This is a genomic window from Streptomyces sp. NPDC020379 (assembly GCF_044387105.1).
Taxonomy (GTDB): domain Bacteria; phylum Actinomycetota; class Actinomycetes; order Streptomycetales; family Streptomycetaceae; genus Streptomyces.
In genome coordinates this window covers 284,950-398,332 of sequence record NZ_JBIRVR010000001.1, presented here as the reverse complement: position 1 = coordinate 398,332, position 113,383 = coordinate 284,950, and the positions used below count along the sequence as shown (strand labels likewise).

Genomic DNA, 113,383 nt, shown 5'->3' with positions numbered 1-113,383 from the left:
TGACGTTTCCCCTGTCCGCCCCCGGCCGTTACACGGACGGGGGCGGACAGGCAGTATGGAAAGTGATGCTCTTCCAGGGGCCCGTGGCCATGGACGGTACCCCCGCACGAGCGGAGACGTTCAGACGCGCGTACGCAACGCACCCGAAATCGTGTGGTGGGATGCTCATGTGCCCCCGATGTGCCCCGCGGCTTGGGAAGGGGCGGCCTGACCGAGGATAGGTGGATTATGGATAAGCAGCAGGAGTTCGTGCTCCGTACGCTCGAAGAGCGCGACATCCGGTTCGTACGGCTGTGGTTCACCGACGTGCTGGGCTATCTGAAGTCCGTGGCCGTCGCCCCGGCGGAGCTGGAGCAGGCTTTCGACGAAGGCATCGGATTCGACGGCTCGGCGATCGAGGGATTCGCCCGTGTGTACGAGTCGGACATGATCGCCAAGCCCGACCCCGGCACCTTCCAGATCCTCCCCTGGCGCGCCGAGGCCCCCGGCACGGCCCGGATGTTCTGCGACATCCTGATGCCCGACGGCTCCCCGTCCTACGCCGACCCGCGCTACGTCCTCAAGCGCATTCTCGCCAAGACCTCCGACCTCGGCTTCACCTTCTACACCCACCCCGAGATCGAGTTCTTCCTGCTCAAGGACAAGCCCGTCGACGGCTCCCGGCCGGTGCCCGCCGACAACTCCGGCTATTTCGACCACACCCCGCAGAACGTGGGCATGGACTTCCGCCGCCAGGCCATCACCATGCTCGAATCCATGGGCATCTCGGTCGAGTTCAGCCACCACGAGGGCGCCCCCGGCCAGCAGGAGATCGACCTGCGCTACGCCGACGCGCTCTCCACCGCCGACAACGTCATGACCTTCCGGCTCGTGATGAAGCAGGTGGCGCTGGAGCAGGGCGTGCAGGCCACCTTCATGCCCAAGCCGTTCTCGGAGTACCCCGGCTCCGGGATGCACACCCACCTCTCCCTCTTCGAGGGCGACCGCAACGCCTTCTACGAGTCGGGCGCCGAGTACCAGCTCTCCAAGGTCGGCCGCTCCTTCATCGCCGGACTGCTCCGGCACGCCGCCGAGACCTCCGCCGTCACCAACCAGTGGGTCAACTCCTACAAGCGGATCTGGGGCGGCTCCAAGCGCACCGCGGGCGCGGGCGGCGAGGCCCCCTCGTACATCTGCTGGGGCCACAACAACCGCTCCGCGCTCATCCGCGTGCCGATGTACAAGCCCGGCAAGACCGGCTCCACCCGCGTCGAGGTCCGCTCCATCGACTCCGGCGCCAACCCCTACCTCACCTACGCCGTCCTGCTGGCCGCCGGTCTCAAGGGCATCGAGGAGGGCTACGAACTGCCCGCCGGCGCCGACGACGACGTCTGGGCGCTCTCCGACGCGGAGCGCCGGGCGATGGGCATCGAGCCGCTGCCGCAGAACCTCGGCGAGGCCATCGAGTTGATGGAGCGCAGCGAGCTGGTCGCCGAGACGCTCGGCGAGCACGTCTTCGACTTCTTCCTGCGCAACAAGAAGCAGGAGTGGGAGGAGTACCGTTCGGAAGTGACCGCGTTCGAGCTCCGCAAGATGCTTCCGGTTCTCTGACGTCAGCGGGTGCGGGCCGTCGCCGCCTCCGGCGGAAGCGGCCCGCGGCCTCAGCTGCCGGACGGGCTGAAATGCCGTACCGCGGCCGGGAAGCCCAACGGACCAGGCCGGGGAGAGGAAGATTCCATGACCGTGCCGCAGGGGCGTCGCAGTAGTTCGTACAGCCGGCTGCTGCGCCACGGTTTCACCGACACCGCCACAGCCGAACGCCTCCTCGACACCCCCGTCCTCGCCCCCGTCCGCTCCGACCCCCTGCTCCTCGACGCGCTCGGTGCCACCGCCGATCCCGACCTGGCCCTCCACGGGCTCGTACGACTCGTCGAGGCCACCGGCAGCGCCGAGCGGCAGACGCTGCTGGACACCCTCGTCACCGCCAAGCCCCTGCGCGACCGGCTGCTCGGGGTGCTGGGGGCCTCCGAGGCGCTCGGCGACCACCTCGCCCGGCACCCCGGCGACTGGCACGCCCTCCTCACCTACGAACCGGCCGACCTCAACCCCACGACACCGGAGTTCGAGAAGGCCCTCACCGAGGGGGTGCGCGGTGAGCGGGGCGCCGGGCTCGCGCCCGCCGACGCGCTGCGCGCCGCCTACCGGCGCTGCCTGCTGACCATCGCCGCCAGGGACGTCTGCGGCACCGCCGACGTCGCCCAGACCGCGGCCGAGCTCGCCGACCTCGCCACGGCCACCCTCCGCGCCGCCCTGGACATCGCGGCCGAGGAGCGGCCCGAGGACGCCGCGGCCTGCCGGCTCGCCGTCATCGGCATGGGCAAGTGCGGTGGCGGCGAGCTCAATTACGTCTCCGACGTCGACGTCATCTTCGTGGGGGAGCCCCGCGGCGGCACCGCCGAGGGCGCCGCCGTACAGGCCGCGACCCGGCTCGCCTCGCGGATGATGCGGGTCTGCTCGGACGTCACCGCCGAGGGGACGATCTGGCCCGTCGACGCCAACCTCCGCCCCGAGGGGCGCAACGGCCCGCTCGTCCGCACCCTCTCCAGCCACCTCGCCTACTACCAACGCTGGGCCAAGACCTGGGAGTTCCAGGCCCTCCTCAAGGCCCGCCCGGTCGCCGGTGACGCGGCCCTGGGGCAGGAGTACGTGGACGCCGTCTCCCCGCTCGTCTGGCAGGCCGCCGAGCGGGAGAACTTCGTCGCGGACGTCCAGCAGATGCGCGGCCGCGTCATCGCCTCCATCCCCGCCGGCCAGGTCGACCGCGAGCTCAAGCTGGGGCCCGGCGGCCTGCGCGATGTCGAATTCGCCGTCCAGCTCCTGCAGTTGGTGCACGGCCGCAGCGACGCGACGCTGCGCGGCGGCGGCACCCTCGACGCCCTGACCGCGCTCGCGGCGGGCGGCTACGTCGGGCGCACCGACGCCGCCGCCCTCGACGCCGCGTACCGCTTCCTGCGCACCCTCGAACACCACATCCAGCTCTACCGGCTGCGCCGCACCCACCTCATGCCCGAGGAGGAGGCCGACCGGCGCCGCCTCGGCCGCTCCCTGGCCCGCGCCTTCCAGTGGCCGCCCGGCACCGAACCGGTCGCCGAGCTCGCCAAGGTCTGGAAGAAGCACGCCCGCGAGGCCCGCCGGCTGCACGAGAAGCTCTTCTACCGCCCGCTGCTCGACGCCGTCGCCCAACTGGAGCCCGGCGAGATCCGGCTGAGCGCCAAGGCCGCCGGTCACCGCCTGGAGGCCCTCGGCTACGCCGACCCCGCCGCCGCCCTGCGCCACCTGGAGGCGCTCGCCTCCGGGGTGAGCCGCAAGGCCGCGATCCAGCGCACCCTGCTGCCCGTGCTCCTCGGCTGGTTCGCGGACTCCGCCGACCCCGACGCCGGGCTGCTGAACTTCCACAAGGTCTCCGACGCCCTCGGCCGCACCCCCTGGTACCTGCGGCTGCTGCGCGACGAGGGCGCCGCCGCCGAGAACCTCGCCCGGGTGCTCTCCGCCGGCCGCCTCGCCCCCGACCTGCTGTTGCGCGCCCCCGAGGCCGTCGCCCTGCTCGGCGACCCCGAAGGGCTGCGCCCGCGCGGCCGGGAGGCCCTGGAGCAGGAGGTGCTGTCCGCGGTGGGCCGCGCGGAGGGCGCGGAGGCGGCGATCGTGGCCGTGCGCGGGGTGCGCCGCCGCGAGCTCTTCCGCACCGCCGCCGCCGACATCATCGGCGCGTACGGACCCGCCGGGAGCGGCAACGGCACCTCTGTGCACGGCCGCGAGCCCGAGATCAAGGACACCCACCTGCGGGTCGACACCGTCGGTACCGCCGTCTCCGACCTCAACGCCGCCGCCGTCGCCGGTGCGCTGCGCGCCGCCGTGCGCGCCGAGTGGGGCGACACCCTCCCCGCCCGCTTCGCGGTCATCGGCATGGGCCGCTTCGGCGGCCACGAGCAGGGCTACGGCTCGGACGCCGACGTGCTCTTCGTCCACGAGCCCCGCGACGGCGTCGGCGACGAGGAGGCCGCCCGTGCCGCCTTTGCCGTCGCCACCGAGATGCGCAGGCTCCTGCAACTGCCCACCACCGACCCGCCGCTGCTCGTCGACGCCGACCTGCGGCCCGAGGGCAAGTCCGGGCCCATCGTGCGCAGCCTCGCCTCCTACGCCGCCTACTACCGCCGCTGGTCGCTGGTGTGGGAGAGCCAGGCCCTGCTGCGCGCCAGGCCGGTCGCCGGGGACGCCGGGCTGGGACAGCGGTTCGTCGAGCTGATCGACCCGCTGCGCTACCCCGTCGAGGGCCTCGGCGAGGACGCCGCCCGCGAGATCCGCAGGCTCAAGGCCCGCATGGAGTCCGAGCGGCTGCCGCGCGGCGCCGACCCCACCACCCACACCAAGCTGGGGCGCGGCGGCCTGTCGGACGTGGAGTGGACCGTGCAGCTCCTCCAGATGCGCCACGGCTGGGCCGAGCCCGGCCTGCGCACGACCCGCACCCGCGAGGCCCTCCACGCGGCCTGCGCGGCCGGGCTGCTGAGCGCGGAGGAGGCGGCCATACTGGATGACGCGTGGGTGCTCGCGACGAGCGTCCGCAATGCCGTGATGCTCGTCCGCGGCCGGGCCGGCGACACCTTCCCCTCGCACAGCCGTGAGCTGGCCGCCGTCGGCCGCTACCTCGGCTACGAGCCGGGCCACGTGGGGGAGATGCTCGACGACTACCGCCGCGTCACGAGACGGGCCCGGGCAGTCGTCGAGGAGCGCTTCTACGGGGCCTGACGCCCTCTGCGGGGCCCGACGCCGGCACTCAGTCCGACGCCGTGGCCACGTGGCGGGCCAGGCGGTACGGGAACGTGCGGTACCAGCCGTAGGACAGCGCGAAGCCGAACGCCAGGCAGAGCAGGCCGCCCACCGCGTCCAGCCAGAAGTGGTTCGCGGTGGACACGATCACCACCAGCGTCGCCACCGGATACAGCGCGCCCAGCACCCGCACCCACACGGGCCGGGCCAGCATCGCGATGGTGACGCCGCACCACGCCGACCACCCGATGTGCATCGACGGCATCGCCGCGTACTGGTTCGACATGTCGGCCAGATTGCCCGACGCCATCGAGCCCCACGTGTGGTGCACCACGACCGTGTCGATGAAGCCGCCGTTGTTCATCAGCCGTGGCGGGGCCAGCGGATAGAGGTAGTAGCCGAGCAACGCGACGCCGGTGGTGGCGAAGAGGACCAGCCGGGCCGCGGCGTAACGGCCGGGGTGCCAGCGGTAGAGCCACACCAGCACGCCGATGGTGAGCACGAAGTGCAGGGTGGCGTAGTAGTAGTTCATCCCCACGATCAGCCACGTCACGGAATTGACCGCGTGGTTGACGGAGTGCTCGACGGCGATGTGCAGGGACTGCTCGGTGCGCCAGACCCAGTCGGCGTTGCGCAGCGCCGCCGCCCGCTGCTCGGGCACGGCATTGCGCACAAGCGAATACGTCCAGTAGCTCACCGCGATGAGCAGCACCTCGAACCACAGGCGCGGCCGACGCGGTGAACGCGGTTTCCACGAGCCGGGTTCTCGCTGAGTGGCACGTTCCGCCGACGGCCGGTCCGCTCGCTCCTCGGTGGGTGGCGGGGCGGCCGCGCGGCCTTCCAGTTGCCTTACTGTCGCTTCACCCATAGCCAACCAGTCTGCCAGACGGCCGCCTGAGGCAGATCATCCCCAAGACTGGTCTTCGCCGCTTCGCGCCTGATCCGGCAGCACCGTACGAGCGCCCGTACGCGCGTCTGTGCGGGCCTGTTCGGGCAGTGGCGTGTTCGCTCCGCCACGGGCCGTGCCCGGCGCCGACGCCGTTGAACCCCGGACCACCAACTCCGGCAGGAACACGAACTCGCTGTGCGGCGCCGGCGTACCGCCGACCTCCTCCAGCAGCGCCCCCACCGCCGCCTGCCCCATCGCCTGCACCGGCTGCCGGATCGTGGTCAGCGGCGGGTCGGTGAAGGCGATGAGGGGCGAGTCGTCGAAGCCGACCACCGAGACGTCCCGCGGGACCTCCAGGCCGCGCCTGCGGGCCGCGCGCACCACGCCCAGTGCCATCATGTCGCTCGCGCACACCACGGCCGTGCAGCCGCGGTCCAGGAGCGCGGAGGCGGCCGCCTGGCCGCCCTCCAGGCTGAAGAGCGAGTGCTGGACCGACTCCGCCGCCTCGGCCTCCGCCACCCCCAGCTCCTCCCGCATGGCCGCCAGGAAGCCCTCGACCTTCCGCTGCACCGGCACGTACCGCCGCGGCCCCAGCGCCAGCCCGATCCGCCGGTGGCCCAGTGCGGCCAGATGGGTAACGGCGAGCCGGACCGCGGCCCGGTCGTCGGGGGAGACGAAGGGCGCCCGCACCTTGGCCGAAAAACCGTTGATGAGCACGAACGGCACGCCCTGGGCGCGCAACCGCTCGTAGCGCTGCATATCCGCGGAGGTGTCCGCGTGCAACCCGGAGACGAAGATGATCCCGGCGACCCCCCGGTCCACCAGCATCTCGGTCAGCTCGTCCTCCGTCGAGCCGCCCGGCGTCTGCGTGGCCAGCACCGGCGTATACCCCTGCCGGGTCAGCGCCTGCCCTATGACCTGCGCGAACGCCGGGAAGATGGGGTTGTCCAGCTCCGGGGTGATCAGCCCGACCAGGCCCGCGCTGCGCTGCCGCAGCCGGACGGGCCGCTCGTAGCCCAGCACGTCGAGCGCGGCCAGCACGGACTGGCGGGTGGCGGCGGCCACCCCCGGCTTCCCGTTGAGGACGCGGCTGACGGTTGCTTCGCTGACACCCGCCTGCGCTGCGATATCGGCAAGCCGGGCGGTCACAGGAGTGGACCTTACCGGTCGCATCTCAGACTGCCCACCAGACGCAGGAATCGGCGGGGATCCGGACCGTGCCGGCCACGCCGCGCCCCTCCGGGAAGACGATGGACAGCGCCGACGTCGCCAGCACCGGACGCCCCGGGACCGGCAGCTCCACCTCCTCGCCCAGGGTGTTGAGCGTGCACACGAAGCCGGGCCGCGAGAACGCCAGCACCCCCTCGGGCGCGTCCAGCCAGACCATCTCCCCGTCGCCCAGCCCCGGCAGTTCACGGCGGAGCGTCAGTGCCGAGCGGTACAGCTCCAGTGTCGAGCGCGGGTCGCCCGACTGCGCCGCCACCGACAGCTCCCGCCACCGCTCGGGCTGCGGCAGCCAGCTGCCGCCCGGCCCGAAGCCGTACGGAGCCTCCTCGCCCGACCACGGGATCGGCACCCGGCAGCCGTCCCGGGTGCCGTCCTGGCCGTCGCCCCGGAAGAACGCCGGGTCCTGGCGCACCTCGTCCGGCAGGTCCACGACCTCCGGCAGCCCCAGCTCCTCGCCCTGGTAGACATACGCCGAGCCCGGCAGCGCCAGCATCAGCAGCGCCGCCGCCCGCGCCCGCCGCAGCCCCGGCTCACCGGCGCCGTAGCGGGTGGCGTGCCGCACCACGTCGTGGTTGGAGAGCACCCAGGTCGTCGGCGCGCCCACCGACAGCGTGGCGGCCAGCGACTCGTCGATCACCGTGCGCATCGCGTCCGCGTCCCACGCGCACGTCAGGAACTGGAAGTTGAACGCCTGGTGCAGTTCGTCCGGGCGCACGTACAGCGCCAGCCGCTCCGAGGTCGGCGCCCACGCCTCGGCCACCCCGATCCGCTCGCCCTCGTAGGAGTCCAGCAGAGCCCGCCACGAGCGGTGGATCTCGTGCACCCCGTCCTGGTCGAAGAACGGCAGCACCTGCGCGCCGATCAGCTTCGCCTGCTCCTTGCGGCCGATGTCCGGCAGCCCCGGCGCCTTGACCATGCCGTGCGCCACGTCGATCCGGAAGCCGTCCACGCCCAGGTCCAGCCAGAACCGCAGCACGGAGGCGAACTCCTCCCGGACCTCCTGGTTCTCCCAGTTGAGGTCCGGCTGCTCGGGCGCGAAGAGGTGCAGATACCACTCGCCCGGCGTGCCGTCCGGGAGTCGCGTGCGCGTCCAGGCCGGGCCGCCGAAGACGGACTCCCAGTCGTTGGGCGGGAGTTCACCCGACACGCCCTTGCCCGGCCGGAAGTGATAGCGCTCGCGGGCCGTCCCCCCCGGACGGTCCGCGAGCGCGGCCCGGAACCACGCGTGCTGCTCGGAGGTGTGGTTGGGCACGATGTCGACGATGACCCGCAGGCCCAGCCGGTGCGCCTCCCGCACCAGATCGTCGGCGTCCGACAGATCGCCGAACAGCGGGTCCACCGCGCGGTAGTCCGCCACGTCGTAACCGCCGTCCGCCTGCGGCGAGGCGAAGAACGGCGTCAGCCACACCGCGTCCACCCCCAGCTCCGCCAGATACGGCAGCCGCTGCCGGATCCCCCGCAGATCGCCGATGCCGTCACCGTCGCTGTCGGCGAAGGAGCGCACGTACACCTGATAGATGACGGCGCTGCGCCACCAGCCCTCCGCGTGCGCGGACGAGGAGTCGGCGGCCGGGCGGACGGAGGACGCGAGATCCTGGGTCATGTACTTCCCTAGGTCGAAAAGTGCGGTCACGGAAACAGGCGGTGCGAAGGGCCGTACGGAGTGGTGCGGGCGGTACGAAGGTGTCAACGCGCGTCCGGCGCGTCCGGTGACGCACCCCCGGCCGGGTCAGCCCTTGGTGCCACCGGCGGTCAGCCCGGCGACCAGGTGCCGCTGGGCGAGGAAGAAGACGGCGGCCGCGGGAACGGTGATCAGGACCGCCGCGGCCGTCATCAGACCCCACTCGGCCTTCTGCTGGCCGACGAAGGTCTGGAGCCCGACCGCGAGGGTGTAGTGCTCCTCGCTGCTCATGAACTGGGTGGCGAAGGCGACTTCGCCCCAGGCGGTGATGAAGGAGTAGAAGGCGGTGACGGCCAGGCCGGGCCGGGCGAGCGGCAGGATCAGCCGCCAGAAGGTGCCGAACGGGCTCAGCCCGTCCACCCGGCCCGCCTCGTCGATCTCGGCGGGAATGGTGTCGAAGTACCCCTTGAGCATCCAGGCGCAGAACGGAACGGACACCGAGCAGTAGGTCACGATCAGACCGGTGTAGGAGTCCAGGAGTTCGAGCTCACCCAGAATGTTGTACAGCGGCACGATCAGCACCGCCATCGGGAACATCTGCACGATCAGGAAGGTCCACATCAGCGGCCTGTGGCCGGGGAAGCGCATCCGCGACACGGCGTAGCCGGCCGTCGCCGCGACGAACACCCCGAGCAGGGTGGCGCCCACCGCCACGATCACCGAATTCCCGAACCAGGTCAGGAACTTGGTGTGGCCCAGGATGTGGGAGTAGTTCGAGAAGCCGAAGCCGACGAGCCGCGTCGGCTCCTGCCAGCCGTCGCGGCCGCGCAGCGAGACGAAGACGACGAACAGCACGGGGAAGACCGCGACCAGGCTCGCGAGGACCAGCGCCGTGTGCAGGGCGGCCGAGGCGCCGCGCGACCGCGAGCCGCGGGCCCGTGGGGTGGTGGAGCTCATCGCGTGGTCTCCTCCTGTCGAGAGAGCATCCGGCGGTAGAAGACGGCGAAGACCAGCAGCAGCGAGAGGATGAGGATGCCGTAGGTGGCGGAGCCCGCGTAATCGCGCACCCCTTGGAAGGCCAGGCGGTAGGCGTAGGTCACCAGGATCTCGCTGTCGGAACTCGCGCCCTGTCCGATCAGCAGATAGATCACCTGGAACATGTTGAATGTCCAGATGACACCCAGCAGGATCACGGTCCCGCTCACCGGCCGCAGTCCCGGCAGCGTGACGTGCCGGAACCGCTGCCAGGGCGAGGCCCCGTCCATCTCGGCGGCCTCGTGCAACTCCCTCGGTATCGCCTGGAGCCCGCCCAGGATCGCGACCATCATGAACGGCACGCCCAGCCATACGTTGACCGCGACGGCCGACACCTTCTGGAGTGCCGAGTCCCCGAGCCAGTCGACCGGGTCCAGGCCGAGCTTGGTCAGGAAGGCGTTGAAGACGCCGTACTTCTCGTTGAACATCAGCCGCCACGAGAACGTCGCGACGAACGCCGGCACCGCCCACGGCAGGATCAGCAGCACGCGGTAGAGCGCCCGGAACCGCATCGGCCGGTTGAGCAGCAGAGCCAGCCCGAGACCGATCGTGTAGTGCAGGAACACGCACGACGCGGTCCAGATGACGGTCCAGCCCAGCCGCGAGTAGAAGTGGCCCTCCTGCCCCGAGAGCACCTTCCAGTAGTTGTCGAGACCGACGGACCTGTACGTCGACGCGATGTGGTTGACGCCGATGGTCCGCCCGACGTTGGCCTCGTTGGCGTCGGTGAAGGACAGATAGATCCCGCGCCCCAGCGGATACCCGACGAGCACCGCCAGCACGACGACCACGGGCAGAACCATGGCCCAGGCGTACCAGTGCGTATCGAAGGACCGCCGGAGCCGCGTGAACAACGTGGGAGGGCTACCGGTTTCGGAGACTGCTGCGGTCATGGTGGCGGCTTTCTGACGGGGGCGTGACCGGGGCGGAGGCGGGCTGGACATGCGGGCTACGGTTCGCGAAACGCAGCCCGTCCGGCGATTGAGGACAACGCGCGTCAGCGCGGTCCGGGGTCCGGGGTCCGGGGCGGAGCCCCGGTTACGGGAAGGGGCGGGGTGGGGAAAAAATCCCCCGCCCCCTACTGCCGCACCGACCAGTCCTTCAGCAGCGCCCCCTGCCAGGCCTTGGCCGTCGCGTCCAGCCCCTCCTTCGGCGACTCCTTCAGCGTCAAGATCTTCGTGTAGTGCTGGAGCCAGTCCGTGAAGAGATCCCCGCCCTGCGGAATCTGCGGCCGCGCGTGCGCCTTGCCCAGTGCCTCGTAGAAAGACTTCCGCACCGGATCCGCCAGCACCTCGGCCGTGTACGCCGACTTCCGCGTGGGCAGCACCCCGATCGCCGACGACACCGAGTCCTGCTGGGCGGCCTCGGTCATGAACCGCGTGAAGAGGTAGGACGCGTCGAAGTTCTTCGCCCCCGCGTAGACGACGAGGTTGTGCCCGCCGACCGGCGCCCCCGCCGTGCCCGTTGAGCCGGCCGGGATCGGCGCGATCCCCAGGTTGTCCCTCGACTTGTACGCGTCGCCGCCGAAGATCTCCTTCGTCGCCCACGGCCCGTCGATGAGCATCGCCAGCTTGCCGTTCTTGAAGTCCGTCTTGAGCGCGTTGTAGCCGTCCGTGCCCGCCGGCTTCGGCGCCGCGCCGGACTTCACCAGGTCGACGGCGGTCTCGATGCCCTTGACGGACGCGGCGTCGGAGATGGTGATCTTCTTGTCCGCGACGTCGACCATGTCGCTCTTCTCGCCGTAGAGGAAGGGCAGCGAGTAGTAGCTGTCCGGGCTGAGGCCGATGCCCTCGGCACCCGTCCTGTCCTTGATCTTCAGGGCGGCTTCCTTCACCGCGGCCCAGTCGGCCGGGGGCTTGTCGATGCCGGCCTTCCGGAAGAGCTCCTTGTTGTAGAGCAGCCCGAGCGTGTCCGTGACCTGGGGGACGCCGTAGGTCCTGCCCTGGTACGCGGCGTTCTTCAGCGGCCCGTCGAGGAAGTCCTCGGGCTTGTCCAGCGCGGGCGTGCCGGTGAGGTCCTTGAGGTAGCCGAGCTGGGCGAAGCCCGGCGTCCAGCCGACGTCCGAGCGCAGCACGTCCGGCGCGCCCTTGCCCGTGGACGCCGCGGTCTTGAACTTCTGCTGCGCCTGGTCGAAGGGCACATTGACGTAATCGACCTTGATCTTGGGGTACTTCGCCTCGAAGGCCGACACCAGCTTCTTGAAGGCCGGTGCCTCGTTGGTGGCGTCCGAGGTGTCCCACCAGGTGACCGTCCCGCTCACACTGCCCGGGTCGTTCGCCGCCTTGGATCCGTCGCCGCCGTCGTTGCCGCCGTCACCGCCGCACGCGGTCGCGGTCAGGGCCAGCGCGCCGATGACGGCCGCAACCGATATGCCTCTTCGCATATGGATCTCCTCATCAAGGAGGCCGACCAGTCGCGGACGGCCCGAGCTGTGGAGGAAGTTAACAGGCTGCAATCTCTTGCGAAAGGGTTTGCAAGAACGAAACGGCGAGATTTCCGGGTCGTAACCGGACCGTGTCCCAAGGGTTGACCGGCGGCTACCGGCCTCGTACGGTCTCGTGCGCAGCGGTTGTCGCGGTCGTGCGGACCGGGAGTTGCAGCAAGAAGAGCAAGAACCTTCATCGGCCCGCTGGGTGCGGTGCGTTGCCGTACCAGGCTGTTCTGTCCCGGTTCGTCAGGAACCGGCCACTCCCCTCAGGAGGCGCCATGCCCCCCTTCGCCCTGCCCGGAACCGGCCGCGGAGCACTGCTCGCCATCGCCGCGCTGGTCGCGGGGACCCTCACCTGCGCCCCGCCCGCGCGGGCGGCGGCCCCCGGTGAACGTGACGTCACCGCCGTGCTCTTCGAGTGGAGTTACGCCTCCGTCGCCAAGGAGTGCAAGGACACCCTCGGTCCGGCCGGCTATGGATATGTCCAGGTCTCCCCACCCCAGGAGCACATCCAGGGCCCGCAGTGGTGGACCTCCTACCAGCCCGTCGGCTACCGCGTCGCCGGGCGGCTCGGCGACCGCGCCGCTCTGAAGAACATGGTCGACGCCTGCCACGCCGCCGGGGTCAAGGTCGTCGCCGACGCCGTCGTCAACCACATGGCGGCCGGTTCCGGCACGGGCACCGGCGGCACCGCGTATACGAAGTACGGCTACCCGGGCACGTACGAGGACCGGGACTTCCACAGCTGCCGCAAGCCCGTCAGCGACTACCGCGACCGCGGCGACGTCCAGAACTGCGAACTGGTGGGCCTCGCCGACCTCGACACCGGCGCGGAGCGCGTACGCGACCGCATCGCCGCCTACCTCGACGACCTGCTCTCGCTCGGCGTCGACGGCTTCCGCGTCGACGCCGCCAAGCACATCGCGACCGAGGACCTCGCCGCGATCAAGTCCCGGCTGAGCAGACCTGACGTCTACTGGAAGCAGGAGACCATCTTCGGCGCGGGCGAGGCGGTCCAGCCGGACGAATACCTGCGCAACGGCGACGTCCAGGAATTCCGCTACGCGCGCGACCTCAAGCGCGTCTTCACCGGCGAGCGGCTCGCGTATCTGAAGAACTTCGGCGAGGGCTGGGGGTATCTGCCCGGCGGTCAGGCATCCGTCTTCACCGACAACTGGGACACCGAGCGCAACGGCGACACCCTCAGCTACAAGGACGGGGCGGACTACACCCTCGCCAACGTCTTCATGCTCGCCTGGCCCTACGGCTCCCCCGACGTCCACTCCGGCTACGAGTTCACCGACCGCGACGCCGGTCCGCCCAACGGCGGCTCGGTGACCGCCTGTTGGCAGGACGGCTGGAAGTGCCAGCACAAATGGCCGGAGATCAAGTCCATGGTGGCCTTCCGCAACGCGACGCGGGGCGCGGCGGTCGGCAACTGGTGGGACAACGGATACCAGGCGATCGCGTTCGGGCGCGGCGACAAGGGCTATGTGGCCGTCAACCACGAGTCGTTCGCGCTGAGCCGCACCTTCACATCGTCCCTGCCGGGGGGCGACTACTGCGATGTGCAGAGCGGCCGTCGGGTGGCCGTCGCCCAGGACGGCACCTTCACCGCCACGCTCGCCCCGAACACGGCACTGGCCCTGCACGTCGGCGCCCGCTCCTGCGCCTGATCCCTGCCGGGCCCTTGCCCGGCGCCCGCCTGACTCCTGCCTGAGCTCCGCCTGATCCCGGATCGCCCCCGCCTGATCTCCGACAGATCCCCGTCCGATCGCCCGGCCCCGCCGACAGTGAAGGAGCCCCATGAGACGCCTGGTCACCGCGGCAGCGGCCCTCGGCTTCCTGCTGCCACTCGCAGCCGCCGCCCCCACCCACGCGAACCCCGCCCCCGCCCCGCCCGAAGCCGCCGTGCAGTGGATCGACCGCACCACCGTCGCCTGGCCCAAGAGCCTCGGCGACCCCGGCCACCCCCACCGGATCGTCCACGACACCGGCACCTTCGCCCTCACCCCGCGGCCCGGCGGGCTCACCCCCGGCCAGCGCGCGAAGTACCCCCACCTCGCCGGCTACGACGCCTTCCGCATCGCCCCCGGCGACCGGTCACGCGTCGCCGACGCGCTGCGGGGCCGACTCGTCGCCGCCACGGACGACATCACCACCGGCGTACAGATACCCGGCGTCCTCGACGACCTCTACGCCGCGTCCGCCGCCAAGGCCCGGCTCGGCCCGGTCTTCCGGCAGGGCCGCCCCACCCTCTCCCTGTGGGCCCCCACCGCGCGAGCCGTCGCCCTCGAACTCGCCGGCCGCACCGTGCCCATGAGACGCGACGCCACCAGCGGCGTGTGGAGCGTCACCGGCCCCCGGGAGTGGACCGGCAAGCCCTATCGGTACGCGGTCACCGTCTGGGCCCCGACCGTGCGGAAGACGGTCACCAACCTCGTCACCGACCCCTACTCCACCGCCCTCACCGCGGACTCCGCGCGCAGCGTGGTCACCGACCTCGCCGACCCCGCCCTCGCCCCGCCGGGCTGGCGGACGCTCCGCAAGCCCCGCGCCGTGCCGCTGCGCGACGCGCACATCCAGGAGCTGCACATCCGCGACTTCTCCGTCGCGGACCGCACCTCGGCGCACCCGGGGCAGTATCTCGCCTTCACCGACCGGACCTCGGCCGGCATGCGCCACCTGAGGAGCCTCGCCGACGCGGGCACCTCCTACGTCCACCTGCTGCCCGCCTTCGACTTCGCCACCGTCCCCGAGAAACGCGCCGACCAGGCCACGCCCGCCTGCGACCTCGCCGCCCTGCCCGCCGACTCCGAGCGGCAGCAGGAGTGCGTGGGGCGGACGGCCGCCCGGGACGCGTACAACTGGGGCTACGACCCGCTGCACTACACCGTCCCCGAGGGCAGCTACGCCTCCGACCCGGACGGCCCGCGCCGCACCCTCGAATTCCGGCGGATGGTCCAGGGCCTGGCCGCCTCCGGGCTGCGCACGGTCATGGACGTCGTCTACAACCACACGGCCGCGTCCGGGCAGGATCCCCGTTCCGTGCTCGACCGCGTCGTCCCCGGCTACTACCAGCGGCTGCTGGACGACGGCACCGTCGCCACCTCCACCTGCTGCGCGAACACCGCGCCCGAACACGCCATGATGGGCAAGCTCGTCGTGGACTCCGTCGTCACCTGGGCCAAGGCGTACAAGGTCGACGGCTTCCGCTTCGACCTCATGGGCCACCACCCCAAGGCGAACATCCTGGCCGTGCGTGAGGCCCTCGACGCGCTCACGCCCGCCAAGGACGGCGTCGACGGCAAGGCGGTCGTCCTCTACGGCGAGGGGTGGAACTTCGGCGAGGTCGCGGACGACGCCCGCTTCGTCCAGGCCACCCAGAGGAACATGGCGGGCACCGGCATCGCGACCTTCTCCGACCGCGCCCGCGACGCCGTCCGCGGCGGCGGCCCCTTCGATACGGACCCGCGCGTCCAGGGCTTCGCCTCCGGCCTCTACACCGACCCCAACGGCGCGACCCCCGGCACCCCCGGGGAACAGCGTGCCCGCCTCCTGCACGCCCAGGACCTCATCAAGGTGGGCCTGTCCGGCAACCTCGCCGCGTACCGCTTCACGGACTCCACCGGCCGGAGCGTCAGCGGCGCGGACGTCGACTACAACGGCGCGCCCGCCGGCTACGCCGCCGCCCCCGGCGACGCCCTCGCCTACGTGGACGCGCACGACAACGAGACCCTCTACGACGCCCTCGCCTTCAAACTCCCGCGGCGCACCACGCCGTCCGACCGGGCCCGCGCGCAGGTCCTCGCCATGGCCACCGCCACGCTGTCCCAGGGGCCCGCGCTCTCCCAGGCCGGTACGGACCTCCTGCGCTCCAAGTCGCTGGACCGCAACTCCTTCGACAGCGGCGACTGGTTCAACGCGATCCACTGGGACCGCACCGACGGCAACGGCTTCGGCCGCGGCCTGCCCCCGGCCGCGGACAACGCGGCCAAGTGGCCCTACGCCCGCCCCCTCCTCGCCGACCCGGCCCTGCTCCCGGGCCGCACGCCCGTCGAGGCGGCCTCCGCGGCCTACCGCGACCTGCTGCGGATCCGCACGACGGAGCAGGCGTTCAGCCACACCACGGCCGCCGGGGTCCAGGCGGACCTCTCCTTCCCGCTCTCCGGCAAGGACGAGACACCGGGCGTGATCACGATGCGGCTCGGCAACCTGCTCGTCGTCCTGAACGCCACCCCGGGCCGCCTCACGCAGCGCGTCCCCACCCTCGCCGGAACGGCGTACGCCCTCCACCCGCTCCAGGCCCAAGGGTCGGACCCGGTGGTCAAGTCGGCGTCGTACGACGGCACGTCGGGCACCTTCACGGTGCCGGGGCGCACGGTGGCGGTGTTCCGGCGCGCGGGATGATCGGCGCACAAGTCAAGGGCAGGGTAGTCGTTGGCGGATGCGCTGTGGGCAACTGCCGTTAATTGTCCGGTGCGGCCCTGGAGTTGACCGGCGAAGTTATAAGGATGAACACCCTCCTCTTCGGCGGCTCGCCTTGGTTCCACCCTACTTAGGGGTAATAAAAGCCGGTGATTCAGACGTGGTTGGTGACTGCGACCTTGGTATGCGAGGTTCGTCGGCATTCACGATCGAGTGATCGGCGGCCGTTCGGGGTGTCGGCGCATCAATCGAAAGAGTTCTAGACCACTGCCCGTTGACGCCGCCGCAAGGCTTTTCTGTGCGCGCCGTGGAGGGCTCGTGACGCGGGGTAGGCTCTTGCCCAGCTTTCTTCCGAACCTGTGCCGGTTGCTTCCGCGCGGGTCGACCGACCCGGTTCCCCGGAAGGAAGTGAGGTTCAGATGGCTGACTCCGAACGGTCGCAGGACCGGGATGACGATGTCTCCGGCCTGTCGAGCGCGGACGCTCGGAGCCGGAGCGCCGAAGTCCCCTCCTGTCACTGCCACGAGGAGCGGAACCGAGGTGTCGCGTCGCTGTGGAGGTGGAACCGGCTGATCGTCGAAGCGCTGCTTTGGATCATCCGGTTCGTCGTCGACACATATGGCACCGGCGAGTGAAGGACTGATCCTTCACCCGCCGGCTGATACCCAGCCGGCCGGTGGACCCGTGCTCTGGCTCGCGACCGACGCGGGTCCATCGTGTTGTGCTGGGTACGTATTCGCTTGAGTGCCCCGAATGTGCATGGCCCAACATGCCCGCACAAGGATGAACTCCGGTGCCGGCGCTCTCGCCGACCTCCTGACCCTCCCGCTCGTACGCGTCGAACGGAACCAGGATTAGTCCTTTACGGTACCAGGAAAAAAGTCCTGACCAGGGCGAGGAGCAGACCCGTGCGAGTGCTTGCTGTGGCGGCGAACTGACCCTAAGCGGTAGCTTGGGCAGCCGACTTGACGCCGGAGCCGGGGGCGATGTCAGTGGCGCGTGGTAGTGCGGACTTCGACGGTGACGCCCTGCGCGTGCTGCGTACCACCCGATCCGTCGACGGGCGCCTGCTCAGCGCCGCCGCGCTCGCCGCTCGCGTGGGCACCTCCAAGGCCCGGATACTCTCCTACGAGCGCGGCCGCTCGGTCCCGGAGCCCGCCAGGATCGCCCAACTCGCCCATGTCTTCGACGTTTCCCCGGGCCGGTTGTCGGCCTCCGACGCCCGGCACCTGTCTCTGCGGGATCTGCGCGTCCACGCCGGGCTGACCGCCGCGGAGATCGCGAAGAGCCTGGACGTGAGCCGCACGACCTACCGGGACATCGAAAGACTCGCCCGATTACCCGTGCGCGACGACGGCACCCTGCGGCGGTTGCTCGCCGTCCGCCTCGGTGTCCCGCGCACCGAGATCGACCATGCGCTGCACCACCACCCGCTGGCCATCGCCCGACGCGCCCAGATCACCGACCACTTGGCGGAGGTCTTCACCAGCGCGCGGGAGCGGGACGCGCCCACGGCCGTCGCTCCCGACGACTCACGGATGGTGGCCATAGGGTCACTCGTCCAGCGGGCCCCCACCGTCGTCTGCCGACTGGTCAACCACGAACTGAGCCGCTACCGCTGGCTGCTGAGGGACGCGGCCATGGCCGGGCTCGACGCCGCCTACGCCCAGAGCGAGCGCGCGGCCGAGCAGGCGGGCGCCCGGCAGCGGAGGATCACCGAAATGCTGGAGACGGCCCCTGTGCGCTCCGCCGACAGGCTCAGCGACTTTCTGTCGGTGGCCATGAGCGCGAAGCAGTGGCGCACGATGGTCTCTCTGTCGGACGCGGGCGCGGAAGGCATCGCCCCGCACCGGGTCTCCGAGGAGGACGAGGTCTGGGACGCCCTGCTCGACCGGTCCTTCGTGAACCTTGTCGTGCGTGCCGACGGCAGTGCCTTCGCGCTCAGCCGGCGTGGCCAGGGCGTGATGCGCGCCCAGTTCCGGATGTACGCCTGCCTCTACCCCAGGGTCGCGACGCCCGTGCGATTCCGCTCGATGTCGATGGCGGACCGCTCCGGCAGGAGGCGGGGACGCCGGTCGGCCGGCAAGTGAACCCTTCAGACCGGCAGCGGGGCCAGTGCGGAGAGGCGGGTGAGGAGGTCCGTGAAGGGGCCGAGGTCCGACTCGTCGGCGAGGATGCGGCGGAGGACCTCCGCCATGTCCTCGTCGTAGGCCGCGCTCACCGCCGTGAGCGCCACGAAGTCGTGGACGAGCTGGCGTTCCAGCTCGGCGCGGGGGACGCGGGGGTCCTCCAGCCAGAGCAGGGCCGTCGTCTCCGTCAGGGAGATCCAGGAGCGGACGGCCAGCTCCAGCCGCGGGGGCGGCGACTGCACGCCGAGGTGGCGCAGCATCTCGGCGTACGCCGCCCGCCGCACTCCGTCGATCACCGCACACGCCCGGCTGCCCCCGGCCGCCGGGCCGCCGCGCATCAGGGCGGCGAAGCCCGTGCCGTGCTCCTCGACAAAGCCGAAGAACCGGTTCATCACCCGCGCGAGCCGCTCGCCCAGCGGGCCCTCGCGCGGCTCGTCGAAGAGCGCCGCGAGCTCGTCCGCCGCCTGGCGCAGCGCCGCCTCGTACAGGCTCTGCTTGCCGGGGAAGTAGTGATAGACGAGCGGCCGGGATATCCCGGCCGCCGCTGCGATCTCGTCGATCGAGACATCGTCCGGGCGGCGATGGCCGAACAGTTCGAGAGCGACCGCGATCAGTTGCTCGCGTCGCTGCTCGACCGCCATCCTGCGCCGTATCCGGTTCGTCATGGCGGTCATACTAATGGCAGCCCGCAGGGGCGGATCACGCCCAGGAGGCAGGCGGGCAGGGGGCGTTCGTCACGTCACCCATGGGCCGGTCACTGGATGGCCGTGAGCTTCTGCCCGTCCGCCAGCCGCGCGGTGAGCGCCGTCCGGGAGCCGGGCTTCGCCGGGACGGCCAGCAGCCGGCCGGCCGCTGTGGTCCGCACCGCGCCGGTCGCGGTGATCGACTGCACGTCGTCGCTGCCGGCCGCGAGCGCGTACCAATTGCCGCCGGGCGACTTCCACAGCACGCCCGCCAGCGCGTGCGGGTCGCGCTCGCCGCACGCGGGGGAGCCCTCGGCGCGGGCGACGGGCGGGCTCGCCGCGCCCGGCCGGGTCCCCGGCGGCTGGAACAGCGCCAGCACCCGGCTGCCCGCGCCGCGCCAGGTCTCGGCCCGGGTGCACAGCCACTCCGCGCTGCCCGCCGCGCCGCCGGGCAGCGGCTGGGTCGCGAAGGACCAGGAGTTCACCGAGCGCACGCCCTGCGCCCGCATGGTCTGCAGATGGCAGGCGGTGTGCGCCCAGTCGGCGCGGGCGGCCGGGCCGGTGACGTCGCGCCGCTCGCCGGGGGCGCCCGTGGTGAGCCGGGCCGGGGTCAGCTCGCCGAGGTCGGTCACCAGGCGCCCGCCCATCTGGAGGGCCGGCCAGCTGTGGCAGTCGTTCGCCGAGGCCGGGCTGATGGTCGGGTCGGTCACCCCGTCCGCGGCCGTGCGCAGGGGCCGCGCGCTGTCACCGGGCTTGAGGAGATCGCGCACCGAGACCTCGCTCACCCAAGGGGCCGTCAGATAGCGGACGTCGGTGTCGGCCCGGCCGACCACGACCGCGGTCGCGGAATCCTCGTCGGCCGCGTCCGCGCGGGCGAAGTCCAGGGCCGCGCCGCCGGTGTCGCCGTTCCTGGCCTCGGCGTAGCGCACGAGGCGCAGCCCGTCGTGGAAGACCACGACCGCCGCCTGGCCGACCTCGCCCGCGTACAGCAGCTGCGGGGGGCCCGCGGCGGGGCCGGTGGCGGTGCCCGGTGTGGCGGTCACCCGCACGCTGCCGCCCGGCCGCGCCCAGACGGCGAGGGCCCGGCGCAGCAGCGCCTGGTCGGCGGTGCGGCTGCCGCGGGCGGGCCAGACGGCGAAGCCGGGGCGGTCGGCGCGCTTCCACGTGTCGGCGCCCGCCCGGGTCAACTTGGCTGGATCCAGGGCCTGTTGCGCCGAGGCGTTCTGCGCGTAGGGGGGAGCGGCGGCGCCGTCCGGGCCCCAGTCGCTGCCCGGCAGCACCAGCAGCGTGCCGCACACGGCGGCCGCCGCGGCCGCCGCGAGGGCCGCCCGGCCGTGCTGGCGGCGGCGCATCAGGTCCGTCGGCCGGGCCTGGAGGGAGCAGGGGTCGAATTCCATCGACTCCAGCAGCGACGCGTCCCGGCTCCCGGGCGGTGTGCGCAGCCCGTCCGCCTCGATGAGCGCGGACGCCGGGTCCGCGACGCCCGCGGCCTTGAGCGCCTGCCGGACGTCACGGTCGGACGGCAGCTCCAGGGCGCGCAGCACATACGCGGCCCGGCCGGGCCCGGAGAGGGCGGCGAGGGCCTGGTCCAGGGCGAGTTCGTCGGCGCCGCCGGAGCGGGGGAACAGCCGCAGGCCCCACACCTGCGGCAGCAGCGGGGGGAGCCGGCCGGGCTTGGGGAGCTGCCATCGCCCGCGCGGGCGGCCCGCTTCGAGGGCGGCCCGCAGCACGCGCTGCCGCACATACGCATAGCCCGGGTCGCCCGGGGAGCCGGCGCCGCCGCGCGGGGCGGGCACGGCCAGCCCGGCGAGCTCGGCCTCGGTGACCCTGTTGCGGGGCAGGGCGCGCTGCACGAGGGCGTGCGCGGTGAGCACCCGGCGATTGCGGCCCAGGGCGGGCGGCAGCACGAGATACCCGAGCCGCACGAGACGCGGGTAGTGCTCGATGAGCGCGGCCTCCGCCTGCTCGACGTCGACGGGCGGGATGGGCCTCGGGGCTGTCGCTTGCTGCTCCACGGTCCGTAGAACGAGTGAATGGTGAGATGGTCACCTCACGCCCGCCGGGTGACCGGGATCGCGTGGTCGGCGCTGGTAGCACGTGCGCGGGCCGGGGTTCCCGCGGCGCCGCCGGGCGGCGTCCGCCGCGCGACGGGTTGACGATCGGGCGGACCGGCGGCCGGCGGCCTTCAGGCCACGTAGCGTGCGCGGATGCGGTCGACCGCCTCGTCCGGGACGCCGAGCCCGTCGCGGACATACGCCTCCACCCCGCCGTACCCCCGCTCCATCTCCTCCAGCGCCGCCGCGAGGTAGGCGGGCCGCACGCCGAGGATCGCGTCGGAGATCTCCGGGTCGCCGCCCGCCTCGGTGAAGCGGTCGATGAGCGGGGCGAAGGCCGCCCGCACGGCCGGGTTGACCGAGAGGTATTCCTCCTGGACGGTGGCCTCGTCCGCGCCGAGGAGCAGCAGGATCACGGTGGCCGCCCAGCCCGTGCGGTCCTTGCCCGCGGTGCAGTGGAAGAGGAGGGGGCCGCAGTCCGGCTCGGCGAGGGCCGACAGCAGGAGGCGGTACGCGCCGCAGGCGGACTCGGAGGTCACGAAGGCGCGGTAGGCGTCGCAGAGCAGCTTCTCGGCCTTGCCGTTGCCGAGGTGCTCGTCCGCGACGGCGGGGTTGCCGAGCACCGAGTCGAGCTTGGCCGGCACGCGGTCACCGCCCGTCACCCCGGCGGCCATCACGTCCGCGACGATCAGCCGGGCGCCCGCGGGCACCTGGTCGGGGCGCTCGTGCCGCTCGTGCTCGGTGCGCAGGTCCACGACCGTGTGGATGCCGAGGGCCGCGACCGCGGGGTCGAGCTCCGGGTCGAGCCGGTCGAGCTGGCCGGAGCGCAGCAGCAGGCCCGGGCGGACGGCCGAATTGCCGGCGAGCGCGATGCCGCCGAGGTCGCGGAGATTGATGATGGTCGAGGCGTCGAACTGCGGCATGGGCGCGTCTCCCCTTGTCGGATTTCTACCGTTATTGTGCCGAACGGTAGCCGAGGGCGCGCTCGCACCCCAGCCCCAGGGCCACCCCCAGCCCCAGCGCGGTCAGATGTCCGGCGTCCGTGAACGTCGGCCTCCTGCGCAGCAGGGGGCGCACGCCGAACGCGAGGAGCGCGGCGTACGCGGTCGTGCGCGCGGCGCCCCGTGGAAGCAGTGCGCCGAGCGCGCCGAGGACCGCGTGGTAACCGTAGCTCGGCCCGACGTCGGTGGCCGACCGGGTGCGCGGGGAGGTGCGTACGGCCCGCAGCCCGCCGTAGACCAGCAGGGTCGCGCCGACGTGCCCCAGGGCGAAGGCCCCCGCCGCCCACCACGCGCCGTACGCGTACTCGGCGTGGCCGAGGACCGCCAGGAGCAGCAGGGCGTAGGGCAGTTCCATCGCGCCCTCCATGAGCAGGGCGCTGGTGGCGAGGGTGTCCCAGCGCCCGCTCTCCAGATTGTCGACATTCGTCGAACAGCGCTTCAGCAGTCGCTCCCGGTCGTCCGGGGCGAGCCAGTGGTGGGTGACGGCCGAGGCGAGAGAGAGCGCGCCCACATAGGCGGGGGCGAGGCGGGGGAGGCGTCGGGGCGTGCGTGGTGTGGTCATGCGGCCATGATCGTCGGAGCGGGCCCGCTCCGGCAGGGTTCGGCCGGAACCGGGCCCGTATCCGGTGCGGGCCGTACGCTCAGCCGAGCCGCCACCCGCTGAATTCCGCCAGCCCGCGCGCGCCGCTGCCGTCGTTGCCCGCGGTCAGGAAGAGACCCACGTCCTGCGCCCGGGCGGCGCCCGGAACCCGCACCTCCGCGACCGTCCGCCACGACCCGCCCTCGTCCGTGGAGCACTCGCCCCGGAAGACCCCCGGGGCGATCCGGCCGAGCCTGAGCCACGCGGGCGCCCGCACCCCGGTGATGCGCCGGTAGGCGTCGAACGCGCCGGTGCCGCCGGCGTCGTACGACAGGACCACGCCCTGGCCCGGCGTCAGCGCGAGGTTCACCGCCCCCGGCGACCGCGCCGTCAGGTCGTCGCGCGCGATGATGCCCGTACGCGCCCAACTGCCCGTGTCCGTCTGCGCGTCGACCCGCACGGTCGCCGTGCCGCCCGCCCGCAGCGCGCCCGCGAGGTAGAGCGCGCCGAACTGCTCGGTGCCCTTCCACAGGTCCTCGCCGGAGCCGTCGATCGCGAAGCGGTCGTCCTCCAGCTGCCCGAAGACGGCGGCGTTCCCGCTGACCGTGCGCCACCCGGCGGCGAGCGGACCGGCCAGGAACAGCACACCGCTCCGCACGCTCCGCACCCGCGCCGCGCCCTGCGGGCCGTAGAGCGCGCCCGCCTCGTACGGCAGCCGGCGCAGCGGGCGGTCGAGGGGTGCGGTGGGCGCGGTGACGCGCCAGCGGGCCGTGCCCCTGCCGCCGGGCGGCAGGCCGGGCAGCGAAGTGGGGCCCTGCGCCTCGGCCTTGAGGCCCGTCACGGCGAGGTCGACGCGGCCGGTGGCCCGCAGGCCGTTCATGTTGGTGAGGGCGACGGTGACCGTGGCGGTGCCGCCCGGCGGCACGGCGGCCGGGCTCACGGCGGTGGACAGCGCGCCCTGGTACGGGGCGGCGGCCAGCGTGTCCCGTACGCGTACGGCCGTGCCGTAGGTGTCGCCCACCGGCCGCAGCGCGTACGCCGTCCGCGCCCGCGTCCACGGCTCCTCCACCGCGAACCAGTCCACGGCCCGCGGCGGGCGGCCCTCGCGCAGCGCGTCCTCCAGCTCCTCCAGCCAGCGCCGCCAGCGCGGCAGGTAGAAGCCGCTCATCAGGCCGTGCCAGTCGCGGTTGGCGTAGTCGTGCAGCTTGCCGCCGTCGGACGTGGCCCGTCCGCCCCACAGGGTCAGCAGCGTCCGGCCCGCGCGCACCAGCTCGTCCGCCTCCTGCGGCCCCGTCGCCATGGCCCGCGCGGCGGCGTCCCAGGGCCCGAGCAGGAACGCCCGGTGGGTGCCCGCGATGTCCTCCGCCAGGCCCATCAGCCTCAGCCACAGCGCGGCGAGCGCCCGGAAGGCGGCCAGGTCCCCGCGGTCGTGGGCGGCCCGGAGCTCGGGGAGGAGCTGCCTGCTGCGGTGCGCGAGCGCCTGGCGGGCGACGTCGGCCAGGTCGTAGCGGTAGGTGTCACGGCCGCGCAGGTCCGCGCCGACGGCCAGCAGGCCGGTGAGCGCGGCGTCGAAGCGGACCGGGTCGTACGACAGGGCGTCCGGCGCGTACTCCCCGGCCCGGTCCGTGGCCAGGTCCGGGCGGGCGGCGAAGAGGCTGTCGTGCGGGTCGCTGCGCCCGGGCGCGTGCTGCCGGTACGCGGTGTCGCGCAGCGCCGCCCACGCGTCCCGGGCCGCGGCGTCCCGGCGGCCGTAGCGGAAGTCCGCGTACGCGCGGAACCACCGCTCCCGGTCCGGCGCCTCCTCGTGCCACGCCAGCTCCGAGAAGTGCTCGAAGGCCGCCGGGTCGCGGTCGGCGCCCTCGGGCAGATACGCCGTGCCGGCCAGGGCGCTGCCCGGCTTGTCCCGCCACGCGAAGAACTTCGCCTCCCAGACGTCGGTCTTCGCCCCCAGCGTCGTGCGCCCGCCGAAGTTCGGGATGCTGCCGAAGGCGTACGGCGTGCCGCCCCAGTCCTTCTCCCGGTCGGTGATCCCCTCGAAGCGGTCGGAGATGCCGTCGACGATCAGCATCCGCTCGCGGTCGACGGCGTCGAGCAGCTCGGGAAGCGGGTTGCTCTCCCAGCCGAGGATCACCCAGACCGCCTCCGGGTGGGCGGCGCGCAGCGCCTTCTCGACGCCGCGGGCGGCGGCCGCGACGGGGACGTCGCCCGCGGTGCCGCCCTCGTGCAGCAGGTCCATCTTGAAGTACGCGGCCTCGCCGAACAGTTCGCGCTGGTGGCGGTAGAAGGAGGCCGCGGTGCGGGCGAAGGCGCCGGTGCGCGGGTCGAGCCAGTCGGGGCGCGCGAAGCCGTGCCACACGCCCTGCGGGACGACCCGGGCGTCCGGGTTCCGCTCGGTGAAGCCGTCGGGCACCGAGCCGTAATAGCCCGGCAGGACGGGGGCCATGCCCAGCTCGCGCAGCCGGTCGCAGATCCGTCTGCCCAGCGCGGCGCGCCGGGCGATCAGCGCGGGGGAGAGGGGGCCGCCGTACCCGCTCAGGTTCTGCAGCAGCCACCACGGCTGGTGGGAGGGGGCGGGCAGCCAGGCGCGCGCCTCGGCGTCGCTGTAGCCGCTGTCCAGCAGGACGCGGTGGTGGACCGCCTCGTGCCCGGCGATCACCAGCACCTCGTTGCAGCCGTGCAGGGCGAGGATGTCGATCATCCGCTCCCAGTAGGGCCAGTCGGCGTACGGGAAGGTGTAGCCGTCGTTGGTGTCGTTGAGCGCGAAGCGGTGCGGGAGCGCGGTGGAGCGCCGCAGCGGCTCGCTCGGCGCGGGGAGGGCGGCCGGGAGATCGAGGTGGCGCGCGCTCCAGGTGATGTGGGCCCCGCACACATATTTGAGGTACCAGTGCACACCGGTCAGCAGCACCGCCGGGCTCGTGCCCGCCACCTCGATCCGGCCCGTCGTGCCGGTCACCTCGAAGCGCTCCCGGCCCGAGGACAGCGGGGTCAGCGTGAACTGCCGCGCGTGGGCGGCCAGCAGGCGCTCCAGCGCGGCACGGGCGGGGGCGGGGTCGAAGGGGGCGGGGAGCCGGGGGACGGAGGCCGCCGCGGGGGAGGAGGTGCCGAGGGCGGCTCCCGCGCCGATCGCTCCGACGGCCCCCAGCACCGCGCGTCTGGACGGCGGCGTCGGCAGCTCGGTCATGGCGCTCCCCACTGTGCGGTACGCGACGACGCGCGCGTGCGAGGCGCACGCTAGCGGGGGCCATCAGGGGGAGCAAGGAGAGCCCGTCGGCGATTTTGCCCGGCGGGCGGTCAGGCGGGGCTTGCGCCCCGGTCCAGATAGGCGAGGACCGCCAGCACCCGGCGGTTGTCGTCGTCGGACGGCGGAAGGCCGAGCTTGGCGAAGATGTTCGACGTGTGCTTCGTGACCGCCCGCTCCGTGATGTGCAGCTGCCCGGCGATCGCGGCGTTCGACCGCCCCTGGGCCATCAGCTCGATCACCTCCCGCTCGCGCGGCGTCAGCCGCCCCATCGGCGTGTCCCGCGACCGCCGCGTCAGCAGCTGCGAGATCACCTGCGGATCCATCGCGGTGCCGCCCGCCGCGACCCTCCGTACGGCGTCGACGAACTGCGCCGCGTCGAACACCCGGTCCTTCAGCAGATATCCGACGCCCCCGCTGCCGTCGGCGAGCAGCTCCCGCGCGTACAGCTGCTCCACGTGCTGGGACAGCACCAGCACCGGCAGCCCCGGGGTCTCCCGGCGGGCCGCCAGGGCGCACTGCAGGCCCTCGTCCGTGAACGAGGGCGGCAGCCGTACGTCCACGACCGCGACATCGGGCTTCAGCTCGGCGAGCGCCCGGCCGAGCTCGGGTCCGCTCTCCACCGCCGCGGCGATCTCGAAGCCGAATGCCTCCAGCATCCGGACCAGCCCGTCCCGCAGCAGGAACAGGTCTTCGGCGAGCACGACGCGCAAGGGGTTCTCCATGGGGGGATGACGGGGCGTCAGCGCAGGGCGCAGGGGATCTCCATCGTGACCGTCGTGGGCCCGCCCACCGGGCTGCTCACGGCCAGGACGCCGTCGAAGGCGCCGAGGCGGCGCTCGATGCCGAGGAGGCCGGTGCCGCCGCCTGCGCGGGCCCCGCCGCCGGAGACCGCCGCGCCGCCGCGGCCGTCGTCAGCCACCGAGATCCGCAGCGCCCCCTCGGCGTGGTGCACGTCGAGCCGCACCCGCTGGGCGCGGGAGTGCTTGGCGGCGTTGGTGAGCACCTCGCTGACCGCGAAGTACGCGGCCGACTCGACCGGCTCCCCGGCCCGCCCCGGCAGCCGGACGTCCACCTCGACGGGCAGCGGCATCCGCAGGGCGAGGGCGCGCAGGGCGTCACCGAGGCCGCGCTCGGCGAGCACGGGCGGATGGATGCCGCGGACGAGGTCGCGCAGCTCGGCGAGGGCCTCGGCGGAGTCGGCGCGGGCCGCGGCCAGCAGCCGCTTGGCCTGGGCGGGGTCGTGCTCGACCAGCGCCTCGATCGTGCCCAGGCTCATGCCCATCGCCACCAGCCGGGCCTGCGCCCCGTCGTGCAGGTCGCGCTCGATGCGGCGCAGCTCGGCGGCGGAGCTGTCCACCGCGTCGTGCCGGGTCTCGGTGAGGTGCTCGACGCGCAGGGCGAGCTCGCGCTCCGCGGCCGGCCGCAGCAGTGCCTTGGTGAGCCGGAAGTGCGTCCGCAGGAGGTGCTGGTTGACGAAGACCCCGAGCACGCCGAACCCGAGACCCACCGCCGCCGCGAGGTTCGCCGTGAACTGGTCGGTGACGGGCACGAACGCGAACCACTGCACGTCATTGACCCGGACGATCGGCTTCCACACCCCGAGGGCCAGGACCAGGCCCCAGAACACATAGATGATCAGCGTCGCGGGCAGCACGGCGAGCACCGCGCCCGCCGACAGGTCCACGAACAGCCACTGGATGTCACGCCACGTCGCTTTGTCCTTGAGCAGCGTCAGGCAGTGCTCCACCTGTCCGACGAACCCGCCGCGCCGCTCGGGCAGCCTCCGGTACGGAACCGGGATGCGCACCCCCGACCACGCGTCGGCCTGCCGTCGGCGCTGATTCGCGTACGACCGCACGGCCGACAGGACGACCGGGGTGGTGAAGAAGCCGATGCCCAGCGCCATCAGCACCAGCGACACCAGCGTGAGGGTGAACAGCAGGGTCGACATCACCAGCCCGACGACCGTCAGCCACAGCCCGCGCGCCGCGGCCAGCAGCGCCTTGGCGATCTTCATGCCGGTGTTCCCCCGTGTGCGTCGTTCCCGGGACCGCGGCTCGGCCCTGGACCGACTCTAGTCTCTGCCCGCACAGGCGATCGGTCACTGGGGCGGGCACCCCGGCCATGGTGTACCTAACCCCCCTGACCTCGACAGACGCCCTTTCCGGGGCGGTCGCGCGGCACGCGCCGGGAGCCTCGCGCGTCGGCGCGGCCGCCCGGCGCGTGCTGGCCGGATCAATAGCCGGCGGGAGGCGCGTACTTGTAGCCCACGCGCCGCACCGTCACGATCGAGGCGCGGTGCTCGGCGCCCATCTTGCGGCGGAGCCGGGCGATGTGGACGTCGACCGTGCGGCCGTCGCCCACGTGACCGTAACCCCACACCGTGGTCACCAACTGGTCGCGCGTGTGCACCCGGTGGGGGTGCGCGACGAGATGGGCGAGCAGCTCGAACTCCAGATAGGTCAGGCCCAGCGGCCTGCCCGCGATACGGGCGATCCGCTGCTCCGGGTCGATGCTGACCAGCGCGTCCCCCCGGCCGCCGGGCGCCGGGGTCTCGGCGGCGGGCTGCTCCGCCGGTACGAGCACGAGGTAGCCGATCATCGGCGGCTGGCCGGGGAGGCTGGGCACGGTGTGCTGGGGGGCGGGCATCCAGGTCGCCGCGCCGGAGTGCAGCAGCTCGGCGACCGGGGGCACCTCGTCCGGGGCGACGGCCCGCAGTCGGTGCCGATGCGCCCCCTGGGCGGGGGTGCGGGTGCCCGAGGACGTCGGGGCGGGCGCGGCGAGGGTACGGAGGTTCGTCATGGAGAGCTCAGCTCTTTCGCGCGGGAGACCGTCGAGGGGACGTGCGTGTGCGCGGGCCGTTGGCCGGGACCAGGTGTCCGGCGGCTGACTTCGACGTGGGGGTCAGCGAGAGGAGTGGGCCTGCGCGGAAGTCGCGCGGCAACACACTCGGTCGAAGTCGTGGTGCTGGCGGGAAGGCCAGAAGGGCTCGAGGTCGCTGCGACCCGTCGCGGTGTTCTGGAAGCTGGCCATGCACCTATTGAAGCATGCCGCGTGACGGGAGAGCAGGGGTTACCGGGGGTTGTTGATGTGGGGTGAACGGGTTCCGGGGCGGGCGAGCCCCGGAGTCCCGTGGGCCCGCCCCCCTCCGGCACCCCGCCCCGAGCACTCGGCGGCAGGGGGGCGAGGGCGGTCAGGACCAGCGCAGGCGCCGCCGCCAGTCCAGCCCGGTGAGGGATATCGCCCGCTCCGGATCGCCGTCCCACGACGCCGGCAGGCCCGCTTCCGTCAGAGCCGCCACGACGTCCCGGCCCACCTCCGCCACGGCCTCCAGGTCACCGGACGCGTGCGTCCCGTACGACAGCCACATCCCCTGCCCCGCCACCGCGGCCCTCGTGTCCTCGTAGTGGAAGAAGACGAACCCGTGGTCCCCCTCCGCCGCCTCCGCGCCGATCTCCGCGAACCCGCACCGCGAGCAGCAGGTGAAGTGCATCCGGGCCGTGATCCCGGCCGAGTCCAGCGCCGCGAAGGCCGCCGCGACCCGGTCGGCGTCCGTCACCTCGGGCCAGCCGGCCTGCTCGGCCAGCCGCTCGCGCCACAGCCTGCCGACGATCCGCCGCGCGGTGGCCACGGGAAGCGGCGTGGCGCCGTCCGCGGAGAAGTAGTCGGAGACCTCGTCCGCTATCTCCTCGGCCGGGTCGAAGCCGCACCGGATCAGCAGCCGGGCCTGCTCCTCGGCCTCCTTCAGCAGCCGGGGCCCGAGCTCGGCCTCCAGCTCCGCCACGGGCACGTCCGCGAAGTCCGCCCCGAGGCCGGCGCCGGGCTCCTCCGCGCCCAGCTCGACCCGCTCCCAGGCATACCCCTCCGACCAGCCCCGCGTGCCGAGCGCCCACGCCACGAAGACGTCCGCGACCTCGTCCGCGCTCGCCATCCGCACCCCGAAGTGCCGCTCCGCCGAGCCCTCGCGGTACTCCACCTCGTACGGCCCGTCGCCCTCGTGCCACGTCTGGAGATAGTGGTCGCCGCCGCTCTCGTCGGCCGTGCGCTCGGCCACCACGAACCGGTCACCGTCCGCGCCCAGCCGGCCGATCAGGCGGGCCAGCTCCTCGGCGCCGATCTCCGAACGGACCTCTCCTGACTCGGTGTTCACGGTGATGGGCAGCATGGTTCCCCCTCGCTCCGGGGACCGCTCGCGATCAGCGGCCCGCTTGGAGGAATCCTGTCACCCCCCACTGACAACCCGGCGACGGCGGGGTACCGGGCGCCCGGCACCCCGCCGTCGGGCTCACTCGTTCCCGGCGATCAGCGGGTAGTGGTCCGAGAGATCGGTGTACGTGTAGTCCTTGCCCCAGCTGGAGACCGTCCACGGCGCGGACCGCTCCTTGACCACCGTGTTCCGCCAGTTGCCCGGCCGCGCGTGGCCGACGCGGTGCAGCACGTAGTCGAGATCCTCGCGGGCCTCGCCGGGATAGCGGTAGGACGCGATCGAATTCTCCTCGGTGTCGAAGGAGTACGGATGGCCGGTGCGGGCCGCGGCCGGCGCGAGGCCGGCGTTCGCGAGCATCGAGGCGTATTCCGGGCCGTGCGAATCCACATTGAGGTCACCGGCGAGCATGACCTGTTCACCGGCCGGAATCCTCTTGGCGTCCAGGAAAGCGCCGATCTGCCGGAACTGCCTGGCGCGGTCCGCCGCCGCCTCGCCCGCCTTGCAGCCGCTGTCGGTCGACTGGGTGTGCGTGCCGACAAGGTGCACCTTGGTGCCGTTCACATTCAACACCACATAGGCGAAGCCCTTGTTGGACCACCAGTCCGAACCGCACGCGTCCTGGTAGATCACCTGTTCCTTGCGCACGATCGGCCATTTGCTGAGCACGGTGACGCCGCCGTCCTCCGGCGTGGTGGAGGAGTAATTCCCGCCCGTCGCGTCCCAGCCGTCCTTGCTGCGCCCGACGACCGGCGTCTGATACGGATACCGCTCGGCCGCGTTCGCCTTCAGGGCGTCGGAGGCGCCGTTGTCGAAAGCCTCCTGGAGCACCACGACGTCATTGCCCTGGAAGAAACCGGCTGCGGGAATCGCCTTGGCCCGGTGGTCCTGACCCCAGTTCGGGTAGAGGTTCTTACTCATCAGGAAGGTGTTGTACGTCAGCACCTTCAGCTCCGGAACGGAACCGTCCGTCGACGCGGCCCGAGCCGTTTGCGGCAGTGCCGCGGATATCGCCACCGCGGCGAGGGCGGTGGCGATGATTCTCGCGGACTTCGTGGACTTGATGTGCGGCACTGCGTCTCCCTGGGGGTCGGGGGTGAAACAGACGAACCGTCAACATCAAATCAGCCGGGCTTACTTGAAAGCGGCTTTAAGGTGAACGAATTACTTACGGTAATGGTCGAATGCGTTCAGGGCGCGTGACGAGCCCTCCGGGGCCCGGGCCCGCCGGACCCCGGCGGCGGGATCAGGGCTTCGCCGACCTGCCCAACGCCTCCCGCACTGCCTCGTCCGTACGGCCCACCACCGCGGAACCGTCGTCCGCCGTGATGATCGGCCGCTGGATCAGCTTCGGGTGCTCCGTGAGCGCCGCGATCCAGCGGTCCCGCGCCCCCGCGTCGCGCGGCCAGTCCTTCACCCCGAGCTCCCTGGCCTCCGCTTCCTGCGTCCGCGTGATGTCCCACGGCTCCAGCCCGAGCCGGTCGAGCACGGCGCCGATCTCCTCGGCGCTCGGTACGTCCTCCAGATAGCGGCGGACGGTGTATGCGGCCCCTTCCGCATCGAGCAGCGACAGCGCGCCGCGGCACTTGGAACAGGCGGGATTGATCCAGATCTCCATGCCGGACACCGTACCGCGAGAGCCCTCAAGTGGCGTTTGACCTGGGCCGATTGTCAGTGCCCGGCAGTAAAATAGGAGGTGTTGAGCGAGGGCTCACACACGTGTCAGGAGGATGCCGATGCCCACAGCCGCACCACCTCACCCGAACCTGCCCAGTCTCCCGACCCTGCCGAAGAAGCGCCTGCCCGCCGAGCAGCCCCGCGAGTGGTACGAGACCCACAACCGCCGCCTGAAGGCCATGCGCCTCGCCATCGCCCTGCTCCACTCGGGCGTCTACACCCCGGACAGGGCCGACAACCGCCGCATCCGCACAGCGGCGACCCAGATAGGCGTCCACGTCCCCTCGGACACGACGTGCGCCCTGGTACGCACGCTCATGGCCGGCTGAGGACCGGGCGCGGACAGCGCGAAGGCCGCCATCTCCGGAAAGGAGACAGCGGCCCTCGCGCGTGACGGCGACGCCGATCTAGAGGTCGAAGTACATCTCGAACTCGTGCGGGTGCGGCCGCAGCTGGATCGGGGCGATTTCCTGGGTGCGCTTGTAGTCGATCCAGGTCTCGATCAGGTCGGCGGTGAAGACGCCGCCCGCCTGGAGGTATTCGTTGTCCGCCTCGAGGGCCTCCAGGACCGCCGGGAGGGAGGTGGGGACCTGGGGGACGTTCGCGTGCTCGTCGGGGGCGAGCTCGTAGAGGTCCTTGTCGATCGGCTCGGCCGGCTCGATCTTGTTCTTGACGCCGTCGAGGCCGGCCAGGAGGAGGGCCGAGAAGGCGAGGTAGGGGTTCGAGGACGGGTCCGGCGCGCGGAACTCGACGCGCTTGGCCTTCGGGTTGGAGCCCGTGATCGGGATGCGCATCGCGGCGGAGCGGTTGCGCTGCGAGTAGACCAGGTTGACCGGGGCCTCGAAGCCGGGGACCAGGCGGTGGTAGGAGTTCACCGTCGGGTTGGTGAAGGCCAGCAGCGACGGGGCGTGCTTGAGGATGCCGCCGATGTAGTAGCGGGCGGTGTCCGAGAGGCCCGCGTAGCCCTGCTCGTCGTAGAAGAGCGGCTCGCCGCCGCTCCACAGCGACTGGTGGACGTGCATGCCCGAGCCGTTGTCACCGAAGATCGGCTTCGGCATGAAGGTCGCGGTCTTGCCGTTGCGCCAGGCGACGTTCTTCACGATGTACTTGAAGAGCATCAGGTCGTCGGCCGCGGCGAGCAGCGTGTTGAACTTGTAGTTGATCTCCGCCTGGCCGGCCGTGCCGACCTCGTGGTGCTGGCGCTCGACCTGGAGGCCGGACGCCTCCAGTTCCAGGGAGATCTCGGCGCGCAGGTCGGCGAAGTGGTCGACCGGCGGGGCCGGGAAGTAACCGCCCTTGTAGCGGACCTTGTAGCCGCGGTTGTTGTCCTCCGCACCGGTGTTCCAGGCGCCCGCCTCGGAGTCGATGTGGTAGAAGGACTGGTTCGCGCTGGTCTCGAAGCGGACGCTGTCGAAGACGTAGAACTCCGCCTCCGGGCCGAAGTACGCGGTGTCCGCGATGCCGGTGGAGGCGAGGTACGCCTCGGCCTTCTTGGCGATGTTGCGCGGGTCGCGGCTGTACTGCTCGCCGGTGATCGGGTCGTGGATGAAGAAGTTGATGTTGAGCGTCTTGTCCCGGCGGAAGGGGTCGACGCGCGCCGTCGACAGGTCCGCGCGGAGCGCCATGTCGGACTCGTGGATGGCCTGGAACCCGCGGATCGAGGAGCCGTCGAAGGCGAGCTCCTCGGCCGGGTCGAACGCCGCCGCCGGGATCGTGAAGTGCTGCATCACGCCAGGCAGGTCGCAGAAGCGGACATCGACGAACTTGACGTCCTCGTCCTTGATGAACTTCTTGGCGTCGTCGCCGTTCTGGAACATCCAACTCCTCCTAGCCCGGCCGCGAGCGGTCGGGGTTGCTTCGGTGGCGCGGCCCATATGCGGGTTGGGGCACGTTCATATGCGGGTCCATATGCGGTGCCGCGCTGACGCCGACCCTAGAGAGACGGGATTTCCCAAGCATGACCCATTTGTTTCGCCGAGGTTAACCGGAACGCGCCGCAGGGCAGGGTCGAAACGGTTAATACCGGACCCGGGCGGAAGCGAACGTATGCGGTCGCAGTACCGTTGTCGGGTGGACAACAGGCAAGCAATGGGCTCATGGCTCTCCGGACCGCGCGCGGCCGCCGAGGAGATGGGCGTCGACTTCGGTTACCGCGGGGAGCGCCTCGGACTGCCGGAGAGCGGACCGGGCTCGATCGCTCGGCCCGGCCGGCGCATCGCGGCGATCTTCATCGACTGGGCGCTGTGCATGCTCGTCGCCTACGCCTTCCTGTCGGGAGGCAAGGCTCAGCAGACGGGCAACTGGGCGCTGCTGATCTTCTTCGTACTCAGTGTGCTCACTGTCGGTACGGTCGGCTGCACCCCGGGCAAGCGGCTGCTCGGACTGCGCGTGATCAGCGAGAACGGCGGCCGGCTCGCGCTGCCGCGGGTCCTGCTGCGCAGCGTGCTGCTGGCGATCGGCATCCCGGCGATCATCTGGGACCGCGACACCCGCGGCCTGCACGACCGGCTCGCCCGCGCCGTCCAGGTCCGTATCTGAGCGAGCGGGACAGTCTGAGCGAGCGGGACACGGGACAGGGGGCCGGAAGACGGCGGAAAGGCCGGGGCCGCAAGAGACGGAAAGGCGGGGCGGAACCGAGAGGTTCCGCCCCGCCTTCGTCGTTGTACGGGGGTGCGTACGGGCCTCAGCGGCCCTTCGGCATCCGCGTGCCCTTCGGCATCGGCCCCTTCGGGATGGGCATGTTGCTGAGCAGGTCGCCGAGCGCCCGCAGACGGTCGTTGACGACCGTCACCTGGGCGCCGGGCAGCACGCGGGGCAGCTTGAGCAGTGTGGTGCGCAGCTTCTTGATGGGCACCTGGCCCTCGCCGTCGCCCACCACGATGTCGTGCACCGGGACGTCCGCCACGATGCGCGCCATGCGCTTCTTCTCGGCCGCCAGCAGGCCCTTGACCCGGTTGGGGTTGCCCTCGCCGACGAGCACGATGCCCGCCTTGCCCACCGCGCGGTGCACGACGTCCTGGTTGCGGTTCATCGCGACCGCGGGCGTCGTGGTCCAGCCACGGCCGACGTTCTCCAGGACCGCCGCGGCGGCGCCCGGCTGGCCTTCGAGCTGCCCGAAGGCGGCGTGCTCGGCCCGGCGTCCGAAGACGATCGCCATCGCGAGGAAGGCCAGCAGGAAGCCCAGGATGCCCAGATAGACCGGGTGATCGATCCAGAAGCCGATGGCGAGGAGCACACCGAAGGTGACGATGCCCACAGCCGCGACGACAAGACCGACCTTCGAGTCGACCTTCTTGGTCATCTTGTAGGTCAGGGCGATCTGCTTCAGTCGCCCGGGGTTCTCGGATGTTTCCTTCCTCGCCATAAGGCGAAGTTTACGTGGCCTGCGGACCTGGGGTGGCCACGGCCTCCAGCAGGTGCTGCGCCTCGCGCCGGGCCTTGGCCCGGCGGCGGTCCTCCAGCACCGCGGTCCAGGCGTTCCGGCGGGCGGTGCGCTGACCACGGCGCATCAGCAGCCCCTCCAGGGCGCGCAGGGCCCCCGTGACGGACGGGGGCCGCACGGAGAGGGTGGCGGGCAGTGCGGAGGGCGGAGCGAAAGAGGCGCGTACCGGCGCGGCCTGCATGTCATGGTCCCCTCGGAGAGCGGAATGGGATGACTGAGAGCAGCGGGGGGCTGGCGGTGCGGATGAGGGAGCACTGCTGCGGTGCGTGCTTCCATCGTCACTGAACGGTGTTACCAATGGATGACCAGTTGGTCAAACACCTATGAAACGTTGACGCGACCGATACCGTGCCCACCTTCGGGTGGCGGTACCGGCCGCGTCGGGGCCTGCGGGCGGGTCGCTCAGAGCGCCTGCGCGGAGGTGGCGGCCGTGCGTCGCTCCATCGCCTGCTGGAAGAGCCGGCCCGCGCGGTACGAGGAGCGGACCAGCGGCCCGGACATCACGCCGGAGTAGCCGATCGCGTCGGCCTCGTCCTTGAGCTCCACGAACTCCTGCGGCTTCACCCAGCGCTCGACGGGGTGGTGGCGCGGGGAGGGGCGCAGGTACTGGGTGATGGTGATCAGCTCACAGCCCGCCTCGTGCAGGTCGCGCAGCGCCTCGCCGACCTCCTCGCGGGTCTCGCCCATGCCCAGGATCAGGTTGGACTTGGTGACCAGACCGGCCTCGCGCGCCTTGGTGATGACCTCGAGGGAGCGCTCGTAACGGAAGCCGGGGCGGATGCGCTTGAAGATCCGCGGCACCGTCTCGACATTGTGCGCGAAGACCTCGGGGCGGGAGGCGAAGACCTCCTCCAGCAGCTCCGGCACCGCGTTGAAGTCGGGGGCCAGCAGCTCGACCTTGGTGTGGCCGCCCTCGCGGCCCGCCGTCTGCTGGTGGATCTGGCGCACGGTCTCCGCGTACAGCCAGGCGCCGCCGTCCGGCAGGTCGTCGCGCGCGACGCCGGTGATGGTGGCGTAGTTCAGGTCCATGGTGACCACGGACTCGCCGACGCGGCGCGGCTCGTCACGGTCCAGGGCCTGCGGCTTGCCGGTGTCGATCTGGCAGAAGTCACAGCGCCGGGTGCACTGGTCGCCACCGATGAGGAAGGTCGCCTCGCGGTCCTCCCAGCATTCGTAGATGTTCGGACAGCCGGCCTCCTGGCACACGGTGTGCAGGCCCTCGCTCTTCACGAGGTTCTGCATCTTGGTGTACTCGGGGCCCATCTTCGCCCGGGTCTTGATCCACTCGGGCTTGCGCTCGATGGGGGTCTGGGCGTTCCGGACCTCCAAGCGCAGCATCTTGCGTCCGTCGGGTGCGACAGCGGACACGTCCGGCTCCCTATGGCTTCGATTCTTCGGCGGACACCAGGGTACGCCCGTTAATTCGTACGTGTTTACGCGTATGGGGTGCGCGTGTGGGTTATGGGTGGGACAACCCGTGGGCGGTGGGGGCCATTCCCCCGGGCCGCCGGGGTGTCCCGGGGTAACCGCTAGACCGCCCTCGGCAGGGGCTCCGCCGACTCCAGGACCTCTCGCAGATGCTTCTCCATCACGGGCACCACCTCGCTCACGGACACCCGGCGTCCCAGCTCGTTGGAGAGCGAGGTCACTCCCGCGTCCCGGATGCCACAGGGCACGATCCGGTCGAACCAGGTGTTGTCGGGGTCACAGTTCAGCGCGAAGCCGTGCATGGTCACGCCCTTGGCGATCCGGATGCCGATCGCCGCGAGCTTGCGGTCCTCGCCGCGCTGGCCGGCGTTCGAGGGGGCGTACTCCGGGCCGTTGAGCCGCGGGTCGAACTCCTCGTCCGCGAGCCGCGGGTCGAAGTCCAGCTTCAGCCCGCCGGTGGCCGGGGCGTCCTCCCGGGCGTCGCCCAGCACCCATACGCCGCTGCGGCCCTCGACCCGGGTCGTCTCCAGGCCGAAGTCCGCGCAGGCGCGGATGAGCGCCTCCTCCAGGCGGCGCACGTGCGCGATGACGTCCACCGGGCGCGGCAGCTTGAGGATCGGATAGCCGACGAGCTGGCCCGGGCCGTGCCAGGTGATCTTCCCGCCCCGGTCGACGTCGACCACGGGGGTGCCGTCCAGGGGGCGCTCGCTGTCCTCCGTGCGCCGTCCCGCGGTGTAGACCGCCGGGTGCTCCAACAGCAGACAGGTGTCCGGGACCTTGTCCGCGAACCTGGCCGCGTGCACCCGCCGCTGCTCCTGCCACGCCTCCTGATACTCGACGGCGTCCGCCCCGAAGCCCAGGTGGACAAAGCGCAGCTCACTCACGGCAGCTCCTCTTCGAACCTTTTCGAACCTTGCAGTGCACCGTGGGTGTCTCCCGCGCGTCTCACGCCGTCTCCCGCGATTCCGCACGCTGTCACTCACGCCCTTGCCACTGTACGGCGGCCCGCCGACAGCGCCGCAGGCGGCCGGTCGGCCCGCCCCGGCTCTCATGGGCCCCGGGGACGCCTTCCATGCGTATTTGATCTGTCCTCACACGATCGGATGAATGCGGGGCGAAGGCGGCGATCGGGGCGTTGCGCGGCCGCTAAGTTCGCGCCGTTCCACAACGCGATCAGGGAGACCGGCAGGCTGATGACGGAACGACCCCCGCAGCGCATCCCCAATCGCCAGCTCGCCGCACTGATCGCGGAGGCTGGCTTCTCCAACGCAGGGCTGGCTCGGCGCGTCGATCAGTTAGGGCTTGAGCACGGCCTCGACCTCCGCTACGACAAGACCTCGGTCACCCGCTGGCTGCGCGGCCAGCAGCCGCGCGGCACCACACCCGCGCTGATCGCCGAGGTCTTCACCCGGCGGCTCGGCCGGCGGCTGTCCGCACAGGATCTCGGGCTGGACGCGTGCGCGCCGGTGTACGCCGGGCTGGAATTCGCCGCTTCGCCGGAAGAGGCCATTGACATCGTCAGCGGCCTGTGGCGAAAGGACTCCGGCAGCCACACCGAGCTCCGGAAGATCGCCTTCACCCCGGCGGGGCTGGTGGTGCCGAGCCGGGACTGGCTGATCGGCCGGGCCGACGAGCGCGTGGCCCGCGGCGCGGCCCCCGTGCCCGTCACGGACGGCGCCGCCCGGGTGCCCACGCAGTCCCGCGGCCTGCCGCCGCGCCAGCGGCACGCCGAGCGCGGGCCCGGCGGCCGGGTCTCGATGGGCGACATCGCGGCGCTGCGGTCGGTGGGTGAGCTCTTCCGGACGCTCGACCACGCGTACGGCGGCGGGCACGCCCGGCAGGCCCTGGTGCGCTATCTGGAGCATGAGGCCGAGCCGATGCTCCGCGGCACCTACGGCGAGGCGGCCGGGCGGCGGCTCTTCGGCGCCGTCGCCGACCTCACCCGGCTCGCCGGGTGGACGTCGTACGACATCGCCGCCCACGGCCTGGCGCAGCGCTATTTCGTCCAGGCGCTGCGGCTCGCCCAGGCGGCGGGGGACCGGCCCTACGGCAGCTATGTGCTCGTGACCATGAGCCGGCAGGCGGTCTATCTCGGGCACGGCCGGGAAGCGGTGCAGCTGGCCCGGGTCGCCCAGCAGGGCGTGGGCTCGGGGGCGCCGTCCGTGGTGCAGTCGCTGCTGCACGCGGTCGAGGCCCGGGGGCACGGGGTGCTCGGCGAGGTGCGGGCCTGCTCGGCGTCGCTCGCGCGGGCGGAGCGGGCGCTGGAGAGCGCGCGGCCGGGTGACGAGGTGCCGTACTGGGCCCGCTTCTTCGACGAGGCGCAGCTGGCCGACGAGTTCGGGCACTGCCACCGCGACCTCCAGCAGTACCGGGCCGCGGCGCAGCACGCGGAGCGGTCCCTGCAGCTGCGCAGCGCGGCGTACGCCCGCAGTCGCCTCTTCTGCCGCGTGGTGCTGGCCACGGCGCGGCTGGGGCTCGGCGAGCTGGAGCAGGCGTGCGCGCTGGGCGCGGAGGCGGCGGCGCAGGCGGCCGAGATGCGGTCGGTGCGGGCGCTGGAGTATGTCCGGGATTTCGAGCGGCGGTTGGAGCCGTATCGGGATGCGGCCGCCGTTCGGGCTTACCGGGAGAAGGTGGCTCTGCTTTAACGGAGCCTCAGCGGTGCCCTCGCTTTACGGGGTCCGGGGCTTGGTCCCCGGGCCCCTTCGCGTTTCCGGGCCCCGTTCCGCGCCCACGCGGCGTTCCGCGCCCACGCGGCGGAGCCGCTCAGTGTCGCGGCCTCGCGCCCCTTGAGCTCGGGGCTTCGCCCCTTGCCCCGTTCCGCCCACTGGGGAGGAGCGTGCGGCCGGTTCGCGGCTGCGGGTTGGTGGGGGCTGGTCGCGCAGTTCCCCGCGCCCCTGACGGGGCGCAGCCTCTGGGTCCCGTCGTGCTCACGCGGCGGAGCCGCTCAATGTCAGGGTCCCGCGCCCCTGATGGGGCGCAGCCTCTGGGTCCCGTCGCGCTCATGCGGCGGAGCCGCTCAGGGTCAGGGTCCCGCGCCCGACGGGGCGCCCCCGGCTTCACAGTCACCCGCAGCCCCCCCCCACGGGGCGCCCGGCCTCGGAGGTCGTAGCCGTGGCTGGGCGCGCCCTCGCTCTCGGGAAGCGCGCCCGGCGACAGCCCTACGCCGCCTGCAGTTCCTCCGCATCCTGTGGTGCGCGGATGCCCAGGTCGCGGAGGACGGCGAGTGCCGCCCGGCGGCCCGAGAAGAGGGCGCCCTGGACGGTGCTGGTGTCGCGGTGGTCGCCGCAGACATAGAGGCCGGACAGCAGGCGGACCGGGCGGCGTACGTCGTGCGGGGCCGGCATGGCCGGGACGGCGTCCGCGTCGTGATGGGCGGCCAGCAGCTGCCAGTCGGTGGTGGACGTGCCGTAGACGCGGGCGAGTTGGGCGCGGGCCGCGCGGTCCAGTTCGGCGGTGGGCAGCCCGGCCGCGGCGCCGAGCACCGTCGAGGTGATCAGGGCCCGGCCCGCGGGCGCCCGGGTGGGGTCGACCTCGCTGGCCACCATCGTGTGCGCGACCGGCCCGCGGCGGCCTCCCGCGATGATCAGTGACGCCTCGCGCAACGGGGGTTCCGGGGTGGTGTGATGCAGCACCGTCACCGGGTGGAACCCCGGCATCCGCAGGCCCGGGATCAGCTCCGCCGCGGCTCGGGCCCCCGTGGCCACGACCACCGACCGGCAGCGGAACTCGCCGTGCCCGGCCGTGCCGACGGAGGTGGTGCAGGCGGCTTCGGCGCGCACGCCCGTACGGACCGTGCCGGGCGGCAGCAGTGCGGCGAGCAGCTCGGGCACCGTGTCCGCGCCGCCCTCCGGCAGGCAGAGGCGGCCACGGGCGTAACCGCGCAGCACCAGGTCGGCGCAGCGGCTGGACGTCGTGAGGTCCGGGTCGCACAGCAGCGACGCCAGCAGCGGGCGCAGGAAGCCCTCGACCGTGCGGGACGGCAGGCCGCGGCCCGCCAGGGTGTCGGCGGTGGGCCGGTCCGGGCGGGCGAGCACCCGGTGGGCGGGCAGGGCGGCCAGCCGGGCCAGGGCGGTGCCGAGCCGGGCCTGGTCGAGGCCGCCGGCGCGGGAGGCGCGGGCGGCCGTCGCGAAGGCGCGGGCCGTGGTGAACGCGCGCTTGCCCTGGCCCGGTTCACCGGTGCGCTGGTTGCGCCCGTCGGCGTGGACCAGGACCCCGGGGGCGAAGGGGCGCAGGGTGAGCGCGTCCAGGCCCGGGGTGCGGAGCAGCTCGGGGAAGGCGGTGTTGAGCAGCTGTGCCGTGCGGTCCAGCCGGAAGCCGTCGACCTGGCCGGTCGTCATCCGTCCGCCGACGTAAGGGGCGGCCTCCAGGACGATGACCGTTACACCGGCGGCGGTGAGCCGGTGCGCCGCGGAGAGCCCGGCGAGGCCGGCCCCCACGATGACGACGTCGGCGTCGTGTGCGGTGTCGCGTGCGCTGCTGAGCACGTGCCCTCCTGGGGTCGGTCCGCTCGCTCTGGGGCCTGATGCCCTCAACGGGCAGCGGCAATGCGCGATTTGCCTCGACCGTAGAGAGAAATTCGGTCAACAACAGTCGCGCACGGACAGAGCACGGTCGCACGGTGGTCGCACGTTCCGGAGGGCCGCGGCGGGGCCGTGTTCAGCGTGTGTCGGTCAGCGCCGCGCGTACGGCGCTCTCGACGTCCGGGAAGGCGAACGAGAAGCCGGAGTCCAGCAGCCGCCGTGGCAGTACGCGCTGGCTCGCGAGCACGTCATCGGCCATCTCGCCCAGCGCCAGCCTGAGCGCGGGCGCGGGCGCCGTGCACAGCGTCGGCCGGTGCAGCACGCGCCCCATGACCGCGGTCACCTCGCGGTTGGTGACGGGCACGGGCGCCGTGAGGTTCACGGGCCCGGACAGGCTTTCGGTGTCCAGGAGATGGCGCAGGGCGGCGACGTGGTCGTGCAGCGCGATGAAGCTCCAGAACTGGCGGCCGCTGCCCAGCCGCCCGCCGAGGCCGAACCGGAAGAGCGGGAAGAGCTTGGCCCAGGCGCCGCCGTCGCGGGAGACGACGAGCCCGGTGCGGGCGAAGACGGTGCGCACGCCCGCCTCGGCCGCGGCCCCGGCCGCCTCCTCCCACTCCTGGCAGAGGTCGGCGAGGAAGCCGTGGCCGGGCGGGGTGCTCTCGTCGGCCTGCCGGTCGCCCGTGTCGCCGTAGATGCCGATCGCGCTGCCGCTGACCAGCACGCGCGGCGGGGTGTCGAGGGAGGCGAGGGCCTCGGCGAGGGCGGCGGTGCCCAGCACGCGGCTGTCGCGGATCTTCTTCTTGTAGGCCGCTGTCCAGCGGTGGTCGCCGATGCCGGCCCCCGCCAGGTGCACCACGCCCTCGCACCCGGCGAGCCCGTCGGTGTCCACCCACTGCCGCTCGGGGTCCCACTCCACCTCGGTCGCGGACCGCGGCGGGCGGCGCACGAGGCGCACGGCCTGATGGCCGTCCGCGGTGAGGGAGCGTACGAGTGCCCTGCCGATGAGACCGGTCGAGCCGGTGATCGCGATCCGCATGTACCCATCCTGTCCGGTGGCTCACTGCTCCCTGAAGCGGGACCACAGTCTGGGGAAGCGTTCCGCCAGGACGGACTCGTCCTCCAGGTCGAAAGGCGTGCCCAGGGGTTCGCGCGGCGGGGCGGGCAGCGCGAGGTCCGGCGTCTCGGCGCCGGTGAGCTGTTCGTACGCCTCGTCGGCCGCGTAGCCCAGGTCCTCCCCGTCGCCGTCCACCTCGTCGTCGAAGTCCTCCAGGAGCTCCGCGAGGTGGTCGGGGTCGTGTATGCCGCCCTCGAAGACCTCCCGGCCCTGGCCGATGAGCCAGCAGCGGAAGTAGTCGAAGGCGTCGTCGCCGGCGCCGTTCAGCAGGACGGACGCCGCGCCCCACAGGTCCCACAGATAGGACCGGTTGTAGCGCGCCTCGAAGTGCCGGGCGAAGTCCACCACGTCGTCGGGATCGAGCTGCATCAGCCGCTCGACCAGCAGATCGGCCTGGTCCTCGGCGTCGCCCTCGGCGGCCTCGCGGGTGGCGTCGATCAGTTCCCAGAACTCCGTCTCGTCCATCACGGCACCAGCATCGGGCCAACCACCGGGTGCCGCACGTGGAGCGGACCGGATGCGGCCGTGTCGTTACCGGCGCGTCGCCCGAAGGGGATCTCACGAATCCCGACAGGAGATGTCCGGATTGGCTGGCAGGGTCCCCCGTGCGAAGGCCGGCAGGACACCGGCACGACGGAAGGACACCAGGACGTGAACACTCGGAGCACACCGGGCGGACCGCTCGCGGGCAAGGTCGCCCTGGTCGCGGGAGCGACGCGGGGAGCGGGCCGGGCCATGGCGGTGGCACTCGGCGAGGCGGGGGCGACCGTCTACGCGACGGGCCGCACGACCCGCGGCCACCGCAGCGAGGTCGGGCGGGCGGAGACCGTCGAGGAGACCGCGGAGCTGGTGACGGCCGCGGGCGGGACCGGCATCGCGGTCCCCACCGATCACCTGGAGCCGGACCGGGTCAAGGCGCTCGTGGAACGCGTCGACCGCGAACAGGGGCGGCTCGACGTGCTCGTCAACGACGTCTGGGGCGGCGACCACCTGCTCGAGTTCGACACGAAGGTCTGGGACGCCGACCTCGGCAAGGGCCTGCGCATGCTGCGCCTCTCCCTGGAGACGCATGCGATCACCAGCCATCACGCGCTGCCGCTGCTGATCCGGCGGCCCGGGGGACTGGTCGTGGAGATCACCGACGGCACGGAGGAGTTCAACGCCGCCTACCGCGGCAACCTCTTCTACGACCTCGCGAAGTACGGGCCGATCCGGATGGCGCGCGGCCTCGCGGAAGAGCTGAAGGAGTACGGCGGGACCGCCCTCTCGCTCACGCCCGGCTTCCTGCGGTCGGAGGCGATGCTCGACCACTTCGGGGTGACCGAGGAGACGTGGCGCGACGCGGTGCGCGAGGATCCGCACTTCGCGATCTCGGAGTCGCCGGTGCTCATCGGGCGGGCGGTCGCGCACCTCGCGGCCGACCCGGACAGGGCCCGCTGGAACGGCGCGTCCCTCTCCAGCGGCGAGCTGGCCCGGGAGTACGGGTTCACCGACGCGGACGGGTCGCGGCCGGACTGCTTCGCGTACTTCAAGGACGTGGTCCTCGGCGGCAAGGAGGGGCGGGCGGCGGACTACCGCTAGGCGCTCCGCCGGAGGCACCGCTGGGTGCCGTCGTTCGGCCGCGGCGCCGTCGTGGCCGGTCGCGCCCACGCGGCGGAGCCGCACGCCGATGCCTCCCCGCGCCGCTTCAGGGCGCTGCCGGACCGCGGTGGGCTCCACCCGGCCCGCTCAGGGCGTGCCCTGTGGCCCGTACAGCTCCGCGCCGCGAGCCGCCGCCGAGGCGAACCGTTCACGCAGCGGTCCGGGGGCCAGCACCTCGGCCTCCGGGCCCAGGGCGAGCAGCTGCTCGTAGGCCACCTCCAGCGACTCCACGCCCAGGGTGACCGTGATCCGGCCCCGCTCGTCCGGCGGGCCCGCGGCCTCGACCGCCTCGCGGGCCGCCGTGCGGTCGGTGACGTGGGGGAGGCGGCGCGCGCCCTCGGGGGTGAGGCGGAGCACGGCGCGCTCGCGCAGCAGTGACCGGGTGAACTCCGCCGCCCGCTCCTCCCAGAAGACCGGCAGGTCGAAGGTGTCGGAGCGCGGGAACCGTTCCTCCCCGGCCGTCACCGCGGTGAAGCGGTCCACGCGGTAGACGCGGAATTCCCGCGTGTCCACCGCGCGGGCCGCGAGATACCAGACCCCGGCCTTCAGGACGAGGCCGTAGGGGTCGAGGTCGCGCTCCACCTCGGCGTCGCGCCTGAGGTAGCGGGCCGTCAGCCGGCGGTCGTCCCACACCGCGTCGGCGATCGCGGGCAGCAGCTCGGGCGGGTCGGCCGGCTGCCACCAGCCGGGGGCGTCCAGGTGGAAGCGCTGGGCCGCGCTCGCGGAGGCGTCGCGCAGCTCGGGCTGGAGCGCGGCGGAGACCTTGAGCCGGGCGGCGGAGGCGGCGTCGGCGAGGCCCATCTCGCGCAGCGCGGACGGCACGCCGGAGAGGAACAGCGCCTCGGCCTCGGTGCGCCCGAGACCGGTCAGCCGGGTGCGGTAACCGCCGATGAGGCGGTAGCCGCCGGAGCGGCCGCGGTCGGCGTAGACGGGGACGCCCGCTTCGGACAGGGCGAGGACGTCCCGGGCGACCGTACGCTCCGAGACCTCCAGCTGCCGCGCCAGCTCGGACCCCGTCATCGACGTCCGGGACTGGAGGAGCAGCACCAATTTGATCAGCCTGGCCGCGCGCATGCGTTCATCATGCCCAGCGGCACCGGCCTTACGGTTTCCAGCGGCCTCGCGGTTACCGGTGACCTCGCGGTCGCGGCGACGACAGGACTCCGCGCGTCGGCCAGGGCATGGAAGGCGCACGGAGTCCTGCCCTCACCGTCGAGCCTCGCCGTGTCACAGGACAGGGCGCCATGGCGGGGCTCGCACCGGAAGGACCGGATGACCGGGACGCGATGCGTCCCGCGGAGACGATACGCCTCTGATCGATGATCGATCAATGCCGGACGCGGAAAAACTTTCCCGCGCAGCGGAGACCGGGGGGTCAGATCCGCGGTGCGCAGCTCAGGACGTGGGTCTTCAGCAGCTCGCCGATCTCCGGATCGCGCCGCTTGAACGCCTCCACGATCTCCGCGTGGTCCTCGGCGTACGACCGCGGCTCCGGGCTCAGCCAGCGGATCGACAGGGTCGTCCACACCTCGATGCCCAGCGACTCCCAGGTGTGCAGCAGGACGGCGTTCCCGGCCGCTCTGACGATCTCCCGGTGGAAGGCCACCGTGTGCCGCACCTGCGCCTCGCCGTCGCCCGAGCGGTCCGCGGCGTAGAGCGCCTCCACCTCCGGCCGCAGCGTCGAGTCGTCCTCGGCGAGCACGGGCGCCGCCAGCTCGGCCGCGACCCGCTCCAGGCCCGCCCGCACCGGGTAGCTCTCCTTGAGGTCGGTGGCGGTGAGGCCGCGGACGCGTACGCCCTTGTTGGGCACCGACTCGATCAGCCGCAGCGACTCCAGCTCGCGCAGGGCCTCCCGGACGGGCGTCTGGCTCACCGCCAGCTCGGCGGCGATCCGGCGCTCCACGATCCGCTCGCCCGGCTGCCAGCGGCCGCGGATGATTCCCTCGAGGATGTGCTCGCGGATCTGCTCACGCAGCGAATGCACGACGGGTGTGGCCATGGGGGCTCCTTAGGGGCGGGCCCGGATCGGACCGGACGCCATTATTCCCGGGAGGTGGACGCCGCTCGCGGCCCGGCTGGTTTCGGGAGCGTAAAGCCGCGGGACGGCGAAGGGCGCGGCCCCGGTCCCGTACCGCAGTACGGGACCGGGGCCGCGCCCTTCAGGCTGCCCTGGGGGAGGCGAGGTCTACAGACCGATCTCGGTCTCGAACTCGGCGGCCTCCAGGATCTCCTTGACGGCCGACAGGTAGCGGGCCGCGTCGGCGCCGTCCACCAGGCGGTGGTCGTAGGAGAGCGACAGGTAGGTCATGTCGCGGACGGCGATGACCGTGCCCTCGGGGGTCTCGACGACCACCGGGCGCTTGACGGTCGCGCCGATGCCCAGGATGCCGACCTGGTTCGGGGGCACGATGACCGTGTCGAACAGCGCGCCGCGCGAGCCGGTGTTGCTGATCGTGAAGGTCGCGCCGGCGAGGTCGTCCGGCGTGATCTTGTTGGAGCGGACCTTGCCGGCCAGCTCCGCGGTCTTCTTGGCGATGCCCGCGATGTTGAGGTCACCCGCACCCTTGATGACCGGGGTCATCAGGCCCTTCTCCGAGTCGACGGCGATGCCGACGTTCTCGGAGTCGAAGTAGGTGATGGTGCCCTCGTCCTCGTTGATCCGGGCGTTGACGACCGGGTGGGCCTTCAGCGCCTGGACGGCGGCCTTGACGAAGAACGGCATCGGGGAGAGCTTGACGCCCTCACGCTGCGCGAACGCGTCCTTGGCCTTGCCGCGCATCTTCATGATCTTGGTGATGTCCACCTCGACCACGGAGGTGAGCTGCGCCTGGCCGTGCAGCGCCTTCATCATGTTGTCGCCGATGACCTTGCGCATGCGGGTCATCTTGACCGTCTGGCCACGCAGCGGCGACGGGGCCGCGGCGGCGGCCTTCGGCGCGGCGGCGGGGGCGGCGGCCGGAGCCGGCGCGGCCTTGGCGGCCTCGGCGGCGGCGATGACGTCCTGCTTGCGGATGCGGCCACCGACACCGGTGCCCTGGACGCCCGCGAGGTTCACGCCGTTCTCGGCGGCGAGCTTGCGCACCAGCGGGGTGACGTAAGCGCCGTCGGTCGCGGCAGCGGCGGCCGGGGCCGGGGTGACGGGCGCGGCCACCGGAGCGGGCGCGGCCGGGGCCGGAGCGGCAGCCGGAGCCGGGGCGGCGGCGGGAGCCGGGGCCGGGGCAGCGGCGGGAGCCGGAGCGGCGGCCGGGGCCGGAGCCGGAGCGGCCGGGGCCGGAGCCGGGGCGGCGGCGGGAGCCGGAGCGGCGGCCGGGGCCGGAGCCGGAGCGGCGGCCGGAGCGGCGCCCGCGGCACCGATGACGGCGAGCTTGGCGCCGACCTCGGCGGTCTCGTCCTCACCGACGACGATCTCCAGCAGGACGCCGGCGACCGGGGCGGGGATCTCGGTGTCGACCTTGTCGGTGGAGACCTCGAGCAGCGGCTCGTCGACCTCGACCGTCTCGCCGACCTCCTTGAGCCAGCGGGTGACGGTGCCCTCGGTCACGGACTCGCCCAGGGCGGGGAGCACGACCGGGGTGCCCTCGGCGGCACCGGCCGGGGCGGCGGGGGCCTCCTCGGCGGGGGCGGCGGGGGCGGCAGGGGCCTCGGCGGCCGGGGCGGGGGCCTCGGCCGGAGCGGCCGGAGCGGCGGGGGCCTCGGCGGCGGCCGGGGCCGGAGCCTCGGCCGGGGCACCGGTGCCGTCGTCGATGATGGCCAGCTCGGCGCCGACCTCGACCGTCTCGTCCTCGGCGACCTTGATGGAGGCCAGGATGCCGGACGCGGGCGCCGGGATCTCGGTGTCGACCTTGTCGGTGGAGACCTCGAGCAGCGGCTCGTCGGCCTCGACACGCTCACCCTCGGCCTTGAGCCAGCGGGTGACGGTGCCCTCGGACACGCTCTCGCCGAGCGCCGGCAGTGTTACGGAAACCGCCATGGTTGCGGTTGCTCCTTACGAGTAGTGCGGATGGTGGTGCGCTCGGGAATTAGTCGTGCGCGTGCAGCGGCTTGCCGGCCAGGGCCAGGTGGGCCTCGCCGAGAGCCTCGTTCTGCGTCGGGTGCGCGTGGATGAGCTGCGCGACCTCGGCCGGCAGCGCCTCCCAGTTGTAGACCAGCTGGGCCTCGCCGACCTGCTCACCCATACGGTCACCGACCATGTGGACGCCGACGACGGCACCGTCCTTGACCTGGACGAGCTTGATCTCGCCCGCGGTCTTGAGGATCTTGCTCTTGCCGTTGCCCGCGAGGTTGTACTTCAGAGCGACGACCTTGTCCGCGCCGTAGATCTCCTTGGCCTTGGCCTCGGTGATGCCCACGGAGGCGACCTCGGGGTGGCAGTACGTCACCCGGGGCACGCCGTCGTAGTCGATCGGCACGGGCTTGAGACCGGCCAGTCGCTCCGCCACCAGGATGCCCTCGGCGAAGCCGACGTGCGCGAGCTGGAGCGTCGGGACGAGGTCGCCGACGGCCGAGATCGTCGGCACGTTGGTCTGCATGTACTCGTCGACCAGGACGTAGCCGCGGTCCATCGCGACGCCCTGCTCCTCATAGCCCAGGCCCTGCGAGACCGGGCCGCGGCCGATGGCGACGAGCAGGATCTCGGCCTCGAACTCCTTGCCGTCCGCAAGGGTGACCTTCACGCCGTCGGCGGTGTACTCCGCCTTCTGGAAGAAGGTGCCGAGGTTGAACTTGATGCCGCGCTTGCGGAAGGCGCGCTCCAGCAGCTTGGAGCTGTTCTCGTCCTCGACCGGGACGAGGTGCTTGAGGCCCTCGACGATCGTGACGTCGGTCCCGAAGGACTTCCACGCGGACGCGAACTCGACGCCGATGACGCCGCCGCCCAGGACGATCGCGGACTTCGGCACGCGGTCCAGGGTCAGGCCGTGGTCCGAGGAGATGATGCGGTTGCCGTCGATCTCCAGGCCCGGCAGCGACTTCGGCACGGAGCCGGTCGCCAGCAGGATGTGGCGGCCCTGGATGCGCTGGCCGTTCACGTCGACGGAGGTCGGGGAGGACAGGCGGCCCTCGCCCTCGATGTAGGTCACCTTGCGGGAGGCGACCAGACCCTGGAGGCCCTTGTACAGGCCGGCGATCACGTCGTCCTTGTACTTGTGGACGCCCGCGATGTCGATGCCCTCGAAGGTGGCCTTGACACCGAACTGCGCGGCCTCGCGGGCCTGGTCGGCGATCTCACCGGCGTGCAGCAGCGCCTTGGTGGGGATGCAGCCGTTGTGCAGGCAGGTGCCGCCGAGCTTGTTCTTCTCGATCAGAGCGACGTCCAGACCCAGCTGCGCTCCGCGCAGGGCAGCGGCGTAACCGCCGCTACCGCCTCCGAGGATCACTAGGTCGAAAACGGTGCTGGCGTCGTTCGCCACGTCACGTCCTCCATGCATGGAATACGCCGGAGCCGGTCGTCTCTGACCGGGCGGCGGCTGTTGTTCGGCCGCTTTTGCTTCGGCCCTGGGTCAATGGGGCCCTGTCCTGCCGAGACAACATCTTCGCACTTGTTGACGGACGGCGGGACGCCGGGCGGGGGCTCCGAGGAGACTGATGCGTCACCTTCGGGGGTTACTCGCGCGTACGAGGTGTGGATTTCGTTACGGGCGAACGAATGCCGGACGGCCCCGGGCGAAACGCTCGGGGCCGCACATTTCGCACGCGAGTCCGATCAGGCTCAGCCGAGGTCGCCGTCGGCGGTGTGCTCCGCCAGGCGGACCAGGGTGCGGATGCCGGAGCCGGTGCCGCCCTTCGGGGTGTAGCCGAAGGGAGCGCTCTCGTGGTACGCGGGGCCGGCGATGTCCAGGTGCGCCCACGGGATGCCCTCGCCCACGAACTCCTTCAGGAAGGTGCCCGCGAGCAGGCCGCCGCCCATCCGCTCGCCGATGTTGGCGAAGTCGGCGACCGGCGAGTCCATCGTCTTGCGCAGCTCGGCCGGGAGCGGCATCGGCCACGCCAGCTCGCCGGTCTCCTCGGCGATCTCGTAGACCGAGGTGCGGAACGCGTCGTCGTTGGACATGACACCGAACGTGCGATTGCCGAGCGCGACCACCATGGCACCCGTCAGGGTGGCGACGTCCACGATCGCGTCGGGGTTCTCCTCCGAGGCGCGGGCCAGGGCGTCGCCCATGACCAGGCGGCCCTCGGCGTCGGTGTTGAGGACCTCGCAGGTCTTGCCGCCGTACATCCGCAGCACGTCACCCGGGCGGATGGCGGTGCCGGACGGCATGTTCTCGGCGAGCGCCAGCCAGCCGGTCACGTTGACCCGCAGGCCGAGCCGCGCGACGGTGACGACCGCGGCGAACACGGCGGCGGCGCCGGCCATGTCGCACTTCATCGTCTCGTTGTGGCCGGCCGGCTTGAGCGAGATGCCGCCCGAGTCGTAGGTGATGCCCTTGCCGACCAGCGCGAGCGTCTTCTCGGCCTTGGGGTGGGTGTAGCCGAGGCGCACCAGCCGCGGCGGGTTGGCGGAGCCCTGGCCGACGCCCATGATGCCGCCGAAGCCGCCCTTGAGCAGCGCCTTCTCGTCCAGCACCTCGACCTTGAAGCCGTGCTCCTTGCCCGCGGCCTGGGCCGTGGCGGCGAAGGACTTCGGGGTGAGGTCGTTCGGCGGGAGGTTGACCAGGTCGCGGGCCCGGTTCATCTCCTCGGTCAGCGCGGTCGCCCGCTCGGCGGCCGCCTTGAACGCCTTGTCGCGGGGCTTGGCGCCCAGCAGCGCGACCTCGCCGAGCGGGGCGTTCTTGCCGGACTTGTCGGCGTTCTTCTTGCTGCCGTCGACCGGCACGAAGGAGTACGCGCCGAGCAGCGCGCCCTCGGCGACGGCCGCGGCCGCCTCGGCGTCCTCCACCGGCAGGGCGAACCCGGCCTTCTTGACGCCCGTCAGCGCGCGGGCCGCGGAGCCGGCGGCGCGGCGGAGAGCTTCGTGGCCGAAGCCCTCGTCCTTGGCCGGGGCGTCGCCCAGCCCGACCGCCAGCACGAGCGGGGCCTTGAGCCCGGACGGCGCGGGGAGCTTGGTCGTCTCGCCCTCGCCGCCGGTGGCGCCGAGGGTGTCCAGGACGGCGGCGAGCTTGCCGTCGAACGCCTTGTCCACGGTTTCGGCGCCGGACGCGACGACCGGGCCCTTGGGGCCCTTCGCCACGCCGATGACGATGGCGTCCGCGCGGAGCGTCGCCGCACTGGATGTGCTGAGAGTCAGAGCAGACACGGTGGTGGGGTCCCTACTTCCGTTGAGTTTTCGGCCGATGGGTGGGCCGGCCGCACCCTGCGCATCGTATGCGTCTCCCGGGCGATGCCGGGGCGCGGCCTCCCGGTGGGATCCTTCTTCGGCCGCGACCGCCGCCGGGCGCGCGGGTGCCGCCCGGCGGTCAGCCCATGGTCAGGACGACCAGAGCCGCCGTCGCCGAGGTCTCCGCGAGGGCGCCGAAGACATCGCCGGTCACTCCGCCGAAGCGGCGTACGCAGTGCCGTAGCAGCAGCTCACCCGCCATGAGGGCGAGCGCCACCGCGACCCCCGCGCGCAGCGCGCCGTACGGCCCGGCCTGCCACCCCGCGGCCGCGGCCGCGCAGATCACCAGCGCCGCCACCGCCACCGCGGACCGGGTCCGCACGGCGCCCGCCACGGCCGCGCCCAGTCCCTCGGGCCGTGCCGCCGGGACGCCGGTCCGGCAGGCGAGGGTCAGCGAGCAGCGGGCGGCGAGGGCGGCCGTGGCGGCCGCGAGCGCGCCGCGGGCCGGGGACGCGGCGTAGAGCGAGGCGAGCGCGGCCACCTGGCCGAGGAGGGCCAGCAGCAGGGTGACGACGCCGAAGGGCCCGATGTCCGAGCGCTTCATGACGCGCAGCGCGTCCTCCGCCGGCTTGCCGCTGCCCAGGCCGTCGGCGACGTCCGCGAGGCCGTCCAGGTGGAGGGCGCGGGTGAGGACGGCGGGCACCGCGACCGTGGCCACGGCCGCGACCGGCGCGCCCGTGCCGAGCAGCAGGAACAGCAGCCCCGCCGCGCCCGCGGCCGCGCCCACGGCGAGCCCCGCCAGCGGCGCCGCGAGCATGCCGCCGCGCGCCGCCGCCCGGTCCCAGCGGGAGACCCGCACGGGCAGGACGGTCAGGGTGCCGAAGGCGAACCGGAGCGCCTCGCCGGGGGTCGCGCGGGCTGAAGTCGTGTCGGTCATCGCGGGCACCCTATCCCGCCCCCGCAGGGCAGTAGGTTTGCTGGTGAGAGGCGTTCGGGAGCGGGAGATCCATGGGCCACTGGTGGGCGCGCAACATCGTCGAACCGGGCAAGTTGCCCCTGCTGCTCGCGCTGACCGCCTTCGTCATGACGTTCCTGGTGACCCGGGTGATCACCCGGCTGATCCGGGCGGGCCGGGGCCCCTTCCGCAACATCAGCCCCGGCGGTCTGCATGTGCACCATGTGGTGCCCGGCATCGTCCTGATGGTCGTCGGCGGCTTCGGAGCGGTCGGGGAGGGCCGGCACGGCTTCGGCGCCTCGGTCTCCGCCGTCCTCTTCGGCACCGGCGCCGGGCTGGTGCTGGACGAGTTCGCGCTCGTCCTGCACCTGGACGACGTCTACTGGACGGAGCAGGGCCGCAAGAGCGTCGAGGTCGTGGTGATGACGGCGGCCCTGGTCGGGCTGGTGCTCTCCGGCTTCCTGCCGTTCGGCGTCAACGAGCTGACCCCGGACGAGCTCCAGAACCGCAGCATCGTGATCACCAACTTCGTGACCAACTTCGTGATCGCCCTCTTCGCCCTCGCCAAGGGCAAGCCGCGGATCGCCGTGATCGGCTGCGTGGTGCCGCTGGTGGCCCTGGTCGGCGCGGTGCGGCTGGCCCGGCCCGGGTCACCGTGGGCCCGGCGCTTCTACCGCCACCGCCCACGGGCCCGCCGCAAGGCCCGGGTGCGCGCCTATCGCCACGACGCGCGCTGGGCCGCTGTGCGCAACCGCCTCCACGACCTGCTGGCGGGCGCCCCGGACCGCTGACCCGCGGCCTCCTCGTACGCGTCCGGGCCCGGCTTGCGCCGCCTGCGCACCTCGTCGGCGACGCACAGCACGAGCATCGCCAGGACCGCCGCTATGTGCTCCTTGCCCGCCAGGTTCGGCTTGATCACGGCCTCCCCCACCATGGCCAGCACCACGGTGGCGCAGGTGAACCAGGCCCGGTAGCGCCAGGAGACGTACACCGCGAGCCCCACCACCGCGGCCGAGGGCCCGGTGTCGATGACCTTGGCCGCGTCGGGCGGCAGGCCGAGGACGGAGTCCGGGCCGATGTGGATGGCCAGCCGCGCGTACATCGTCCCGGCGAGCGTGGCGATATACGCGATGGCGAGCGTGCGCCACTTGCCCAGGCAGATCTCCGCGATGCCGAAGACCAGCAGGATCTGGGCCAGCGCGCCCCACACCGGCAGGTCCAGCGCGGGGACGAACAGCGACAGCGGGGTCCGCAGCAGCGCCAGCCACCAGGGCAGCTGCGCCTGCACGGAGCCCAGCTTCTGCACCGGCTGGAAGCCCCAGGGCTGGTTCTGCACCAGCTGGAAGACCGAGGTCAGGACCACGGCCGAGAGCGTCATCGGGACCGCGCGCAGCTTCCCGCGCGCCAGGGCCCGCCGGACGGTGCCGACGAGCGGACCCCATTCGGTATACGCGGCGCGACGCAGCGCCGCGCGGTTCATCGCGAGCTCTCCAGGTGTTTGCGGTTGAGCCACTTCGGCAGCCCCGGAGCCTCCAGGAAGCCCTCGGCCCGGGCGCTCGCGATCCCGATCCGCAGCAGATCGCTGCTCTTCTCGAACAGCATGAAACGAGGTTCCCAGATGGGGCGGTACTTCGCATTTGCTCGGTAGAGCGACTCGATCTGCCACCAGCGGGAGAAGAAGCTCAGCAGCGAGCGCCAGATCCGCAGCACCGGGCCCGCGCCCAGCCGCGAGCCCCGCTCGAAGACGGAGCGGAACATCGCGAAGTTCAGCGACACCTGGGTGATGCCGAGCCCCTTGGCCTGCTGGAGCAGCTCGATGACCATGAACTCCATCAGGCCGTTCTCGGAGTCCCGGTCCCGCCGCATCAGGTCCAGCGACAGGCCCTTGGGGCCCCACGGCACGAAGCTCAGCAGCGCCCGCAGCTCACCGTTCCCGTCGTGGCACTCCAGCATCACGCAGCGGCCGTCACCGGGGTCGCCGAGCCGGCCCAGCGCCATGGAGAAGCCGCGCTCGGTGGCCCCGTCGCGCCAGTCGTCCGCGCGCCGCAGCAGCTCGGCCATCTCCGCCTCGGGGATGTCCTCGTGGCGCCTGACGGTGACGCTGTAACCGGCGCGCTTGACCCGGTTGTACGCCTGCCGCACGGTCCGCATCGCGCGCCCGTCGAGGGTGAACTCGCCGGTGTCCACGATGGCCTCGTCACCGATCTCCAGGGCGTTCAGGCCGTGCCGGGCGTAGATCGTGCCGCCCTCCTCGCTCGCGCCCATCACCGCCGGGCTCCAGCCGTGCTCGCGGGCCTCGGTCAGCCAGGGCTCGATGGCACCGGGCCACGCCTCGGGGTCGCCGATCGGGTCGCCGGAGGCCAGGGAGACCCCGCCCACCACGCGATAGGTGACCGCCGCCTTGCCGCTGGGCGACCAGATGACGCTCTTCTCGCGGCGCAGCGCGAAATAGCCGAGCGAGTCCCGGTCGCCGTGCCTGGCCAGCAGGGCGCGCAGCCGCTCCTCGTCCTCGCCGGTGAGCGGGTCGGTGGCGCGCCGGGCGCGGAAGGCCGCGTACACCACGAGCAGCAGCAGGACCGTGCTCATGACGTTGATGAAGACGTTCACCCAGCTGGGCGTGGAGACGCCCGGATAGCGCTCCTCGTCCACAGAGATCGAGATCAGCCGCATGAAGCCGTAGAGCCAGCGGTCCCAGAAGGTGGAGCGCCAGGCGTCGGCGGCCTCGTTGGTGGCCGTCACCAGCAGCCCGGCGACCAGCGAGGTGATCAGCAGGCCGCCCGCCGCGACGAGCGTGGCGAGGCGCGGGTTGGCGCGGTCGCCCTTGGCGTAGAACTCGCGGCGGCCCGTGATCAGCGCGGCCACGAAGAGACCGGTCATCACCAGGGAGAACCAGTTCAGGCCGTGCCTGCTGAACTGCGGGTCGGTCATGAGCAGCGCCATGAAGACCAGGAACAGCCCGGACAGCACCAGATTGAGGATCCACGAGGCGCGCTTGCGCCGGCGCAGGGTGACCGCCATGACGAACGACCACAGCGCCGACGCGAAGCCCGCCGTCAGCAGATACGGGGTGAAGAACTCGTCGACGTTGTGCCGCCGGATGTCCGCCCCGAACGACACCCATACCGCGCTGAGCAGATTGACGAACGTGACCACGCGCAGATACCACACGGCGAACGTGGCGGAACGCCGCGGCCAGACACCGCCGGCCGGCGTTCCCTCATCCGGAGTCAAGCGAGCTTCTCCCATGAAAAGTGAGCATATGGGGCACCTTCTGCGGTGGAATTCCGGCGTCGTACGGACCCCTGGTCACCCAGGCCCCTCAGTCACGCTCCGGGAGTTCCGCCGCCAGGGCCGCGGCCGCCTGCACCAATGGCAGCGCGAGCAGCGCCCCTGTCCCCTCGCCCACTGTGACGCCATGATCGAGCAAAGGGTTGAGAGCCATCCGGTCGAGCGCCTTCGCCTGGGCCGGATCGCCGCTCGACTGCCCGGCGAGCCACCAGTCCGGCGCCCGGAACGCCACCCGCTGCGCCACGAGCGCGCACGCCGCCGAGACCACCCCGTCGAGGATGACCGGCGTCCGGCGCACCGCGCTCTGCAGCAGGAAACCCGTGGCCGCGGTGAGGTCCGCGCCGCCGGTCGCCGCCAGCAGCTGGAGCTGGTCGCCCAGCACCGGGCGGGCCCGGCGCAGCGCGTCCCGGATCGCGGCGCACTTGCGCATCCACGCCAGGTCGTCGATGCCCGCGCCGCCCCGGCCGGTGACCACGGAGGCGTCCGTGCCGCACAGCGCGCCGATCAGGGTGCCCGCCGCGGTGGTGCCGCCCACGCTGAGGTCGCCCAGGACCACCAGGTCGGTGCCCGAGTCGGCCTCCTCGTCGGCGATCGCCATGCCCGCGCGGAACGCCGCCTCGGCCTCCTCGGCCGTCAGCGCGTCCTCGACGTCGATCCGGCCTGAGCCACGGCGCACGCGGTGCCGCGTGACGTCCTCGGGCAGCTCCGCCGGGTCACAGTCCACCGACATGTCGACGACGCGCAGCCGCGCGCCGGCCCGCCGCGCCAGGACCGCGCCGGTGCTCCGCCCGTCCAGGGCCGCCCGTACGAGCTCGTGGGCGCCCCCCTTCGGGCCCGCCGAGACGCCCAGCTCGGCGACGCCGTGGTCGCCCGCGAACAGCAGCGCCGTGACCCGCTCGACCGGCTTGACCGGTACGGAGCCCTGCGCCGCGGCGAGCCACTCGCCCAGCTCGTCCAGCCGGCCCAGGGCCCCCGGGCGGGGCGCGAGGCGCTCCCGCCGTGCTTCGGCATCCCTGCGGACGCCGGGGTCGGGGCGCTCGATCAGGGTGGCGAAGTCATCAAGATTCAGACCGCTCATCCGCGCAACACTACCCGTGGGGGCGGGGGGTATCCCTGTGGGTGCGCCACGCTTTCCCGCCGCCGCCCCGGAGTTCGCGCCGCGGCGGCCGCCGCGGAGACCGGCGGGAAGGCCCCCGGTCCAGGTCAGCGCAGGGGCAACGCCTGTCCCGCCACCACCAGCACCACCTGCTCGCACTCACCCGCGACCGCCGCGTTGAGCCGGCCCAGCGCGTCACGGAAGCGGCGGCCCGAGGCGGTCGCGGGGACGACGCCCGAGCCCACCTCGTTGCTGACGGTCACCACCGTGCGGGACGTCGCGCGCAGGGCTGCCACCAGGGCGTCCACCCGGGCGGCGAGCGCGGCGGAGCCGCCGTCGGACCACGTCGCGCCGTCCCAGGCACCGACGGAGTCCATCGCGTCCGTCAGCCACAGCGACAGGCAGTCGATCAGCAGCGGAGGGCCGTCGGCGGCCAGCAGCGGGACGAGGTCGCAGGTCTCCGCCGTACGCCAGGAACCCGGCCGGCGCTCGCGGTGCAGGGCCACCCGGGCCGCCCAGTCGGCGTCGCCCTCCCGCGTGCCGCCGGTGGCCACGTACAGCACGTCGGGGAAGGACTCCAGCCGCCGCTCCGCCTCCACCGACTTGCCCGACCGGGCGCCGCCCAGGACAAGCGTCCGGCGCGGCAGGTCCGGCACCGCGTGGTAGTCGCCGACGACCAGCGTCGTGCCGTCCGGCACGGCCCGCGCGCCCGCGGCGGCCAGCCGCCGGTGCAGCTCGCGGCCCGGCGGCACGTCGTGGTCGAGGTGGACGGCGAGCACGTCGGTCGTCGCGGCGACCGCGCCCGCGCCGCGCAGCCGGGCCAGCGCGTCGGGCCGCCCGGCGACGTCGAGCAGCACCATGTCGTACGGCTTCGCCCCCACCGGCCCGGCCGGGGCGCCGCCCGGCGGGAGGTAGAGCAGGCGCTCGCCGTCGGGGGACGCCACCTCGTAGCCGGTGCCCGGGGAGTCCAGGGCCATCGCCCGCACCTTGTGCCCGCTGATCAGCGACAGCTCGCGCCCGTCCGGGACCCGCACCGGCGCGGGCAGCCCGGCCGGGAACTCGACCGAGGGCCCGTCGTGCGGGTGCGAGAGCAGCACCTGCCGCACCCCCGCGATCGACCGCCCCGCCCGCGCGGCCGCGAAGGCCGGGCCCGGGGTGAGGTCCAGGAGCAGCGCCCCGTCGACGAGCAGCGCGGTCGCGGCCCGCGCGTCGTCGCCGACGGCGGTGGCGCACGACGCGCAGGGGCAGGCGGGGCGCGGCAGCCCGTCGGGGGCTCCGGTGCCGAGCAGAGTCAGTTCCACGCACTGATCGTCTCGCGTCCGCCGGGCACGGGCGCGCGGGGCTCACCCCTTCGCCGCGCTTCGTGACCCGGGCGCGGGCGGAGCGGCGCGGAAGGGGCGTACAAGATCTGCCGCACACGGCCTAGGCTGCGCTGCACAGCACATGGACGTGCGGTTCGGCTAGCGAAGGCCCAGGAGGCGGACATGGCGTGGGTGTGGCGGTTCGAGAAGGCCGACGGGACGGAGACGTCGCCCTCGGTGGAGCCGGAGGACTTCACTACGCAAGGGGACGCGGAGTCCTGGATCGGCGAGGTGTGGAAGGACCTCCTCGACGGCGGGGCCGAGCAGGTCACGCTGTTCGAGGACGGCACGGAGATCTACCGGATGAGCCTGCGGGCGGCCGTCGACGGCTGAGGCCCTGGGGCCCGGCACCCCACCGGGGTGCCGGGCCGCGGTCACATCTCGCCCAGGGTCACATTCGCCGTGTGCTCCGAGCCGTCCCGGTCGTACGTCACGTCCGCCCGGTCGCCCGGCTTGAGCGCCGCGAGGGCCTCGGTCAGCGACTGCATGGTCGTGATCGGGCTCTTGCCGACCCGCGTGATGATGTCGCCGGCCTTCAGGCCCGCCTTGTCGGCGGCGCCGCCCCGGGTGACGGAGACGATCGCGACCCCGGCCGGCGCGAAGTCCTGGCCGATGATGGTCCGCGCGGTGATGCCCAGCGCGGCCCGGCCGGAGTCGGTGACCTTGCCGCTTTTGACGATCTGCCCGGCGATGGTGCGCACCGTCGCGGCGGGGATCGCGAAGCCGATGCCGGGCGCGGCGCCCTGCCCCAGCTCCGGGTCGGTGGCGGCCAGCGTCGGGATGCCGATGACCTGGCCGGCGAGGTTCACGAGGGCGCCGCCGCTGTTGCCGGGGTTGATGGCCGCGGACGTCTGCACCATGTTGGAGATCGTCGCGCCCGTGCCGCCCCCGCCGCGGCCCTCGCTGACCGTGCGTCCCACGGCGGAGACGATGCCCTGGGTGACGCTGCTGGACAGCCCGAGGGGGTTGCCCATGGCCAGCACGATCTGGCCGACCTCGACCTTGGCGGAGTCGCCGAGCGTGGCGGGCTTGACGTTCTTCGGCACGCTGTCGAGCTGGACGACGGCGAGGTCCTGCTCGGGGTAGCTGGAGACGAGCCGGGCGCCGACGGCGTCGCCGCCGGTCGCCAGGGTGACCTTGAAGCTCGTGGCGTCCCCGACGACGTGCGCGTTGGTGACGACATGCCCCTTGTCGTCGTAGACGACCCCGGAGCCGAGGCCCTCGCCGGTGGTGATCTGCACGACGGACGGAAGGACGTCCTTGACGACCTTCTCGTACGCGGCCTGGAGATCCCCGGCGGCCGCGGGGGCGGGGGCGGCGGACGAGGCCGTCGAGGGGGCCGGGGAGGCCGCAGTGTGCGAGGTGGAGCACCCGGCGAGGAGAGCGGCGGCACAGGCCGCGGCGCTCAGGGGGAGGAGGATCCGGCGGGAGCGGGCAGGTGCGCGTGAACCGTCCATATTCGGAGTATCACGGCCGGGGCCGCCGCTGTCCCGGCCGGTGAGGCAACGGGGGCGGACGGTGGACAAGAGCCCGGCCCCGGGCGTCTGTCGCCCGGAAACCGAGCCCGGCCCGCCTTGAGCCCCGCACGCTCGCGAAGATCCCGGGCCCGCCTTGAGCCCCGCACGCTCGCGAAGACCCCCGGCCTGCCTCAGCCCCGCACGCCGCACAGATGCAGCAGCGCCGCCACCGCGCGGTAGGGGTCCGTCCGCCCCGCCCGGTCCTCCGCCGCCAGCAGGCGGTGCAGCTCCGTGCCGGACGGCGGCGCGGCCGTGTCCGGGGCCCGGTCGGTGAAGACCCGCACGCCGTACCACGCGTGGAGCGGCGCCCCGATGCCCGCGAGGGTCGCGGTCAGGGTCTCCAGCCGGTCCGCGCGCACGTCCAGGCCGAGGCGGTTGGTGTAGGCGGGCGAGTCGAAGGCCGCCAGCGCGGTCTCCCAGTCACCGCCCAGCCCGGGGCGCATCGCCAGCGCGTCGGCGTTCCGCACGACCAGGGACAGCAGGCCGCCGGGCGCGAGCACCCGGGCCAGCCCGGCGAGCATCGGGTCGGGCTCCGGCACGTACATCAGGACGCCGTGGCACAGCACGACATCGAACGCGCCGGGCAGGAAGTGCGCGCCGGTGTCCCGGCCGTCGCCCTCGATGACCCGCACCCGCTCCTGGATGCCCTCCGGCTCGGCGGTGAGCGCCTGCCGGACCGCGGCCACCATCCGCGGGTCGGACTCCAGGCCGGTCACCTCGTGACCGGCGCGGGCCAGCCGCAGTGCCTGGGTGCCCTGGCCGAGGCCGACGTCCAGGACGCGCAGCCGGCGGCCCACCGGGAAGCGGGCCGCTATCTGTTCGTCGAGCTGGCGCGCCACCAGCTCCTGGCGGACGGTGTTCCGGATCCCCCCGAGCCCTCGTAGCCAGGCGTCGGCGCCACCGCCGAAGCCGGCCGTGAGGGCGCCGCCGGTCAGGGCTTCGCCCCGCGCTTGACCATGGGCTTGGGCAGTCGGAGCCGGCGGATCTGGAGCGTGCGCATCAGGCCGTAGGGCACGGCGCCGCGCAGGTTCTCACCCGGGAAGCGCTGCTTGAGCGCGCGCCGCAGGGTGATGCCCGTGATCACGGAGTTGATGACGATGAGGAGGATGACGATCATCCAGGCGAGCAGCACGTACGCCTGGAAGGAGCCGCGGTTGACCATGCTCATGATGAGGATGATCACGGCGAGGGGGAGGAAGAACTCCGCCACCGAATAGCGCGCGTCCACGAAGTCGCGCGCGAAGCGGCGGATCGGGCCCTTGTCGCGGGCCGGCAGGAACCGCTCGTCACCGTTGGCGAGGGCCTCGCGCTGCTTGGCCAGGTCCACGCGGCGGGCCTCGCGGGCGCGCTTGGTGGCGTCCTTGCGATTGGTGGGAGTGCTGGCCAGGCTGCGGCGCTGCGCGGTGGCCTCGCTGCGCTTGGGGGTCGGGCGGCCCTTCGGGGCCTGCGGGTCACGGGGCTGCTGAGACCGGTCCGCGCTCGCCTTGGCGGCTGCGGCCTGCTCATCCTTGGAAGTGGAACGGCTTCGGAACACGAAACCCAAGGGTACGGGGTGCGCCCTGCGGGTCACCGGCCGCAGGGGGAACGATCCGGCAACGGCGGCGCGTTCACCGTACGGGGGCGGGGGCGGGGCGCACCCCCGGCACCCCGGCATCCGCGTACTCCTTGCGCCGGAGAGCGGTGGCCTTCTGATCGTCCTGGAGGAGGAGCGCATCGGCGCCCGAACAGTGCGGTAATGGAAGCGGGCCCCGTACTGTGGGTTCTGCAAGATGTGCTGGAGTTCGTAGTCCGTCAGAAGGGGGCGCCCGAGGCCCATGAGCGGTGTCATGAAGCGTATGGGAATGATTTTCCGCGCGAAGGCCAACAAGGCCCTGGACCGGGCCGAGGATCCGCGCGAGACTCTCGACTACTCGTACCAGAAGCAGCTTGAGCTGCTGCAGAAGGTGCGCCGCGGAGTGGCGGACGTCGCCACCTCCCGCAAGCGCCTGGAGCTCCAGCTCAACCAGCTCCAGGGCCAGTCCACCAAGCTGGAGGACCAGGGCCGCAAGGCGCTCGCGCTCGGCCGTGAGGATCTGGCGCGCGAGGCGCTCTCCCGGCGGGCCGCGCTCCAGCAGCAGGTCAGCGACCTGGAGACGCAGCACTCCACGCTCCAGGGCGAGGAGGAGAAGCTGACGCTCGCCGCGCAGCGCCTCCAGGCCAAGGTCGACGCCTTCCGCACCAAGAAGGAGACGATCAAGGCCACCTACACCGCCGCCCAGGCCCAGACCCGCATCGGCGAGGCGTTCTCCGGCATCTCCGAGGAGATGGGCGACGTCGGCATGGCCATCCAGCGCGCCGAGGACAAGACGCAGCAGATGCAGGCCCGCGCCGGCGCCATCGACGAGCTGCTCGCCTCGGGCGCCCTCGACGACCCCACCGGCACCGCCAAGGACGACATCACCGCCGAGCTGGACCGCCTCTCCGGCGGCTCGGACGTGGAGCTGGAGCTCCAGCGGATGAAGGCCGAGCTCGCGGGCGGCACCAGCGGCCGGCAGCAGGCCATCGAGGGCGGTACCGGCGGTCAGGCGCAGCAGGCGCAGCCGCAGGAGCGGCCGCGCTTCGACAAGCAGTGACCGGGTAAGGATCGGCAGTGAGTCAGCAGGCACCGGACCGAGGGAGACCGTCATGATCGTGCGGATCATGGGGGAGGGGCAGGTGAGGCTGGCCGACAGCCACTTCACCGAGCTGAACAGGCTGGACGACGAGCTGCTCGCCGAGATGGAGAGCGGTGACGAGGAGGGCTTCCGCCGCACCCTCGGCGCCCTGCTCGGCGCCGTGCGCGACCTCGGCGAGCCCCTGCCCGACGACGCCCTGGAGCCCTCCGAGCTCATCCTCCCCGCGCCCGACGCCTCGCTGGACGAGGTCAGGCAGATGCTGAGCGACGACGGTCTCATCCCCGGCTGACACCACCGCCCGCGCCCCGGCCGGCCCCGCACACTCCAGCACCCGCGGCGCCCCCTCCCCCTGTGGGGCGGGGGCGCGGCCGGTTCCACCGGTGCGCCCGCGCGGCGCGAGGGCGCCGCGCGACCCTCCTGATGGGACCCGATGACCTCTCTCGCCGTCACCGGTCTGGCCCGCCCCCGCGGCTGGCTGCGCGCCCACCCGCTCGCCGCCGACTCGCTGCTGGCCGCCGCCACCCTCGCGACCGTCCTCATCGGCTCGGTCGTCAACCGCCGCTCCGGCACCCTGCCCCCGCCCGGCCCCGGCTTCATCGTGCTGAGCGTCCTGGCCTGCGCCTGCCTCGTGGCCCGCCGGAGGGTCCCCAGGACGGTGCTCTGCGCCACCTCCGCGCTGACCCTCGTCGAGGTCGTCAGCGGCCGCGAGGACCTGCCGCGCACCCAGATCGCGATGGCCGTCGTCGTCGCCCTCTACACCGTCGCGTCCCGCACCGAGCGGCCCGCCGCCTGGCGCATCGCCGCCCTCACCGTCGCCCTGCTCGGGGGCATCGTGGTGCTCTCCGGAGTGCCGCCCTGGTACTCGCAGGAGAACCTCGGCCTCCTCGCCTGGACCGGCCTCGCGGCCGCCGCGGGCGACGCCGTCCGCAGCCGTCGCGCCTACATCGCGGCGATCGAGGAGCGGGCCGTACGCGCGGAGCGCACCCGCGAGGAGGAGGCACGGCGCCGCGTCGCCGAGGAACGGCTGCGGATCGCGCGCGAGCTCCATGACGTCGTCGCCCACCACATCGCCCTCGTCAACGTCCAGGCGGGAGTGGCCTCGCACATCATGGACAGCCGCCCCGACCAGGCCAAGGAGGCCCTCGCGCACGTCCGCGAGGCCAGCCGCTCGGCCCTCGCGGAGCTGCGTGCCACGGTCGGCCTGCTGCGGCAGTACGGCGACCCCGAGGCGCCCACGGAACCGGCCCCCGGCCTCGCCGTCCTCGGCCCCCTCGTCGACGGCTTCGCCCGCGCGGGCCTGCGCGTCGACGTCAGCGCGGCCTCGGGCCTCCCCGGCGGCCCCCGCACCACCACAGACGCGGCGGAGGCGGCAGCCGTCATCGGCAAGCTGCCCGCCGCCGCCGACCTGGCCGCCTACCGCGTGCTCCAGGAGGCGCTGACCAACGTCCAGAAGCACGCGGGGCCGGGCGCCCGCGCCGAGGCCGGTCTCGTACGCGACGCGAACTCCCTCCTCGTCGTCGTCCAGGACGACGGCGGCGACCCGGCCCCGGAGCCGGGCGGCGCCGACCGGGCCCCCGGTGGCCACGGCCTGGTCGGCATGAAGGAGCGCGCCTGCGCCCTGGGCGGTACGTGCGAGGCGGGCCCGAGGGACGGCGCCCCCGGCTTCCGGGTCCGCGTCCGGCTGCCGATCGGCGTGGCGGGAGAACGCGCCTAGGCTGAGGCCATGCCTGACGAGCCGCCCGCAGAAGCCATACGCGTCCTCCTCGCCGACGACCAGGCGCTGTTGCGCAGCGCCTTCCGGGTGCTGGTGAACTCCGAGCCCGACATGACCGTGGTGGGAGAGGCGGCGGACGGCGCGGAGGCCGTCGAGCTGGCCCGCCGCCACCTCCCGGACGTCGTCCTGATGGACATCCGCATGCCCGGCACGGACGGCCTCGCGGCCACCCGCGCGATCTGCTCCGACCCCGCCCTCTCAAAGGTGCGGGTGGTGATGCTGACGACCTTCGAGGTCGACGAGTACGTGGTGCAGTCGCTGCGCGCGGGCGCCTCCGGCTTCCTCGGCAAGGGCGCGGAGCCGGAGGAGCTGCTCTCGGCGATCCGGATCACCAGAGCGGGGGAGTCGCTGCTGTCACCGGCCGCGACGAAGGGCCTCATAGCGCAGTTCCTGGCCCAGGGCGACCCCGAGCCGTGGCACGACGGCACGGCCCCGGCGGCGACCCGCCTCGACGCCCTGACCGGCCGGGAGCGGGAGGTGCTGGTGCAGGTGGCCGGCGGGCTGTCGAACGACGAGATCGGCGAGCGGCTCGCTGTCAGCCCGCTGACGGTGAAGACGCATGTGAACCGGGCGATGGCCAAGCTGGGGGCTCGTGACCGAGCCCAATTGGTGGTCATCGCTTACGAGTCGGGGCTGGTGCGGCCGCGGGCGGAGTAGGTCGCCGGCCCCGCCCCTTCCCGGCCGCATCCCGCGGCTCCGCCGCGTGGGGGAGCTGCGCCTCAGACCTCGCAACACGGCTTCGCCGCGTTGTCCTCGATCGCCGGACGGGCTGAAAAGAATGGCGCGCCCCCACCCCCGGCACCCACCACACACCAGCCCGGCCGGCGATCGAGGTCACCCGAACCCCAACCGCAACAACCCCGCACCCGGCGACAACCCCGCCGCCTACGGCAACGAGAGCATCCGCTCCAGCGCCAGCCGGGAGAACGCCGCGACCTCCGCGTCGACCTCGATGCGGTTGACGACCTTGCCGTCCGCCAGCGACTCCAGTGCCCACACCAGGTGCGGCAGATCGATCCGGTTCATCGTCGAGCAGAAGCAGACCGTCTTGTCGAGGAAGACGATCTCCTTGCCCTCATCGGCGAACCGGTTCGCCAGGCGGCGTACGAGGTTGAGTTCCGTGCCGATGGCCCACTTGGAGCCGGCCGGGGCGGCCTCCAGCGTCTTGATGATGTATTCCGTCGAACCGACGTAGTCCGCCGCGGCCACGACCTCGTGCTTGCACTCGGGGTGCACCAGCACATTGACGCCGGGGATGCGCTCGCGCACGTCGCGCACGGAGTCCAGCGAGAAGCGGCCGTGCACGGAGCAGTGCCCGCGCCACAGGATCATCTTCGCGTCCCGCAGCTGTTCGGGGGTCAGCCCGCCGTTCGGCCGGTGCGGGTTGTAGACCACGCAGTCGTCCAGGGACATGCCGAGGTCCCGGACGGCGGTGTTGCGGCCGAGGTGCTGGTCGGGCAGGAAGAGCACCTTCTCGCCCTGCTCGAAGGCCCAGTTCAGGGCGCGCTCGGCGTTGGAGGAGGTGCAGATCGTGCCGCCGTGCTTGCCGGTGAACGCCTTGATGTCGGCGGAGGAGTTCATGTACGAGACGGGGACGGTCACCTCGGCGACGCCCGCCTCGGTCAGCACGTCCCAGCACTCCGCGACCTGCTCGGCGGTGGCCATGTCGGCCATCGAGCACCCGGCGGCCAGGTCCGGCAGGACGACCTGCTGGGCGTCGGTGGTGAGGATGTCCGCGGACTCGGCCATGAAGTGGACGCCGCAGAAGACGATGTACTCGGCGTCGGGCCGGGCGGCCGCGTCGCGCGCGAGCTTGAAGGAGTCCCCGGTGACGTCCGCGAACTCGATGACCTCGTCGCGCTGGTAGTGGTGCCCCAGCACGAAGACCTTGTCCCCGAGCCTGGCCTTGGCCGCCCGGGCGCGCTCGACGAGGTCCGGGTCGGACGGCGCCGGCAGGTCGCCCGGACATTCCACGCCGCGTTCGCTCCTGGGGTCGGCCTCGCGGCCGAGCAGCAGGAGCGCGAGGGGGGTGGGCTGGACATCCAAGGGTTGGGCGGTGGTCACGACACGCACCCTTTCTGTTCCGCTGACGGCCCTGAACGGCCTTGTCGTCAATTTGACGCTATCTATCATAACCGCTTCACGTCACTTTGACGATGTCCATAGTGTCGATGTGACGCATTCCCGATCGGGCGCACGGTGTGCGAGCATGAAAGGCGAGAAGTGACATGCCAGGCCCGGAATGAATCCGGGAGACCGGCGGTTGCAGCCGAGGGCAAGCAGTCCGCACAAAACCCGGGAGTGAAGCAGATGTCCGTTCAGGACGAGAAGACCACTGTGAGCGACGGCATCCTCCTGTCCGACGCCGCGGCCGCCAAGGTCAAGGCTCTGCTGGAGCAGGAAGGCCGGGAGGACCTCGCCCTGCGTGTGGCCGTCCAGCCCGGTGGCTGCTCCGGTCTGCGCTACCAGCTCTTCTTCGACGAGCGCTCGCTCGACGGCGACGTCGTCAAGGACTTCGACGGTGTCAAGGTCGTCACCGACCGCATGAGCGCCCCGTACCTGGGCGGCGCCTCCATCGACTTCGTCGACACCATCGAGAAGCAGGGCTTCACGATCGACAACCCCAACGCCACGGGCTCCTGCGCCTGCGGCGACTCCTTCAGCTAGGCGGACCGGCCGCCCCCGGCGCGGCCCGGCACCACGCGTGAAGGCGGCGCCCCCGAAAAAGGGGCGCCGCCTTCGGCGTTCCCGCGGCCTATTTCCCCCGGGTGGCCTCCGGCACGGTCTCACCGGTGACCGCGTCCACCACCTTCCGCCCGTCCAGCGGGCGGTCCAGCGTCACCGTCCGGTCGAAGCGCTCCGCCATCATCACGCACATCCGGCCGGGCTGCTTCTCCGTGCCGGTGACCTTCACCGTCACCGCGTCCGACGACTGCTCGGCCGACACCGCGTAGGTGTCGCACACCCCGCCCCAGAAGTGCAGGACGAGCTTCGTGCCGTCCTGGTCGTACCCGAACACGCGCACCGCGGTCGTCCGGGGCGTGCCCGTCGCCGGAGGGCCGGACGGTGCCGAGGGCGCGGTGGACGGCGCCGTGAGGAACTTCGGGTCCACCGCGGGCTGGACGACCGGCACCGTGGCCTCCTTGTCCGTGGCCCCCGCCATCCGCACCTGGAAGATCCACGACGGCACCAGCGTCTCCCGCCCCCGCACATACAGCTGGGCGAGCGCGAACGAGGCGCCGTGGACCACCGCGGGCTCCCCGCCCGGCTTGGCGGACGCCGGCGGGCAGGGCGTGGTGGGGTCGTCCGGCGTGGCGGGCACGGTCGTCGCGCAGCCGCCGACGGCCACCGGCTGCCCCGGGCCGCTGTGCTTGTCGAGTTCCTTCAGCGCCTCGGTCGCGTTGATCAGCGGATACTCGGCACCCTTCTTCGGGGTCTCCAACTGCCCGGCGCCCTTGACCAGTTGCGCGTCCGAGCCGACCTCCAGCGTCGTCTGCCGTCCGTACGTGGGCGTGCCGTCCACCACCGGGTCGGCGCGCACGGCCCGTACCGCCCCGAAGGTCTGGTGGGCGTCGAGCTTCGCGTCGGACTGGCCGAGGGCCTTCAGCACGGGCGCCGCCGCGTTCTTCGCCTTCTCCTGCGTCACCGCCCGCGCGTCACCGGGCGCGATGCCCCTGTACTGCGGGCAGTTCATGGAGGGGGAGTTCCCGGCGGGGGAGTTCCCGGAGGGCGAGGCGAGAGACTTGTCCAGGCCCTTGTCCGCGCTCTCCCGGGGCCCCGCGCCCGGCGGGTGCGCGCAGCCGCCGCCCGGCGAGCCGTACCGCGAGAACGACCAGTCGCCCGGCCCCTGTTGCTTCACCTGGAGCGTCGGCTCGTCGGAACCGGGCGCGCCGCCGACCCGCCACACGCCCCCTTCGAGCCGGGGCGCGCCCTGCACCGACAGGGCCTTGGCCAGTGCCGCCACCCGGTCCTTGCCGACCTGGTCCCCGGGCGGGTACACCGCCGCCTTCCGCGGGCCCTCCGGCAACTGCCCCTCCGCGCGGTAGCGCACGCCGTTCGGATCCGGCTCGCCCACCGCGATGCCCTGCGAGGAGCCGCCGCCCGTGCGATAGCCGTCCAGCGCCAGGGGCGGGGGAGAGCCGTCGCCGCCCGGCCCGCCGGACGCCTTGGAGTCCCCGTCCGACGCGGTCGACGCCCAGTACGCGCCGCCGCCACCGGCCAGCAGCACCGCCGCCGCCACCGACGCCACCGCCAGCCGCGGGTGCTTCCGCCGGCCCTTGGGGTCCGGGGTGCGATCGGCGGGACCACTGCTGTCCGGTGTGCCGCCTTCGGTGCTCACCACATCGCTCCTTCGCTCCGCTCAATGTCCGTACTGCCTGGTCCCCCGAGAAGAGGACGCCGCTTGGACGGGGCGGAGGAGCGAGCGGTTCCACCAGTGCTCAGTCGCCGTACTCCGACATGGCGTCGAGCAGCCGGGCGGACCGCGGGGGCACCGACACCCCGTGGATCCGTGAGGGCGGTACGGGGGCGACGGCCGCGGCCGCCTTGGACGTCGCCCAGTGCGGAGCCATCCGGGCACAGAGCCCGCGCAGCTCCTCCAGCGACTCGGGGTCGCACTCGGTCTCGGGGAGAGTGACGTGCTTCACAGGGTTCGGCATACCGGCACCGTACGCACCATGGAGCACACCGAGAAAGGGCTACTATTAGGTAATTTTGTCCCTTCGGTGGCTTGATTCACCCCCCTGGGACCGGGGCGGGACCCGATAGCGTGGTGTGGCTTTTCCCGTTTTCCCGTTCGCTCAGTCTTGCCGCCATGTTCACCTCGCCCCGCAGGAGCAGACCCGCCGTGCGTATCGCTGTCACCGGCTCCATCGCCACCGACCACCTGATGACTTTCCCCGGCCGTTTCGCCGATCAGCTCGTGGCGGACCAGCTGCACACCGTCTCCCTCTCCTTCCTCGTCGACGATCTGGACGTGCGCCGCGGTGGCGTCGGCCCCAACATCTGCTTCGGCATGGGCCTCCTCGGCCTGCGGCCCGTCCTCGTCGGCGCCGCCGGCCAGGACTTCGCCGAGTACCGCGCCTGGCTCGACCGGCACGGCGTCGACACCGCCTCCGTCCGCATCTCCGAGGTCCTGCACACCGCGCGCTTCGTCTGCACGACGGACACCGACCACAACCAGATCGCGTCCTTCTACACCGGCGCGATGAGCGAGGCCCGCCAGATCGAGCTCCAGCCGGTCGCGGACCGCGTCGGCGGCCTCGACCTCGTCCTCATCGGCGCGGACGACCCCGAGGCGATGCTCCGCCACACCGAGGAGTGCCGCACCCGCGGCATCCCCTTCGCCGCCGACCCCTCCCAGCAGCTCGCCCGCCTGGAGGGCGACGACATCCGCCAGCTGGTCGACGGCGCGGCCTACCTCTTCACCAACGAGTACGAGAAGGCCCTCATCGAGACCAAGACCGGCTGGTCGGCGGACGAGATCCTGGCCAAGGTCGGCACCCGCGTCACCACGCTGGGCGCGCGGGGCGTGCGCATCGAGCGCGCCGGCGAGCCGGCCATCGAGGTCGGCTGCGCCCAGGAGGAGGCCAAGGTCGACCCGACCGGCGTCGGCGACGCCTTCCGCGCGGGCTTCCTCGCGGGCGTCACCTGGGAGCTCTCCCTGGAGCGCGCGGCCCAGCTCGGCTGCATGCTGGCCACGCTCGTCATCGAGACGCTGGGCACACAGGAGTACGAGCTGCGCCGCGGCCACTTCATGGAGCGCTTCACCAAGGCGTACGGCGAGGACGCCGCCGCCGAGGTGAAGGCCCGCCTGGCCTGAGGCCGCCCGCACGCCCCCGTGCCGCGGCACGGGGGCGTCCCTTGCTACGAGCTCCGCCGCACCGTGTAGGCGACCCCGCCTTCCACCGGCCGCTCGCCCACGTACTCCTGCTCCCGCATGGCACACCACGCCGGCACGTCGAGCCGGGCCGCCTCGTCGTCGGACAGCACCGTGACCAGGCCGCCCACCGGCACCCCCGGGAACGCCTTCGCCAGCTCGATCACCGGGACCGGGCACCGCTTGCCGAGCGCGTCGACCACCAGCTCCGCCGTCCCCCCGGCCGGAACCGCCGACTCCGTCGGGGCGCCCAGCTGCTCCCGTACCGACGCCACCACCCCGGGCAGCACCTCCAGGAACCGCTCGACGTCCTCCTCGGCGGTGCCCGTCGGCAGCGACACCCGGACGTTGCCCTCCGACAGCACCCCCATCGCCCGCAGCACATGGCTGGGCGTCAGCGTGCTGGACGTGCACGAGGAACCGGATGACACGGAGAACCCGGCCCGGTCCAGGGCGTGCAGCAGGCTCTCGCCGTCCACATAGAGGCACGAGAACGTGACCAGGTGCGGCAGCCGCCGCTCGGGGTCGCCGACGACCTCCACGTCCCGTACGAGCTCCGGCACCCGCGCCCGGACGCGCTCCACCAGTGCCCGCAGCCGGGCCCCTTCGGCCGCCGCCTCCGCCTGCACGGCACGCAGCGAGGCCGCCGCCGCCACGATCGCCGGGAGGTCCGGGAAACCGGGGGCGCGCCCCGACTCCCGCTCGTCCGCCGGTCCCTGGGCCGCGAACCGCACCCCCTTGCGCACGGCCAGCAGCCCCACGCCCGACGGGCCGCCCCACTTGTGCGCGCTGGCCGTGAGCAGGGACCAGCCGCCCCCGACGCGCCCCCAGCCGAGCGACTGCGCCGCGTCCACGAGCAACGGCACGCCCGCCGCCCGGCACTCCTCGGCCGCCTCGGCCACCGGCTGCTCCGTGCCCACCTCGTGGTTGGCGGACTGGAGGGCGGCGAGCGCGGTGTCCGCCCGCAGGGCCGCCGCGTACGCGCCCGGCGCCACCCGCCCCGTACGGTCCACCGGCACCTCCGTGAAGGTGCCGCCGGCCGCTTCGAGCGCCGCGGCCGACTGGAGTACGGCGGAGTGCTCCACCGCGGACACCACCAGATGGCGGCCGACGCGGCGCCGGCCCGCGAGGGCGCCGGCGATGCCGTCGTGCAGCGCGCGGGTCCCCGAAGGGGTGAACACCAGCTCGTCCGGGCGGCAGCCCACGGCATCCGCGGCGGCCTCGCGCGCGGCGTCCAGCAGCAGGCGGGCCCGCCGCCCCTCGCGGTAGAGCCGGGCGGGGTCGGCCCACCCCTCGTCGAGCGAGGCCAACAGGGCCTGACGGGCCACGGGGTGCAGGGGCGCGGCGGAAGCGGCGTCGAAGTAGGGCACGCCTTTACGCTAACGCGGCCCGTCGCGGCCGGGCCCGTCGCCGGGGACCCCCGCCGCGGGTGCCGCCGGCCGCCGACCCGCCCGGTCGGCCCACTCGTGATCCACCCGCCGGACGGCTTCTCCGCGGCGGCCGCTCGCGCGCCGGAAACCCACTCCATCGCGTGACCTCACCGCGCGTCGGGCGGGTCTGCTGACGGTCTTCCAGATAGCCTCCGGACGCCGAGATTCCATCCCTTCGGGGAGTGACCCGGCGCGTTGGGCACCCTCCCCGCGCGACCCCAAATAGCGTCCAGTAGGGTTTGGTCCGCATAAACATCCAAACCCCTGCCCGCAGCGGGCCGGCGACCGACCAGCAGACGGCCGCAGCCGGCCGCACGGGCGAGACTCTCGGGAAGGCGCTACGTGAGTCCCAACGGCTCCGACCGCTCGTCGCGGCGCCCGGTGCGGCGGAAGCTGCTGCAGGCGCTGGCCGCGGGCGCTGTCCTGGCGACCGCCTCCGGTTGCACATATAAGGACTTCCCCCGCCTCGGAATGCCCACTCCCGTCACGGAAGAGGCCCCGAGGATCCTCTCCCTGTGGCAGGGCTCTTGGGCCGCCGCCCTCGTGGTCGGCGTCCTGGTGTGGGGCCTGATCATCTGGAGCGTCATCTTCCACCGGCGTAGCCGGACGAAGGTGCAGATCCCCACGCAAACCCGGTACAACATGCCCATCGAGGCGCTGTACACCGCGGTTCCGATCATCATCGTGTCGGTGTTCTTCTACTTCACCGCGCGCGATGAGAACAAGCTTCTGACCAACCCTGAGAAGCCGAAGCACCTCATCAACGTGGTGGGCTTCCAGTGGAGCTGGGCGTTCAACTACATGGAGAACGTCGACGGCAACACGGCCACCCCCGCGCAGCCGCTCCGTGACAACAAGGAGCTGGCGGCGATTCCCGACCGGTTCCTGAAGAAGGCACCGCAGGGCGCGGAGGGTGTGTACGAGGTCGGTACCCCCGGTGAGCGGAACCCGCAGAACGGCAACCCGGGCCCGACCCTGTGGCTGCCCAAGGGTGAGACGGTGGAGTTCGTCCTGACCTCGCGGGACGTCATCCACTCCTTCTGGGTGGTGCCGTTCCTGATGAAGCAGGACGTCATCCCGGGGCACACCAACAGCTTCACGGTGACCCCGAACAAGGAGGGCACCTTCTTCGGCAAGTGTGCCGAGCTCTGCGGCCAGGACCACTCCCGCATGCTCTTCAATGTCAAGGTCGTCTCCCCTGAGCGCTACCAGCAGCATCTGAAGGATCTTGCGAAGAAGGGCCAGACCGGCTACCAGCCGGCGGGCATCGCGCAGACGGATCACGCGAAGAACGCGGAGACCAAGAACAAGTGAGCATCCTCAACGAACCCCAGGGTGCCGCCGCCGCGACAGCCACGGCAGCACCACCCGTACGCCAGAAGCAGCCCGGTAATCAGGTGATCAAGTGGCTCACCACCACTGACCACAAGACCATCGGCACGATGTATCTGGTCACGTCGTTCGCGTTCTTCTGCATCGGCGGCCTGATGGCGCTCCTCATGCGCGCCGAGCTCGCCCGTCCCGGCACGCAGATCATGTCGAACGAGCAGTTCAACCAGGCGTTCACGATGCACGGCACGATCATGCTGCTGATGTTCGCGACGCCCCTGTTCGCCGGTTTCGCGAACTGGATCATGCCGCTCCAGATCGGCGCGCCCGACGTGGCGTTCCCGCGGCTGAACATGTTCGCCTACTGGCTCTACCTCTTCGGCTCGCTGATCGCGGTGGCCGGCTTCCTCACCCCGCAGGGTGCGGCCGACTTCGGCTGGTTCGCCTACTCCCCGCTGTCGGACGCCGTCCGCTCGCCGGGCGTCGGCGCCGACATGTGGATCATGGGTCTGGCCTTCTCCGGCTTCGGCACGATCCTCGGTTCGGTCAACTTCATCACCACGATCATCTGCATGCGCGCCCCGGGCATGACGATGTTCCGCATGCCGATCTTCACCTGGAACGTCCTGCTGACCGGTGTGCTGGTCCTGCTGGCCTTCCCGGTGCTCGCGGCCGCGCTGTTCGCCCTGGAGGCGGACCGTAAATTCGGTGCGCAGATCTTCAACGCGGCCAACGGCGGCTCACTGCTGTGGCAGCACCTCTTCTGGTTCTTCGGCCATCCAGAGGTGTACATCATCGCCCTGCCGTTCTTCGGCATCATCTCCGAGGTCATTCCGGTCTTCAGCCGGAAGCCGATGTTCGGTTACGGCAGCCTCATCGCCGCCACGATCGCCATCGCCGGTCTCTCGGTGACGGTGTGGGCGCACCACATGTATGTGACGGGCGGCGTGCTCCTGCCGTTCTTCTCCTTCATGACCTTCCTGATCGCGGTCCCGACCGGTGTGAAGTTCTTCAACTGGATCGGCACCATGTGGAAGGGCTCGCTCTCCTTCGAGACGCCCATGCTGTGGGCCATCGGCTTCCTGATCACCTTCACCTTCGGTGGTCTGACCGGTGTCATCCTGGCCTCGCCGCCGCTGGACTTCCACGTCTCCGACTCGTACTTCGTCGTGGCGCACTTCCACTACGTGATCTTCGGTACGGTCGTCTTCGCGATGTTCGCCGGCTTCCACTTCTGGTGGCCGAAGTTCACCGGCAAGATGCTGGACGAGCGCCTGGGCAAGATCACCTTCTGGACGCTGTTCGTGGGCTTCCACGGCACGTTCCTGGTGCAGCACTGGCTGGGTGTGGAGGGCATGCCGCGCCGCTACGCCGACTACCTGGCGGCGGACGGCTTCACCACGCTGAACACGATCTCGACGATCAGCTCGTTCCTGCTCGGCCTGTCGATCCTGCCGTTCTTCTACAACGTCTGGAAGACCGCCAAGTACGGCAAGAAGGTCGAGGTCGACGACCCGTGGGGTTACGGCCGCTCGCTGGAGTGGGCGACCTCCTGCCCGCCGCCGCGGCACAACTTCCTCACGCTGCCGCGCATCCGCTCCGAGGCCCCGGCCTTCGATCTGCACCACCCGGAGATCGCGGCCCTGGAGCTCGAGGAGAACCTCGCGCACGACAAGGCCCTCGCGGGTGGCAAGGAGGCCGGCAAGTGAAGGTCCAAGGCCGGATGTTCATCTGGCTCTCCGTCTTCGTCCTCGCCATGGCGATCGTCTATGGCGTGTGGTCGAAGGAGCCGGCCGGTACCACCGCGCTGTTCCTGGCCTTCGGCCTGTGCATCATGGTCGGCTACTACCTGGCGTTCACCGCGCGCCGGGTGGACGTCGGCGCCCAGGACAACGTGGACGCCGATGTCGCGGACGACGCCGGTGAGCTGGGCTTCTTCGCCCCGCACAGCTGGCAGCCGCTGGCCCTGGCCGTCGGTGGCGCGCTCGCCTTCATGGGCGTCGTCTTCGGCTGGTGGCTGATGTACTTCTCCGCCCCGGTCATCCTGGTCGGCCTCTTCGGCTGGGTGTTCGAGTTCTACCGCGGCGAGAACGCGAACCAGTAGGTTCCGCCGGACCGCGTACGCCGGGCCCCGCACACCGCAAGGTGTGCGGGGCCCGGTCGCGTTCCGCCCCGGGAGCCCGGGGCGGTGCCACGGACGGAGCAGTGCCGGGCCACCGCCGCGAATGCACCCGTTCGCAGCATCCCGCAGGCCGTGCCCCCCGTTCCTTCCTACGGTGTGACCATGAGTCACTCACCTCGATGCCGCACGGTGTTCCGGGGGGCCCTGCTGATGGTCTCGCTGGCCCTGGGGGTCTCCGCGTGCGGCGACTCGTCCAACCCGCTGGCCGACAAGCCCTACGACGCGACCGGGCAGGTCATGCTCACCAGCGCCGGTGACGGGGAGAAAGCCGACCCCAGCAAGCCGCTGGAGGTGCGGGCGAGCGGCTCCGACCGGATCACCGACGTCACCGCCACGGACGCCGCCGGGCGCTACGTGCAGGGCGAGCTCGCCCCCGACGGCACCCACTGGCACAGCACCGGCGCCCTGGCGGCCGGCGCCCACTACACGGTGCGGGTGAGCACCGAGGACGAGAACGGCGCTCCAGGGCGCCGGACGATCGGTTTCGACACCAGTGCGGCAGATCGCCTGCTGAGGGTGAATTTCGGCCCGCAGAGCGGCACCTACGGCGTCGGACAGCCCATCACCGCGGAACTCAGCGCCCCCGTCCAGGACCCCGCGGCCCGGTCCACCATCGAGCGCGCCCTCAAGGTCGACTCCGAGCCCTCCGTGGAGGGCGCCTGGCACTGGGTGGACAACCGCACGCTGCACTACCGGCCCAAGGAGTACTGGCCCGCCCACGCGACCGTGGAGGCCCGCTCCGGCCTGGACGGCATCAAGGTGGGCGGCGGACTCTACGGAGGGTCCTCCAAGCCCGTGAAGCTCACCATCGGCGACCGTATCGAGGCCATCACCGACGCGGCTGGCCACAGCATGACCGTGCTCCGCAACGGCCAGGAGATCCGGTCCATCCCGGTGACCACCGGCAAGCCCGGCTACGCCACCCGCAACGGGGTCAAGGTGGTCCTCGGCCGCGAATCCTTCGTACGGATGCGCGGCACCAGCATCGGCATCGCCGAGGGCAGCGACGACTCGTACGACCTGCCCGTCTACTGGGCCACCCGGGTCACCTGGAGCGGCGAGTACGTGCACGCCGCCCCCTGGTCCGAGGGGTCACAGGGCGCCGAGAACGTCAGCCACGGCTGCACCGGCATGAGCACGGAGAACGCCAAGTGGTTCTTCGACACCATCCACCTGGGCGACGTCGTCAAGGTCGTGGGCAGCGCAGGGGCCACCATGACGCCCTTCGACAACGGCTTCGGCGACTGGAACATGTCGTGGCAGCAGTGGCGCGAGGGCAGCGCCCTGGCGGCCGGGAAACGCGACGGGAGCAGCCCCGCCGATGCGGCCCGCCTCCGCCCGCAGCTCTAGCCCCGCTCCGGGCCGTGAGAGGCCCTCAGGCACCCACCGAGTGCCGCGCGGCGTCGCGCAGCAGCCCGGCCAGGGCGCCGGCGAAGACGGCCGGGTCCAGCGGATGGGTGACCGCCGCGTCCGCGCGGCTCCAGGTGGCCAGCCAGGCGTCCTGCGGGCGGCCCATGAGCAGCAGCACCGGCGGGCAGCGGAACACCTCGTCCTTGAGCTGCCTGCAGACGCCCATGCCGCCCGCGGGCGCCGTCTCGCCGTCCAGCACGCACACGTCGATCCGGCGCTCCTCCAGGGCCTTCAGGACAGCGGGAAGGGTCGCGCACTCCAGATACCGCACCGGTGGCACATCGGCGGCGGGGCGCTGCCCGGCGGCCAGCCGTACCTGCTCGCGGGTGCCCGCGTCGTCGCTGTAGACCAGCACCGTGGCGGTCGGCTGCATCGTTCCTCCAGGCTTGTGGACGAAGGGCACGGCTGTGGCTCGGATGCGGAACGCACCGTTGCGCGGATGCTACTCCGCGGGCGCCGCGCCCGAGGAGGGGCGGGAAAACCCGGATGCGTCGCGAGCCCGCCCGACGGCCCGTCACCAGCGCGTCCCACCGGGCCCGCGCGGGCCCGCGGAGGCGACGCTTCCCCCCTTTGGGGGATCGCCGGCCTGGGCCGTACGAGCAGCGCATACGCTCTTGACACACCGAACGGCACCCCCCGGAGTGAGCGCGAGATAAGCGACCGACATAATGTCGGTCGTGGCGACAGCAACAGCAGTAGATACCGGGCACGCGCACCCGTCGGTCAACCGGCCGAACCTCACCAGCGTCGGAACCATCATCTGGCTGAGTTCCGAGCTGATGTTCTTCGCGGCCCTCTTCGCGATGTACTTCACCCTCCGATCGGTGACCGGCACGGACCACTGGAAGGAGATGGCGTCCTCGCTGAACGTTCCGTTCTCAGCGACGAACACCACGATCCTGGTGCTCTCCTCCCTCACCTGCCAGCTCGGCGTCTTCGCCGCCGAGCGCGGCGACGTGAAGAAGCTGCGCACCTGGTTCGCGATCACGTTCGTGATGGGTGCCATCTTCATCGGCGGTCAGATCTTCGAGTACACGGACCTGGTCAAGAAGGACGGGCTCTCCCTGTCCTCCGACCCGTACGGCTCGGCGTTCTATCTGACGACGGGCTTCCACGGACTGCATGTGACAGGCGGCCTGATCGCCTTCCTGCTGGTCCTTGGCAGGACGTACGCGGCCAAGAGGTTCACTCACCACCAGGCGACGGCGGCCATTGTCGTGTCCTACTACTGGCACTTCGTCGACGTGGTCTGGATCGGCCTCTTCGCCACGATCTACTTGATCAAGTAATCGAAGATTTCGGTTTCGGTCCGACCGGACCAAACAGTCCAGCATCGACGCAGAAGATCCTGACACCGGGGTAATCCGTGAAAAAGCTCTCCGCACGACGACGCCATCCGCTGGCGGCGGTCGTCGTCCTACTCTTCGCGCTGGCGGTAACTGGGGGGCTGTACGCCGCGTTCGCGCCGGCGGACACGGCCAAGGCCGATGACACCGCCGCCCAGTCCCTTGCCATCGAGGAGGGCAAGAAGCTCTATTCCGTGGGCTGCGCAAGCTGCCACGGCACCGGCGGTCAGGGCACCTCCGACGGCCCGAGCCTCGTCGGCGTGGGCGCCGCGGCCGTCGACTTCCAGGTCGCCACCGGCCGCATGCCGCTCCAGCAGCAGGGTGCCCAGGCGCCGCGCAAGAAGGCGATCTACTCGCCGGCCGAGGTCGACCAGCTCGCGGCCTACATCGCCTCGCTCGGCGCCGGTCCGTCGGTTCCGACCAAGGACCAGTACAGCCCCGACGGCGCGGACATCGCCAAGGGTGGCGAGCTCTTCCGGACGAACTGCGCCCAGTGCCACAACTTCACCGGCAAGGGCGGCGCGCTCTCGAACGGCAAGTACGCTCCGGACCTGACGGACGTCAACCCGAAGCACATCTACGAGGCCATGCAGACCGGCCCGCAGAACATGCCTTCCTTCCCCGACACCACGATGACGGAGAAGAACAAGAAGGACGTCATCGCGTACCTCGACACGGTCAACAGCAGCAAGTCGGAGAGCCCGGGCGGCCTCGAACTCGGTGGCCTCGGCCCCGTCAGCGAGGGCCTGTTCGCGTGGATCTTCGGCCTGGGCGCGCTGATCGCCGTCGCCATCTGGGTTGCCGCCCGGACCGCAAAGGCCAAGAAGTCATGAGTAGCCAAGACATTCCAGAAGAGCACCTGCCGAGCGCGCAGGGCCACACAACCACCGGTGCCGTGACCGAGCCCGCCGGCGACCCGTTCGCCGACCCGGGCCTGCCGCCGCACGAGCACCGCGTCCAGGACATCGACGAGCGGGCCGCCAAGCGCTCCGAGCGCGCGGTCGCCTTCCTGTTCCTGCTGTCGATGGTGGCCACGGTCGGGTTCATCGCCTCGTACGTGTCCATCCCGGTCCACAAGAACATCTACGTCTTCCCGATCGGCCACATCAGCGCGCTGAACTTCGCGCTGGGCCTCACCCTGGGCGTGGCGCTGTTCTGCATCGGCGCGGGCGCGGTCCACTGGGCCCGCACCCTGATGTCCGACGTGGAGGTCGCCGACGACCGGCACGCCATCGCCGCCGAGCCCGAGGTCAAGGCCAAGGTCCTGGCGGACTTCGCGGCCGGTGCCGAGGAGTCGGCGTTCGGCCGCCGCAAGCTGATCCGCAACACCATGTTCGGCGCGCTGGCCCTGGTGCCGCTCTCCGGTGTGATGCTGCTCCGCGACCTCGGTCCGCTGCCGGGCACCAAGCTCCGCAAGACCGCCTGGTCCGAGGGCAAGATGCTGATCAACCAGAACACGAATCAGCCGCTGCGCCCCGAGGACATCCAGGTCGGGTCCCTCACCTTCGCCATGCCCGAGGGCATGAAGGAGGAGGACCACGACTTCCAGCAGAAGATCGCCAAGGCGGCCCTGATGATCGTCCGGCTCCGTCCGGAGAACATCAAGGACAAGAAGGAACTCGACTGGTCGGCGGACGGTATCGTCGCCTTCTCCAAGATCTGCACGCACGTCGGCTGCCCGATCAGCCTCTACGAGCAGCAGACGCACCACGTGCTCTGCCCGTGTCACCAGTCCACCTTCGACCTGTCCGACGGCGGACGGGTGATCTTCGGTCCGGCCGGGCACGCTCTGCCGCAGCTGCGGATCAAGGTCAATGACAAGGGCTACCTCGAGGCGATGGGCGACTTCGCCGAGCCCGTCGGTCCTGCCTTCTGGGAGCGCGGATGAGTACTTCAACGACCGATGCCTACGGCGCCGACGCGCAGGGCAGGCGCAAGGCGCCCGCCGGCGAGCGGGTGGCCGACTGGGCCGACGGCCGACTGGGCGTCTACAGCCTGGCCAAGGCCAACCTGCGCAAGATCTTCCCGGACCACTGGTCCTTCATGCTGGGCGAGGTCTGCCTCTACAGCTTCCTGATCATCATCCTCACGGGTGTGTATCTGACGCTGTTCTTCCACCCGAGCATGGAAGAGACCGTCTACCACGGTCCCTACGTCCCCATGCAGGGCATGCGGATGTCGGAGGCGTTCGCCTCCACGCTGAACATCAGCTTCGACGTCCGTGGCGGTCTGCTGGTCCGGCAGATCCACCACTGGGCCGCGCTGGTCTTCCTCGCGGGCATGTTCGTCCACATGATGCGCGTCTTCTTCACGGGCGCGTTCCGCAAGCCGCGTGAGATCAACTGGCTGTTCGGCTTCCTGCTGTTCGTGCTGGGCATGTTCACCGGCTTCACCGGTTACTCCCTGCCGGACGACCTGCTGTCCGGCACCGGTGTGCGGTTCATGGAAGGCGCGATCCTCTCCTTCCCGATCGTCGGCACGTACATGTCGATGTTCCTGTTCGGCGGCGAGTTCCCGGGCGCGGACTTCGTGCCGCGGTTCTTCTCGATCCACGTCCTGCTGCTGCCGGGCATCATGCTCGGCCTGGTCGTGGCCCACATAATCCTTGTGGCGTACCACAAGCACACGCAGTTCCCCGGCCCCGGCCGGACGAACAAGAACGTCGTCGGCCTGCCGCTGATGCCGGTCTACATGGCCAAGGCCGGAGGCTTCTTCTTCCTGGTCTTCGGTGTGATCGCGGCCATCGCCGCGCTCGCCTCGATCAACCCGATCTGGGCCATCGGCCCGTACCGGCCGGACCAGGTGTCCACCGGCGCCCAGCCCGACTGGTACATGGGGTTCGCCGAGGGTCTGATCCGTGTCATGCCGGGCTGGGAGATCAACTTCTGGGGTCACACGCTCGTCCTGGGTGTGTTCATCCCGATGATGGTCTTCCCCGTGGTCCTGGGTGCCATCGCCGTCTACCCGTTCATCGAGTCCTGGGTCACCGGCGACAAGCGTGAGCACCACCTGCTGGACCGTCCGCGCAACGCCCCGACGCGCACCGCGTTCGGTGTCGCGTGGATCACCGCGTACTTCGTGATGCTCATCGGCGGTGGAAACGACCTGTGGGCCACCCACTTCCACCTCTCGATCAACGCCATCACCTGGTTCGTCCGCATCGGCTTCTTCGTCCTTCCGGTCCTGGCCTTCATCGCCACCCGCCGGATGTGCATGGGCCTCCAGCGCCGCGACAGGGACAAGGTGCTGCACGGCCGCGAGTCGGGCATCATCAAGCGCCTGCCGCACGGTGAGTTCGTCGAGGTCCACGAGCCGCTCTCGCAGGAGCAGCTGCACACCCTCACGGCGCACGAGCAGCCCAAGCCGCTCGAGCTCACGCCCGAGGTCGACGAGAACGGTGTCGAGCGCAAGGCCGGCGCCACGCAGAAGCTCCGTGTGAAGCTCTCCAAGGGCTTCTACGGCGAGGGGACGCACATTCCCAAGGCGACCGCGGAGGAGTTCCAGGAGATCACCAGCGGCCACGGCCACCACTGATCCGCCTCGCACCGGCCCCGGCCGGTCAGTGATCGCTGATCGCCACAGCAAGAGCCCCGTCCAGCGCGTGGACGGGGCTCTTCGCTGTTCCCGGGCCTGGATAGGCTGGGCGGGCAGAGCCCCGGACGGCCGCGGCTCTCCGACCGACCACCAGGAGTGTGGACCATGAACGTTGTGACCCCGGCAGGCGGCGACAGCGCGGTGGCACCCTCCTGGCCGGGTCTGCTGAACACCCTGCTGAGCGGGTCGGACCTCGGCGCGGACGACACCGCCTGGGCCATGGACCGGATCATGCGCGGGATGGCCACCGACGCCCAGATCGCCGGGTTCGCGGTCGCGTTGCGGGCCAAGGGCGAGACCGTCGCCGAGATCTCCGGTCTGGTGCGCGCGATGTACTCGCACGCCAATCTCATCGACGTGCCCGGCCCGAGCGTGGACATCGTGGGGACCGGCGGCGACGGCGCCAAGACCGTCAACATCTCGACCATGGCCTCGATCGTCGTCGCCGGCACGGGCGTGAAGGTCGTCAAGCACGGCAACCGCGCGGCGTCCTCCTCCAGCGGTGCCTCGGACGTCCTGGAGAAGCTGGGCGTCAATCTGGACCTGACGCCGCGGCGGGTGGTGGAGGTCGCCGAGGAGGCGGGCATCACCTTCTGCTTCGCGGTGAAGTTCCACCCCTCGCTGCGCTATGTGGCGGCCGCGCGGCGCGAGTTGGGCATCCGCACCACCTTCAACGTGCTGGGACCGCTCACCAACCCCGCGCAGGTGCGCGCCCAGGCGACCGGTGTCGCCGACGCCCGCATGGCCCCGATCCTCGCCGGCGTGCTCGCCGAGCGCGGCTCCTCGGCGCTGGTCTTCCGCGGGGACGACGGGCTGGACGAGCTGACCACGACCGCGACCTCACGGGTCTGGGTCGTCCGCGACGGCCAGGTCCGGGAACAGCCCTTCGACCCGCGGGACGTGGGCATCCCGCTGGTTCCCGTCGAGGCGCTCAAGGGCGCCGACGCGTCGTACAACGCCGATGTCGCCCGCCGTCTGCTGGCCGGCGAGACCGGCCCCGCCCGGGACGCGGTGCTGCTGAACGCGGCCGCGGCGCTGGTGGCGCTGGACCCGACGGACGCGCCGCTCACCGAGCAGATCGCGGCCGGCATCGCCCGCGCCGCCGAGTCGGTCGACTCCGGGGCGGCGAAGCGGGCCCTGGACCGCTGGGTGGCCGCGAGCAACGCGTAGCGCGCCTTTGGTCCGGGGCGCGGTGATCCCGTGCCCCGGACCGGAGTTCGGCCGTCCGCGGGCGGTGGGGCCGGTGTCCGTGATGCGGACGCCCTTTCCGCCCGACGATCAGTTGTGCCATACTCGCCGCCAGGTCACGAGTGACAGCGACACGGCCCCGGCCCGCTGTCCGGCAACCCTCCTTCCGTGGCGGGGTGCCCCGGGTGATGACCAGGTCGCAGGCAATGAGGTCTGCGGCAAGCGCGGATCCCTCGCCAGGGATCCTGGTTGTCGAGGGAGATCCTCCATGATTCAGCGAATGCGATAGGGCCGAAGGCCCGTTTCCCCCGCGCCCCGCCACGGCACCGCCGTGCGCCGGGTCGCCCTTTCCGCACACCGCAGAGGTCTCTCGCGGGTGCGTGTACACCGCCATTCCGCCTTGTACCCGGGAGAATTCGCCATGTCCGCATGCCCTGTCACCGTCGAGCCCGCCGTCGGCACCGCCCTCCTGCCCGTCCTCGGCCACGACGTCCGCGTCCCGCTCGTCACCGGAGGCGAGGTGACCTACGCGGCCCTGGACTACGCGGCGAGCGCCCCGGCGCTCCAGCGGGTGTGGGACGACGTCGCGGCGTACGCCCCGTACTACGGCAGCGTGCACCGCGGGGCGGGCTATCTCTCGCAGCTGTCGACCGACCTCTTCGAGAACAGCCGGGCGGAGATCGCCGCGTTCCTCGGCTGCCGCGCCGGTGACCAGGTCGTCTTCACCCGCTCGACCACCGACTCGCTCAACCTCCTCGCGACCGTGCTCCCGCGGGGCACCCGGGTGTTCGTCTTCGAGTCCGAGCACCACGCCGCCCTGCTGCCCTGGGAGCGGCGCGCGGACGTCACCGTCACCTACCTCGACGCGCCCCGCTGCCCGCGCCAGGCGGTCGAGATCCTGGAGCGCGCCCTCGCGGACCGCGAGCCCTACGGCCCCGCTCTGGTCTGCGTGACGGGCGCGTCGAACGTGACCGGCGAGCTGTGGCCCGTACGGGAGTTGACGGCCGCCGCCCACGCGCACGGTGCCCGGATCGTCGTGGACGCGGCGCAACTGGTGCCGCACCACCCGGTGGACCTCACGGAGCTGGACGCCGACTGGATCGCCTTCTCCGGGCACAAGCTGTACGCGCCGTTCGGCGCCGGGGTGCTGGCCGGACGGCCGGACTGGCTGCGGGACGCGGAGCCGTACCTCGCGGGCGGCGGCGCCAGCCGCGCGGTGACGCGGGGCGCCGGGGGCGGCGTGGACGTCGAGTGGCACGACACCGTCGCCCGGCACGAGGCCGGCTCGCCCAACGTCATCGGTGCCTACGCCATCGCGTCGGCCTGCAAGGCGCTCCGCGAGGCGGGCTTCGACCGGCTCGTCGAGCGGGAGCGGCAGCTCGTCGCGGCCGTCCGCGAGGGCCTCGCCAAGGTGCCGGGCGTCCGCGTGCTGTCGCTCTTCGGCGACGGCGAAGGGGAGGTCCAGCGCGTCGGCGTCCTCTCCTTCGTCGTCGACGGCTGGAACAGCTCGCACTTCGCGGCGGCGCTGTCCGCGGAGTACGGCATCGGGGTGCGCGACGGGCTGTTCTGCGCCCACCCGCTGGTGCGCACGCTGCTCGGCGGCGCGGGGGACGCGCCCGGCGAGTGCGGCGCGCCGGAGGGGCAGTCCCTCAACGCGGTGCGGGTGAGCTTCGGGGCGGGGACGCCGGACGAGCACGTGGAGCGGTTCGTGCGGGCGGTGGGGGAGCTGGTGCGCGAGGGCGCGCGGTGGTCCTACAGGACGGAGAACGGCCGTTGCGTACCGGCGTGACGGTCGCGCGCACGGGGGCGGGTCCGCGGTTCCCCGCGCCACTCGCGGGGCGCGATCGCGGGCCCGCCCCTCGCTCGACAGCCCCGCCGCAGGGCTACGCCTCCAGCCCGATCGCGAACGCCGCCTCCAGGTCGTGCTGGGAGTACGTGCGGAAGGCGATGTGGGTCTCCGTGGAGGCGACGCCCGGGACCTTGCTGATGCGGCCCGGGATGACGTCCGCCAGGTCGTCGTGGCGGGCCACGCGCACCATGGCGATCAGATCCTGCGCGCCGGTCACCGAATAGACCTCGCTGACGCCCTCCAGCGCGGCGATCTGCTCCGCGATCTCGGGAATCCGGTCGACGTCGGTCTTGATGAGCACGATCGAGGTGATCACGGCTGGGCTCCTATCGGGGGCCGGGGGGTGGGTCCCCGGGGGCTCGCGGCCCGTCGCCGGACGCGGCCGCTCTCTTCACTCTAGCCGCACACCTGTACCGGGCCCACGCGTACAGGAAGCCCAGCGAGAAGCCCAGCACATGGGCGAGGTAGGCCACCCCGGGCCGGTCGCCCGCGGTGCGGGCGGCCAGCCACTGGAGGACGAACCAGAAGAGCAGCACCGCCCACGCGGGGAAGCGCAGCGGCAGGAAGAAGAGGAACGGGAAGAGACTGGTGACCCGGGCCCTGGGGAAGAGACAGAGGAACGCCCCGAGCACCCCGGAGATCGCTCCGGACGCCCCCACCAGCGTCTGGACGGAGTCGGCGTGCACGGCCGCGTAGCCGAGCAGGGCCAGCACCCCGGCGGCGAGGTAGAAGAAGGCGAAGGAGGCCCGGCCCATCCGCTCCTCGGCCATGGCACCGAAGACATGGAGGAAGAGCATGTTCCCCAGCAGATGCAGCCAGTTGCCGTGCACGAAGAGAGCGGTGAGCGGGGTGAGCAGCCGTCCCGGCGAGCCGTGCCAGAGCTCCTCGGGCACCACGCCCCAGCGCTCGAAGTAGGCGGTCTGCGCGACCAGCAGATCGGCGGCGTCCCCATGGGCGCCCGGCGGAGCGGTCAGGCCCGAGGCGGGGCCGAGCAGGAAGACGGCGCAGCAGATGCCGATGAGGGCGTATGTGACCAGAGGTCTGGTCCGGCGGTGGGGCGGTGGGCTCCGGCGCGCTGCCTTTCCGAGCATGGCCAGATCATGGCGTACGGGCAGCAATGCGCACAGAGTGCCTCGCCGGGCCGGGGCCGCACGGCCCGGACCCGGCTGTGCTCCGCGCCGCATGACCATCAGGCCGTAGGGTTACGGGAAACACCCTGGCGGTGACGGCGCCATGCGGGCCCCACGGCGTTGTCGGACACGACGCAGTTGACGAGGACGGACGACGAATCATGGGCGTTCCCCAGCCGACGGACCGGACGCGCTGGCGCTGCACGCTGTGCGGCAATCTGACCCGATTCGATGTCACGCGGACCACCAAGGCTGTGGAATACGTGCACCTCGACCTGGCCGGAGCGCCTCGGGTGGAGGAGCGGGACGTGGTCAGTGAGACGATCGAGTCCGTACGTTGCCGGTGGTGCAACGCGGTCGACCAGATCGAGCTGGTGGACAGGCCGGGCGCGAGCGCCTGAAGAACGGGAGCGGTGAGCGGTGGTTGAGCACACAGGCGGCGCGGACGCGGCCGGTGAACCGGATGACACCGGTGGGGCCGACGGCGTCGCCGAGGTGCTCGACCGGCCCCTGCCCGAGGGCGTGCGGCGGCGGGTCGTCAATCTGGTCGCCGAGGCGTTCGGCGGTCTGACGGTCACCGAACTGCCGCCCGCGCTGCGGCAGTACGCCCGCTTCACCCCCAGCCGCCGGGCCAAGTTCGCGGGCAACGCCATGGCCGCCGCCGTGGAGAACGACGCCGCCTTCCGGCAGCGGATCTCCGCCCGGCTGCGGGAGACGGGCTCCGAGCTGGCCGAGGCGCTCGACTCCGGGGCGCCGCCCGCGGCGGCGGACCCCGAGGACGTCGCGGCCATGGCCTTCGTGCTGCGGCCCACGGGCTGGGTCAAGCTGGTCACCGCGGCCGGCGAGGAGGCCCAGCGGGCGAGCGCCGAGCGGGCCGGCGAGGAGGCCCAGCGCGAGCTGCGGCGGCTGCGCGAGGAGCTGGCCGAGGCCCGCGCCGACGCGCGTACGGAGGCCGACCGGATCCGCGCCGAGCTGGACGCCGCCCGCAAGGAGAACGACGCGATGCAGCGCAAGCTGCGCAGCGCGCTGAGCGATGTGCGGCGCGGCGAGGCGGCGTTGCGCAAGGCGGAGGGCGAGCTGGAGGCCGTACGGGCCGCCGGGGCCGCCGAGAAGGCGGCCGCCCTGGGCGAGGCACGGCGGCTCAAGGCGCGCCTCGCGGAGGCCGAGGCGGGGCTGGAGGCGAGCCGCCGGGCGGTGCGCGAGGGCCGCAGCGTGGAGGACATGCGGCTGCGGCTGCTGCTCGACACCGTCCTGGACGCGGCGCAGGGGCTGCGCCGCGAGCTGGCGCTGCCGCCCGCGTCCACGCGCCCCGCGGACACCGTGGACGCCGTGGAGCCGGGCCGGATGACGCCCAAGGACATCGCCACCCGCGCCCTCTCGGAGACGGACCCGGCGCTCCTGGACCAGCTCCTCGCCCTGCCGCAGGCGCATCTGGTCGTCGACGGCTACAACGTCACCAAGACCGGATATCCGACGATGCCGCTCGACAAGCAGCGGCTGCGGCTCCTGGGCGGCCTGTCGATGCTGGCCGCGCAGACGGGCGCGGAGATGACCTGTGTCTTTGACGGAGCGGAGCTGGCCGCGCCCGTGCTGCTGGCGCCGCCGCGCGGGGTGCGGGTGCTCTTCAGCAAGCCCGGCGTGACGGCCGACGAGCTGATCCGTCAGCTCGTGCGGGCCGAGCCGCCGGGCCGGCCGGTCGTCGTGGTCTCCACCGACCGCGAGGTCGCCGACGGGGTGGCGAAGGCGGGCGCGCGCCCGGTGGCCTCCGCGCTGCTGCTCAAGCGGCTCGCCCGCACCTGACCGCTTGCGCGCGGCTTCTCCCGATGCGGATGGAATGCGAGCCTCCGCATGGTGCCTGAGTGTCCATCAGGCGTCACCCACTGTGTCGCGAGGGTAAAGGATGCGCTTGTGGGGCGTGATTTTCCGCCCGGGGATTTGAACGGATCATGGGGAGGTCACTAAGGTCGGGCCTCGAACCTTCGCGCGGTGATCATCCATTCGGGGTGACGGTGAAGGTCCCGCCGGAACCGCGGACTTCGCGCGGCAGGCGGCTGAGGAAGAAGGAGCTCGTCTCCGTGGCGTCCCACCGTCGACCCAAGCAGCCGGGCCGCACCCGCGTGACCGTGCTGACCGCGACCGCCGCCGCGGCCGTCGCCCTCTCCTCCCAGGCGGCGCACGCCGACTCACCGTCGAAGACGGACGCCAAGGCGAAGGTCGACAAGCTCTACGAAGAGGCGGAGCAGGCCACCGAGAAGTACAACGGGGCCAAGGAGAAGCAGGAGAAGCTCGACAAGCAGGTCAGCGAGCTCCAGGACAAGGTCGCCCGCGGCCAGGAGGAGCTCAACAAGCTCCGCGACAGCCTCGGTTCCCTGGCCACCGCGCAGTACCGCAGCGGCGCCATCGACCCCTCCCTCCAGCTGCTCCTCTCCTCCGACCCGGACACCTTCCTGGAGAAGGCCTCCACGCTCAACCAGCTGAGCGCCAAGCAGGCCGACACCCTGAAGCAGATATCCGAGAAGCAGCGCACCCTCAAGCAGCAGCGTGAGGAGGCGAGCGGCAAGCTCAAGGACCTCGCCGACACCCGCAAGGCACTGGGTGACAAGAAGGAAGAGGTCCAGAGCAAGCTCGCCGACGCCAAGGAGCTCCTCAACTCCCTCAGCGCCAAGGAGCGCGCCGAGATCACCGGCAGCGACGGCAAGGACGCCGGCGGCGGCGCCAAGAGCGGCGGCGGTGACCGCGCCAGCCGCGGTGACAGCCGCCCGGACATCAAGATCCCCGCAGGCTCGGGCCGCGGGGGCGCCGCGCTCGCCGCCGCGCAGTCCGTCATCGGCTCCCCGTACGTCTGGGGCGCGACCGGCCCCGACTCCTTCGACTGCTCGGGCCTGACCTCCTGGGCGTACGCGCAGGCGGGCGTCAACCTGGACCGCACCTCGCAGGACCAGGCCAACGACGGCACCCGCATCTACGACCAGAGCCAGCTCCAGCCCGGCGACCTGGTGCTCTTCTACGGCGACCTGCACCACATCGGCCTCTACGCGGGCAACGGCATGACGCTGCACGCCCCCAAGCCGGGTGCCAGCGTGCGCTACGAGTCGATGGGCAACATGCCCTTCCAGTTCGGTGTGCGCATCGGCTGACGCGCTTGGGCCGAACGGCTGACGTGCCGCCCGTTCGGGCGAATCGCGGCGAGCCCCGCTGACTCCACGCCCCGCCGGTGACCTGCGTCTCCGGCGGGGCGTCAACGTTCCCGCCCCACCGGGTCTTTGAACCGGGGGTGACCGCGCCGCTACTGTCTGGCGCGCGGTACCCGGCACAGTGCTCCGCCCCTCTCCGGGCGGCAGGAGGGCACCGCGCACCCAGTGGAAGAACGGAAGGAGTGCGGCAGCCCGTGGCGTCACACCGTCGTCCCGCGCAGCCCGGTCTCACCCGGGTCACCGTCCTGTCCGCCGCCGTGGCCACCGCGGCCGCCGGCCTGGCGGCGCCCGCCGGGGCCGCGCCCGGCGACCCCTCGGGCACGGCCAAGGGGTCCGGCACGGTGAAGGCACAGGTCGACCGGCTCTACGAGCAGGCCGAGGCGGCCACCGAGAAGTTCAACGCGGCCGGCGAGCGCACCGGCACCCTGCGGCAGAAGGTCGCCCAGGCCACCGACCGCGTCGTCCGCGGCCAGGAGAGCGTCAACCGGATGCGCCGCGCGCTGGGCATGATCGCCACCGCGCAGTACCGCAACGGCGCCGTCGACCCCGCGATCCAGCTGCTGCTGTCCTCGGACCCCGACGCCTATCTGGAACGGGCCGCCGTCCTCGACCGGGTCACGGGCCGTCAGGCCGAGCAGCTCAAGGCGCTCCTGGAGGCGCAGCGCACCCTGCGCCAGGAGCGCGCGGAGGCCGTCCGGGTCCTGGCGCAGCTGGAGGAGAGCAGGCAGGCCGTCGAGCAGCACAAGCGCGAGGTGGAGGGCAAGCTCGCCACGGCCCGCCGGCTGCTGAACGCGCTGCCCGAGCGGGACCGCGAGGCGTACGCCCGGGCCTCGCGCTCCGGCGGGGACCGCTCGGAGGGCTCGCTCGCCGGACTGCCGAACCTCGCCGGCCTCTCCTCGCGGGGGGCGGCCGCCGCGATGGCCGCCCGCTCGGCCGTCGGCTCCCCCTACGCCTGGGGGGCGACCGGGCCGGGCGCCTTCGACTGCTCCGGCCTGATGCAGTGGGCCTACGGGCGCGCCGGGGTGGGCCTGCCGCGCACCTCGCAGGCGCAGCGCAACGCGGGCCGCCACGTCTCCCTGGCCGAGGCCCAGCCCGGGGACCTGGTGATCTACCGCAACGACGCCAGCCACGTGGGCATGTACGTCGGCAACGGACAGGTCGTGCACGCCCCCTACCCGGGCGCCCGGGTCCGCTACGACCCGGCCAACATGATGCCGATTTCGTCCATCACCCGGCCATGAACGCCACCTGAGCGCACGGCGCGGGGCGCGGGGCTCGTACGATGCGGGGCGTGACGGGCCGGTGGAGAGGGAGCGGAGTCCTTGGCGGACGGGTCCGCGGCCTGCCCTCCGGCCGCGCGGTGGCCCGGGCCCCGCGCGGGGCGCTCGTCCGTTCGCTGGTGGCGGGGCTCCTCGCCCTCCAGGCCCTGTGCGGCTGCGGCTCCGTGGGGCTCACCGGCGGTCAGGACGACGAGCGCAAGGCCGTGAGTGCCCTGCTGGACCGGTGGGCCAAGGCGCTGCGGGACCGTGACGAGCGGGCCTTCCTCGCGGCCCTGGACCCCGACGCGACGGGCTTCCGCACCGAGCAGCGCGCGCAGTTCGCCAACCTCGCCGCCGTGCCCCTCGCCTCCTGGGACCACCACCTGGTGCGCACCGGCGGCTTCGCCCCCTCCGGCGGCGACGGCCATCGCGTCGCCGCCGAGGCCGAACTGCGCTACCGGCTGGCGGGCTACGACACCGTCCCGGTCGCCACCACCGAGCGGTTCACGGTCGTACGCAAGGACGACGACCGGTGGTACGTGACGGCCGAGGACACCCGGCACGGCCCCCGGCAGCTCTGGCAGCAGGGCCCGGTCACGGCCGTGCGGGGCGCGCACAGCCTGGTCCTCGGCGTCGGCCAGGACCAGGGGCGGCTGAAGGCCCTCGCCGACCTCGCCGACGCCGCGGTGCCCGCGGTGAGCTCCGCCTGGCGCGGCGGGACGGGCGCACCGGGCACGGCCCCGCCCAAGCTGGAGGGGACGACCGCCACCCCGGCCCGGCACAAGGGCGACTGGCCGGGCAGGGTCGTCGTCGAGATGCCCGCCTCGGTCGACCGGATGGCCGAGCTCCTGGACTCGCCGGCGGCGAACTACCGGGGCATCGCCGCCGTCACCACCGGCGAGGTCGGCGGCTCCGGCAACGCCCCCGCCGACCGGATCATCGTCAACCCCGAGGCGTACGGGACGCTCGGCGACTTCGGCCGCCGCGTCGTCCTCACCCACGAGACCGCCCATGTCGCGACCCGCTCGCTGACCTCGGCCGCGACCCCGCTGTGGCTCTCCGAGGGCTTCGCGGACTGGACCGCCTACCGCGGCACCGGCCGCACCGCCCGCCAGGCCGCCCCCGAACTCGCGCGCGCCGTCGGCGAGGGCAGGCCGCCCGAGGCCCTGCCCACCGACACCGACTTCGGCTTCGCGGGGGAGCAGGGGCGGCTGGCCCGCGCGTACGAGGAGGGGTGGCTGGCCTGCCGCATGATCGCCGAGCACTGGGGCGAGGAGAAGCTCGTCGCGTTCTACCGCGCGGTGGGCGGCCACCAGCGGCGGGCGGGGGCGCTGCCGGCCGCGCTGCACCAGGTGCTGGGCGTCTCGGAGGCCGACTTCACCCGGCGGTGGCGCGCCTATGTGACCCAGCAGCTGGGCTGAGCGGCACTCAGCCGGCGGTCAGCGCCGCCTCCTTCTCCGTGGGCGGGTCCTTCGGCGGGTCCGCCGCACCGGAGCGGTCCGCCCCGGTCACCGTGTCCCGCCACAGCCGGGCGCAGGAGATGACCGTCGCCACCACCAGCAGGGTGTTGCGCAGGGTCAGCGTCGCGACGCCCAGCTTGTCACTGGCCACCACATGGGAGAACCAGATGGGGAATTCGAGCTGGGTCAGCGGAACCGCCAGCAGCACCAGCGCGATGGGCAGGCCCTGACGCGTCGCCCGCATCGTCATGCAGACGGCGGCGAGACCGATCAGCCAGATCACATACTGCGGGCTGATCACCCGGCTCGTCGTGGTGAACAGCAGGACGGCGGCGAACGCCGCGTCGCAGGGCGTGCACGGCGTGAACCTCCGCGCGCGCAGCCGCCACACCAGCAGCCAGCCGAAGGCCAGCACGGTCAGGGCGAGCGCGAGCCTGCTGACGGTGTGGACGTAGCGGCCGAGGAACTCCACCGAGCCGTAGTTCAGCCGGGCGTGACCGTGCCACCCCACGTGCCGGCCCAGGTGGAAGACCAGCGACCCCAGCGACTCCACCTCCGTGCCGCGGGCCCGCTGGAAGTTCAGGAACGCCAGCGCCCCGGGCATCGTCACCGCGAAGAACAGCCCGACGGCCACCGCGCCCAGCGCCGCGGCACTCCAGGCCGCACGGGTGCGAGGGCCCCGGGGCGTCCCGACGAGCAGCAGCACGGGCCAGACCTTCAGCAGCGCGCCGAAGCCCATGAGCGCCCCCGCCAGCCGGGTCCTGCGCCCCGCCGCCAGCAGGGCGGCGACCGCGACGGCCGTCACCATCACGTCATAGCGGGCATAGACGATCGGGCCCAGCAGCGGCACCCCCACCACCCACACCCAGACCCCCTTCACACTGCGCCGGCCGCCCCGCACCGCGTACAGCAGCAGGGCGAGGACCGCGGCGTCCGCGGCGAAGCACACCAGGAAGAACGCCGGGGCGTAGTCGAGGAAGGGCAGCAGTCCCGGGGCGAGCACCGCGAGCGCGGCGGCCGGGGGGTACTGCCAGGTCACGTCGTCGTACGGGAACATGCCGGTGCGCAGCACCCCGTACCAGCCCTGGTAGATCACCTCGATGTCGACGGAGACGTCCGAACCCGGCATCACCCACACCCGGAACACACACAGCAGCAGCACGGCCCGGGTGACGGCCCACACCGCGATCGAGAGCCGCAATCCAGCGCCCGCCATCATTCACCTCGTTCGTCACGGCCCTCACATACGGTGAGCACCCGCTACTGGAAGGCATGATGCCCTTCCGGGCCGCCGGTGGCCGGTGACGTGCCCGGTGCACCCGCCGTTGCCGCCCGATCGCCGCCCCCGCGCACCCGGTACTGTCGGGCCCGATGCACAAGACCCTGATCGTCACCAACGACTTCCCGCCCCGGCCCGGCGGTATCCAGGCATTCCTGCACAACATGGCGCTGCGCCTGGACCCGTCGGAGATCGTCGTCTACGCCTCCACCTGGAAGCGCGGCCAGGAGGGCGCGGAGGCCACCGCCCGCTTCGACGCCGAACAGCCCTTCCGGGTCGTCCGCGACCGCACGATCATGCTGCTGCCCACGCCCCGGGTCACCCGGCGCGCGACCGGGCTGCTGCGGGAACACGGCTGCTCCTCCGTGTGGTTCGGCGCCGCCGCCCCGCTGGGGCTGATGGGGCCCGCGCTGCGCCGGGCGGGCGCCCGGCGGCTGGTCGCCACCACCCATGGCCACGAGGCGGGCTGGGCGCAGCTGCCGGCCGCCCGGCAGCTGCTGCGGCGGATCGGGGAGGGCACGGACACCCTCACCTATCTGGGGGAGTACACCCGCTCCAGGATCGCCGGCGCGCTGACCCCCGAGGCGGCCGCGCGCATGGTCCAACTGCCGCCCGGCGTCGACGAGAGGACCTTCCACCCGGACTCCGGCGGCGCCGCCGTGCGGGCCCGCCTCGGGCTCACCGACCGCCCGGTCGTCGTCTGCGTCTCCCGGCTCGTCCCGCGCAAGGGCCAGGACACGCTCATCCGGGCCATGCCGCGGATCCTGGCGGCCGTGCCGGACGCGGTGCTGCTGATCGTCGGCGGCGGCCCGTACGCGAAGGACCTGCGCGAGCTGGCCGACGCCACGGGCGTCGCCCGCGCCGTCCACTTCACCGGCCCCGTCCCGTGGGAGGAGCTGCCCGCGCACTACGGCGCGGGCGACGTCTTCGCGATGCCGTGCCGTACGCGGCGGGGCGGGCTGGACGTCGAAGGGCTCGGCATCGTCTACCTGGAGGCGTCGGCGACGGGCCTTCCGGTGGTCGCGGGCGACTCCGGGGGAGCGCCGGACGCGGTCCTGGACGGGGAGACGGGGTATGTGGTGCGGGGTGGTTCGGCGGAGCAGTCGGCTGACCGGATCGTGATGCTCCTGCGGGATTCCGCTTTGCGTGAGCGTCTCGGGGCGCGGGGGCGGGCTTGGGTCGAGGAGAAGTGGCGCTGGGATCTGCTGGCGGGGAGGCTGCGGGATCTTTTGTAGGGGGCGGGGTTCGGGTGCGGGTTGCTCGCGCCTGCGGCGGGCTTTTTCCCCAGCCCCGCCCTTTCCCGGCTGCGTCTGATGTGCGGCTCCGCCGCGTGGGGGGCAAGCCCTCAGACCCGCAACACGGCTTCGCCGCGTTGTCCTCAAAATCCCCCAGCTACCTCCCCCGGACTCCGTCCGGGGGGTGTCCCCAAGGGCGCTCCCGCCGCAGGCGGCAACGGACCCGCACTCGGGGGGCTGGGGCACGCGCCCCAGTTCGGGAAGGGGCGGGTAGGGGAAAAGGCCCGCCGCAGGCGTGAACGGTCCGCACCCCACCCCGCCACTACCCCCGGTAAATCGCCTCGATCTCGTCCGCGAAGTCCTTCGCCACAACATTCCGCTTGAGCTTGAGGGACGGCGTCACATGACCCGACTCCTCCGTGAACTGCGCGGGCAGGATGCGGAACTTGCGTACCGACTCCGCCTTCGAGACCGCCGCGTTGCCGTCGTCGACAGCCTTCTGCACGGCGGCGAGGAGGTCCGGGTCGTCCGCCAGCTGGGCCGGGGTCGTGCCGGCCGGCTTGCCGTTGTCGGCGAGCCAGCGCGGGAGGAAGTCCTCGTCGAGGGTGATCAGGGCGCCGACGAAGGGGCGGGCGTCGCCGACGACCATGCACTCGGCGATCAGGGCGTGCGCGCGGATGCGGTCCTCGATCACGGCGGGGGCGACGTTCTTGCCGCCCGCGGTGACGATGATCTCCTTCTTCCGCCCGGTGATCGTGAGGTAGCCGTCCTCGTCGAGCGTGCCCAGGTCGCCGGTGTGGAACCAGCCGTCGGAGAGGGCTTCCTTCGTGGCGGCCTCGTTGTTCCAGTAGCCCTGGAAGAGGTGCTCGCCGTGCAGCAGCACCTCGCCGTCGTCGGCGATCCGGATGACCGACCCGGGCAGCGGCTGCCCGACCGTGCCGATCTTCTGCCGGTCCCAGGGGTTGAAGGCGGTGGCCGCGCAGGACTCCGTGAGGCCGTAGCCCTCCAGGACGGTGAAGCCGATGCCACGGTAGAAGTGGCCGAGGCGCTCGCCCAGCGGCGCGCCCCCGGAGATCGCGTGGGTCGCCCGGCCGCCGAGCACCGCGCGCAGCTTGCCGTAGACGAGCCGGTCGAAGATCGCGTGCTTGATCCGGAGCCCGAGCGACGGCCCGCCGGGGCCGTCCATGGCGCGGCTGTACGCGATGGCCGTGTCCGCGGCCCGGTCGAAGATCTTGCCCTTGCCGTCGGCCTGGGCCTTGGCGCGCGCCGAGTTGTAGACCTTCTCGAAGACGCGCGGGACGCCGAGGATCAGCGTGGGCCGGAAGGCCGCGAGCTCGTCGGTGAGGTTGCGGATGTCGGGCACACAGCCCAGCTTGATGGGCGCGAGCACCGCCGCGATCTCGACCAGCCGCCCGAAGACATGGGCGGTGGGCAGGAAGAGCAGCACGGAGGAGTCGCCCGTGCGGAAGAGCGGTTTGAGCCGCTCCACGGCGTTGCCGCACTCCACGAAGAAGCTGCGGTGGGTCAGCACACAGCCCTTGGGGCGGCCGGTGGTGCCGGAGGTGTAGACGATGGTCGCGGGGGAGTCGGCGCCCGCGAGCGCGCTGCGCTCGTCCACCTCCTCGTCGCTCAGCCCTTCCCCGGCCGCGCCGAGCCGGCCGACGGCGTCGTCCTCGATCCGCCAGACGTGCCGCAGCTCCGGCAGCCGGTCCCTGACGGACTCGACGGCGCTCGCGTGCGCCTCGGTCTCCACGACGCAGGCGACGGCCCCGGAGTCGCCGAGGATCCACTGGATCTGCTCGGCCGAGCTCGTCTCGTAGACCGGCACGGTCACCGCGCCCGCGCTCCAGATCGCGAAGTCCAGCAGCGTCCACTCGTAACGCGTGCGCGACATCAGCCCCACGCGGTCGCCCGGCCGGACGCCCGAAGCCATCAGCCCCTTGGCCGCGGCCCGCACCTCGGCGAGGAAGGCGGCGGCGGTGACGTCCTCCCAGCGGCCGTCGGTCTTGCGCCCTATGACGGCGACGTCGGGGCGCTGCGCGGCGTTGCGGCGGATCAGATCCGTCAGGTTTCCGTCCGCGGGGACCTCGTAGAGGGCCGGAAGGCTGAACTCGCGCAAGACTGCTGCTCCTCGTCGGGCGCCGGCGCCGCCGCGTCTTTGAGGGGCGCTGCGTCGGCTGCGGTCCATGTCAGGCAAGGGGGGTATTGGACTGCCCGGACGTTACCCACCAGTACGGCTTTCGAATAGGGGTGGCGCTCAGATGTTCTGTGCGTCACACGCCACCGGACCGCCTTCCGAACCCTAGCCCCTCCGCTTGGTGACCGGGAAGTAACCGCAGGTCGGCGACCTTCCGGACGGCCGCCCGCACCGCCTAGGGTGATCGGTATGCGAGGTGGCTTCAGAGTTCACGTGGTCAGCGATGTGCACGGCAACAGCGAGGGTCTCGCACGGGCGGGCGACGGCGCCGACGCCGTGGTCTGCCTCGGTGACCTCATCCTCTTCCTCGACTACGCGGACCACTCGCGCGGCATCTTCCCCGACCTCTTCGGCGTCGAGAACGCCGACCGGCTCGTGGAGCTGCGCACCGCCCGCCGCTTCGAGGAGGCCCGTGAGCTGGGCCGCCGCCTGTGGGAGGGCGTCGACCGCGACGCGGCCATCGAGTCCGCGGTCCGCAAGCAGTACGCCGAACTCTTCGCCGCCTTCCCCACCCCCACCTACGCCACCTACGGCAACGTCGACATCCCCCGGCTCTGGCCCGAATACGCCGCTCCCGGCACCACCGTCCTCGACGGCGAGCGCGTCGAGATCGGCGGCCGCGTCTTCGGCTTCGTCGGCGGTGGCCTGAGATCGCCCATGCGCACGCCCTTCGAGATCAGCGACGAGGAGTACGCCGCCAAGATCGAGGCCCTCGGCCACGTCGACGTCCTCTGCTCGCACATCCCGCCCGCCGTGCCCGAACTCTGCTACGACACCGTCGCCCGCCGCTTCGAGACCGGCAGCACCGCGCTGCTGGCGGCGATCCGCGCCACCCGCCCCCGCTACGCCCTCTTCGGCCACGTCCACCAGCCCCTCGCGCGCCGGATGCGCATCGGCGCGACCGAGTGCGTCAACGTCGGCCACTTCGCCTCCAGCGGTACACCCTGGGTGCTGGAGTGGTGACGCGCGCCGGGATGTAGCCTTCACCGGCAGACACACGAGGCGGCGGACCGGTACGGAGGAGCCACGGAGATGGCGGAACACACCAGCTCGAGCATCACGATCGAGGCGACCCCGGCCGAGGTCATGGCGGTGATCGCAGACTTCGACCGCTACGCGGAGTGGACCGGGGAGGTCAAGCAGGCGGAGGTGCTCGCCAAGGACGAACAGGGCCGCGCCGCGCAGGTGCGCCTCGTCCTCGACGCGGGCGCGATCAAGGACGACCACACGCTGGCGTACACCTGGCCCGCGGAGAACGTCGTGAGCTGGTCCCTGGTCAAGTCCCAGATGCTGCGGCAGCTCGACGGCTCGTACAGCCTGGAGCCCGAGGCCGGCGGCAGCCACACCAAGGTGACGTACCAGCTCACCGTCGACGTCAAGATCCCCATGCTCGGCATGATCAAGCGCAAGGCGGAGAAGGTCATCATCGACCGGGCGCTCGACGGTCTCAAGCAGCGGGTGGAGAGCGGCGCGGCCACCTCCTGAGGTCCCTGTCGGAGTCCGGGGGCGCGGCCCCCGGACCGCACGGCGCCGTATCCACGACCCAGGAGAAACCCTTGCGCACGGTCCTCGTCACCGGCACCGGCGGCGCGGGCCGCACCACCACGGCCGCGGCCACGGCGCTCGCCGCCGCGCGGCGGGGCCGCCGCGTCCTGCTGCTCACCACCGACCGCGGCCCCGCGCCCGACGCCGTGCTCGGCACCGCCCTGCCTCCCCCAGCCACCGCTGGGAGGTACCCCCAGCCGCCCGGTGTGCCCTGGGCCGAGCCCGTCGAGGCGGCCCCCGGCCTGTGGGCCGCCCGCGTCGCCACCGGCGAGCACTTCCAGGACCGCGCCCGCGACCTCCAGGAGCGCGGCGCCTCCCTCTTCGACCTCCTCGGCGCCACCCCGCTCGACCCCGAGGAGCTCACCGAACTCCCCGGCGCCGAGCCGCTCGCCGTCCTCGCCGCACTGCGCGCCGCCCACACCGCCGCCGCGTGGGACCTGCTCGTCGTCGACATGCCCGCCGTCCACGAGACCGTGCGCCTCCTCGCCCTGCCCGAGCAACTGCGCCGCTATCTGCGCCGGCTGCTGCCCGCCGAGCGGCAGGCGGCCCGCGCGCTGCGGCCGATGCTCGCCCAGCTGGCCGGGGTGCCGATGCCCGCGCAGCGGCTGTACGAGGCCGCGGAGCGCTGGGAGGCCGAACTCGCCGCCGTCCAGGACGTCGTCGAGGCGGGCGGCACGACCGTGCGCCTCGTCGCCGAACCCGGGCCGATCGCCGCCCGGGCCCTGCGCCTCGCCCGCGCCGGACTCGCCCTCCAGGGCTGCCGCGTCGACGCCCTCGTCGCCAATCGCGTGCTCCCCGCCGGCGACGGCGGTGACTCCTGGCTGGCCGGGCTCGTCACGGAGCAGCAGACCGCTCTCAAGGAGCTCTACGAGGAGTACCTCACCGACGGCATCACCCTGTGTGAACTGCCGCACCTCGGCCGTGACCCCCGCGGCCACGAGGACCTCGGCGCGCTCGTCGACGCCGCCGCGTCGACGACCATCGGCGGCGAGGGCGGCGCCGTCGGGATCATCGAGGGCGAGGGCCTGGCCGACGAGCTCGACGGCTGGCCCGCCACCGGCTCCGAGCCCGACGCCTGGACCGTGGAGGACCGGCTGGCCGGCGACGGCGTCCTGCTCTGGCGGCTGCCGCTGCCCGGCGCCGACCGCGACGCGCTGGACCTCATACGCAGGGGCGACGAACTCATCATCGGCGTCGGCCCGTTCCGCCGCGTCCTGCCGCTGCCGTCGGCGCTGCGCCGCTGCACCGTCTCCGGGGCCGGCCTGCGCGACGGCGCGCTGTGCGTGCGCTTCACCCCCGACCCCGCCCTGTGGCCGCGGACTCCGTGAACGCCGTTCCACCGTTCAGGTAACGTCGAAGGAAACCCCCGTCGCAGGAGTCCGCCATGAGCGATCCCACCGAGCGCCCCGCACCCGGCGCGGCCGCCGATCCCGATGCCTGGGAGCAGGCGTGCGCCGAGGATCTCGCCGCGGAGCGGGCCCGCCGTCGAAACGAGCAGCCCGGCACCGCCGCCGAGGAGCTGCGCAAGCTCGTCGACGCCGTGACCGAGAAGGTCTCCGCCCTCCAGCTGCCGCTGGCGGGCATGGCCGCGCAGGAGGTCGTGCAGCAGGTCATCGCCCAGGCGAAGGCCGCCGTCGAGCCGGTCATCGAGCGCAACCCCGATGTCTTCGACCACCTCGCCTCCGCGGGCTCCGAGCTCCTCGCCGCCTACCGCGCGGCCGTCCAGGGCCAGGAGTCCCGCTGGACGCGCGGCGAGGGCGCGGCGAAGCCCGCCGAGCGGCCCGGCGGCCCCGGCCGGGGCGATGCCGGAGCGGGCGGTGCCGAGCGCATCGACCTCGACTGACCTGGGGCTCCGGTACGGTGGGTCGCGGCGGGGTTCGAGCGAATAACTGAGGGACACATGGGACTCACCATCGGCGTCGACATCGGCGGCACGAAGATCGCGGCCGGCGTGGTCGACGAGGAGGGCAACATCCTCGCGACGTGCAAGGTACCGACCCCGTCGACCCCGGAGGGCGTCATCGACGCCATCGCGGACGCGGTACGCACGGTCAGCGCCGACCACGAGGTCGAGGCGGTCGGCATCGGCGCCGCGGGCTATGTGGACGACAAGCGGGCCACGGTCCTCTTCGCCCCGAACATCAACTGGCGCCACGAGGCGCTGAAGGACAAGGTCGAGCAGCGCGTCGGCCTCCCGGTCGTCGTGGAGAACGACGCCAACGCCGCGGCCTGGGGCGAATACCGCTTCGGCGCCGGCCAGGGCCACGACGACGTCATCTGCATCACGCTGGGCACCGGCCTCGGCGGCGGCATCATCATCGGCAACAAGCTGCGCCGCGGCCGCTTCGGCGTGGCCGCCGAGTTCGGCCACATCCGGGTCGTGCCGGACGGCCTGCTGTGCGGCTGCGGCAGCCAGGGCTGCTGGGAGCAGTACGCCTCCGGGCGCGCCCTCGTCCGCTACGCCCGCCAGCGCGCCCAGGCCACCCCGGAGAACGCCGAGATCCTCCTCGGCCTCGGCGACGGCACCCCCGACGGCATCCAGGGCAAGCACATCAGCGACGCCGCCCGCCAGGGTGACGCCGTGGCCGTCGACTCCTTCCGGGAGCTGGCCCGTTGGGCCGGCGCGGGCCTCGCCGACCTCGCCTCGCTCTTCGACCCCTCGGCGTTCATCGTCGGCGGTGGCGTCTCCGACGAGGGCGACCTCGTCCTCGACCCGATCCGCAAGTCCTTCCGCCGCTGGCTGGTCGGTGGCCAGTGGCGCCCGCACGCCCAGGTGCTGGCCGCCCAACTGGGCGGCAAGGCCGGTCTCGTGGGCGCGGCGGACCTGGCCCGCCAGGGCTGACCCGAGGGCCCGCCGGGGCCCTCCTTCGGACGTCGTAGCACGGGCGTCGCGGCACGACCGCCGCGGCGCGGATGTCGTAGCACCGAGGAGTGATGATGCTCGCGGATCTGCCCCCGTCGCACACGGAGTCCGACGGCTCGGCCGTCGTCCGCGTGCTCAGTTACAACGTCCGGTCCATGCGTGACGACGTGGGGGCGCTGGCCCGGGTCATCCGGGCCTGCGCCCCCGACGTCGTCTGCGTCCAGGAGGCGCCCCGCTTCTTCCGCTGGCGCAAGGCCGCGGCCCGGCTGGCCCGTACGTCCGACCTCGTCTACGTCACCGGCGGGGCCACCGCCTCCGGGCCCATGATCCTGTCCTCGCTGCGGGCCACCGTGGAGCGCACGGAGGACATCCTGCTGCCGCGGACGCCGGGGCTGCACCAACGCGGCTTCGCGACCGCCGTGCTGCGCTTCGGCCGGGCCCGGCTCGGCGTTCTCAGCTGCCACTTGAGCATCAAGGACGAGGAGCGGTACGGGCAGGGGAAGCTGCTGCTCGACACACTGGCCGGGCTGGGCGTCCCGCACGCGGTCGCCGCCGGGGACCTCAACGACCGCCCCGACGGCCGGACGTTCGGCCTCCTCGCCGACGCGCTCCAGGACGGCTGGGCCACGAAGCCGTGGGGGCGCGAGCACACGACCCGGCTCGGCGACCCGCTCCAGCGCATCGACGCGGTCCTCGCCACGGAGGGCGTCGAGGTGCTGGGGTGCGGCGTGCCCATGGGGCTGCCGGGAGTGGCCGAGCGGGACCTCCGGGCGGCCACGGACCACCTGCCGGTGCTGGCCGCGCTCAGGATCCCGGCCGCGTCCTAGCGGCGGGGGCCGGGCGGCCGCCGGGAGCGCCCGCCGGACGACCGTGCTCGCGGGCGGGCGTCCGTCAGACGACCGCGCCGCGGCCCGGGTCGTCGTCCTCCTCGTCGGAGTCCTTCATGCGCAGCACCAGTGTGGCGAAGCCGCCCAGGAAGCCGCCGACGCCGAGCGTGGTGACCCACCACGTCAGCTCCTGCCGGAAGAGCACCATCAGCAGCAGGAGCAGCGGCCCGCCCAGCACCGCGATCCACGCGAAGCGGGCGGTGACGTCGCCGGTGGGGAGCGGCGGCGGCTCCGGGGGCACGAAGTGGCCCTCGTCCGGCTCGTCGAGGTCGTCGTCACCCGTCGCGGCCGGGGTGTCCCAGTCGCGGGGGCCGACCCCGGGGGCGTAGACGACGAAGCTGCCCACCGGCCGGTCCGGGGTCTCCGGCGGCGCCTCGGCGGCCTGCTCGGGACCGGCGCCGGGGGTGTCCTTGCCCTCGGCCGGGTCGGGCCGGGGGTCGGTGACATCACCGGAGGCGGGCCAGCGGCCTGCCTCGGGGTCCGGCTGCTCGCCGTACGCGGCGACGAGCTCCGCCCACGCGGCGTCCTCGTCCAGGGGGTCGCGGCTCTCGTCGCGGTCGCGGTCGCGGTCCGCGTCGCGCTCAGCCACGGGAGGCCGCCCCGGCTTCGCCGACGCCCGCGGAGAGCCGGCTGATGAACGCGAACGTCTCCTCGAAGATCAGCTCGGCGTCGTGGTCCAGGGTCGCCACGTGATAGCTGCGCTCCAGCAGCCGCTCGGTGACGTCACGCGAGGAGACCCGGGCCAGGATGCGCGCCGAGTCCACGGGCGGCACCACATGGTCCTCGGGGCTGTGCATCAGCAGCAACGGCTGGGTGACCTGCGGCAGTTCACCGTCCAGCATCCGCAGGAACCGGCGGAAGGAGTGCGCCGCGTGCAGTGGCACCCGGTCGTAGCCGAGCTCCTCGCCGCCCGGTTTGGCGATGTCGCTGGCGATGCCCCTGCGCGAGGGGATCAGATGGCGCACCACCGGCAGCGCCTTCGCGCCGAGGCCGTGCACCTTGTTGGCCGGGTTGACCACGACGACGCCCTTGACCGCGTCACCGTGCCGGGCCGCCAGCCGCAGGGCCAGCGCCCCGCCCATGGACAGGCCGCAGACGAAGACCTCCGAGCAGCGCTCCCGCAGCTCGCCCAGCGCCCGGTCGACCTCCGCGTACCAGTCCTGCCAGCCGGTGAGCTGCATGTCCTGCCAGCGGGTGCCGTGCCCGGGCAGCAGCGGCAGGGAGACGGTCAGTCCGCGCTCCGCGAGATGCCCGGCCCAGGGCCGTACGGACTGCGGGGAACCGGTGAAGCCGTGGCACACGAGGACGCCGACCTCTCCGCCGTCGTGGCGGAACGGCTCGGCGCCGGGGAGGAGCGGCACCGGAATCTCCGATCGGTGGAACGGGAAAAAGGGGTCTGGCCCTCAGCGTACGCGGAGCGCCGCACGGCGGGTAGGCAGGTTAAGGTCTCCTCGTCACTACAGGAGGTTCTCGGTTGTTCTACGGCGCTATGAAGCTGTCCATCGGCGGGTCGCTGAAGCTTGCCTTCCGGCCGTGGGTGGAGGGCTTGGAGAACATCCCGGCCGAAGGGCCCGCCATCCTGGCGAGCAACCACCTGTCGTTCTCGGATTCCTTCTTCCTCCCCGCGGTGCTGGACCGCAAGATCACCTTTATCGCGAAGCAGGAATACTTCACCTCCCCGGGTGTCAAGGGAAAGCTGACGGCCGCCTTCTTCAAGGGCGTGGGCCAGCTCCCCGTCGACCGTTCGGGCGGACGCGGCGCCGGTGAAGCGGCGATCAAGAGCGGCCTGGAGGTGCTGGAGCGCGGTGAGCTGTTCGGCATCTATCCGGAGGGCACCCGCTCCCCGGACGGCCGCCTCTACCGCGGCAAGCCCGGCGGCCTGGCCCGGGTGGCGCTGCTGTCCGGCGCCCCCGTGATCCCCGTCGCCATGATCGACACCGAGAAGGTGCAGCCCCCGGGCAAGGTCCTGCCGAAGATGATCAGGCCGGGCATCCGGATCGGCGAACCGCTGGACTTCAGCCGCTACCAAGGCATGGACGGCGACCGCTTCATCCTCCGCTCGGTGACCGACGAGGTCATGTACAAGATCATGGAGCTGTCCGGCCAGGAGTACGTCGACATCTACGCGACCGCCGCCAAGCGGCAGATCGCGGACGAGGCGAAGCGCAAGGCCGAGGAGGAGAAGGCGGCCAAGGCCGCCGGGCTCGACAAGGCGGACAAGCGGCCCGAGGCGTAGCACGCCCGGACCGGGGGGTTGGGTCGATGACACCGCGCAGCACCGAGCCGCGCGTCGTACGGATGTCGGTGGAGCTGCCGCTGTGGCGCGCGCTGACCGGCTACCGCATCCTGACGCTGGGCTACGCCCTCGCGCTGTTCTTCCTGAACTGCCGCGAGTACGCCCATCCGTCCGGGGCCGCGCTCTACATGGGCGCACTGACGCTCTGGATGCTGCTGACCTGGAACCGGGTCACCTCGCCCGAGCGCTGCACCAAGCGGTTCCTCGTCGCCGACCTGGCCATCGCGCTGGCCGGGATCCTGCTCACCTCCGTCGTCGACTCCGCCGAGCGCATCGACGGCGGAGCGGCCACCCTGCCGTCCATCTGGGCGGGCGGCGCCGTACTGGGCTGTGCCATCAAGGGCGGCTGGCGCTGGGCGATCGTCGGCTCCACCCTGGTGGCCGTCGCCAACCTCGCCGAGCGCGGCGGGCTCGCCCGCGACACCGTCCACAACGTGCTGCTGGTCTGGGTCTCCAGCGTCGCCATCGGCTACATCGTGGAGGTCGCCCGGGCCAGTGAGCGCACGCTCGCCCGCGCCCTCCAGATCGAGGCGGCCACCCGCGAGCGCGAACGGCTCGCCCGCGACATCCACGACAGCGTCCTCCAGGTGCTCGCCATGGTGCAGCGCCGGGGCGCCGCGCTGGGCGGCGAGGCCGCCGAGCTCGGCCGGATGGCGGGCGAGCAGGAGATCGCCCTGCGCACCCTCGTCGCCGGGGGCCTGCTGCCCCCGCAGGGCACGCCGGCGCAGCTTGCCGAGGACGCGGAGCTCGTACGGTCCGTGGGCACCCCGCCGCGGCCCCCGGACGGGCCCTGCGACGTGGGCGCGCTGCTCGCACCGCACGCGGGCGCCGCCGTCTCCTACGCCGGGCCCGGCACGCCCGTCCTGCTGGAGGCGGCCGCGGCGGCGGAACTGGCGGCGGCCGTCGGCGCCGCACTGGACAATGTCCGCAAGCACGCCGGGGACGGCGCGCGGGCCTGGATCCTGCTGGAGGACGAGCCGGACGCCGTGATCGTCACCGTGCGGGACGACGGGCCCGGCATCGCCGAGGGCCGGCTCGCGGCGGCCGAACGGGAGGGGCGGATGGGCGTCGCCCTGTCGATCCGCGGCAGGCTGCGGGACCTGGGCGGCAGCGCCGAGCTGCTGTCCGTGCCCGGCCAGGGCACAGAAGTCGAATTGAGGGTTCCACGGGGGAGCGAGGCCGGGAAATGAGTGACGAGCGGACCGTGAAGGTCATGGTGGTCGACGACCACCCCATGTGGCGCGACGCCGTCGCCCGCGACCTGGCCGCCGCCGGGTTCGATGTGGTGGCGACGGCCGGTGACGGCCCCCAGGCGGTGCGCCGGGCCCGGGCCGCCGCACCCGACGTGCTGGTCCTGGACCTCAACCTGCCCGGCCTGCCCGGCGTCGCCGTGTGCAAGGAACTGGTCGGCGAGAACCCCGCGCTGCGCGTCCTGGTGCTCTCCGCGAGCGGCGAGCACGTGGACGTCCTGGAGGCCGTGAAGTCCGGCGCGACCGGCTATCTCCTGAAGTCGGCCAGCACCGAGGAACTGCTGGACGCCGTCCGCCGGACCGCCGGGGGCGACCCGGTGTTCACCCCCGGCCTGGCCGGACTGGTCCTCGGGGAGTACCGCAGGCTGGCCGCCGACCCGGCCCCCGCCGCCCCCGACGAGCGGCACGCGCCCCGGCTGACCGACCGCGAGACCGAGGTGCTGCGGCTCGTCGCCAAGGGCCTCTCGTACAAGCAAATCGCCGAACGGCTGGTTATTTCGCACCGGACGGTGCAGAACCATGTTCAGAACACCTTGGGCAAACTCCAGTTGCACAACCGCGTGGAGCTCGTGCGCTACGCGATAGAGCGAGGTCTCGACGGCGCCTGACCGCTCCCGGCCGGGCGGTGTCCCCGGCTGAAGGGAGATTGTCATGCGGGTCGGAATGCTGACCGGCGGCGGTGACTGCCCCGGGCTCAACGCGGTCATCCGCGCCGCCGTCCGCAAGGGCGTCCAGGACTACGGTCACGAGTTCATCGGCTTCCGCGACGGCTGGCGGGGGCTGATCCAGGGGAAAACCGTGCCGCTCGGCATCCCCGCCGTACGCGGCATCCTGCCGAGGGGCGGCACGGTGCTCGGCTCCTCGCGCACCAACCCCTTCAAGGAACCGGAGGGCGTCGGCCGGATCCTCGAGAACCTCGCCAAGGACGAGGTCGACGCCCTCATCGCCATCGGCGGCGAGGACACCCTCGGCGTCGCCGCCCGGCTCCACGAGGAACACGGCGTCCGGTGCGTCGGCGTACCCAAGACCATCGACAACGACCTCTCCGCCACGGACTACACCTTCGGCTTCGACACCGCCGTCAACATCGCCACCGAGGCCGTCGACCGGCTGCACACCACCGCCGAGTCCCATATGCGGGTCCTCGTCGTCGAGGTCATGGGCCGGCACGCCGGCTGGATCGCCCTCCACTCCGGCCTCGCCGGGGGCGCCAACGTCATCCTCATCCCCGAGCAGCGCTTCGACCTCGAAGAGGTCTGCGGCTGGGTCACCTCCCGCTTCCGTGCCAGCTACGCCCCGATCGTGGTCGTCGCGGAGGGCGCCATGCCGAAGGACGGCGACCTCGTCCTGAAGGGCGCCGCCGCGCACGACTCCTTCGGCCACGTCCGGCTGTCCGGGGTGGGCGAGTGGCTGGCCGAGGAGATCGAGCGCCGCACGGGCAAGGAGGCCCGCACGATCGTGCTGGGGCATGTGCAGCGCGGGGGGACGCCGAGCGCGTTCGACCGGTGGCTGGCCACGCGGTTCGGTCTGCACGCGATCACCGCTGTGCGGGACGGGGACTTCGGGCGGATGGTGGCGCTGCGGGGCACGGACATCGTCCGTGTGCCGCTGGTTGACGCGACCGCCCGCTTGAAGACGGTGCCGCCGGCTCTGTACGAGGAGGCACGCACGTTCTTCGGCTGACGGCGGGTTTTTTGGGCGTGCCGCAGGCTCCCGGGTGCGGGCCGGCTGGCGCCTGCGGCGGGCTTCTTCCCCAGCCCCGCCCCTTCCCGGCTGCATCGGATATGCGGCTCCGCCGCGTGGGGGGCTGCGCCCCAGACCCCGCAACACGCTTCGCGCGTTGTCCTCAATCGCCGGACGGGCTGATATTCAGCCCGTCCGGCGATTGAGGACGCGCCCGCAGGGCGCTGGGGTCCGGGGTCTCCCCCCACGCGGCGGAGCCGCACATCGGACGCAGCCGGGAAGGGGCGGGGCTGGGGAAAGGATCAGACCAGCACCCTCGCGAGCAGCTCAGCCACCAGCGTCGCCCCCGACAGCGTCAGGATCGACTCCGGATGGAACTGCACGCCCGCGAACCCGGGCCCCCGAAGCGCATGCACATCCCCCGTCACAGCATCACGGCTGACCTCCACCCGGTGCATGGCCAGCTCCCCTTCGGCCGCATCCGAGCACCGCGCGGTGAACGTGTTGTAGAACCCCACCGTCTCCGCCCGCCCGAAGAAGTCGATCCGCTCCTGCGCCCCCTGGTACGGCACGTCCTTGCGTACGATCTCCAGGCCCAGCTCCGCCGCGATCAGCTCGTGCCCGAGGCACACCCCGAGCAGGCCGCGGGGGTGTCCGCGCAGCAGTTCCGCCGTGAGGCCGCGCAGCAGCCGCATCTTGGGGTCGGCCGTGTCGGAGGGGTTGCCGGGGCCGGGGCCCAGGACCACCGGGCCCTCGTGTGCCAGGGCGGCCTCCCGCAGCCCGGGTTCGTCGTAGCGCCGCACGGTGACCGTCAGCCCCGAGGTCCGCAGCAGATGCGCCAGCATCGCCGTGAAGGTGTCCTCGCCGTCGACGACGAGCGCGTGCCCGCTGAGCCGCGCCGTCGACGCCGGGCTCTGCATCCGCAGCCAGAAGGGGGCCAGGTCCTCGCGGCGCGCGTCGAGCGCGGCCCGTACCTCGGGGTCGTCCGCGAGCCGCGCCGCCGGAACCGCCCCGCCGCCGCGCGCGGTCCGCACACCGAGCGCGGCCAGCACGCCCGCCGCCTTCGCGTGTGTCTCGGCGACCTCGCCGTAGGGGTCGGAGTGGCGCACCAGCGTGGCCCCGACGGCGAGCCGCAGCCGCCCGCGCCGGTCGATGTCGGCGGTGCGGATCAGGATCGGCGAGTCGAGCGTCCGGCCGCCGCCCGCGTCCCGCCCGATGAGGGCGAGCGCGCCCGCGTAGTAGCCGCGCCCGCCGCCGCCCGGCCCCGCCGGCTCGTACCGCTCGATGACGCGGCACGCGTTCTGCACCGGCGACCCGGTCACGGTCGCCGCGAACATCGTCTCCCGCAGCACCTCCCGCACGTCCAGCGAGGAGCGCCCCCGCAGTTCGTACTCGGTGTGCGCGAGGTGGGACATCTCCTTCAGCCGCGGGCCGACGACGACCCCGCCCATGTCGCCCACCGTGCACATCATCTTCAGCTCCTCGTCCACGACCATGGACAGCTCCTCCACCTCCTTGCGGTCGTGCAGGAAGGCCAGCAGCCCGGCCCGGTCCGGGCCCCCGGCGGGATAGCGGTAGGTGCCGCTGATCGGGTTCATCACGACGGTGTTCCCGGCCATCCGCACATGCACCTCCGGGCTCGCGCCGATCAGCGTCCGGTCGCCGGTGTGCACGACGTACGTCCAGTACGCGCCGCGCTCGCCCGCCAGCAGCCGCCGGAACAGCGCCAGGGCGTCGGCCGCGGAGAACCCGTGACCATGCTCTCCCGGGGGGCAACCCCCGGACCCCCAGCCGGGGATGGTGCCCTCGAAGGTCCGCCGGATGACGAAGTTGGCGCCCTCGCCGGACCCGATCTCGTCCTCGATCACGCGCCGGACGATCCGCGCGTACTCCTCGTCCCCCACGTCGAACGCCCCGCCCTCCACCCGCACCTCGTGCGCGGGCAGCGCGGCCAGGACCTCGGCCAGGGGCAGCTCGTGCGCCTCCCGTGGCCGCAGCACCGCCAGCGGGGTGCCGTCGTCGCGGACGTCGAAGCCGCGCTCGCGGATCTGCCGGAAGGGGATGAGCGCGAGCGCGTCCAGGGCAGGACCGCCGTCGGGCGGCCCGTCCGGCAGGGGGATGCCGGCCAGCCGCTCGACCTCCTCCACGGTGCCGGTCAGCAGCTCGACGACGTCGTCCGGCCGGCCGGGGGTGCGGCGGTGCAGCAGGGCGAAGGGCGGGCAGGCGGGTTCGGTCAGCCGAGCGAGGAGGGCGTGGGTGTCGCCGGTCATCTGGGTTCCTTCCGGTGAGGAGAGGAACGGCCCCGGAAACACGGAAGGCCGCCCCTCCGGGCGGCCTTCGCGGTGTGTCTTCGGTGTACGCGCGATCAGTGGGCCGCCGGTTGAGCGGTCCACCACCAGTTCTGGTCGGTCGGTGCGTACATGCTGCGCACCCTACCGGACGGGGCCGGGGCGGCGGCGGATCCCGCGGGCGGCGGGGATGCGCGCACCGGGGCGCGGGCCGGTGCGGTGCGCCGGGGGGAAGACGGTCTTCCGGCAGCTCCACCGCTCATGACCCGTCTCACAGTGCGGTCCGACGGATGGACCGCACTCGCCGACCCCGTAGGGTTGGAGCGTGACCGTGAACGCTGAAACCCATGCCGGTGGCAACACCTGGCGCTCCCTTCCCGCGGCGCAGCAGCCTGAGTGGCCGGACCAAGAGGCTCTGCGCGATGTGATCGCGGAGCTCTCGAGCTATCCCCCTCTCGTGTTCGCCGGCGAGTGCGACCAGCTGCGCCAGCGCCTGGGAGCCGTCGCCCGTGGTGAGGCGTTCCTGCTCCAGGGCGGCGACTGCGCCGAGGCGTTCGACGCCGTCGGTGCCGACCAGATCCGCAACAAGCTCAAGACGCTGCTCCAGATGGGTGCCGTGCTGACCTACGCGGGTTCCGTGCCCGTCGTGAAGGTGGGCCGGATCGCCGGTCAGTACAGCAAGCCGCGCTCGAAGCCGACCGAGACCCGCGACGGCGTGACCCTGCCGACCTACCGCGGTGACTCCGTCAACGGCTTCGCCTTCACCCCCGAGGCCCGCACGCCGGACCCGCAGCGGCTGAAGCGGATGTACCAGGCGTCGGCGTCCACGCTGAACCTGGTCCGCGCCTTCACCACCGGTGGCTACGCGGACCTGCGCCAGGTGCACGCCTGGAACCAGGACTTCGTGAAGTCCTCCCCGTCCGGGCAGCGCTACGAGGCCCTCGCCCGCGAGATCGACCGGGCGATGAACTTCATGAACGCCTGCGGGGTGGACCCGGAGGAGTTCAAGACCGTCGAGTTCTACGCCTCCCACGAGGCGCTCGTCCTCGACTACGAATCGGCGCTGACCCGCGTCGACTCGCGGACCGGCGACCTCTACGACGTCTCGGGCCACATGGTCTGGATCGGTGAGCGCACCCGCCAGCTGGACGGCGCGCACATCGAGTTCGCGTCGAGGATCCGTAACCCGATCGGGGTGAAGCTCGGCCCGACGACCACGCCCGAGGACGCGCTGACGCTGATCGAGCGGCTCGACCCGGAGCGCGAGCCCGGCCGGCTCACCTTCATCACCCGCATGGGTGCGGACAAGGTGCGGGACAAGCTCCCGACCCTGGTCGAGAAGGTCACGGCGTCCGGTGCCCAGGTGGCGTGGATCTGCGACCCGATGCACGGCAACACCTTCGAGGCGGCCTCGGGTCACAAGACCCGCCGCTTCGACGACGTGCTGGACGAGGTCAAGGGCTTCTTCGAGGTCCACAAGGGCCTCGGCACCCACCCGGGTGGCATCCACGTCGAGCTGACCGGCGACGATGTCACCGAGTGCGTGGGCGGCGGCGACGAGATCTTCGTCGACGACCTGCACCAGCGCTACGAGACGGCCTGCGACCCGCGGCTCAACCGCAGCCAGTCGCTCGACCTGGCGTTCCTGGTCGCGGAGATGTACCGCGACCAGTAGGAATCCCTGAGGGATGACGTGGGGCGCGGATCGAGGTGATCCGCGCCCCACTTCGTTGTCATCCGCCCGCCGGGCCGGGTAAGGTAAGGGTTACCTTATTGATCAACCCGGTAGGGCGGTGACCCGCGTGTACGTCTGCTCTTGCTTCGGCATCACCGAGCAGCAGGTGCGTGAGCACGCGGACAAGGGGGCGTGCACGCCCCGCCAGATAGCCTCCGTGAGCAAGGCCGGCACCGACTGCGGCAGCTGTGTCCGCCGCATCCAGTCCCTGCTCGGCCGGGGGGCGTGCCCGCGCCGCGAGCTGGCCGACCAGGGGGAGCGGGACGTGCTGGGCACCGAGGTGCCGCGGATGGCGCAGGTGCTGCCCCGCGTGACGGCCGAGGTCCGGGCGGCCTGACCGGGTCGGTCCCGGGTCACTCCGCCCCGCCGTTCGACTGCTCGATGAACTGGGCGAGGTAGAGCGGCTCGCCGAGCTTCTCGATCAGGTCCAGCTGGGTGTCGAGGTAGTCGATGTGGTCCTCCTCGTCGGCGAGGATCGACTCGAAGATATTCGCCGAGGTGATGTCGCCCTTGGCCCGCATGACCTCCACGCCCCGCTTGAGCCGGTCGATCGCCTCGACCTCGACCTGCCGGTCGGCCTGGAACATCTCGACGATCGACTGCCCGATCCGCACATGGAAGAGCCGCTGGTAGTTGGGCAGCCCCTCCAGGAAGAGGATGCGGTCGGTCAGCACCTCCGCGTGGCGCATCTCGTCGAACGACTCGGCGCGGGTGTGCGCGGCGATCTTCGTCCAGCCGAGGTGCTCCTGCATTTTCGCGTGCAGGAAGTACTGATTGATGGCGGTCAGCTCGGCAGTCAGCTGTTCATTGAGAAATTCGATGACCTCGGGGTCGCCCTGCATTGCAGAGGCTCCTTCCAAGAGGGTGACTGGCAGGTTGCGCGCATCCTCGCACCGCCCCTCGGAAGCGTCCAGTAAGTGCACACTTAGTGTGAGTTGCCCCGGTAGTGGAACCCATGGTCATCAGCACTGTCCAGGGTCTGACACCATGGAGGCATGGGTCAGTCGGAAAGCCGCAAAGGGGCGCAACTCGAGTTGCCTCCGGGGCAGCGCCTCCAGCGCGGATGGCCGGTGACGCACTACGGTCCGGTCCCGAAGTTCAGGCCGGAGCGCTGGGAGTTCCGTGTCTTCGGGTCGACCGCCGACGGCGACAAGCACTGCTGGACGCACGAGGAGTTCTCCGCCCTGCCGTATTCGACGGTGGTGGCGGATCTGCACTGCGTCACGAAATACAGCATGCTGGACGCCGAATGGGGCGGTGTCCCCGCACGGGCGATCCTCGAACTCGCCCCGCCCGCGCCCGAGGTCACGCATGTGATGGTGTGGGCGGAATACGGCTTCTGCTCAAATCTCCGGCTGGCCGATTTCGCGGCCGAGCAGAGCATCTTCGCGACCCATAAGGACGGCGAGCTCCTCACCGCCGAGCACGGCTTTCCCGTACGCCTGGTGGTCCCGCACCTCTATGCGTGGAAGGGGCCCAAATGGGTGCGCGGCGTGGAGTACATGACGGCCGACCGCCGGGGATTCTGGGAAGAGCGCGGATACCACAACGTGGGTGACCCCTGGCAGGAACAGCGCTATTCCTACCAGGAGAAACCGGGCGACGGACCGGAGGTCTGAGCGGCCGGGCGAAAAGCCCGTCAGACCGCGAGGCCGTCCCGCAGCCGCTTCAGCCGCGCCACATCGGCCGCGTGTCCCTCCGGCCCGCCGGGGGTCTCGATGACCAGCGGCACACCCGCCGTCGCGGGATGGCCGAAAAGCTCCGCGAAGGGCTCGGCCCCGATATGGCCGGAACCGATGTTCTCGTGCCGGTCCCGGTGCGCGCCGACGCCCTCCTTGGAGTCGTTCGCGTGGATCAGCCGGAGCCGTCCCTCGCCCACCACGTCCACCAGCTCGTCGAGCGTCCGCTTCATCCCGCCCGGCTCGGCGAGGTCGTGGCCCGCCGCGAACACATGGCAGGTGTCCAGGCACACGCCGAGCTTCGGGTGGCGCTCCAGCGCGTCGAAGTACGGGCCGAGATCCTCGACCAGCGAGCAGAGCGACGCGCCCTGCCCGGCCGTCGGCTCCAGCAGCAGCCACGGGTCGTCGTCGTGGGTCAGCTCGTCCAGCAGCGGCAGCAGCCGCTCGTGGACCTGGGCCAGCGCCTCCGGCCGCGGGCGGCCACCGGTGGCCGAGCCCGTGTGGACGACGACACCGAGGGCGCCGATCGCCCGCCCCCGGCGCAGCGAGTGCCGCAGGGACTCCCCGGACAGCTCGACCGTCGCCCCGGTGTGCGAGCCGAAGTTGATCAGATACGGGGCGTGCACCCAGACCGGGAGCGACTCCCGCTCGCAGGCCGCCCGGAACTCCTCGTCCTGCCGCCGGTCACCGGTGGGCGTCGCCCAGCCGCGCGGGTTGGCGACGAAGACCTGCACCGTCTCGGCGCCCATCGTCCGCGCGTACGGCAGGCCGGTCCTCGCGAGGCCCCCGGCGACGGGGATGTGCCCGCCGACGGGGTTGCGGACGCGCGGGGCCGGGAGAAGGCCGGAAGGCTCGGTCATCCCTACAGCCCGCCCTTCATCCGGATGGTGATGGTGTCGCCCTTGGCCGCCTGGTCGCCGCCCTTGACGGACTGGCTGTCGACCGAGTCGCGCGGGAAGAAGAACGGCTTGTCCACGCTGACCTTGAAGCCCGCGGCGGTGAGGGCCTGCCTGGCGTCGGCCTCGCTCTTCCCGGTGACGTCCGGGACCGTCACCATCTCCTTGCCCTTGGAGACGGTGAGCGTGACCGTGTCGCCCTTGGCCAGCTGCTCCCCGTCGCCGGGCGACTGCGCCGCCACCGAGCCCTTGGGGG

At 72.4% G+C, this 113,383-nt stretch carries 102 protein-coding genes and 1 riboswitch (2 of these 103 running past the window's edge); of the genes, 48 read left to right on the top strand and 54 right to left on the bottom strand.

What is annotated here, in order from left to right; all coding sequences use genetic code 11:
* The 3 genes from ACH427_RS01820 to ACH427_RS01810 all read left to right on the top strand — a co-directional run.
* Positions 1–3, top strand: partial view of an alpha/beta fold hydrolase gene (locus tag ACH427_RS01820; RefSeq protein ID WP_398867495.1) — the end only. The gene continues 867 nt to the left of window position 1, outside the view; only the last 3 of its 870 coding nucleotides appear in the window; its start codon lies beyond the left edge, outside the window; the stop codon is at positions 1–3.
* 225 nt (positions 4–228) lie between these two features.
* Positions 229–1,590, top strand: a complete 1,362-nt coding sequence (gene glnA / locus ACH427_RS01815; RefSeq protein WP_361521573.1) for a type I glutamate--ammonia ligase — start codon at positions 229–231, stop codon at positions 1,588–1,590.
* A 126-nt stretch (positions 1,591–1,716) separates the two neighbouring features.
* Positions 1,717–4,782, top strand: coding sequence for a bifunctional [glutamine synthetase] adenylyltransferase/[glutamine synthetase]-adenylyl-L-tyrosine phosphorylase (locus tag ACH427_RS01810; protein WP_398867354.1), 3,066 nt, complete (start codon positions 1,717–1,719; stop codon positions 4,780–4,782).
* Between the two features lie 28 nt (positions 4,783–4,810).
* On the opposite strand, the gene ACH427_RS01805 is transcribed toward ACH427_RS01810, so the two are convergent.
* The 6 genes from ACH427_RS01805 to ACH427_RS01780 form a co-directional block, all read right to left on the bottom strand.
* Entirely contained in the window at positions 4,811–5,671 is an 861-nt protein-coding gene (locus ACH427_RS01805; protein WP_398867353.1) for a phosphatase PAP2 family protein, read from the bottom strand.
* A gap of 36 nt (positions 5,672–5,707) precedes the next feature.
* A complete protein-coding gene (locus ACH427_RS01800; RefSeq protein ID WP_398867352.1) occupies positions 5,708–6,841 on the bottom strand; it encodes a LacI family DNA-binding transcriptional regulator in 1,134 nt (377 codons plus the stop codon).
* A 25-nt stretch (positions 6,842–6,866) separates the two neighbouring features.
* Positions 6,867–8,522 (bottom strand): alpha-amylase family glycosyl hydrolase, encoded by a 1,656-nt coding sequence (locus ACH427_RS01795; RefSeq protein ID WP_398867351.1) that lies wholly within the window; start codon positions 8,520–8,522, stop codon positions 6,867–6,869.
* A 126-nt stretch (positions 8,523–8,648) separates the two neighbouring features.
* Positions 8,649–9,497 (bottom strand): sugar ABC transporter permease, encoded by an 849-nt coding sequence (locus ACH427_RS01790; protein ID WP_398867350.1) that lies wholly within the window; start codon positions 9,495–9,497, stop codon positions 8,649–8,651.
* A complete protein-coding gene (locus ACH427_RS01785) occupies positions 9,494–10,468 on the bottom strand; it encodes a carbohydrate ABC transporter permease (RefSeq protein ID WP_398867349.1) in 975 nt (324 codons plus the stop codon). Before ACH427_RS01785 ends, ACH427_RS01790 begins: the two co-directional genes overlap by 4 nt.
* Before the next feature lie 185 nt (positions 10,469–10,653).
* Positions 10,654–11,958 carry an extracellular solute-binding protein gene (locus tag ACH427_RS01780; protein ID WP_398867348.1) on the bottom strand — a complete coding sequence of 435 codons (1,305 nt, stop codon included), beginning with the start codon at positions 11,956–11,958 and terminating at the stop codon, positions 10,654–10,656.
* 323 nt (positions 11,959–12,281) lie between these two features.
* Here ACH427_RS01780 and ACH427_RS01775 point away from each other — a divergent pair, with 323 nt between their 5' ends.
* From ACH427_RS01775 to ACH427_RS01760, 4 genes are all read left to right on the top strand, one after another.
* A complete protein-coding gene (locus ACH427_RS01775; RefSeq protein WP_398867347.1) occupies positions 12,282–13,679 on the top strand; it encodes an alpha-amylase family protein in 1,398 nt (465 codons plus the stop codon).
* Positions 13,680–13,809: 130 nt separating this feature from the next.
* On the top strand, positions 13,810–16,413 hold the full coding sequence (gene pulA, locus ACH427_RS01770) for a pullulanase-type alpha-1,6-glucosidase (RefSeq protein ID WP_398867346.1): 2,604 nt from the start codon (positions 13,810–13,812) through the stop codon (positions 16,411–16,413).
* Between the two features lie 437 nt (positions 16,414–16,850).
* Positions 16,851–17,066 carry a hypothetical protein gene (locus ACH427_RS01765; protein WP_398867345.1) on the top strand — a complete coding sequence of 72 codons (216 nt, stop codon included), beginning with the start codon at positions 16,851–16,853 and terminating at the stop codon, positions 17,064–17,066.
* Between the two features lie 357 nt (positions 17,067–17,423).
* A complete protein-coding gene (locus ACH427_RS01760; protein WP_398867344.1) occupies positions 17,424–18,521 on the top strand; it encodes a helix-turn-helix domain-containing protein in 1,098 nt (365 codons plus the stop codon).
* A 5-nt stretch (positions 18,522–18,526) separates the two neighbouring features.
* Here ACH427_RS01760 and ACH427_RS01755 read toward each other — a convergent pair whose 3' ends face one another.
* The 11 genes from ACH427_RS01755 to ACH427_RS01705 all read right to left on the bottom strand — a co-directional run bounded on the left by ACH427_RS01755 (position 18,527) and on the right by ACH427_RS01705 (position 31,941).
* Positions 18,527–19,225 carry a TetR/AcrR family transcriptional regulator gene (locus tag ACH427_RS01755; protein WP_398867343.1) on the bottom strand — a complete coding sequence of 233 codons (699 nt, stop codon included), beginning with the start codon at positions 19,223–19,225 and terminating at the stop codon, positions 18,527–18,529.
* Between the two features lie 89 nt (positions 19,226–19,314).
* Positions 19,315–21,258, bottom strand: a complete 1,944-nt coding sequence (locus ACH427_RS01750; protein ID WP_398867342.1) for a hypothetical protein — start codon at positions 21,256–21,258, stop codon at positions 19,315–19,317.
* A gap of 170 nt (positions 21,259–21,428) precedes the next feature.
* Positions 21,429–22,220 (bottom strand): tyrosine-protein phosphatase, encoded by a 792-nt coding sequence (locus ACH427_RS01745; protein WP_398867341.1) that lies wholly within the window; start codon positions 22,218–22,220, stop codon positions 21,429–21,431.
* A 31-nt stretch (positions 22,221–22,251) separates the two neighbouring features.
* Positions 22,252–22,860, bottom strand: coding sequence for a rhomboid-like protein (locus ACH427_RS01740; RefSeq protein ID WP_398867340.1), 609 nt, complete (start codon positions 22,858–22,860; stop codon positions 22,252–22,254).
* A gap of 79 nt (positions 22,861–22,939) precedes the next feature.
* The gene (locus ACH427_RS01735; protein WP_398867339.1) at positions 22,940–26,059 is read right to left on the bottom strand and encodes an alpha-N-acetylglucosaminidase TIM-barrel domain-containing protein; all 3,120 of its coding nucleotides are present in this window, start codon (positions 26,057–26,059) and stop codon (positions 22,940–22,942) included.
* A 110-nt stretch (positions 26,060–26,169) separates the two neighbouring features.
* On the bottom strand, positions 26,170–26,829 hold the full coding sequence (locus ACH427_RS01730; protein WP_398867494.1) for a LuxR C-terminal-related transcriptional regulator: 660 nt from the start codon (positions 26,827–26,829) through the stop codon (positions 26,170–26,172).
* Positions 26,830–26,858: 29 nt separating this feature from the next.
* The gene (locus ACH427_RS01725) at positions 26,859–28,136 is read right to left on the bottom strand and encodes a sensor histidine kinase (protein ID WP_398867338.1); all 1,278 of its coding nucleotides are present in this window, start codon (positions 28,134–28,136) and stop codon (positions 26,859–26,861) included.
* 218 nt (positions 28,137–28,354) lie between these two features.
* On the bottom strand, positions 28,355–28,921 hold the full coding sequence (locus ACH427_RS01720; RefSeq protein ID WP_398867337.1) for a winged helix-turn-helix domain-containing protein: 567 nt from the start codon (positions 28,919–28,921) through the stop codon (positions 28,355–28,357).
* A gap of 391 nt (positions 28,922–29,312) precedes the next feature.
* Positions 29,313–30,284 (bottom strand): DUF6891 domain-containing protein, encoded by a 972-nt coding sequence (locus ACH427_RS01715; RefSeq protein WP_398867336.1) that lies wholly within the window; start codon positions 30,282–30,284, stop codon positions 29,313–29,315.
* A gap of 120 nt (positions 30,285–30,404) precedes the next feature.
* Positions 30,405–31,397 (bottom strand): sphingomyelin phosphodiesterase, encoded by a 993-nt coding sequence (sph, locus tag ACH427_RS01710; protein ID WP_398867335.1) that lies wholly within the window; start codon positions 31,395–31,397, stop codon positions 30,405–30,407.
* Between the two features lie 172 nt (positions 31,398–31,569).
* On the bottom strand, positions 31,570–31,941 hold the full coding sequence (locus ACH427_RS01705; protein ID WP_398867334.1) for an arsenate reductase family protein: 372 nt from the start codon (positions 31,939–31,941) through the stop codon (positions 31,570–31,572).
* Positions 31,942–32,059: 118 nt separating this feature from the next.
* Here ACH427_RS01705 and ACH427_RS01700 point away from each other — a divergent pair, with 118 nt between their 5' ends.
* Positions 32,060–32,329 carry a hypothetical protein gene (locus ACH427_RS01700; RefSeq protein ID WP_398867333.1) on the top strand — a complete coding sequence of 90 codons (270 nt, stop codon included), beginning with the start codon at positions 32,060–32,062 and terminating at the stop codon, positions 32,327–32,329.
* Positions 32,330–32,407: 78 nt separating this feature from the next.
* On the opposite strand, the gene glnA (ACH427_RS01695) is transcribed toward ACH427_RS01700, so the two are convergent.
* Complete coding sequence (gene glnA, locus ACH427_RS01695; RefSeq protein ID WP_398867332.1) at positions 32,408–33,817, bottom strand: type I glutamate--ammonia ligase; 1,410 nt, start codon at positions 33,815–33,817, stop codon at positions 32,408–32,410.
* Between the two features lie 253 nt (positions 33,818–34,070).
* On the opposite strand from glnA (ACH427_RS01695), the gene ACH427_RS01690 reads away from it, so the two are divergent.
* A complete protein-coding gene (locus tag ACH427_RS01690) occupies positions 34,071–34,538 on the top strand; it encodes an RDD family protein (protein ID WP_398867331.1) in 468 nt (155 codons plus the stop codon).
* A gap of 145 nt (positions 34,539–34,683) precedes the next feature.
* Here ACH427_RS01690 and ACH427_RS01685 read toward each other — a convergent pair whose 3' ends face one another.
* The 4 genes from ACH427_RS01685 to lipB all read right to left on the bottom strand — a co-directional run bounded on the left by ACH427_RS01685 (position 34,684) and on the right by lipB (position 37,754).
* Positions 34,684–35,364, bottom strand: coding sequence for a DUF4191 domain-containing protein (locus tag ACH427_RS01685; RefSeq protein WP_398867330.1), 681 nt, complete (start codon positions 35,362–35,364; stop codon positions 34,684–34,686).
* A gap of 10 nt (positions 35,365–35,374) precedes the next feature.
* On the bottom strand, positions 35,375–35,623 hold the full coding sequence (locus ACH427_RS01680; RefSeq protein WP_398867329.1) for a hypothetical protein: 249 nt from the start codon (positions 35,621–35,623) through the stop codon (positions 35,375–35,377).
* 221 nt (positions 35,624–35,844) lie between these two features.
* A complete protein-coding gene (gene lipA / locus ACH427_RS01675; RefSeq protein ID WP_398867328.1) occupies positions 35,845–36,810 on the bottom strand; it encodes a lipoyl synthase in 966 nt (321 codons plus the stop codon).
* Positions 36,811–36,971: 161 nt separating this feature from the next.
* Positions 36,972–37,754, bottom strand: a complete 783-nt coding sequence (gene lipB / locus ACH427_RS01670) for a lipoyl(octanoyl) transferase LipB (protein WP_398867327.1) — start codon at positions 37,752–37,754, stop codon at positions 36,972–36,974.
* A gap of 309 nt (positions 37,755–38,063) precedes the next feature.
* Between lipB and ACH427_RS01665 the strand changes: the two genes are divergently transcribed.
* Positions 38,064–39,515 carry a regulator gene (locus ACH427_RS01665; protein ID WP_398867326.1) on the top strand — a complete coding sequence of 484 codons (1,452 nt, stop codon included), beginning with the start codon at positions 38,064–38,066 and terminating at the stop codon, positions 39,513–39,515.
* A 513-nt stretch (positions 39,516–40,028) separates the two neighbouring features.
* Here the strand turns inward: ACH427_RS01665 and ACH427_RS01660 are convergent.
* The 3 genes from ACH427_RS01660 to ACH427_RS01650 form a co-directional block, all read right to left on the bottom strand.
* The gene (locus ACH427_RS01660; protein ID WP_398867325.1) at positions 40,029–41,354 is read right to left on the bottom strand and encodes an NAD(P)/FAD-dependent oxidoreductase; all 1,326 of its coding nucleotides are present in this window, start codon (positions 41,352–41,354) and stop codon (positions 40,029–40,031) included.
* Positions 41,355–41,526: 172 nt separating this feature from the next.
* A complete protein-coding gene (locus tag ACH427_RS01655) occupies positions 41,527–42,426 on the bottom strand; it encodes a TIGR01777 family oxidoreductase (protein WP_398867324.1) in 900 nt (299 codons plus the stop codon).
* A gap of 21 nt (positions 42,427–42,447) precedes the next feature.
* The gene (locus ACH427_RS01650; protein ID WP_398867493.1) at positions 42,448–42,969 is read right to left on the bottom strand and encodes a DUF4240 domain-containing protein; all 522 of its coding nucleotides are present in this window, start codon (positions 42,967–42,969) and stop codon (positions 42,448–42,450) included.
* Positions 42,970–43,155: 186 nt separating this feature from the next.
* Here ACH427_RS01650 and ACH427_RS01645 point away from each other — a divergent pair, with 186 nt between their 5' ends.
* Entirely contained in the window at positions 43,156–44,085 is a 930-nt protein-coding gene (locus tag ACH427_RS01645; RefSeq protein WP_398867323.1) for an SDR family oxidoreductase, read from the top strand.
* Between the two features lie 147 nt (positions 44,086–44,232).
* Here the strand turns inward: ACH427_RS01645 and ACH427_RS01640 are convergent, their stop codons facing one another.
* From ACH427_RS01640 to ACH427_RS01615, 6 genes are all read right to left on the bottom strand, one after another.
* Positions 44,233–45,219 carry a helix-turn-helix transcriptional regulator gene (locus ACH427_RS01640; protein WP_398867322.1) on the bottom strand — a complete coding sequence of 329 codons (987 nt, stop codon included), beginning with the start codon at positions 45,217–45,219 and terminating at the stop codon, positions 44,233–44,235.
* A gap of 301 nt (positions 45,220–45,520) precedes the next feature.
* The gene (locus ACH427_RS01635) at positions 45,521–46,144 is read right to left on the bottom strand and encodes a GntR family transcriptional regulator (protein WP_398867321.1); all 624 of its coding nucleotides are present in this window, start codon (positions 46,142–46,144) and stop codon (positions 45,521–45,523) included.
* Positions 46,145–46,330: 186 nt separating this feature from the next.
* A complete protein-coding gene (gene sucB, locus ACH427_RS01630) occupies positions 46,331–48,115 on the bottom strand; it encodes a 2-oxoglutarate dehydrogenase, E2 component, dihydrolipoamide succinyltransferase (protein WP_398867320.1) in 1,785 nt (594 codons plus the stop codon).
* Between the two features lie 49 nt (positions 48,116–48,164).
* Positions 48,165–49,553 carry a dihydrolipoyl dehydrogenase gene (gene lpdA, locus ACH427_RS01625; protein WP_398867319.1) on the bottom strand — a complete coding sequence of 463 codons (1,389 nt, stop codon included), beginning with the start codon at positions 49,551–49,553 and terminating at the stop codon, positions 48,165–48,167.
* 299 nt (positions 49,554–49,852) lie between these two features.
* Positions 49,853–51,379 (bottom strand): leucyl aminopeptidase, encoded by a 1,527-nt coding sequence (locus tag ACH427_RS01620; RefSeq protein ID WP_398867318.1) that lies wholly within the window; start codon positions 51,377–51,379, stop codon positions 49,853–49,855.
* Positions 51,380–51,539: 160 nt separating this feature from the next.
* Complete coding sequence (locus ACH427_RS01615; RefSeq protein ID WP_398867317.1) at positions 51,540–52,337, bottom strand: adenosylcobinamide-GDP ribazoletransferase; 798 nt, start codon at positions 52,335–52,337, stop codon at positions 51,540–51,542.
* A gap of 71 nt (positions 52,338–52,408) precedes the next feature.
* On the opposite strand from ACH427_RS01615, the gene ACH427_RS01610 reads away from it, so the two are divergent.
* Positions 52,409–53,146 (top strand): hypothetical protein, encoded by a 738-nt coding sequence (locus ACH427_RS01610; protein ID WP_398867316.1) that lies wholly within the window; start codon positions 52,409–52,411, stop codon positions 53,144–53,146.
* Here the strand turns inward: ACH427_RS01610 and ACH427_RS01605 are convergent.
* The 4 genes from ACH427_RS01605 to ACH427_RS01590 all read right to left on the bottom strand — a co-directional run bounded on the left by ACH427_RS01605 (position 53,071) and on the right by ACH427_RS01590 (position 58,040).
* Positions 53,071–53,835, bottom strand: coding sequence for a hypothetical protein (locus ACH427_RS01605; protein WP_398867315.1), 765 nt, complete (start codon positions 53,833–53,835; stop codon positions 53,071–53,073). The genes ACH427_RS01610 and ACH427_RS01605 overlap by 76 nt on opposite strands.
* Complete coding sequence (locus tag ACH427_RS01600; protein ID WP_398867314.1) at positions 53,832–55,601, bottom strand: phosphatidylglycerol lysyltransferase domain-containing protein; 1,770 nt, start codon at positions 55,599–55,601, stop codon at positions 53,832–53,834. Before ACH427_RS01600 ends, ACH427_RS01605 begins: the two co-directional genes overlap by 4 nt.
* Before the next feature lie 73 nt (positions 55,602–55,674).
* On the bottom strand, positions 55,675–56,721 hold the full coding sequence (locus ACH427_RS01595; RefSeq protein ID WP_398867313.1) for a nicotinate-nucleotide--dimethylbenzimidazole phosphoribosyltransferase: 1,047 nt from the start codon (positions 56,719–56,721) through the stop codon (positions 55,675–55,677).
* Between the two features lie 125 nt (positions 56,722–56,846).
* Positions 56,847–58,040, bottom strand: a complete 1,194-nt coding sequence (locus ACH427_RS01590; RefSeq protein WP_398867312.1) for a bifunctional adenosylcobinamide kinase/adenosylcobinamide-phosphate guanylyltransferase — start codon at positions 58,038–58,040, stop codon at positions 56,847–56,849.
* Between the two features lie 183 nt (positions 58,041–58,223).
* Between ACH427_RS01590 and ACH427_RS01585 the strand changes: the two genes are divergently transcribed.
* Positions 58,224–58,433: a hypothetical protein gene (locus ACH427_RS01585; protein ID WP_398867311.1), complete on the top strand. Its 210-nt coding sequence runs from the start codon at positions 58,224–58,226 to the stop codon at positions 58,431–58,433.
* Positions 58,434–58,474: 41 nt separating this feature from the next.
* Here ACH427_RS01585 and ACH427_RS01580 read toward each other — a convergent pair whose 3' ends face one another.
* From ACH427_RS01580 to ACH427_RS01570, 3 genes are all read right to left on the bottom strand, one after another.
* Positions 58,475–59,557, bottom strand: a complete 1,083-nt coding sequence (locus ACH427_RS01580) for a S1C family serine protease (protein ID WP_398867310.1) — start codon at positions 59,555–59,557, stop codon at positions 58,475–58,477.
* A gap of 191 nt (positions 59,558–59,748) precedes the next feature.
* Positions 59,749–60,456, bottom strand: coding sequence for a class I SAM-dependent methyltransferase (locus ACH427_RS01575; RefSeq protein ID WP_398867309.1), 708 nt, complete (start codon positions 60,454–60,456; stop codon positions 59,749–59,751).
* Between the two features lie 92 nt (positions 60,457–60,548).
* On the bottom strand, positions 60,549–61,151 hold the full coding sequence (locus ACH427_RS01570) for a DUF3043 domain-containing protein (protein WP_398867308.1): 603 nt from the start codon (positions 61,149–61,151) through the stop codon (positions 60,549–60,551).
* A gap of 280 nt (positions 61,152–61,431) precedes the next feature.
* Between ACH427_RS01570 and ACH427_RS01565 the strand changes: the two genes are divergently transcribed.
* From ACH427_RS01565 to ACH427_RS01550, 4 genes are all read left to right on the top strand, one after another.
* Complete coding sequence (locus ACH427_RS01565; protein WP_398867307.1) at positions 61,432–62,229, top strand: PspA/IM30 family protein; 798 nt, start codon at positions 61,432–61,434, stop codon at positions 62,227–62,229.
* A gap of 52 nt (positions 62,230–62,281) precedes the next feature.
* The gene (locus ACH427_RS01560) at positions 62,282–62,560 is read left to right on the top strand and encodes a hypothetical protein (RefSeq protein ID WP_398867306.1); all 279 of its coding nucleotides are present in this window, start codon (positions 62,282–62,284) and stop codon (positions 62,558–62,560) included.
* Between the two features lie 141 nt (positions 62,561–62,701).
* Positions 62,702–63,985 (top strand): sensor histidine kinase, encoded by a 1,284-nt coding sequence (locus ACH427_RS01555; RefSeq protein WP_398867305.1) that lies wholly within the window; start codon positions 62,702–62,704, stop codon positions 63,983–63,985.
* Positions 63,986–63,994: 9 nt separating this feature from the next.
* Positions 63,995–64,702 (top strand): response regulator, encoded by a 708-nt coding sequence (locus ACH427_RS01550; RefSeq protein WP_398867304.1) that lies wholly within the window; start codon positions 63,995–63,997, stop codon positions 64,700–64,702.
* 228 nt (positions 64,703–64,930) lie between these two features.
* Here the strand turns inward: ACH427_RS01550 and nadA are convergent, their stop codons facing one another.
* The gene (gene nadA / locus ACH427_RS01545) at positions 64,931–66,109 is read right to left on the bottom strand and encodes a quinolinate synthase NadA (protein ID WP_398867303.1); all 1,179 of its coding nucleotides are present in this window, start codon (positions 66,107–66,109) and stop codon (positions 64,931–64,933) included.
* 246 nt (positions 66,110–66,355) lie between these two features.
* On the opposite strand from nadA, the gene ACH427_RS01540 reads away from it, so the two are divergent.
* Positions 66,356–66,712, top strand: a complete 357-nt coding sequence (locus ACH427_RS01540; RefSeq protein WP_301887915.1) for an iron-sulfur cluster assembly accessory protein — start codon at positions 66,356–66,358, stop codon at positions 66,710–66,712.
* 88 nt (positions 66,713–66,800) lie between these two features.
* On the opposite strand, the gene ACH427_RS01535 is transcribed toward ACH427_RS01540, so the two are convergent.
* Positions 66,801–68,384 (bottom strand): hypothetical protein, encoded by a 1,584-nt coding sequence (locus ACH427_RS01535; protein ID WP_398867302.1) that lies wholly within the window; start codon positions 68,382–68,384, stop codon positions 66,801–66,803.
* Positions 68,385–68,484: 100 nt separating this feature from the next.
* Positions 68,485–68,703 (bottom strand): hypothetical protein, encoded by a 219-nt coding sequence (locus tag ACH427_RS01530; protein WP_398867301.1) that lies wholly within the window; start codon positions 68,701–68,703, stop codon positions 68,485–68,487.
* A gap of 188 nt (positions 68,704–68,891) precedes the next feature.
* Here ACH427_RS01530 and ACH427_RS01525 point away from each other — a divergent pair, with 188 nt between their 5' ends.
* Positions 68,892–69,866: a carbohydrate kinase family protein gene (locus ACH427_RS01525; protein WP_398867300.1), complete on the top strand. Its 975-nt coding sequence runs from the start codon at positions 68,892–68,894 to the stop codon at positions 69,864–69,866.
* 44 nt (positions 69,867–69,910) lie between these two features.
* Here the strand turns inward: ACH427_RS01525 and ACH427_RS01520 are convergent, their stop codons facing one another.
* On the bottom strand, positions 69,911–71,293 hold the full coding sequence (locus tag ACH427_RS01520; RefSeq protein WP_398867299.1) for a cysteine desulfurase/sulfurtransferase TusA family protein: 1,383 nt from the start codon (positions 71,291–71,293) through the stop codon (positions 69,911–69,913).
* A gap of 402 nt (positions 71,294–71,695) precedes the next feature.
* Here ACH427_RS01520 and coxB point away from each other — a divergent pair, with 402 nt between their 5' ends.
* The 4 genes from coxB to ACH427_RS01500 all read left to right on the top strand — a co-directional run bounded on the left by coxB (position 71,696) and on the right by ACH427_RS01500 (position 76,214).
* Positions 71,696–72,667 carry a cytochrome c oxidase subunit II gene (gene coxB / locus ACH427_RS01515; protein WP_398867298.1) on the top strand — a complete coding sequence of 324 codons (972 nt, stop codon included), beginning with the start codon at positions 71,696–71,698 and terminating at the stop codon, positions 72,665–72,667.
* On the top strand, positions 72,664–74,391 hold the full coding sequence (gene ctaD / locus ACH427_RS01510) for a cytochrome c oxidase subunit I (RefSeq protein ID WP_116211307.1): 1,728 nt from the start codon (positions 72,664–72,666) through the stop codon (positions 74,389–74,391). The genes coxB and ctaD overlap by 4 nt, the downstream gene beginning before the upstream one ends.
* Positions 74,388–74,786, top strand: a complete 399-nt coding sequence (locus ACH427_RS01505; protein WP_361523352.1) for a cytochrome c oxidase subunit 4 — start codon at positions 74,388–74,390, stop codon at positions 74,784–74,786. The genes ctaD and ACH427_RS01505 overlap by 4 nt, the downstream gene beginning before the upstream one ends.
* 180 nt (positions 74,787–74,966) lie before the next feature.
* Positions 74,967–76,214 (top strand): Ig-like domain-containing protein, encoded by a 1,248-nt coding sequence (locus ACH427_RS01500; protein ID WP_398867297.1) that lies wholly within the window; start codon positions 74,967–74,969, stop codon positions 76,212–76,214.
* A 25-nt stretch (positions 76,215–76,239) separates the two neighbouring features.
* On the opposite strand, the gene ACH427_RS01495 is transcribed toward ACH427_RS01500, so the two are convergent.
* Positions 76,240–76,647: a hypothetical protein gene (locus ACH427_RS01495; RefSeq protein WP_398867296.1), complete on the bottom strand. Its 408-nt coding sequence runs from the start codon at positions 76,645–76,647 to the stop codon at positions 76,240–76,242.
* A 295-nt stretch (positions 76,648–76,942) separates the two neighbouring features.
* Between ACH427_RS01495 and ACH427_RS01490 the strand changes: the two genes are divergently transcribed.
* The 6 genes from ACH427_RS01490 to ACH427_RS01465 all read left to right on the top strand — a co-directional run bounded on the left by ACH427_RS01490 (position 76,943) and on the right by ACH427_RS01465 (position 84,191).
* The gene (locus ACH427_RS01490; protein WP_361523343.1) at positions 76,943–77,563 is read left to right on the top strand and encodes a heme-copper oxidase subunit III; all 621 of its coding nucleotides are present in this window, start codon (positions 76,943–76,945) and stop codon (positions 77,561–77,563) included.
* Positions 77,564–77,640: 77 nt separating this feature from the next.
* Entirely contained in the window at positions 77,641–78,453 is an 813-nt protein-coding gene (locus tag ACH427_RS01485) for a c-type cytochrome (protein ID WP_398867295.1), read from the top strand.
* A complete protein-coding gene (locus ACH427_RS01480) occupies positions 78,450–79,508 on the top strand; it encodes a Rieske 2Fe-2S domain-containing protein (RefSeq protein WP_398867294.1) in 1,059 nt (352 codons plus the stop codon). Before ACH427_RS01485 ends, ACH427_RS01480 begins: the two co-directional genes overlap by 4 nt.
* A complete protein-coding gene (locus tag ACH427_RS01475; protein WP_398867293.1) occupies positions 79,505–81,154 on the top strand; it encodes a cytochrome b N-terminal domain-containing protein in 1,650 nt (549 codons plus the stop codon). The genes ACH427_RS01480 and ACH427_RS01475 overlap by 4 nt, the downstream gene beginning before the upstream one ends.
* Positions 81,155–81,319: 165 nt before the next feature.
* Positions 81,320–82,384 carry an anthranilate phosphoribosyltransferase gene (gene trpD, locus ACH427_RS01470; RefSeq protein ID WP_398867292.1) on the top strand — a complete coding sequence of 355 codons (1,065 nt, stop codon included), beginning with the start codon at positions 81,320–81,322 and terminating at the stop codon, positions 82,382–82,384.
* Between the two features lie 132 nt (positions 82,385–82,516).
* Positions 82,517–82,633: riboswitch (SAM riboswitch) on the top strand.
* Positions 82,634–82,823: 190 nt separating this feature from the next.
* Positions 82,824–84,191, top strand: coding sequence for an aminotransferase class V-fold PLP-dependent enzyme (locus ACH427_RS01465; RefSeq protein ID WP_398867291.1), 1,368 nt, complete (start codon positions 82,824–82,826; stop codon positions 84,189–84,191).
* A 94-nt stretch (positions 84,192–84,285) separates the two neighbouring features.
* On the opposite strand, the gene ACH427_RS01460 is transcribed toward ACH427_RS01465, so the two are convergent.
* Together ACH427_RS01460 and ACH427_RS01455 are read right to left on the bottom strand one after the other, a co-directional pair.
* On the bottom strand, positions 84,286–84,567 hold the full coding sequence (locus ACH427_RS01460; protein ID WP_398867290.1) for an Lrp/AsnC family transcriptional regulator: 282 nt from the start codon (positions 84,565–84,567) through the stop codon (positions 84,286–84,288).
* Between the two features lie 10 nt (positions 84,568–84,577).
* Positions 84,578–85,342 (bottom strand): rhomboid family intramembrane serine protease, encoded by a 765-nt coding sequence (locus ACH427_RS01455; protein WP_398867289.1) that lies wholly within the window; start codon positions 85,340–85,342, stop codon positions 84,578–84,580.
* A 200-nt stretch (positions 85,343–85,542) separates the two neighbouring features.
* Here ACH427_RS01455 and ACH427_RS01450 point away from each other — a divergent pair, with 200 nt between their 5' ends.
* From ACH427_RS01450 to ACH427_RS01430, 5 genes are all read left to right on the top strand, one after another.
* Entirely contained in the window at positions 85,543–85,782 is a 240-nt protein-coding gene (locus ACH427_RS01450; RefSeq protein WP_366006617.1) for a hypothetical protein, read from the top strand.
* 19 nt (positions 85,783–85,801) lie between these two features.
* Positions 85,802–87,181 carry an NYN domain-containing protein gene (locus ACH427_RS01445; RefSeq protein WP_398867288.1) on the top strand — a complete coding sequence of 460 codons (1,380 nt, stop codon included), beginning with the start codon at positions 85,802–85,804 and terminating at the stop codon, positions 87,179–87,181.
* A gap of 275 nt (positions 87,182–87,456) precedes the next feature.
* Complete coding sequence (locus ACH427_RS01440; protein WP_398867287.1) at positions 87,457–88,518, top strand: NlpC/P60 family protein; 1,062 nt, start codon at positions 87,457–87,459, stop codon at positions 88,516–88,518.
* A 251-nt stretch (positions 88,519–88,769) separates the two neighbouring features.
* A complete protein-coding gene (locus ACH427_RS01435; RefSeq protein WP_398867286.1) occupies positions 88,770–89,816 on the top strand; it encodes an NlpC/P60 family protein in 1,047 nt (348 codons plus the stop codon).
* Positions 89,817–89,866: 50 nt separating this feature from the next.
* Positions 89,867–91,255, top strand: coding sequence for a hypothetical protein (locus ACH427_RS01430; protein WP_398867285.1), 1,389 nt, complete (start codon positions 89,867–89,869; stop codon positions 91,253–91,255).
* Positions 91,256–91,262: 7 nt separating this feature from the next.
* On the opposite strand, the gene ACH427_RS01425 is transcribed toward ACH427_RS01430, so the two are convergent.
* Positions 91,263–92,510, bottom strand: coding sequence for a glycosyltransferase 87 family protein (locus ACH427_RS01425; RefSeq protein WP_398867284.1), 1,248 nt, complete (start codon positions 92,508–92,510; stop codon positions 91,263–91,265).
* Between the two features lie 155 nt (positions 92,511–92,665).
* Here ACH427_RS01425 and ACH427_RS01420 point away from each other — a divergent pair, with 155 nt between their 5' ends.
* The gene (locus ACH427_RS01420; protein WP_398867283.1) at positions 92,666–93,808 is read left to right on the top strand and encodes a glycosyltransferase family 4 protein; all 1,143 of its coding nucleotides are present in this window, start codon (positions 92,666–92,668) and stop codon (positions 93,806–93,808) included.
* 322 nt (positions 93,809–94,130) lie between these two features.
* On the opposite strand, the gene ACH427_RS01415 is transcribed toward ACH427_RS01420, so the two are convergent.
* Positions 94,131–95,927, bottom strand: coding sequence for an AMP-dependent synthetase/ligase (locus tag ACH427_RS01415; protein WP_398867282.1), 1,797 nt, complete (start codon positions 95,925–95,927; stop codon positions 94,131–94,133).
* A 267-nt stretch (positions 95,928–96,194) separates the two neighbouring features.
* Between ACH427_RS01415 and ACH427_RS01410 the strand changes: the two genes are divergently transcribed.
* The 6 genes from ACH427_RS01410 (at position 96,195) to ACH427_RS01385 (ending at position 101,240) form a co-directional block, all read left to right on the top strand.
* Entirely contained in the window at positions 96,195–96,968 is a 774-nt protein-coding gene (locus ACH427_RS01410) for a metallophosphoesterase (RefSeq protein ID WP_398867281.1), read from the top strand.
* A 69-nt stretch (positions 96,969–97,037) separates the two neighbouring features.
* Positions 97,038–97,490 (top strand): SRPBCC family protein, encoded by a 453-nt coding sequence (locus ACH427_RS01405; protein WP_398867280.1) that lies wholly within the window; start codon positions 97,038–97,040, stop codon positions 97,488–97,490.
* A gap of 71 nt (positions 97,491–97,561) precedes the next feature.
* Positions 97,562–98,878: an ArsA family ATPase gene (locus tag ACH427_RS01400; protein WP_398867279.1), complete on the top strand. Its 1,317-nt coding sequence runs from the start codon at positions 97,562–97,564 to the stop codon at positions 98,876–98,878.
* 56 nt (positions 98,879–98,934) lie between these two features.
* Complete coding sequence (locus ACH427_RS01395; RefSeq protein ID WP_398867278.1) at positions 98,935–99,393, top strand: DUF5304 domain-containing protein; 459 nt, start codon at positions 98,935–98,937, stop codon at positions 99,391–99,393.
* Between the two features lie 57 nt (positions 99,394–99,450).
* On the top strand, positions 99,451–100,392 hold the full coding sequence (locus ACH427_RS01390; RefSeq protein WP_398867277.1) for an ROK family glucokinase: 942 nt from the start codon (positions 99,451–99,453) through the stop codon (positions 100,390–100,392).
* Positions 100,393–100,487: 95 nt separating this feature from the next.
* Positions 100,488–101,240 carry an endonuclease/exonuclease/phosphatase family protein gene (locus tag ACH427_RS01385; protein ID WP_398867492.1) on the top strand — a complete coding sequence of 251 codons (753 nt, stop codon included), beginning with the start codon at positions 100,488–100,490 and terminating at the stop codon, positions 101,238–101,240.
* A 64-nt stretch (positions 101,241–101,304) separates the two neighbouring features.
* Here the strand turns inward: ACH427_RS01385 and ACH427_RS01380 are convergent, their stop codons facing one another.
* Positions 101,305–101,889 (bottom strand): hypothetical protein, encoded by a 585-nt coding sequence (locus tag ACH427_RS01380; RefSeq protein WP_398867276.1) that lies wholly within the window; start codon positions 101,887–101,889, stop codon positions 101,305–101,307.
* Complete coding sequence (locus tag ACH427_RS01375; protein ID WP_398867275.1) at positions 101,882–102,661, bottom strand: alpha/beta hydrolase; 780 nt, start codon at positions 102,659–102,661, stop codon at positions 101,882–101,884. The genes ACH427_RS01380 and ACH427_RS01375 overlap by 8 nt, the downstream gene beginning before the upstream one ends.
* 113 nt (positions 102,662–102,774) lie before the next feature.
* Here ACH427_RS01375 and ACH427_RS01370 point away from each other — a divergent pair, with 113 nt between their 5' ends.
* Genes ACH427_RS01370 through ACH427_RS01355 form a run of 4 tightly spaced genes read left to right on the top strand, consistent with a single transcriptional unit; the run spans position 102,775 to position 106,529 of the window.
* Positions 102,775–103,536, top strand: a complete 762-nt coding sequence (locus tag ACH427_RS01370; RefSeq protein ID WP_398867274.1) for a lysophospholipid acyltransferase family protein — start codon at positions 102,775–102,777, stop codon at positions 103,534–103,536.
* Between the two features lie 26 nt (positions 103,537–103,562).
* Positions 103,563–104,786 (top strand): MacS family sensor histidine kinase, encoded by a 1,224-nt coding sequence (macS, locus tag ACH427_RS01365; protein WP_398867273.1) that lies wholly within the window; start codon positions 103,563–103,565, stop codon positions 104,784–104,786.
* Positions 104,783–105,454, top strand: coding sequence for a response regulator (locus tag ACH427_RS01360; protein WP_398867272.1), 672 nt, complete (start codon positions 104,783–104,785; stop codon positions 105,452–105,454). The genes macS and ACH427_RS01360 overlap by 4 nt, the downstream gene beginning before the upstream one ends.
* 43 nt (positions 105,455–105,497) lie before the next feature.
* On the top strand, positions 105,498–106,529 hold the full coding sequence (locus tag ACH427_RS01355; RefSeq protein ID WP_398867271.1) for a 6-phosphofructokinase: 1,032 nt from the start codon (positions 105,498–105,500) through the stop codon (positions 106,527–106,529).
* A gap of 302 nt (positions 106,530–106,831) precedes the next feature.
* Here ACH427_RS01355 and ACH427_RS01350 read toward each other — a convergent pair whose 3' ends face one another.
* Together ACH427_RS01350 and ACH427_RS01345 are read right to left on the bottom strand one after the other, a co-directional pair.
* Complete coding sequence (locus ACH427_RS01350) at positions 106,832–108,799, bottom strand: anthranilate synthase family protein (RefSeq protein ID WP_398867270.1); 1,968 nt, start codon at positions 108,797–108,799, stop codon at positions 106,832–106,834.
* A gap of 95 nt (positions 108,800–108,894) precedes the next feature.
* Complete coding sequence (locus tag ACH427_RS01345) at positions 108,895–108,951, bottom strand: trp operon leader peptide (RefSeq protein ID WP_398867491.1); 57 nt, start codon at positions 108,949–108,951, stop codon at positions 108,895–108,897.
* A gap of 191 nt (positions 108,952–109,142) precedes the next feature.
* Here ACH427_RS01345 and ACH427_RS01340 point away from each other — a divergent pair, with 191 nt between their 5' ends.
* Complete coding sequence (locus tag ACH427_RS01340) at positions 109,143–110,492, top strand: class II 3-deoxy-7-phosphoheptulonate synthase (protein WP_398867269.1); 1,350 nt, start codon at positions 109,143–109,145, stop codon at positions 110,490–110,492.
* Between the two features lie 127 nt (positions 110,493–110,619).
* Positions 110,620–110,889 carry a bacterioferritin-associated ferredoxin gene (locus tag ACH427_RS01335; RefSeq protein ID WP_398867268.1) on the top strand — a complete coding sequence of 90 codons (270 nt, stop codon included), beginning with the start codon at positions 110,620–110,622 and terminating at the stop codon, positions 110,887–110,889.
* 16 nt (positions 110,890–110,905) lie between these two features.
* Here the strand turns inward: ACH427_RS01335 and bfr are convergent, their stop codons facing one another.
* Positions 110,906–111,394 (bottom strand): bacterioferritin, encoded by a 489-nt coding sequence (gene bfr / locus ACH427_RS01330; RefSeq protein WP_398867267.1) that lies wholly within the window; start codon positions 111,392–111,394, stop codon positions 110,906–110,908.
* Positions 111,395–111,547: 153 nt separating this feature from the next.
* Here bfr and ACH427_RS01325 point away from each other — a divergent pair, with 153 nt between their 5' ends.
* Complete coding sequence (locus ACH427_RS01325) at positions 111,548–112,171, top strand: sulfite oxidase-like oxidoreductase (protein ID WP_398867266.1); 624 nt, start codon at positions 111,548–111,550, stop codon at positions 112,169–112,171.
* Positions 112,172–112,191: 20 nt separating this feature from the next.
* Here ACH427_RS01325 and ACH427_RS01320 read toward each other — a convergent pair whose 3' ends face one another.
* The gene (locus ACH427_RS01320) at positions 112,192–113,091 is read right to left on the bottom strand and encodes a deoxyribonuclease IV (protein ID WP_398867265.1); all 900 of its coding nucleotides are present in this window, start codon (positions 113,089–113,091) and stop codon (positions 112,192–112,194) included.
* 2 nt (positions 113,092–113,093) lie between these two features.
* Positions 113,094–113,383, bottom strand: partial view of a Stk1 family PASTA domain-containing Ser/Thr kinase gene (gene pknB, locus ACH427_RS01315; RefSeq protein ID WP_398867264.1) — the 3' end only. Its footprint extends 1,666 nt past the window's final position; the window shows 290 of its 1,956 coding nt (coding positions 1,667–1,956); its start codon lies off the right edge, out of view; it ends in the stop codon at positions 113,094–113,096.

Bases quoted from the DNA above. Each gene is read 5' to 3' on its own strand.
- glnA (WP_361521573.1), top strand. From the start codon at position 229: ATGGATAAGCAGCAGGAGTTCGTGCTCCGTACGCTCGAAGAGCGCGAC.
- ACH427_RS01810 (WP_398867354.1), top strand. From the start codon at position 1,717: ATGACCGTGCCGCAGGGGCGTCGCAGTAGTTCGTACAGCCGGCTGCTG.
- ACH427_RS01805 (WP_398867353.1), bottom strand. From the start codon at position 5,671: ATGGGTGAAGCGACAGTAAGGCAACTGGAAGGCCGCGCGGCCGCCCCG.
- ACH427_RS01795 (WP_398867351.1), bottom strand. From the start codon at position 8,522: ATGACCCAGGATCTCGCGTCCTCCGTCCGCCCGGCCGCCGACTCCTCG.
- ACH427_RS01790 (WP_398867350.1), bottom strand. From the start codon at position 9,497: ATGAGCTCCACCACCCCACGGGCCCGCGGCTCGCGGTCGCGCGGCGCC.
- ACH427_RS01785 (WP_398867349.1), bottom strand. From the start codon at position 10,468: ATGACCGCAGCAGTCTCCGAAACCGGTAGCCCTCCCACGTTGTTCACG.
- ACH427_RS01780 (WP_398867348.1), bottom strand. From the start codon at position 11,958: ATGCGAAGAGGCATATCGGTTGCGGCCGTCATCGGCGCGCTGGCCCTG.
- ACH427_RS01775 (WP_398867347.1), top strand. From the start codon at position 12,282: ATGCCCCCCTTCGCCCTGCCCGGAACCGGCCGCGGAGCACTGCTCGCC.
- pulA (WP_398867346.1), top strand. From the start codon at position 13,810: ATGAGACGCCTGGTCACCGCGGCAGCGGCCCTCGGCTTCCTGCTGCCA.
- ACH427_RS01765 (WP_398867345.1), top strand. From the start codon at position 16,851: ATGGCTGACTCCGAACGGTCGCAGGACCGGGATGACGATGTCTCCGGC.
- ACH427_RS01755 (WP_398867343.1), bottom strand. From the start codon at position 19,225: ATGACGAACCGGATACGGCGCAGGATGGCGGTCGAGCAGCGACGCGAG.
- ACH427_RS01745 (WP_398867341.1), bottom strand. From the start codon at position 22,220: ATGCCGCAGTTCGACGCCTCGACCATCATCAATCTCCGCGACCTCGGC.
- ACH427_RS01740 (WP_398867340.1), bottom strand. From the start codon at position 22,860: ATGACCACACCACGCACGCCCCGACGCCTCCCCCGCCTCGCCCCCGCC.
- ACH427_RS01735 (WP_398867339.1), bottom strand. From the start codon at position 26,059: ATGACCGAGCTGCCGACGCCGCCGTCCAGACGCGCGGTGCTGGGGGCC.
- ACH427_RS01725 (WP_398867338.1), bottom strand. From the start codon at position 28,136: ATGAAGATCGCCAAGGCGCTGCTGGCCGCGGCGCGCGGGCTGTGGCTG.
- ACH427_RS01720 (WP_398867337.1), bottom strand. From the start codon at position 28,921: ATGACGAACCTCCGTACCCTCGCCGCGCCCGCCCCGACGTCCTCGGGC.
- ACH427_RS01715 (WP_398867336.1), bottom strand. From the start codon at position 30,284: ATGCTGCCCATCACCGTGAACACCGAGTCAGGAGAGGTCCGTTCGGAG.
- ACH427_RS01705 (WP_398867334.1), bottom strand. From the start codon at position 31,941: ATGGAGATCTGGATCAATCCCGCCTGTTCCAAGTGCCGCGGCGCGCTG.
- ACH427_RS01700 (WP_398867333.1), top strand. From the start codon at position 32,060: ATGCCCACAGCCGCACCACCTCACCCGAACCTGCCCAGTCTCCCGACC.
- glnA (WP_398867332.1), bottom strand. From the start codon at position 33,817: ATGTTCCAGAACGGCGACGACGCCAAGAAGTTCATCAAGGACGAGGAC.
- ACH427_RS01685 (WP_398867330.1), bottom strand. From the start codon at position 35,364: ATGGCGAGGAAGGAAACATCCGAGAACCCCGGGCGACTGAAGCAGATC.
- ACH427_RS01680 (WP_398867329.1), bottom strand. From the start codon at position 35,623: ATGCAGGCCGCGCCGGTACGCGCCTCTTTCGCTCCGCCCTCCGCACTG.
- ACH427_RS01665 (WP_398867326.1), top strand. From the start codon at position 38,064: ATGACGGAACGACCCCCGCAGCGCATCCCCAATCGCCAGCTCGCCGCA.
- ACH427_RS01655 (WP_398867324.1), bottom strand. From the start codon at position 42,426: ATGCGGATCGCGATCACCGGCTCGACCGGTCTCATCGGCAGGGCACTC.
- ACH427_RS01650 (WP_398867493.1), bottom strand. From the start codon at position 42,969: ATGGACGAGACGGAGTTCTGGGAACTGATCGACGCCACCCGCGAGGCC.
- ACH427_RS01640 (WP_398867322.1), bottom strand. From the start codon at position 45,219: ATGCGCGCGGCCAGGCTGATCAAATTGGTGCTGCTCCTCCAGTCCCGG.
- ACH427_RS01635 (WP_398867321.1), bottom strand. From the start codon at position 46,144: ATGGCCACACCCGTCGTGCATTCGCTGCGTGAGCAGATCCGCGAGCAC.
- sucB (WP_398867320.1), bottom strand. From the start codon at position 48,115: ATGGCGGTTTCCGTAACACTGCCGGCGCTCGGCGAGAGCGTGTCCGAG.
- ACH427_RS01615 (WP_398867317.1), bottom strand. From the start codon at position 52,337: ATGACCGACACGACTTCAGCCCGCGCGACCCCCGGCGAGGCGCTCCGG.
- ACH427_RS01610 (WP_398867316.1), top strand. From the start codon at position 52,409: ATGGGCCACTGGTGGGCGCGCAACATCGTCGAACCGGGCAAGTTGCCC.
- ACH427_RS01605 (WP_398867315.1), bottom strand. From the start codon at position 53,835: ATGAACCGCGCGGCGCTGCGTCGCGCCGCGTATACCGAATGGGGTCCG.
- ACH427_RS01600 (WP_398867314.1), bottom strand. From the start codon at position 55,601: ATGGGAGAAGCTCGCTTGACTCCGGATGAGGGAACGCCGGCCGGCGGT.
- ACH427_RS01595 (WP_398867313.1), bottom strand. From the start codon at position 56,721: ATGAGCGGTCTGAATCTTGATGACTTCGCCACCCTGATCGAGCGCCCC.
- ACH427_RS01585 (WP_398867311.1), top strand. From the start codon at position 58,224: ATGGCGTGGGTGTGGCGGTTCGAGAAGGCCGACGGGACGGAGACGTCG.
- ACH427_RS01580 (WP_398867310.1), bottom strand. From the start codon at position 59,557: ATGGACGGTTCACGCGCACCTGCCCGCTCCCGCCGGATCCTCCTCCCC.
- ACH427_RS01565 (WP_398867307.1), top strand. From the start codon at position 61,432: ATGAGCGGTGTCATGAAGCGTATGGGAATGATTTTCCGCGCGAAGGCC.
- ACH427_RS01560 (WP_398867306.1), top strand. From the start codon at position 62,282: ATGATCGTGCGGATCATGGGGGAGGGGCAGGTGAGGCTGGCCGACAGC.
- ACH427_RS01555 (WP_398867305.1), top strand. From the start codon at position 62,702: ATGACCTCTCTCGCCGTCACCGGTCTGGCCCGCCCCCGCGGCTGGCTG.
- ACH427_RS01550 (WP_398867304.1), top strand. From the start codon at position 63,995: ATGCCTGACGAGCCGCCCGCAGAAGCCATACGCGTCCTCCTCGCCGAC.
- ACH427_RS01540 (WP_301887915.1), top strand. From the start codon at position 66,356: ATGTCCGTTCAGGACGAGAAGACCACTGTGAGCGACGGCATCCTCCTG.
- ACH427_RS01530 (WP_398867301.1), bottom strand. From the start codon at position 68,703: ATGCCGAACCCTGTGAAGCACGTCACTCTCCCCGAGACCGAGTGCGAC.
- ACH427_RS01500 (WP_398867297.1), top strand. From the start codon at position 74,967: ATGAGTCACTCACCTCGATGCCGCACGGTGTTCCGGGGGGCCCTGCTG.
- ACH427_RS01495 (WP_398867296.1), bottom strand. From the start codon at position 76,647: ATGCAGCCGACCGCCACGGTGCTGGTCTACAGCGACGACGCGGGCACC.
- ACH427_RS01490 (WP_361523343.1), top strand. From the start codon at position 76,943: ATGTCGGTCGTGGCGACAGCAACAGCAGTAGATACCGGGCACGCGCAC.
- ACH427_RS01480 (WP_398867294.1), top strand. From the start codon at position 78,450: ATGAGTAGCCAAGACATTCCAGAAGAGCACCTGCCGAGCGCGCAGGGC.
- ACH427_RS01475 (WP_398867293.1), top strand. From the start codon at position 79,505: ATGAGTACTTCAACGACCGATGCCTACGGCGCCGACGCGCAGGGCAGG.
- trpD (WP_398867292.1), top strand. From the start codon at position 81,320: ATGAACGTTGTGACCCCGGCAGGCGGCGACAGCGCGGTGGCACCCTCC.
- ACH427_RS01465 (WP_398867291.1), top strand. From the start codon at position 82,824: ATGTCCGCATGCCCTGTCACCGTCGAGCCCGCCGTCGGCACCGCCCTC.
- ACH427_RS01455 (WP_398867289.1), bottom strand. From the start codon at position 85,342: ATGCTCGGAAAGGCAGCGCGCCGGAGCCCACCGCCCCACCGCCGGACC.
- ACH427_RS01450 (WP_366006617.1), top strand. From the start codon at position 85,543: ATGGGCGTTCCCCAGCCGACGGACCGGACGCGCTGGCGCTGCACGCTG.
- ACH427_RS01425 (WP_398867284.1), bottom strand. From the start codon at position 92,510: ATGGCGGGCGCTGGATTGCGGCTCTCGATCGCGGTGTGGGCCGTCACC.
- ACH427_RS01420 (WP_398867283.1), top strand. From the start codon at position 92,666: ATGCACAAGACCCTGATCGTCACCAACGACTTCCCGCCCCGGCCCGGC.
- ACH427_RS01410 (WP_398867281.1), top strand. From the start codon at position 96,195: ATGCGAGGTGGCTTCAGAGTTCACGTGGTCAGCGATGTGCACGGCAAC.
- ACH427_RS01405 (WP_398867280.1), top strand. From the start codon at position 97,038: ATGGCGGAACACACCAGCTCGAGCATCACGATCGAGGCGACCCCGGCC.
- ACH427_RS01395 (WP_398867278.1), top strand. From the start codon at position 98,935: ATGAGCGATCCCACCGAGCGCCCCGCACCCGGCGCGGCCGCCGATCCC.
- ACH427_RS01390 (WP_398867277.1), top strand. From the start codon at position 99,451: ATGGGACTCACCATCGGCGTCGACATCGGCGGCACGAAGATCGCGGCC.
- ACH427_RS01385 (WP_398867492.1), top strand. From the start codon at position 100,488: ATGCTCGCGGATCTGCCCCCGTCGCACACGGAGTCCGACGGCTCGGCC.
- macS (WP_398867273.1), top strand. From the start codon at position 103,563: ATGACACCGCGCAGCACCGAGCCGCGCGTCGTACGGATGTCGGTGGAG.
- ACH427_RS01360 (WP_398867272.1), top strand. From the start codon at position 104,783: ATGAGTGACGAGCGGACCGTGAAGGTCATGGTGGTCGACGACCACCCC.
- ACH427_RS01355 (WP_398867271.1), top strand. From the start codon at position 105,498: ATGCGGGTCGGAATGCTGACCGGCGGCGGTGACTGCCCCGGGCTCAAC.
- ACH427_RS01350 (WP_398867270.1), bottom strand. From the start codon at position 108,799: ATGACCGGCGACACCCACGCCCTCCTCGCTCGGCTGACCGAACCCGCC.
- bfr (WP_398867267.1), bottom strand. From the start codon at position 111,394: ATGCAGGGCGACCCCGAGGTCATCGAATTTCTCAATGAACAGCTGACT.
- ACH427_RS01325 (WP_398867266.1), top strand. From the start codon at position 111,548: ATGGGTCAGTCGGAAAGCCGCAAAGGGGCGCAACTCGAGTTGCCTCCG.
- ACH427_RS01320 (WP_398867265.1), bottom strand. From the start codon at position 113,091: ATGACCGAGCCTTCCGGCCTTCTCCCGGCCCCGCGCGTCCGCAACCCC.